The organism is Nocardioides sp., from assembly GCF_035576065.1.
Lineage (GTDB): Bacteria > Actinomycetota > Actinomycetes > Propionibacteriales > Nocardioidaceae > Nocardioides.
In genome coordinates this window covers 167965-279302 of the sequence record NZ_DATLWX010000015.1, presented here as the reverse complement: position 1 = coordinate 279302, position 111338 = coordinate 167965, and the positions used below count along the sequence as shown (strand labels likewise).

Annotated in this window: 117 protein-coding genes and 1 pseudogene (2 of these 118 only partly in view); 48 read left to right on the top strand and 70 right to left on the bottom strand. The window is 69.4% G+C overall.

What is annotated here, in order from left to right:
* Positions 1–333 carry the beginning of a PP2C family protein-serine/threonine phosphatase gene (locus VNJ48_RS09040; RefSeq protein ID WP_325601242.1) on the bottom strand. It extends 867 nt beyond the left edge of the window, so 333 of the gene's 1200 nt are visible here — the first part of the coding sequence; its start codon is at positions 331–333; its stop codon lies off the left edge, out of view.
* A gap of 120 nt (positions 334–453) precedes the next feature.
* On the opposite strand from VNJ48_RS09040, the gene VNJ48_RS09035 reads away from it, so the two are divergent.
* Positions 454–1410: an alpha/beta hydrolase gene (locus tag VNJ48_RS09035; protein ID WP_325601240.1), complete on the top strand. Its 957-nt coding sequence runs from the start codon at positions 454–456 to the stop codon at positions 1408–1410.
* Positions 1411–1433: 23 nt separating this feature from the next.
* Here VNJ48_RS09035 and VNJ48_RS09030 read toward each other — a convergent pair whose 3' ends face one another.
* The 4 genes from VNJ48_RS09030 to VNJ48_RS09015 all read right to left on the bottom strand — a co-directional run bounded on the left by VNJ48_RS09030 (position 1434) and on the right by VNJ48_RS09015 (position 4685).
* Positions 1434–2192 (bottom strand): sulfite exporter TauE/SafE family protein, encoded by a 759-nt coding sequence (locus VNJ48_RS09030; RefSeq protein ID WP_325601238.1) that lies wholly within the window; start codon positions 2190–2192, stop codon positions 1434–1436.
* Complete coding sequence (locus VNJ48_RS09025) at positions 2189–3310, bottom strand: SPFH domain-containing protein (protein WP_325601236.1); 1122 nt, start codon at positions 3308–3310, stop codon at positions 2189–2191. The genes VNJ48_RS09030 and VNJ48_RS09025 overlap by 4 nt, the downstream gene beginning before the upstream one ends.
* A gap of 71 nt (positions 3311–3381) precedes the next feature.
* Complete coding sequence (locus VNJ48_RS09020) at positions 3382–3843, bottom strand: NfeD family protein (RefSeq protein WP_325601234.1); 462 nt, start codon at positions 3841–3843, stop codon at positions 3382–3384.
* Between the two features lie 41 nt (positions 3844–3884).
* Positions 3885–4685 carry an ABC transporter ATP-binding protein gene (locus tag VNJ48_RS09015; protein ID WP_325601232.1) on the bottom strand — a complete coding sequence of 267 codons (801 nt, stop codon included), beginning with the start codon at positions 4683–4685 and terminating at the stop codon, positions 3885–3887.
* A 60-nt stretch (positions 4686–4745) separates the two neighbouring features.
* Here VNJ48_RS09015 and VNJ48_RS09010 point away from each other — a divergent pair, with 60 nt between their 5' ends.
* Entirely contained in the window at positions 4746–5465 is a 720-nt protein-coding gene (locus VNJ48_RS09010; RefSeq protein WP_325601230.1) for a hypothetical protein, read from the top strand.
* A 63-nt stretch (positions 5466–5528) separates the two neighbouring features.
* Positions 5529–6749, top strand: a complete 1221-nt coding sequence (serB, locus tag VNJ48_RS09005; protein ID WP_325601228.1) for a phosphoserine phosphatase SerB — start codon at positions 5529–5531, stop codon at positions 6747–6749.
* Between the two features lie 31 nt (positions 6750–6780).
* On the opposite strand, the gene VNJ48_RS09000 is transcribed toward serB, so the two are convergent.
* Both VNJ48_RS09000 and VNJ48_RS08995 read right to left on the bottom strand, forming a co-directional pair.
* Positions 6781–7509, bottom strand: a complete 729-nt coding sequence (locus VNJ48_RS09000; RefSeq protein ID WP_325601361.1) for a putative protein N(5)-glutamine methyltransferase — start codon at positions 7507–7509, stop codon at positions 6781–6783.
* A gap of 23 nt (positions 7510–7532) precedes the next feature.
* Entirely contained in the window at positions 7533–8063 is a 531-nt protein-coding gene (locus VNJ48_RS08995) for a SixA phosphatase family protein (RefSeq protein WP_325601226.1), read from the bottom strand.
* A gap of 33 nt (positions 8064–8096) precedes the next feature.
* On the opposite strand from VNJ48_RS08995, the gene VNJ48_RS08990 reads away from it, so the two are divergent.
* From VNJ48_RS08990 to VNJ48_RS08980, 3 genes are all read left to right on the top strand, one after another.
* Positions 8097–9095: a cyanophycinase gene (locus VNJ48_RS08990; protein WP_325601224.1), complete on the top strand. Its 999-nt coding sequence runs from the start codon at positions 8097–8099 to the stop codon at positions 9093–9095.
* Between the two features lie 156 nt (positions 9096–9251).
* Complete coding sequence (gene cphA, locus VNJ48_RS08985; RefSeq protein WP_325601222.1) at positions 9252–12023, top strand: cyanophycin synthetase; 2772 nt, start codon at positions 9252–9254, stop codon at positions 12021–12023.
* On the top strand, positions 12024–12389 hold the full coding sequence (locus VNJ48_RS08980) for a cupin domain-containing protein (protein WP_325601220.1): 366 nt from the start codon (positions 12024–12026) through the stop codon (positions 12387–12389). It abuts the gene before it with no gap.
* 14 nt (positions 12390–12403) lie between these two features.
* On the opposite strand, the gene VNJ48_RS08975 is transcribed toward VNJ48_RS08980, so the two are convergent.
* From VNJ48_RS08975 to VNJ48_RS08960, 4 genes are all read right to left on the bottom strand, one after another.
* The gene (locus tag VNJ48_RS08975) at positions 12404–14092 is read right to left on the bottom strand and encodes a Mur ligase family protein (protein ID WP_325601218.1); all 1689 of its coding nucleotides are present in this window, start codon (positions 14090–14092) and stop codon (positions 12404–12406) included.
* A 31-nt stretch (positions 14093–14123) separates the two neighbouring features.
* Positions 14124–14906: an enoyl-ACP reductase FabI gene (gene fabI, locus VNJ48_RS08970; protein WP_325601216.1), complete on the bottom strand. Its 783-nt coding sequence runs from the start codon at positions 14904–14906 to the stop codon at positions 14124–14126.
* Between the two features lie 2 nt (positions 14907–14908).
* Positions 14909–15634: a 3-oxoacyl-ACP reductase FabG gene (fabG, locus tag VNJ48_RS08965; protein WP_325601214.1), complete on the bottom strand. Its 726-nt coding sequence runs from the start codon at positions 15632–15634 to the stop codon at positions 14909–14911.
* A gap of 64 nt (positions 15635–15698) precedes the next feature.
* Complete coding sequence (locus tag VNJ48_RS08960) at positions 15699–15911, bottom strand: dodecin (protein ID WP_325601212.1); 213 nt, start codon at positions 15909–15911, stop codon at positions 15699–15701.
* 79 nt (positions 15912–15990) lie between these two features.
* Here VNJ48_RS08960 and VNJ48_RS08955 point away from each other — a divergent pair, with 79 nt between their 5' ends.
* Together VNJ48_RS08955 and VNJ48_RS08950 are read left to right on the top strand one after the other, a co-directional pair.
* Positions 15991–16269: a DUF3099 domain-containing protein gene (locus VNJ48_RS08955; RefSeq protein WP_325601210.1), complete on the top strand. Its 279-nt coding sequence runs from the start codon at positions 15991–15993 to the stop codon at positions 16267–16269.
* A gap of 167 nt (positions 16270–16436) precedes the next feature.
* The gene (locus VNJ48_RS08950) at positions 16437–16682 is read left to right on the top strand and encodes a hypothetical protein (protein ID WP_325601208.1); all 246 of its coding nucleotides are present in this window, start codon (positions 16437–16439) and stop codon (positions 16680–16682) included.
* 7 nt (positions 16683–16689) lie between these two features.
* Here the strand turns inward: VNJ48_RS08950 and moaA are convergent, their stop codons facing one another.
* Positions 16690–17673: a GTP 3',8-cyclase MoaA gene (gene moaA, locus VNJ48_RS08945; RefSeq protein ID WP_325601359.1), complete on the bottom strand. Its 984-nt coding sequence runs from the start codon at positions 17671–17673 to the stop codon at positions 16690–16692.
* Positions 17674–17731: 58 nt separating this feature from the next.
* Between moaA and VNJ48_RS08940 the strand changes: the two genes are divergently transcribed.
* Entirely contained in the window at positions 17732–18538 is an 807-nt protein-coding gene (locus tag VNJ48_RS08940; RefSeq protein ID WP_325601206.1) for an SURF1 family protein, read from the top strand.
* Here VNJ48_RS08940 and VNJ48_RS08935 read toward each other — a convergent pair.
* The 3 genes from VNJ48_RS08935 to VNJ48_RS08925 are packed head-to-tail and all read right to left on the bottom strand — an operon-like array spanning position 18482 to position 21926.
* Positions 18482–19237 carry an SDR family oxidoreductase gene (locus VNJ48_RS08935; protein ID WP_325601204.1) on the bottom strand — a complete coding sequence of 252 codons (756 nt, stop codon included), beginning with the start codon at positions 19235–19237 and terminating at the stop codon, positions 18482–18484. The two genes, VNJ48_RS08940 and VNJ48_RS08935, sit on opposite strands and share 57 nt — an antisense overlap.
* A gap of 4 nt (positions 19238–19241) precedes the next feature.
* The gene (locus VNJ48_RS08930) at positions 19242–21128 is read right to left on the bottom strand and encodes an ABC transporter ATP-binding protein (RefSeq protein ID WP_325601202.1); all 1887 of its coding nucleotides are present in this window, start codon (positions 21126–21128) and stop codon (positions 19242–19244) included.
* A 12-nt stretch (positions 21129–21140) separates the two neighbouring features.
* Positions 21141–21926 (bottom strand): enoyl-CoA hydratase/isomerase family protein, encoded by a 786-nt coding sequence (locus VNJ48_RS08925; RefSeq protein WP_325601200.1) that lies wholly within the window; start codon positions 21924–21926, stop codon positions 21141–21143.
* Positions 21927–22109: 183 nt separating this feature from the next.
* Between VNJ48_RS08925 and VNJ48_RS08920 the strand changes: the two genes are divergently transcribed.
* Positions 22110–22535 carry an NUDIX hydrolase gene (locus VNJ48_RS08920; RefSeq protein WP_325601198.1) on the top strand — a complete coding sequence of 142 codons (426 nt, stop codon included), beginning with the start codon at positions 22110–22112 and terminating at the stop codon, positions 22533–22535.
* A gap of 53 nt (positions 22536–22588) precedes the next feature.
* Positions 22589–23173: a hypothetical protein gene (locus tag VNJ48_RS08915; RefSeq protein ID WP_325601196.1), complete on the top strand. Its 585-nt coding sequence runs from the start codon at positions 22589–22591 to the stop codon at positions 23171–23173.
* A 19-nt stretch (positions 23174–23192) separates the two neighbouring features.
* Here the strand turns inward: VNJ48_RS08915 and VNJ48_RS08910 are convergent, their stop codons facing one another.
* Entirely contained in the window at positions 23193–24791 is a 1599-nt protein-coding gene (locus VNJ48_RS08910) for an ABC-F family ATP-binding cassette domain-containing protein (RefSeq protein ID WP_325601195.1), read from the bottom strand.
* A 147-nt stretch (positions 24792–24938) separates the two neighbouring features.
* Here VNJ48_RS08910 and ypfJ point away from each other — a divergent pair, with 147 nt between their 5' ends.
* Entirely contained in the window at positions 24939–25904 is a 966-nt protein-coding gene (gene ypfJ / locus VNJ48_RS08905) for a KPN_02809 family neutral zinc metallopeptidase (protein ID WP_325601193.1), read from the top strand.
* Positions 25905–25907: 3 nt separating this feature from the next.
* On the opposite strand, the gene VNJ48_RS08900 is transcribed toward ypfJ, so the two are convergent.
* From VNJ48_RS08900 to VNJ48_RS08835, 14 genes are all read right to left on the bottom strand, one after another.
* Entirely contained in the window at positions 25908–26810 is a 903-nt protein-coding gene (locus tag VNJ48_RS08900; protein WP_325601191.1) for a phosphotransferase, read from the bottom strand.
* 40 nt (positions 26811–26850) lie between these two features.
* Positions 26851–27453, bottom strand: coding sequence for an acVLRF1 family peptidyl-tRNA hydrolase (locus VNJ48_RS08895; RefSeq protein ID WP_325601189.1), 603 nt, complete (start codon positions 27451–27453; stop codon positions 26851–26853).
* Positions 27454–27455: 2 nt separating this feature from the next.
* Positions 27456–27998: an NYN domain-containing protein gene (locus VNJ48_RS08890; RefSeq protein WP_325601187.1), complete on the bottom strand. Its 543-nt coding sequence runs from the start codon at positions 27996–27998 to the stop codon at positions 27456–27458.
* Positions 27998–28372, bottom strand: a complete 375-nt coding sequence (locus VNJ48_RS08885) for a hypothetical protein (protein WP_325601185.1) — start codon at positions 28370–28372, stop codon at positions 27998–28000. The genes VNJ48_RS08890 and VNJ48_RS08885 overlap by 1 nt, the downstream gene beginning before the upstream one ends.
* 46 nt (positions 28373–28418) lie before the next feature.
* A complete protein-coding gene (locus VNJ48_RS08880) occupies positions 28419–28817 on the bottom strand; it encodes a hypothetical protein (protein WP_325601183.1) in 399 nt (132 codons plus the stop codon).
* 5 nt (positions 28818–28822) lie between these two features.
* Positions 28823–29203 carry a metal-sulfur cluster assembly factor gene (locus VNJ48_RS08875; RefSeq protein WP_325601181.1) on the bottom strand — a complete coding sequence of 127 codons (381 nt, stop codon included), beginning with the start codon at positions 29201–29203 and terminating at the stop codon, positions 28823–28825.
* On the bottom strand, positions 29200–29664 hold the full coding sequence (gene sufU / locus VNJ48_RS08870) for a Fe-S cluster assembly sulfur transfer protein SufU (protein ID WP_325601179.1): 465 nt from the start codon (positions 29662–29664) through the stop codon (positions 29200–29202). The genes VNJ48_RS08875 and sufU overlap by 4 nt, the downstream gene beginning before the upstream one ends.
* Before the next feature lie 3 nt (positions 29665–29667).
* Positions 29668–30936: a cysteine desulfurase gene (locus VNJ48_RS08865; protein WP_414689926.1), complete on the bottom strand. Its 1269-nt coding sequence runs from the start codon at positions 30934–30936 to the stop codon at positions 29668–29670.
* Positions 30937–30938: 2 nt separating this feature from the next.
* Complete coding sequence (sufC, locus tag VNJ48_RS08860; RefSeq protein ID WP_325601177.1) at positions 30939–31700, bottom strand: Fe-S cluster assembly ATPase SufC; 762 nt, start codon at positions 31698–31700, stop codon at positions 30939–30941.
* Positions 31697–32044, bottom strand: coding sequence for a non-heme iron oxygenase ferredoxin subunit (locus tag VNJ48_RS08855; protein ID WP_325601175.1), 348 nt, complete (start codon positions 32042–32044; stop codon positions 31697–31699). The genes sufC and VNJ48_RS08855 overlap by 4 nt, the downstream gene beginning before the upstream one ends.
* Complete coding sequence (gene sufD, locus VNJ48_RS08850; RefSeq protein ID WP_325601173.1) at positions 32041–33225, bottom strand: Fe-S cluster assembly protein SufD; 1185 nt, start codon at positions 33223–33225, stop codon at positions 32041–32043. Before sufD ends, VNJ48_RS08855 begins: the two co-directional genes overlap by 4 nt.
* Before the next feature lie 110 nt (positions 33226–33335).
* Positions 33336–34754, bottom strand: coding sequence for a Fe-S cluster assembly protein SufB (sufB, locus tag VNJ48_RS08845; protein WP_325601171.1), 1419 nt, complete (start codon positions 34752–34754; stop codon positions 33336–33338).
* Complete coding sequence (locus VNJ48_RS08840) at positions 34751–35437, bottom strand: transcriptional regulator (RefSeq protein WP_325601355.1); 687 nt, start codon at positions 35435–35437, stop codon at positions 34751–34753. The genes sufB and VNJ48_RS08840 overlap by 4 nt, the downstream gene beginning before the upstream one ends.
* A gap of 51 nt (positions 35438–35488) precedes the next feature.
* A complete protein-coding gene (locus VNJ48_RS08835; RefSeq protein ID WP_325601169.1) occupies positions 35489–36121 on the bottom strand; it encodes a TetR/AcrR family transcriptional regulator in 633 nt (210 codons plus the stop codon).
* 130 nt (positions 36122–36251) lie between these two features.
* Between VNJ48_RS08835 and VNJ48_RS08830 the strand changes: the two genes are divergently transcribed.
* The 5 genes from VNJ48_RS08830 to VNJ48_RS08810 all read left to right on the top strand — a co-directional run bounded on the left by VNJ48_RS08830 (position 36252) and on the right by VNJ48_RS08810 (position 40798).
* On the top strand, positions 36252–37244 hold the full coding sequence (locus VNJ48_RS08830) for an ATP-binding cassette domain-containing protein (protein WP_325601167.1): 993 nt from the start codon (positions 36252–36254) through the stop codon (positions 37242–37244).
* Entirely contained in the window at positions 37241–38101 is an 861-nt protein-coding gene (locus tag VNJ48_RS08825) for an ABC transporter permease (protein WP_325601165.1), read from the top strand. The genes VNJ48_RS08830 and VNJ48_RS08825 overlap by 4 nt, the downstream gene beginning before the upstream one ends.
* An 86-nt stretch (positions 38102–38187) precedes the next feature.
* Positions 38188–39084, top strand: a complete 897-nt coding sequence (locus VNJ48_RS08820) for an ABC transporter ATP-binding protein (RefSeq protein ID WP_414689930.1) — start codon at positions 38188–38190, stop codon at positions 39082–39084.
* The gene (locus VNJ48_RS08815) at positions 39081–39860 is read left to right on the top strand and encodes an ABC transporter permease (RefSeq protein ID WP_325601161.1); all 780 of its coding nucleotides are present in this window, start codon (positions 39081–39083) and stop codon (positions 39858–39860) included. The genes VNJ48_RS08820 and VNJ48_RS08815 overlap by 4 nt, the downstream gene beginning before the upstream one ends.
* Before the next feature lie 2 nt (positions 39861–39862).
* A complete protein-coding gene (locus VNJ48_RS08810) occupies positions 39863–40798 on the top strand; it encodes a COX15/CtaA family protein (protein WP_325601159.1) in 936 nt (311 codons plus the stop codon).
* Here VNJ48_RS08810 and VNJ48_RS08805 read toward each other — a convergent pair.
* A complete protein-coding gene (locus VNJ48_RS08805; protein WP_414689925.1) occupies positions 40744–41739 on the bottom strand; it encodes a heme o synthase in 996 nt (331 codons plus the stop codon). The two genes, VNJ48_RS08810 and VNJ48_RS08805, sit on opposite strands and share 55 nt — an antisense overlap.
* Before the next feature lie 178 nt (positions 41740–41917).
* Between VNJ48_RS08805 and tkt the strand changes: the two genes are divergently transcribed.
* From tkt to VNJ48_RS08770, 7 genes are all read left to right on the top strand, one after another.
* Entirely contained in the window at positions 41918–43951 is a 2034-nt protein-coding gene (gene tkt, locus VNJ48_RS08800) for a transketolase (protein ID WP_414689929.1), read from the top strand.
* Positions 43952–44017: 66 nt separating this feature from the next.
* On the top strand, positions 44018–45133 hold the full coding sequence (gene tal / locus VNJ48_RS08795; RefSeq protein ID WP_325601155.1) for a transaldolase: 1116 nt from the start codon (positions 44018–44020) through the stop codon (positions 45131–45133).
* On the top strand, positions 45130–46821 hold the full coding sequence (gene pgi / locus VNJ48_RS08790; RefSeq protein ID WP_325601153.1) for a glucose-6-phosphate isomerase: 1692 nt from the start codon (positions 45130–45132) through the stop codon (positions 46819–46821). Before tal ends, pgi begins: the two co-directional genes overlap by 4 nt.
* A complete protein-coding gene (zwf, locus tag VNJ48_RS08785) occupies positions 46821–48398 on the top strand; it encodes a glucose-6-phosphate dehydrogenase (RefSeq protein ID WP_325601151.1) in 1578 nt (525 codons plus the stop codon). The genes pgi and zwf overlap by 1 nt, the downstream gene beginning before the upstream one ends.
* Positions 48395–49312 carry a glucose-6-phosphate dehydrogenase assembly protein OpcA gene (locus VNJ48_RS08780; RefSeq protein ID WP_325601149.1) on the top strand — a complete coding sequence of 306 codons (918 nt, stop codon included), beginning with the start codon at positions 48395–48397 and terminating at the stop codon, positions 49310–49312. Before zwf ends, VNJ48_RS08780 begins: the two co-directional genes overlap by 4 nt.
* A 5-nt stretch (positions 49313–49317) precedes the next feature.
* Positions 49318–50070 carry a 6-phosphogluconolactonase gene (gene pgl / locus VNJ48_RS08775; RefSeq protein ID WP_325601351.1) on the top strand — a complete coding sequence of 251 codons (753 nt, stop codon included), beginning with the start codon at positions 49318–49320 and terminating at the stop codon, positions 50068–50070.
* 100 nt (positions 50071–50170) lie between these two features.
* The gene (locus tag VNJ48_RS08770; RefSeq protein ID WP_325601148.1) at positions 50171–50650 is read left to right on the top strand and encodes a hypothetical protein; all 480 of its coding nucleotides are present in this window, start codon (positions 50171–50173) and stop codon (positions 50648–50650) included.
* 119 nt (positions 50651–50769) lie between these two features.
* Here the strand turns inward: VNJ48_RS08770 and VNJ48_RS08765 are convergent, their stop codons facing one another.
* The 12 genes from VNJ48_RS08765 to uvrA form a co-directional block, all read right to left on the bottom strand.
* The gene (locus tag VNJ48_RS08765) at positions 50770–51129 is read right to left on the bottom strand and encodes an RNA polymerase-binding protein RbpA (RefSeq protein ID WP_297733088.1); all 360 of its coding nucleotides are present in this window, start codon (positions 51127–51129) and stop codon (positions 50770–50772) included.
* A 54-nt stretch (positions 51130–51183) separates the two neighbouring features.
* Complete coding sequence (secG, locus tag VNJ48_RS08760) at positions 51184–51423, bottom strand: preprotein translocase subunit SecG (protein ID WP_325601143.1); 240 nt, start codon at positions 51421–51423, stop codon at positions 51184–51186.
* A gap of 62 nt (positions 51424–51485) precedes the next feature.
* A complete protein-coding gene (gene tpiA / locus VNJ48_RS08755) occupies positions 51486–52274 on the bottom strand; it encodes a triose-phosphate isomerase (protein ID WP_325601141.1) in 789 nt (262 codons plus the stop codon).
* A gap of 5 nt (positions 52275–52279) precedes the next feature.
* Complete coding sequence (locus tag VNJ48_RS08750) at positions 52280–53506, bottom strand: phosphoglycerate kinase (protein WP_325601139.1); 1227 nt, start codon at positions 53504–53506, stop codon at positions 52280–52282.
* Between the two features lie 3 nt (positions 53507–53509).
* The gene (gene gap, locus VNJ48_RS08745; protein ID WP_325601137.1) at positions 53510–54517 is read right to left on the bottom strand and encodes a type I glyceraldehyde-3-phosphate dehydrogenase; all 1008 of its coding nucleotides are present in this window, start codon (positions 54515–54517) and stop codon (positions 53510–53512) included.
* A 134-nt stretch (positions 54518–54651) separates the two neighbouring features.
* A complete protein-coding gene (gene whiA, locus VNJ48_RS08740; protein WP_297734270.1) occupies positions 54652–55638 on the bottom strand; it encodes a DNA-binding protein WhiA in 987 nt (328 codons plus the stop codon).
* Positions 55639–55660: 22 nt separating this feature from the next.
* Positions 55661–56644: a uridine diphosphate-N-acetylglucosamine-binding protein YvcK gene (locus VNJ48_RS08735; protein ID WP_325601134.1), complete on the bottom strand. Its 984-nt coding sequence runs from the start codon at positions 56642–56644 to the stop codon at positions 55661–55663.
* 8 nt (positions 56645–56652) lie between these two features.
* Positions 56653–57519, bottom strand: coding sequence for an RNase adapter RapZ (rapZ, locus tag VNJ48_RS08730; RefSeq protein WP_325601132.1), 867 nt, complete (start codon positions 57517–57519; stop codon positions 56653–56655).
* Positions 57519–59522, bottom strand: coding sequence for an excinuclease ABC subunit UvrC (gene uvrC / locus VNJ48_RS08725; protein ID WP_325601131.1), 2004 nt, complete (start codon positions 59520–59522; stop codon positions 57519–57521). Before uvrC ends, rapZ begins: the two co-directional genes overlap by 1 nt.
* Positions 59523–59581: 59 nt before the next feature.
* Entirely contained in the window at positions 59582–60337 is a 756-nt protein-coding gene (locus tag VNJ48_RS08720) for a collagen-like protein (RefSeq protein ID WP_325601130.1), read from the bottom strand.
* An 87-nt stretch (positions 60338–60424) separates the two neighbouring features.
* Complete coding sequence (locus tag VNJ48_RS08715; protein WP_325601128.1) at positions 60425–60880, bottom strand: Rieske (2Fe-2S) protein; 456 nt, start codon at positions 60878–60880, stop codon at positions 60425–60427.
* Between the two features lie 9 nt (positions 60881–60889).
* Entirely contained in the window at positions 60890–63934 is a 3045-nt protein-coding gene (gene uvrA / locus VNJ48_RS08710; RefSeq protein ID WP_325601126.1) for an excinuclease ABC subunit UvrA, read from the bottom strand.
* A 137-nt stretch (positions 63935–64071) separates the two neighbouring features.
* On the opposite strand from uvrA, the gene VNJ48_RS08705 reads away from it, so the two are divergent.
* Together VNJ48_RS08705 and VNJ48_RS08700 are read left to right on the top strand one after the other, a co-directional pair.
* Positions 64072–64785 carry a maleylpyruvate isomerase family mycothiol-dependent enzyme gene (locus VNJ48_RS08705; protein WP_325601124.1) on the top strand — a complete coding sequence of 238 codons (714 nt, stop codon included), beginning with the start codon at positions 64072–64074 and terminating at the stop codon, positions 64783–64785.
* Positions 64779–65453 (top strand): MBL fold metallo-hydrolase, encoded by a 675-nt coding sequence (locus VNJ48_RS08700; RefSeq protein ID WP_325601122.1) that lies wholly within the window; start codon positions 64779–64781, stop codon positions 65451–65453. The genes VNJ48_RS08705 and VNJ48_RS08700 overlap by 7 nt, the downstream gene beginning before the upstream one ends.
* A gap of 12 nt (positions 65454–65465) precedes the next feature.
* Here the strand turns inward: VNJ48_RS08700 and VNJ48_RS08695 are convergent, their stop codons facing one another.
* Entirely contained in the window at positions 65466–66383 is a 918-nt protein-coding gene (locus VNJ48_RS08695) for a MerR family transcriptional regulator (protein WP_325601120.1), read from the bottom strand.
* A 125-nt stretch (positions 66384–66508) separates the two neighbouring features.
* Here VNJ48_RS08695 and VNJ48_RS08690 point away from each other — a divergent pair, with 125 nt between their 5' ends.
* The gene (locus VNJ48_RS08690; protein WP_325601118.1) at positions 66509–67249 is read left to right on the top strand and encodes a response regulator transcription factor; all 741 of its coding nucleotides are present in this window, start codon (positions 66509–66511) and stop codon (positions 67247–67249) included.
* A gap of 64 nt (positions 67250–67313) precedes the next feature.
* Here VNJ48_RS08690 and VNJ48_RS08685 read toward each other — a convergent pair whose 3' ends face one another.
* Positions 67314–67925 carry a hypothetical protein gene (locus VNJ48_RS08685; protein ID WP_325601116.1) on the bottom strand — a complete coding sequence of 204 codons (612 nt, stop codon included), beginning with the start codon at positions 67923–67925 and terminating at the stop codon, positions 67314–67316.
* Between the two features lie 150 nt (positions 67926–68075).
* Between VNJ48_RS08685 and VNJ48_RS08680 the strand changes: the two genes are divergently transcribed.
* The 3 genes from VNJ48_RS08680 to VNJ48_RS08670 are packed head-to-tail and all read left to right on the top strand — an operon-like array spanning position 68076 to position 70835.
* On the top strand, positions 68076–69272 hold the full coding sequence (locus VNJ48_RS08680; RefSeq protein WP_325601114.1) for an SPFH domain-containing protein: 1197 nt from the start codon (positions 68076–68078) through the stop codon (positions 69270–69272).
* Between the two features lies 1 nt (position 69273).
* On the top strand, positions 69274–70551 hold the full coding sequence (locus tag VNJ48_RS08675) for a hypothetical protein (RefSeq protein ID WP_325601112.1): 1278 nt from the start codon (positions 69274–69276) through the stop codon (positions 70549–70551).
* Positions 70552–70559: 8 nt separating this feature from the next.
* Positions 70560–70835: a hypothetical protein gene (locus tag VNJ48_RS08670; protein ID WP_325601111.1), complete on the top strand. Its 276-nt coding sequence runs from the start codon at positions 70560–70562 to the stop codon at positions 70833–70835.
* Positions 70836–71049: 214 nt separating this feature from the next.
* On the opposite strand, the gene VNJ48_RS08665 is transcribed toward VNJ48_RS08670, so the two are convergent.
* Positions 71050–71913 carry an aminoglycoside adenylyltransferase domain-containing protein gene (locus tag VNJ48_RS08665; RefSeq protein ID WP_325601109.1) on the bottom strand — a complete coding sequence of 288 codons (864 nt, stop codon included), beginning with the start codon at positions 71911–71913 and terminating at the stop codon, positions 71050–71052.
* A 70-nt stretch (positions 71914–71983) separates the two neighbouring features.
* Entirely contained in the window at positions 71984–72319 is a 336-nt protein-coding gene (locus VNJ48_RS08660; protein WP_325601107.1) for a DUF1272 domain-containing protein, read from the bottom strand.
* Between the two features lie 32 nt (positions 72320–72351).
* Between VNJ48_RS08660 and VNJ48_RS08655 the strand changes: the two genes are divergently transcribed.
* A complete protein-coding gene (locus VNJ48_RS08655; RefSeq protein ID WP_325601105.1) occupies positions 72352–73155 on the top strand; it encodes an aminoglycoside phosphotransferase family protein in 804 nt (267 codons plus the stop codon).
* Here the strand turns inward: VNJ48_RS08655 and VNJ48_RS08650 are convergent.
* Genes VNJ48_RS08650 through VNJ48_RS08635 form a run of 4 tightly spaced genes read right to left on the bottom strand, consistent with a single transcriptional unit; the run spans position 73135 to position 78513 of the window.
* Positions 73135–75285: an alpha-galactosidase gene (locus VNJ48_RS08650; protein ID WP_325601103.1), complete on the bottom strand. Its 2151-nt coding sequence runs from the start codon at positions 75283–75285 to the stop codon at positions 73135–73137. The two genes, VNJ48_RS08655 and VNJ48_RS08650, sit on opposite strands and share 21 nt — an antisense overlap.
* Positions 75285–76208, bottom strand: a complete 924-nt coding sequence (locus tag VNJ48_RS08645) for a carbohydrate ABC transporter permease (protein WP_325601101.1) — start codon at positions 76206–76208, stop codon at positions 75285–75287. The genes VNJ48_RS08650 and VNJ48_RS08645 overlap by 1 nt, the downstream gene beginning before the upstream one ends.
* On the bottom strand, positions 76205–77140 hold the full coding sequence (locus tag VNJ48_RS08640; RefSeq protein ID WP_325601099.1) for a sugar ABC transporter permease: 936 nt from the start codon (positions 77138–77140) through the stop codon (positions 76205–76207). The genes VNJ48_RS08645 and VNJ48_RS08640 overlap by 4 nt, the downstream gene beginning before the upstream one ends.
* Before the next feature lie 47 nt (positions 77141–77187).
* Positions 77188–78513: an ABC transporter substrate-binding protein gene (locus tag VNJ48_RS08635; RefSeq protein ID WP_325601097.1), complete on the bottom strand. Its 1326-nt coding sequence runs from the start codon at positions 78511–78513 to the stop codon at positions 77188–77190.
* Positions 78514–78646: 133 nt separating this feature from the next.
* On the opposite strand from VNJ48_RS08635, the gene VNJ48_RS08630 reads away from it, so the two are divergent.
* Complete coding sequence (locus VNJ48_RS08630; RefSeq protein WP_325601095.1) at positions 78647–80671, top strand: beta-galactosidase; 2025 nt, start codon at positions 78647–78649, stop codon at positions 80669–80671.
* The gene (locus tag VNJ48_RS08625; RefSeq protein WP_325601093.1) at positions 80671–81522 is read left to right on the top strand and encodes a DeoR/GlpR family DNA-binding transcription regulator; all 852 of its coding nucleotides are present in this window, start codon (positions 80671–80673) and stop codon (positions 81520–81522) included. The genes VNJ48_RS08630 and VNJ48_RS08625 overlap by 1 nt, the downstream gene beginning before the upstream one ends.
* Positions 81523–81532: 10 nt before the next feature.
* Here the strand turns inward: VNJ48_RS08625 and VNJ48_RS08620 are convergent, their stop codons facing one another.
* Positions 81533–83014: a hypothetical protein gene (locus tag VNJ48_RS08620; protein WP_325601091.1), complete on the bottom strand. Its 1482-nt coding sequence runs from the start codon at positions 83012–83014 to the stop codon at positions 81533–81535.
* A gap of 90 nt (positions 83015–83104) precedes the next feature.
* Here VNJ48_RS08620 and trxA point away from each other — a divergent pair.
* Together trxA and VNJ48_RS08610 are read left to right on the top strand one after the other, a co-directional pair.
* A pseudogene (trxA, locus tag VNJ48_RS08615) lies at positions 83105–83455 on the top strand (thioredoxin); the annotation flags it as partial.
* Between the two features lie 60 nt (positions 83456–83515).
* The gene (locus VNJ48_RS08610; protein ID WP_325601349.1) at positions 83516–83776 is read left to right on the top strand and encodes a rhodanese-like domain-containing protein; all 261 of its coding nucleotides are present in this window, start codon (positions 83516–83518) and stop codon (positions 83774–83776) included.
* Positions 83777–83792: 16 nt separating this feature from the next.
* Here VNJ48_RS08610 and VNJ48_RS08605 read toward each other — a convergent pair whose 3' ends face one another.
* Positions 83793–84428 (bottom strand): helix-turn-helix domain-containing protein, encoded by a 636-nt coding sequence (locus tag VNJ48_RS08605; protein ID WP_325601089.1) that lies wholly within the window; start codon positions 84426–84428, stop codon positions 83793–83795.
* Between the two features lie 73 nt (positions 84429–84501).
* Here VNJ48_RS08605 and VNJ48_RS08600 point away from each other — a divergent pair, with 73 nt between their 5' ends.
* Positions 84502–85416 carry a homocysteine S-methyltransferase family protein gene (locus VNJ48_RS08600; RefSeq protein WP_325601087.1) on the top strand — a complete coding sequence of 305 codons (915 nt, stop codon included), beginning with the start codon at positions 84502–84504 and terminating at the stop codon, positions 85414–85416.
* 31 nt (positions 85417–85447) lie between these two features.
* Here the strand turns inward: VNJ48_RS08600 and VNJ48_RS08595 are convergent, their stop codons facing one another.
* The 4 genes from VNJ48_RS08595 to VNJ48_RS08580 form a co-directional block, all read right to left on the bottom strand.
* Entirely contained in the window at positions 85448–87085 is a 1638-nt protein-coding gene (locus tag VNJ48_RS08595) for an ABC-F family ATP-binding cassette domain-containing protein (protein ID WP_325601085.1), read from the bottom strand.
* Between the two features lie 9 nt (positions 87086–87094).
* Positions 87095–87781 (bottom strand): class I SAM-dependent methyltransferase, encoded by a 687-nt coding sequence (locus VNJ48_RS08590; protein ID WP_325601083.1) that lies wholly within the window; start codon positions 87779–87781, stop codon positions 87095–87097.
* 18 nt (positions 87782–87799) lie between these two features.
* Positions 87800–88444 (bottom strand): hypothetical protein, encoded by a 645-nt coding sequence (locus VNJ48_RS08585; RefSeq protein WP_325601081.1) that lies wholly within the window; start codon positions 88442–88444, stop codon positions 87800–87802.
* A 191-nt stretch (positions 88445–88635) separates the two neighbouring features.
* Positions 88636–89100: a DUF6461 domain-containing protein gene (locus VNJ48_RS08580; RefSeq protein WP_325601079.1), complete on the bottom strand. Its 465-nt coding sequence runs from the start codon at positions 89098–89100 to the stop codon at positions 88636–88638.
* Between the two features lie 189 nt (positions 89101–89289).
* On the opposite strand from VNJ48_RS08580, the gene VNJ48_RS08575 reads away from it, so the two are divergent.
* Positions 89290–90606: an HNH endonuclease signature motif containing protein gene (locus VNJ48_RS08575; RefSeq protein ID WP_325601077.1), complete on the top strand. Its 1317-nt coding sequence runs from the start codon at positions 89290–89292 to the stop codon at positions 90604–90606.
* Between the two features lie 59 nt (positions 90607–90665).
* On the opposite strand, the gene VNJ48_RS08570 is transcribed toward VNJ48_RS08575, so the two are convergent.
* Positions 90666–91598, bottom strand: a complete 933-nt coding sequence (locus VNJ48_RS08570) for an SMI1/KNR4 family protein (RefSeq protein WP_325601075.1) — start codon at positions 91596–91598, stop codon at positions 90666–90668.
* Between the two features lie 85 nt (positions 91599–91683).
* Here VNJ48_RS08570 and VNJ48_RS08565 point away from each other — a divergent pair, with 85 nt between their 5' ends.
* The 4 genes from VNJ48_RS08565 to VNJ48_RS08550 all read left to right on the top strand — a co-directional run bounded on the left by VNJ48_RS08565 (position 91684) and on the right by VNJ48_RS08550 (position 94384).
* Positions 91684–92250, top strand: a complete 567-nt coding sequence (locus tag VNJ48_RS08565) for a GrpB family protein (protein WP_325601073.1) — start codon at positions 91684–91686, stop codon at positions 92248–92250.
* A gap of 32 nt (positions 92251–92282) precedes the next feature.
* Complete coding sequence (locus VNJ48_RS08560; RefSeq protein ID WP_325601071.1) at positions 92283–92822, top strand: AAA family ATPase; 540 nt, start codon at positions 92283–92285, stop codon at positions 92820–92822.
* Between the two features lie 78 nt (positions 92823–92900).
* Positions 92901–93416 (top strand): SigE family RNA polymerase sigma factor, encoded by a 516-nt coding sequence (locus VNJ48_RS08555; protein ID WP_325601069.1) that lies wholly within the window; start codon positions 92901–92903, stop codon positions 93414–93416.
* A complete protein-coding gene (locus VNJ48_RS08550) occupies positions 93413–94384 on the top strand; it encodes a hypothetical protein (protein WP_325601067.1) in 972 nt (323 codons plus the stop codon). The genes VNJ48_RS08555 and VNJ48_RS08550 overlap by 4 nt, the downstream gene beginning before the upstream one ends.
* 147 nt (positions 94385–94531) lie before the next feature.
* Here the strand turns inward: VNJ48_RS08550 and VNJ48_RS08545 are convergent, their stop codons facing one another.
* The 3 genes from VNJ48_RS08545 to VNJ48_RS08535 all read right to left on the bottom strand — a co-directional run bounded on the left by VNJ48_RS08545 (position 94532) and on the right by VNJ48_RS08535 (position 97013).
* Positions 94532–95080, bottom strand: a complete 549-nt coding sequence (locus tag VNJ48_RS08545) for a DUF4333 domain-containing protein (protein ID WP_325601065.1) — start codon at positions 95078–95080, stop codon at positions 94532–94534.
* Between the two features lie 347 nt (positions 95081–95427).
* Positions 95428–95892, bottom strand: coding sequence for a hypothetical protein (locus VNJ48_RS08540; protein ID WP_325601063.1), 465 nt, complete (start codon positions 95890–95892; stop codon positions 95428–95430).
* Between the two features lie 35 nt (positions 95893–95927).
* The gene (locus VNJ48_RS08535; RefSeq protein ID WP_325601061.1) at positions 95928–97013 is read right to left on the bottom strand and encodes a threonine aldolase family protein; all 1086 of its coding nucleotides are present in this window, start codon (positions 97011–97013) and stop codon (positions 95928–95930) included.
* A gap of 84 nt (positions 97014–97097) precedes the next feature.
* Between VNJ48_RS08535 and VNJ48_RS08530 the strand changes: the two genes are divergently transcribed.
* Positions 97098–99143, top strand: a complete 2046-nt coding sequence (locus VNJ48_RS08530) for a M3 family metallopeptidase (protein ID WP_325601059.1) — start codon at positions 97098–97100, stop codon at positions 99141–99143.
* A gap of 14 nt (positions 99144–99157) precedes the next feature.
* Here the strand turns inward: VNJ48_RS08530 and VNJ48_RS08525 are convergent, their stop codons facing one another.
* Complete coding sequence (locus VNJ48_RS08525) at positions 99158–100186, bottom strand: NAD(P)H-binding protein (protein WP_325601057.1); 1029 nt, start codon at positions 100184–100186, stop codon at positions 99158–99160.
* Between the two features lies 1 nt (position 100187).
* Complete coding sequence (locus tag VNJ48_RS08520; protein WP_325601055.1) at positions 100188–100664, bottom strand: SRPBCC family protein; 477 nt, start codon at positions 100662–100664, stop codon at positions 100188–100190.
* Positions 100665–100747: 83 nt separating this feature from the next.
* Here VNJ48_RS08520 and VNJ48_RS08515 point away from each other — a divergent pair, with 83 nt between their 5' ends.
* On the top strand, positions 100748–101377 hold the full coding sequence (locus tag VNJ48_RS08515) for a sulfotransferase family 2 domain-containing protein (protein WP_325601053.1): 630 nt from the start codon (positions 100748–100750) through the stop codon (positions 101375–101377).
* An 18-nt stretch (positions 101378–101395) separates the two neighbouring features.
* Here the strand turns inward: VNJ48_RS08515 and VNJ48_RS08510 are convergent, their stop codons facing one another.
* The 3 genes from VNJ48_RS08510 to VNJ48_RS08500 all read right to left on the bottom strand — a co-directional run bounded on the left by VNJ48_RS08510 (position 101396) and on the right by VNJ48_RS08500 (position 103827).
* Positions 101396–102094 (bottom strand): hypothetical protein, encoded by a 699-nt coding sequence (locus VNJ48_RS08510; RefSeq protein ID WP_325601051.1) that lies wholly within the window; start codon positions 102092–102094, stop codon positions 101396–101398.
* 114 nt (positions 102095–102208) lie between these two features.
* Positions 102209–103153, bottom strand: a complete 945-nt coding sequence (locus tag VNJ48_RS08505; RefSeq protein WP_325601049.1) for a zinc metalloprotease — start codon at positions 103151–103153, stop codon at positions 102209–102211.
* Positions 103154–103269: 116 nt separating this feature from the next.
* Positions 103270–103827 (bottom strand): flavin reductase family protein, encoded by a 558-nt coding sequence (locus tag VNJ48_RS08500; RefSeq protein WP_325601047.1) that lies wholly within the window; start codon positions 103825–103827, stop codon positions 103270–103272.
* A 100-nt stretch (positions 103828–103927) separates the two neighbouring features.
* Between VNJ48_RS08500 and VNJ48_RS08495 the strand changes: the two genes are divergently transcribed.
* The 4 genes from VNJ48_RS08495 to VNJ48_RS08480 all read left to right on the top strand — a co-directional run bounded on the left by VNJ48_RS08495 (position 103928) and on the right by VNJ48_RS08480 (position 107605).
* Entirely contained in the window at positions 103928–104656 is a 729-nt protein-coding gene (locus tag VNJ48_RS08495; RefSeq protein WP_325601045.1) for a dienelactone hydrolase family protein, read from the top strand.
* 262 nt (positions 104657–104918) lie between these two features.
* A complete protein-coding gene (locus tag VNJ48_RS08490; RefSeq protein ID WP_325601043.1) occupies positions 104919–105386 on the top strand; it encodes an ATP-binding protein in 468 nt (155 codons plus the stop codon).
* A gap of 39 nt (positions 105387–105425) precedes the next feature.
* The gene (locus VNJ48_RS08485) at positions 105426–106721 is read left to right on the top strand and encodes an alpha/beta hydrolase (protein ID WP_325601041.1); all 1296 of its coding nucleotides are present in this window, start codon (positions 105426–105428) and stop codon (positions 106719–106721) included.
* Positions 106722–106780: 59 nt separating this feature from the next.
* Entirely contained in the window at positions 106781–107605 is an 825-nt protein-coding gene (locus tag VNJ48_RS08480) for a sigma-70 family RNA polymerase sigma factor (RefSeq protein ID WP_325601039.1), read from the top strand.
* 32 nt (positions 107606–107637) lie between these two features.
* Here the strand turns inward: VNJ48_RS08480 and VNJ48_RS08475 are convergent, their stop codons facing one another.
* The gene (locus tag VNJ48_RS08475) at positions 107638–108675 is read right to left on the bottom strand and encodes a S66 peptidase family protein (protein ID WP_325601037.1); all 1038 of its coding nucleotides are present in this window, start codon (positions 108673–108675) and stop codon (positions 107638–107640) included.
* Between the two features lie 38 nt (positions 108676–108713).
* Here VNJ48_RS08475 and VNJ48_RS08470 point away from each other — a divergent pair, with 38 nt between their 5' ends.
* On the top strand, positions 108714–109358 hold the full coding sequence (locus tag VNJ48_RS08470) for a class I SAM-dependent methyltransferase (protein WP_325601035.1): 645 nt from the start codon (positions 108714–108716) through the stop codon (positions 109356–109358).
* Here the strand turns inward: VNJ48_RS08470 and VNJ48_RS08465 are convergent.
* The 3 genes in view from VNJ48_RS08465 to VNJ48_RS08455 are tightly spaced (each overlapping or abutting the next) and all read right to left on the bottom strand, a layout consistent with a single transcriptional unit that may run on beyond the window.
* Complete coding sequence (locus VNJ48_RS08465; RefSeq protein ID WP_325601033.1) at positions 109326–110474, bottom strand: prenyltransferase; 1149 nt, start codon at positions 110472–110474, stop codon at positions 109326–109328. The genes VNJ48_RS08470 and VNJ48_RS08465 overlap by 33 nt on opposite strands.
* Positions 110464–111213 (bottom strand): class I SAM-dependent methyltransferase, encoded by a 750-nt coding sequence (locus VNJ48_RS08460; RefSeq protein ID WP_325601031.1) that lies wholly within the window; start codon positions 111211–111213, stop codon positions 110464–110466. Before VNJ48_RS08460 ends, VNJ48_RS08465 begins: the two co-directional genes overlap by 11 nt.
* On the bottom strand, positions 111200–111338 hold the final stretch of the coding sequence (locus tag VNJ48_RS08455; protein WP_325601029.1) for a glycosyltransferase family 4 protein. The gene runs 1178 nt beyond the window's last position; 139 of the gene's 1317 nt are visible here — the last part of the coding sequence; the start codon falls outside the window, past its right edge; the stop codon is at positions 111200–111202. Before VNJ48_RS08455 ends, VNJ48_RS08460 begins: the two co-directional genes overlap by 14 nt.

The window sequence follows — 111338 nt, the reverse complement described above, 5'->3', positions numbered from 1 at the left end:
GGCGAGGACGAGCGTCGCCATGGCCGTCAGCTGGGCGGACAGGGGCGCGCCCTCGTGCGCCGTCGAACGAGCCGCGGCCACCAGGATGAGGGCATTCAGCAGGACAAGGGGTGGGAATCGCAGCACCAGCACGCCGAGGATCAGCCACACGAACCAGATGGAGAAGGGCGTCGCAGGGATCGTCCAGGCGACGAAGAACGAGGTGACGACCCCGATCGTCAGGACGCCGAACACGTAGGCCTGGCTGCCGCGTGAACCAGTCCGCCAACTGGCGACGCGGGCGTCCACGTAGGCCGAGACGCGCCCTCCCACGCTGGTCAAAGTCCCGGCCACGCGCCGAGCCTAGGGGGCTGGACCACCGCTCCGAGGGGCAATGCCAGAACTCACCGGTCCTCGAGCGGCCGTCCTGCAGGGCGCCGCCCACCCGACGGCTGACTCCGTTAGCCTCCGGGCATGACCGACGCCTTCGACACCGACGTCCTCGGCGCGCCATACACCCAGCAGACCCTCGACCTCGGCACCGACAGCGAGGGCGAGGTGGTCGTCACCCTGGTCCATCTCCCCGCCACCGAGCCGACCGGTCGCGCCGTCCTGCACGTCCACGGCTTCGCCGACTACTTCTTCCACACCGAGTACGCCGAGTGGTGGGCCGCCCGCGGCTACGACTTCTACGCCGTCGACCTGCGCAAGTACGGCCGCTCGCTGCGCGAGCACCAGACCCCCAACTACGTCGACGACCTCGAGGAGTACTACGAGGACCTCGATGCGGCCTGGGCGGTCATCACGGAAGACCACACGTCGGTCGTCGCCACGGCCCACTCCACCGGTGGCCTGACCTTGCCGCTGTGGCTGAACGACCGCCAGCCCTCCGAGCTCGCCGGGGTGCTCCTCAACTCGCCGTGGCTCGACATGCAGGGCGCGGCCTGGCTGCGCTCGTTGCCCGGACGGGCTGCGCTGGACCAGATCGGGGTGCGCCAACCCCGACGGGTCATCCCCCGCACCGTCAGCGGCTACTACACGCGTTCCCTGCACCGCGACCACGACGGAGAGTTCGACTTCAACCTCGAGTGGAAGCCGATGCAGTCGTGGCCGGTCTATGCCGGCTGGTTGCGCGCCGTCCGTCAGGGTCACTCCAAGATCCACCGCGGGCTGGACATCGCGGCTCCCACCCTCGTCCTCTCGTCGAGTCGGACCGCCTTCCCTGCCGAGATGGGCGACGACGTGCACAACAGCGACGTGGTGCTCGACGTGCGGCAGATCCGCCGATGGGCGTCGTCACTGGGCCCGCACGTCACCAGCATCGGCATAGAGGGAGCCCGGCACGACGTCGTGCTCTCGCTGCCCCACGTGCGGGCACAGGTGTACGCCGAGATGGATCGGTGGCTTGCGGCGTACGTCGAGGACAGCTGACCGCACAGCGCGTGGAGGGGTCGTCAGGTGAGCAAGGTGATCAGCGCAGTCAGTCCGACCACCACGATGAACGCTCGCAGGAGCGGTGCGGGAAGCCGTCGACCGACGGAGGCGCCGAGGATCCCACCGACGACGGCACCGACCCCGATCAGGGCGACGATCGACCAGTCGACATCGGCGAAGAAGGCGAACAGCACGCCCGAGACTCCATTGACCAGCGCCGCCAGGACGTTCTTGAGGCCGTTGAGTCGTTGGAGCGCCTCGTCGACCCCGATGCCCAGCACCGCCATCATGAGCACGCCCTGAGCGGCACCGAAGTAGCCGCCGTAGATCCCGCACGCGAACATGAGCGGCCAGACCCACCAGGCGCCGCGCATCGGCAGACCGCCGGTCGCCTCGTGGCGCCGCGCGACCCAGGCGGAGATGCGTGGCCCGGCGACGACAAGGACCAGTCCGAGCACGATCAGAGCAGGCACCACGGCCTCGAAGGCGCCCGGCTGCCACAGCAGGAGGAGCCCGCCCAGGAGGCCACCGGCCCCCGAGGCACTGGCCAGGTGGAGGATGCGGGTGCGTTGCCCCCGCAGCTCACGTCGGTAGCCGATCGCTCCGGTGACCGACCCCGGCACGAGCCCGATCGAGTTGGAGACGTTGGCAGTCACCGGGGGGACCCCGAAGGCCAGCAGCGTCGGGAACGTGATCAACGTCCCCGACCCCACCACCGTGTTGATGGTGCCCGCCGCCACCCCCGCAAGGGCGATCAGCGAGGCCTCGAGCAGGGTCACGCCGTCGGGGGCTCCTGGGTCGGCTCGCTGGGCGCAGCGCTGACGGCGGGAGCCGCCGCCGGTGCGGGGGCCGTCGGGGTGCGGCTGGCCGACTCCGCTGCGGCGATGGCCTCCTCGACGACCTTCTTCGTGGATCCCTCGTCCGAGGACCGCGGCAGCTGCGGCTCGGTCGGACCCATGTCGACACGGGTGCGCGGCGTGGCGTCCTGGGGGATCCCGGCGATCTCGTGGATGGAGGAGCCGAGTCCCTCCAACGCCTTCGTGATCTCGGACGGGATGACCCACACCTTGTTCGCGCTGCCCTCGGCGATCTTCGGCATCATCTGGAGGTACTGGTAGGCCAGCAGCGACTGGTCGGGCTGCCCGTCGTGAATTGCTTGGAAGACCGTCTGGATGGCCTGGCCCTCACCTTGGGCGCGCAGGATCGAGGCCTCCCGGTCGGCCTGCGCGCGCAGGATCTGCGACTCGCGGTCACCTTCGGCGTTGAGGATCTGGGACTGCTTCGAACCCTCTGCGGTGAGGATCGCGGCTTGGCGCTGGCCCTCAGCCGTGAGGATGACGGCACGCTTCTCGCGGTCGGCTCGCATCTGCTTCTCCATCGAGTCCTTGATGGAGGGCGGCGGGTCGATGCCCTTGAGCTCGACCCGGTTGACCCGGATGCCCCACTTGCCGGTGGCCTCGTCGAGGACGCCGCGCAGTCCGGAGTTGATGGAGTCGCGGCTGGTCAGCGTCTCCTCGAGGTCCATCCCACCCACGATGTTGCGCAGGGTGGTCATGGTGAGCTGTTCGATGGCCTGGATGTAGTTGGCGATCTCATAGGTCGCGGCGACCGGGTCGGTGACCTGGAAGTAGATGACCGTGTCGATCGAGACCACGAGGTTGTCCTCGGTGATCACCGGCTGCGGCGGGAAGGAGACGACCTGCTCGCGCAGGTCGATGAGGTAGCGCAGGCGGTCGACGAACGGCATCAGGAGGTTGAGTCCTGCAGGCAGGGTGCCCTTGTACTTGCCGAAGCGTTCGACGATGCCGGCACGCGCCTGGGGGACGATGCGCACGCTCTTGGCGAGCGTCACGATCACGAGCAGGACCAGCAGGCCGAGCAGGATCAGGCCAATCATGGAGGCTTCCTTCGTGTACGACGTGCATGGACGGACGGTGTTGCTTGGCTGAGGGGTGCTGGACGGGCCGGTCAGGACTCCAGCTGGGCAACGGGATGGACGATGGCGGTGGCGCCGCGGATCTCGAGCACCTCGACCGTCTCGCCTGCGGCGATGCGAATGGTCTCGTCGTAGGGCTCGGCGGTCCAGAACTCGCCGGCGAGCTTGATCCGGCCCGGCGCGAGCGAGGTGATGTCAGCGGTCACGGTGCCCTGGCGCCCGACCAGCTTGCCGTGCCCGAGGGCGAGCTCGGGGCCGCCGTGGAACCGCTTCACCACGGTAGGTCGCACGAGCGCGAGCGCAGCGACCGAGACCCCGGCAAAGGCGACGACCTGGATCGCGATGGGGAGGCCGAGGACGGCTGCGACCATGCCGACGATCGCGCCGGCTGCCAGCATCACCAGGATCAGGTCGAGGCTGAACATCTCGGCCACACCGAGCACGATGGCCAGCCCCAGCCAAGCCTCCCACGCGTGCCTCAGGATCCAATCCATGGGCGGAGCCTATCCCCTGGGCCGGCACGGCAAACACGGCGTCAGGACGCGCTGTGCCGCGCCTGCCGACGGGCCGCGAACCGGCCGTCCTCGTGCGTCACGCGCAACGGCATGCCGAAGGTCTTGGACAGCGTCTCTGGGGTGATCACGCGCTCGAGCGGGCCGGAGGCGACGACACGACCCGCCTTCAGGAGGAGCGCGTGGGTGAACCCCGGCGGGATCTCTTCGACGTGGTGGGAGACGAGCACGGTTGCCGGTGAGTTCTCGTCGAGCGCCAGCACGGACAGGGTGGAGACGAGGTCTTCGCGACCGCCCAGGTCGAGGCCGGCAGCGGGCTCGTCGAGCAGCAGCATCTCGGGATCGGTCATCAGCGCCCTGGCGATCTGGACCCGTTTGCGCTCGCCCTCGCTGAGTGTCCCGAAGGTCCGCTCGCCGAGGTGTCGTGCGCCGACCTCGGTCAGGAGCGAGACGGCCCGCTCGTGGTCGAGGTCGTCATACACCTCGCGCCAGCGCCCCAACATGGCGTAGGACGCGGAGACGACGACGTCGTGCACCCGCTCGCCGCGGGGGATGAGGTCTGCCAGCGCTGCGCTGGTGAGGCCGATCCGCGGACGCAGGTCGAAGACGTCGACAGTGCCCAGGACCTCGCCCAGGATCCCGGCGACGCCCTCCGTGGGGTGGATCTGCGCCGCGGCGACCTGCAGCAGCGTCGTCTTGCCGGCCCCGTTGGGACCGAGGACGACCCAGCGCTCGTCCTCCTCGACCGTCCAGTTGATCTCGTGGAGCAGCGTTGCCCGACCCCGCCGGACCGTGAGGTCGGCGAACTCGATCACGGCGCTCATGCGCCTCACCCTATCCAGCGGCGACCTGCCCGCCACGACTCCCGCGTATCGTTGCCAGCCGTGTCCCTCGAGCTGCCCCTGTCCGCCCGCCTCGCCTGGTGGCTGACGGCGTGGCTGCGCGGTCACGAAGTCACCGACCACGTGCTTGACGCGGTCACGGACGGCGACCTGGGCCATGTCGTGGACGGCTTGGCAGGGGGTACGGCGATGTTGGACCTCCTCCTCGAAGCGAGGCGCTCCGGTGCCACCGGCGCCGGGCTGGCGCTCCCCGTCGAGGGCGACCCCTTGGGGCTCGGTGGTCCGCGAGAGCTGAACGACGCCGCGCTCGCTGTGGGTGAGGCGGTGGTTGTCGGCGCGTGGGCAGTGGTGCCGGAGGTCGTGGGTGAGGTGGCGCACTGGCGGGTCGGTCCGGCTGCGCCCCGCCAGGTCCCGGACGTGGGCGAGGCGGACCGCGCGCTGCGGGCGACCCTGATCGAGGCGGCGGACCTGCTCTCCGACCTCGACGTGGCGCACTGGCGGCCCGAGGCGGCGGACGAGCTGATGAACCTGCGTCACCGACCCGTCCTGGATGCGCCGTCGGGGACCCCACCGCGCTGCGCTGACCTCGCTGCCCGGGGTCTGCAGGGCTGGGCCATCGCCGAGCTCGCGCTCGGGGACGACGGCGGCGCGCTCTCCACCCACGAGATCGAGGCCCGACGATCGGCTCTGCGCCCGTTGGAGCGGGCGTCCAGACGGGCGCTCGTGGCTGCGTGCTCGTCGGAGGTGTGGCCGGACCCCTGAGTGACCGCTGACTGCTGGACGAGTGCGGCCGCCCCCTCCTCGGGCGCATAGGCTGCTCCCGAGATGAGCGACCTGGACGAGACCCCCAAGACCCTCCTGATCACCATCACCGGCAAGGACCGCCCCGGCGTCACGTCTGCGGTGTTCGCGACGATCGCCGCCGCGGGCGTCGAAGTGCTCGACCTCGAGCAGATCGTGCTCCGCCGCCGACTGGTGCTCGGGCTGCTGGTCACGGCACCTCGTGACTGGAAGAAGTTGCGCGCCGCGATCGAGGAGACCGCCTCCGGCCTCGGCATGAACGCCGAGGTGCTGCGGGGGCAGGGCGACAACCAGCCACGGCGCATGGGACGTTCGCACGTGACCGTCCTGGGCTCCCCGCTCAGGGCGTCCGCGATGGCGGCCATCACCGGCCGCATCGCCGACTCAGGGGCCAACATCGACCGCATCGAGCGCATGGCCCGCTATCCGGTCACCGCCATCGACCTGGCCATCTCCGGCGTCGAGACGGAGGTGCTGCGTCCGTTGCTCGCCGCCGAAGCGTCCCGCCAGGGCATCGACATCGCTGTCCAGCCGGCCAACCTGCTGCGGCGGTCCATGCGGCTCATCGTCATGGACGTCGACTCCACCCTGATCCAGGGGGAGGTCATCGAGATGCTCGCAGCCCACGCCGGCTGTGAGGACGAGGTCGCGCGGGTCACCGACCAGGCGATGGCCGGTGAGCTCGACTTCGAGGCGTCGCTGCGGGCGCGCGTGGCGCTCCTGGAGGGCGTGCCGGCCGGCGCGATCGACGAGGTCTACGACGCCATCACCCTGGCTCCCGGCGCTCGTACGCTGGTCCGCGTCCTTCGGCGGCTCGGCTACCGGTTCGCCCTCGTGTCCGGCGGCTTCAGCCAGATCACGGACCGCCTCGCTGCCGACCTGGACATCCACTACTCGCGAGCCAACGAACTCGAGATCGTCGACGGTCTCCTGACCGGTCGGGTGCTCGGCCCCGTGGTCGACCGTGCGGCCAAGGCGCGGGCGCTGCGCGAGTTCGCCGCGGACATCGGAGTGCCCGAAGGCGCCACCATCGCCATCGGCGACGGCGCCAACGACCTCGACATGCTCAACGCGGCCGGACTCGGGATCGCCTACAACGCCAAGCCGATGGTGCGCGACGCCGCCGATGCAGCGGTCAACGTGCCCTACCTCGACACGATCATGTACCTCCTCGGCATCACCCGCGAGGAGATCGAGGCGGCCGACGCCGAGGCCGGCATCGTCACGCCCGCTCCCTCCATCTGAGTCGCCGCTCAGACCTGAGTCTCGAGAAGACTCAGGTCGAAGCGCGGCTACCGACAACCACGCAGGCCTCGATCTCGCGGTCCGTGACGACGGCGGTCGAGAACCCCGCCTTGCGCATCGCCTGAGCCGTCAACGACGCCTGCACCACCGACGTCTCGATGAGCAGCACCCCGGTCGCCGCGAGCCAGTCCATCGCCCCGGCCGCGATCCGACGATGCAGGTCCACTCCGTCGGGCCCGCCGTCGAGTGCAAGGCTCGGCTCATGATCACGAGCCTCGGGCGGCATCAGCGCCACCTGGTCGCTGGGCACGTAGGGCGCGTTGGCAGCAAGGACGCCCACCCGCCCCCTGAGGCTGCTGGGCAGGGCGGCGTACAGGTCGGACAGATGCACCTGACCGCTCGGCACGTTGATGCGCGCGCACTCCAGCGCGGCCGGATCAAGGTCTGCGAGGTGGACCTCACCGGCCCGCACGCTGGCACCGACCGGACCCACCCCGCAGCACAGCTCCACCAGCACCGCGTCGCGTCGGGCGTGCTCGCTGGCCACGCGCGCCAGCAGCTCGGTGCGACGCCTCGGGACGAACACGCCCGGCCGGACGAGGAGTCGCCGACCCCCGAAGGCCACCCAGCCCAGCACCGTCTCGAGGGGCTCGCCCTCGATGCGCCGGCGGACGAGCGCCTCGAGCGACGGACCGGTGAGGCCGGTACGGAGCAGCAGCGCGGCTTCCTCCTCGGCGAAGACGCAGCCCGCGGCCCGCAGTCGCCGAGCAATCTGGTCGACGATCAGGGACGTCCGGAGTGGAAGGCACGCAACGACGCCGAGGCGATCTCGAGGTCGGCCCAGTCATCGGCGACGTCGAACACGGTCATCGCGCACGGCGGATAGCCACCCACCATGGCCGCGCCCGCCGCCTCGTCGCCACTGCCGTCGTCGAGGAGCTGGGCGAGGTAGGCGATCGTCGGGTTGTGGCCGACGACCATCACCGCCAGCGCATCGACCGGTGACTCGCGCAGCAGGTCGAGGGCCGTGTCGGGGCTCGCCGCGAACAGCGCAGGCTCGATCACCGGTGCCAGCTCCCAGCCGGCTGCCTCGGACATGAGGCTCCACGTCTCCCGGGTGCGGGTGGCGCTCGACACCAGGGCACGGTCGGGGGTGAACCCGGACTCGGCCAGCCACCGACCCGCCGCCGCGGCGTCGGTCCTGCCCTTCTCGGTGAGCAGTCGCGCGTGGTCGTCCTCGCCCCACGCCTCCGCCTTGGCATGGCGCACCAGCAGGAGACGACGTTGCGCGACGGCGGGGTCCGAACTGGTCACGCGGCGATTCTCCATGCCGATAGCCTGCCTGTCATGCCTCCAGCCCCAACCCCCGGTCCCCTCATGATCATCGGAGGTGCCGAGGACAAGCTCCGCAAGCGCGGCATCCTTAAGGACTTCGTGGCAGCAAGCGGCGGCGCCGACGCCCGGATCGTGGTGATCCCGACCGCCTCCTCGCTCGGACCCGAGATCAACGAGGTCTACGAGGCCCTGTTCACGAAGCTCGGGGCCGCGGAGGTCCGTTCGGCCCGTCCGGAGACCCGCGAGGACGCCCACGACCCGGAGCTCGTGCAGGCGGTCGAGGACGCAACCGGCATCTTCATGACGGGCGGCAACCAGCTCAAGCTCTCCGGCGCCATCTGCGGCACCCCGTTCGGGGACGCGATCGTCGATGCGCACGAGCGGGGCGCCGTCGTGGCGGGCACGTCGGCCGGCGCGAGCATCCAGTCCTCGCACATGGTCGCCTTCGGTGCAGGCGGCGCCACGCCCAAGCAGCGGATGACCCAGGTCGCTGCCGGGCTCGGCCTGGTGACCTCGACCGTGATCGACCAGCACTTCGACCAGCGCAACCGCTACGGGCGGCTGCTGATGATCGTCTCCCAGAGCCCCCAGCTCCTCGGGATCGGGGTGGACGAGGACACCGCGGCAGTCATCGAAGACGTCGACGGACACGAGGTCCTGCGGGTGACCGGTCGCGGAGCGGTCACGATCTTCGACCCCGACCGCATGGTCACCAACGCCCACGAGGCGCGCCAGTCCGCCCCGCTGCTGGCGAGCGGTGTCGTCCTCCACATGCTGCCGGCCGGTTCGGCGTACGACCTGACCACCCGCACGCTCATCCCGCCCACGCACGCCGTGGACGAGAGCGAGGCGGCCGAGATCGCCGAGGCCGGCCGAGACCTCCGTCGGATGGCACGCGACATCGCGGCCGCGGACGTGTCCCCCACCACCTTCCGCCGCCGGATGACTCGCAACCGAAAGCGGCTGAGCGTCTCGCCCACCCCACCAGCAACTGACGGAGACAGCGCATGAGTGAGCGAAGCGAGCGAATCATCAGACACTGCGTGACATGTGCCTCATGCCCGCACGGAGCGAAGCGAGTACGCGCATGAGTGAGCGAAGCGAGCGAATCATCAGACACTGCGTGACATGTGCCTCATGCGCGCACGGAGCGAAGCGAGTACGTGCATGAGTGAGCGGCCCACCCCGGACCTGACGATCCTCGAGACGCGCATCTACCGCGGCGCCAACGTCTGGTCCTACGACAAGTCAGTGCACCTCGTCGTCGACCTCGGCTCGCTGGAGGAGTTCCCCACCAACACCCTGCCCGGGTTCAGCGAGGAGCTCGTGGCGATGTTGCCGGGCCTGCGCGAGCACTCCTGCTCCCGCGGCCGACGAGGCGGCTTCGTCGAACGCCTCAACGAAGGCACCTGGCTGGGCCACGTCGCCGAGCACGTCGCCCTCGCGCTCCAGCAGGTGGTGGGCCACGACATCCGCCGCGGCAAGACGCGCATGGTCAAGGGCCGCAAGGGCCACTACAACATCGTCTACGGCTACATCGACGAGCAGGTCGGCATCGAGGCCGGCAAGCTGGCGGTCCGGCTGGTCAACCACCTGGTCGATGGAGATCCCGACTTCGAGTGGGAGTCCGAGCGCGACGCCTTCATCCGCCGCGCCGAGCGGACCGCCTTCGGCCCGTCCACCCAGGCGATCGTCGACGAAGCCGTCTCCCGCGACATCCCGTGGATCCGCCTCAACCAGCACTCCCTCGTTCAGCTCGGCCAAGGCGTCCACGCCAAGCGCATCCGCGCCACGATGACCAGCGACACCAGCTCGATCGCCGTGGACATCGCCTCCGACAAGGACCTCACGACGACCCTCCTGGGCGCCGCCGGGCTGCCCGTCCCCAAGCAGGGTTCGATCCGTACGGCGGACGGTGCCGTGCAGGTCGCGGCCCGGATCGGCTACCCCGTGGTCGTGAAGCCGCTCGACGGCAACCACGGGCGCGGGGTGTGCCTCAACCTCCAGAACGAGGCGGACGTCCGCAACGCCTTCCCCATCGCCGCCGAGCAGTCGCGGCGCGGTGTCGTGATCGTCGAGTCGTTCGTGACGGGCAAGGACTACCGCTGCCTCATCATCGACGGCCGGATGGTCGCCATCGCCGAACGGGTGCCGGCCAGCGTCACCGGCGACGGGACGTCCACCGTGGAGCAGCTGGTCGACCTGACCAATGCCGATCCCCGTCGGGGTGTCGGGCACGAGAAGGTGCTGACCCGCATCAAGGTGGACGCCGCTGCGCTGGACGTGCTCGAGGGCCAGGACCATTCCCTGACCTCCGTCCCTGCCGAGGGCGAGACGGTCCGGCTCGCCCTCACAGGCAACATGTCCACCGGTGGCATCTCGATCGACCGCACCTTCGAGGCGCACCCGGAGAACGTCGAGATCGCGGAGGAGGCAGCCCGGATGGTCGGCCTGGACATCGCGGGCATCGACTTCATCTGTCCCGACATCACCGAGCCGGTCCGCGAGACCGGCGGGGCGATCTGCGAGGTCAATGCCGCTCCGGGTTTCCGGATGCACACGCACCCGACGATCGGGGAACCGCAGTTCATCGCCAAGCCCGTGGTCGACATGCTGTTCCCGCCCGGTGCCATCTCCCGCATCCCGATCATCGCGGTCACCGGGACCAACGGCAAGACGACCACCAGCCGGATGATCGCGCACATCTTCAAGGGCCTGGGTCGCAAGGTGGGCATGACCTCGACCGACGGTGTCGTCATCGACGAACGGCTCGTGATCCGCGCCGACGCCTCCGGCCCACGCTCGGCCCGCATGGTGCTCCAGAACCCGCGGGTGGACATGGCGGTCTTCGAGGTCGCTCGGGGAGGGATCCTGCGCGAGGGGCTGGGCTACGAGCGCAACGACGTCGCCGTGGTGCTCAACGTCCAGCCCGACCACCTGGGCCTGCGTGGCATCGACACCGTCGAGCAGCTCGCCGACGTCAAGGCGGTCATCGTCGAGGCCGTGCCGCGCGACGGACATGCCGTGCTCAACGCCGACGACCCGCTGGTGCGCGAGATGCGGCGGCGATGCTCGGGCCAGGTCGTGTGGTTCTCGATGGAGGAGCCGGGCACCGAGGCCCGCGACCTCATCGATGCGCACTGCCGCCGCGGTGGCAAGGCGCTCGTGCTCAACCCCTCCGAGCGCGGCGAGATGATCGTCGTCAAGCACGGCCGTCGGGAGATGCAGCTCGCGTGGACCCACCTGCTGCCGGCCACGTTCGGCGGTCGGGCGCGGATGAACGTACAGAACTCCCTGGCAGCCGCCGCCGCTGCCTTCGCCGCCGGGGCTCCCCTGCACGACATCCGGCAGGGGCTGCGGACGTTCTCGACGAGCTACTACCTCTCCCCCGGCCGTCTCAACGAGGTCGAGGTCAACGGGGTCAACGTCATCGTGGACTACTGCCACAACGCGCCCGGCATGAAGGCGCTCGGGGACTTCGTCGACCGGCTCGGCGAGTCACTGGAGTCCTCGCACGACCTGGCCCGTCCCTCGCGCATCGGCATCATCGCCACGGCGGGTGATCGACGTGACGAGGACATGCGCGAGCTCGGCCACATCGCTGCTCAGCACTTCGACGTCTGCATCGTCCGCGAGGACGTCGCCCTCCGTGGGCGCGAGCGCGGCGAGGTGGCCGGTTTCGTGCTGGAGGGACTGCGCGCCGCCATGGCCGACGGCGCGCGCTGTCGCCAGGTGGAGGAGGTCCTCGACGAGATCTCCGCCGTGCGCCACGCCATGAGCCGCGCCAACCGTGGCGACCTGGTCGTGGTCTGTGTCGACAAGCACGGCGAGGTGATGAGCGAGCTGGAGGCCTGGTCCTCGCAGGCGCAGGCGGGCTCGGGCATCAACGACGAGGTCCCCGCCGCAGACCCGGACTACACGCCCCCTGCGGGAGCCTGAGTGCGGATCCTGTCCCTGGCCGACCTGCCGCGCCGTCCCATCGAGGAGCACCAGAGCAAGAGCTTCTCCGTGGGTGCCTTCGGGATCTGCGCGGACGCACACCTGGTGGCAGTGACCCTGGGCCCCCGGGGCGTGATCGGCCGCCACCCCGCCAGTGGGCGACAGCTGCTCGTCGTCCTCTCCGGCGAGGCGCAGGTCGCGGGGCACGACGGCACGGTGCAGACGATCGGCGTCGGTCAGGCGGCTGTCTGGGAACCCGGCGAGGCGCACGAGACACGCACGCACGCCGGCCTCGTCGCCATGATCGTGGAGGGCGACCTGGACATCGGCACACCGGGCGAGCAGATCGACCGCGGCGACACGTGACCGAACCGGTCGGCTCAGCCCCGAGCGACCCGCACCTTCGCAGCCAGGGTCTCCGGGTCGTCACCGGTGCCGCCGTGCGCCTCGATCCAGTCGTACGCCGCCTGGCGCTCGGCGTGGCACATGAGTCCCACGACATCGCCGGCCTCGGCGCCCGCGACCAGTGCTGCCAAGCAGGCGACCTCGGTGTCGTAGGTCTCGATGTCGACGACGCCGACGCGCGCAGCCCCGGCCCGGAGCAGGACGTCGATCTCGTCCATCGTGCGGCCTCGCAGGTAGTGCTGCTTGTGCCCGATCGCCACCACCTCGCTGCCCTTGGCCCCGATCTCGCCCAGGGTGTCGATGAGCTCGTCGGTCCGGTCACCCACGGCGCCGAGCCCGAGCAGGACCCGTGATCCGGGGCGGCGTACGCCCTGCATGATCTCGAGCAGGGCCTCCAGCCCTGCCTCGTTGTGGGCGAGATCCATGACCACGGTGACCTCGCCGGGCAACGAGAAGAAGTTCATCCGCCCCGGGTTGTGCTCGGCGTCCGGCAGGAACGACGTCAGCCCGGTGATGACCGACTGCCAGGAGATGCCGATCGCCAGGGCGGCCGACGCTGCAGCCAGGGTGTTCTCGACGTTGAAGCGCGACAGCCCGGCCAGGGTCATCGGCACCTCGACCAGTTCGACGAGCGGCTCGGGGTCAGCGCCCGGTCGCATCACGGTGACCCAGCCGTCGATCACGGTCGTCGCGCGGCCCCCGCTGTTGAGCACCTCGCGGATCGCCGGTGAGTCGGGGTCCCGGGAGAACACCCAGGGCTGGGCCCGGATGACTGCTCGCATAGCCAGCACCCGGGGGTCGTCGGCGTTCAGGACCGACCAGCCTGACGACCGCGTGATCCGGGGCACGACAGCCTTGACCTCGGCCAGCTGGTCGACGGTGTCGATGCCCTGCATGCCGAGGTGGTCCGCGGTCACGTTGGTGACCACTGACACGTCGTTGCGGGTCAGTCCGATGCCCTTGAGGAGGATGCCGCCGCGGGCCGTCTCGGTGACGGCGAGCTCAACGCCTCGGTGCGCCAGCACCCTCCCGGCTCCGCTGGGCCCGGAGTAGTCCCCGGCCTCGACGAGCTCGCCGTCGATGTAGATGCCGTCGGTGTTGGACCAGCCGACCAGCTTGCCGTCCGCCTGCGCGATGTGGGCGATCATCCGGCTGGTGGTCGTCTTGCCGTTGGTGCCGGTGACCGCGACCACCGGGATCCTCGGTGTGATGGTCGTCGGGCGCGCGCCAGGGGCGGCTGCAGCGACCTCGGCCGCCCCCGCGGTCACTGCCGCTTCGACGTCGGGGCTCGGGAGGGCATCGAGGACGTGGGCCACTGCCTGGCCGAGGGCCTCGGCGCGGCCCCGGTTGCGCCAGGGAAAGGCGACCACGAGCTGGTTGTGCTCGGCGGTCGGTCGCACGCGGACGGCGAGCCGCGACGTGCCCGATTCCTGGGCAACGGCTCTGACGAGCCGCTCGACGGCCCGCATCGCGAAGCGCTGACGGAAGCCCGACCCCGGGGCCCCAGGACGCGTGGTGCTCAGTCCGATGCGCCTCGCGAACCTCAGCACGGTCTCGTCAGAGGCCTCCGCGATGGTGCCGATGTCGAGGGTCAGCTTGATGGCCGCCCGCGGGAAGTAGAGGTTCGGACCCTCCAGGACGCGTAGCTCGACGAGGGAGGTCACGGCCGAACCGTATCGCCCGCTGGGTGCCGACTCAGAGGCCCATCGCGTGGAAACCACCGTCGACGTGGATGATCTCGCCGGTGGTGGCGGGGAAGAAGTCGCTGAGGAGCGCGCACACGGCCTTGGCGGTCGGCGCGTGGTCACTCTCGTCCCAGCCGAGCGGAGCGCGGTCCTTCCAGGCGGACTCGAGATCCTCGAAACCGGGGATCGCCTTGGCTGCCAAGGTCTTGAGCGGGCCGGCCGAGACGAGGTTGCAGCGGATGCCCGCCGGACCGAGGTCACGGGCCAGGTAGCGGGAGGTGGACTCCAGCGCGGCCTTGGCGACGCCCATCCAGTCGTAGGCCGGCCACGCGATGGTCGCGTCGAAGGTGAGACCGACGATCGAGCCGCCCTCGGACATCAGCGGTCGGCTGGCGACGGCGAGCGCCTTGAGGGAGTAGGCCGAGACCTGCACCGCCTGCGCCACGTCGTCCCAGGGACCTTCGAGGAACTTGCCGCCGAGCAGCGTCTGGGGGTTGCCGTAGGCGATCGAGTGGACAACCCCGTCGAGACCGTCGACGTGTTCGCGCACCTGGTCGGCGAGGCCGGCGAGGTGGTCCTCGTCGGTGACGTCGAGCTCCAGCACCGGCGCCTCGGCGGGAAGCCGCTTGGCGATGCGCCGGGTGATGTTGAGCGCACGCCCGAAGTTGGAGATGAGCACGGTGGCGCCCTGCTCCTGCGCGACCTTGGCGGTGGCGAACCCGATGGAGGAGTCCATCGTCACGCCCGCCACCAGGATGCGCTTGCCGCTGAGGATTCCAGTGGAGTCAGTCATGTTCAGTGCCCCATTCCGAGTCCGCCGTCAATCGGGATGACGGCTCCTGTCACGTATGCCGCGCCATCGGACGCCAGCCAGACCACGGCCGAGGCGACCTCGGCTGCGGAGGCGTAGCGGCCGAGCGGCACCTGCGTCTTGATCGCCTGCTTCTGCTCATCGGTGAGCGTTGCTGTCATGTCGGTCTCCACGAACCCGGGAGCGACGACGTTGGCCGTGATGGACCTCGAGCCGAGCTCTCGTGCCAGCGACCGCGCCATCCCGACCAGCCCGGCCTTGGAGGCCGCGTAGTTGACCTGTCCGGCCGAGCCGAGCAGCCCGACCACCGACGAGATGAAGATGATCCGACCGCGCCGGAGACGCAGCATGCCCTTGGCAGCGCGCTTGGCCAGCCGGAAGGAGCCGGTCAGGTTGGTGTCGATGACGCTGGCCCAGTCGTCCTCGGACATCCTCAGGATCAGGGTGTCGTGGGTGATGCCCGCGTTGGCGACCAGGATCTCGACGGGTCCGTGCGCGGCCTCGATCTCCGCGAAGGCGGCGTCCACCGCGGCGGGATCGGTGATGTCGCACCGCACGTCGAGAGCACCGTCGGGAGCACCGCCCGAGCGGGTCGTGACGGCGACCTTGTCACCTCCTGCGACGAAGGCCTCCGCGATGGCACGGCCGATGCCGCGATTGCCACCGGTGACGAGGACGGACCGAGGGGCGGGTGCTGTGGTTTCGCTCACGCCGGACGACGCTAGCGCTTACCGAGGGGTAGACGGAAACCCCCCGCTGCACGCAGGTGCGGTCTCATTCGTCCTCGAGCCGGAATCCGACCTTCATCCCGACCTGGAAGTGCTCGACCCGTCCGTCCTTGGCGTGGCCCCGGATCTGGGTGACCTCGAACCAGTCGATGTGGCGCAGCGTCTTGCCGGCGCGCTCGATGCCGTTGCGCACGGCCTGGTCGATCCCGTCCGGCGAGGTGCCGACGATCTCGGTGACGCGGTAGGTGCGATCGGACATGGCGGGCTCCTCGTGGACGTCAGAGGCGGCGGCCACGTTGGCCGGCCGCCCGTTGAGACTACCGACGTACAGTGAAGGTATGCCTCCCCGGGACTCACAGACGGTCCGGATCACGACCGCCCGCACGAGCTCTGCCGTCGACATCGCCGGCCGGCAGCGCCGATACCTGATCTCGATGGCACTACGCACGGCCTGTGTCGTCGGCGCCGTGAGCGTCGGGCCCGGACTGCTGAGGTGGGTCCTGGTCGCTGGGGCGGTCCTCCTGCCCTACGTGGCGGTGGTCCTGGCAAACTCCCAGACCCGCTCCGACGACGGCTTCGAGCTGCGCGAATCCCGCGTGGCGCGCGAGCTCACCTGACGCGCGGAAACACGCCGTGCCGCCGTGTTGGCATCGCAATCGCATCGTGCAAGAATCAACTTCGCGACCCCAGCCATCCCCCGTCTGTGGTCGCTTGGTGCCGGACAGCTCCCCCCGTGGCTGTCCGGCACCGCCTCATTTGCCACGTTCTGCGGAGAGGGTCGAGGGTGACTGATCAGGAACCGCCGCTCGCCGCGACGGACGAGCCGGCCATCTGCTCCGCCAAGGGGTGCGCCAGACCGGCCAGCTGGGCCCTGCTCTGGAACAACCCCAAGCTGCACACCCCCGATCGCCGCAAGACGTGGTTGGCGTGCGACGACCACCGGGTGTCGCTGAGCGACTTCCTCGGCGCGCGAGGCTTCCTTCGGGACGTCGTCGAGCACGAGCCGTCGGTCCCCGGCCCCACGGGCTGAGGGGCGGTCAGCCGCCGATCGCCGACATCGGGCGGTCAGGCTGCAGGAACGACGGGTCGTCGATCCCGTGGCCTGCGCGCTTGCCGTACATCGCGGTGACCCAGCGCTGGGCCAGCTCGTCGTCGGTGGCCCCGGTCCGCATCGCGGCCCGCAGGTCTGACTCGTCCCGGGCGAAGAGGCAGTTGCGGATCTGGCCGTCGGCGGTGAGCCGCACCCGGTCACAGTCGCCGCAGAACGGCCGCGTCACCGAGGCGATGATGCCGACCGTGCCGGGGCCGCCGTCCACGTCGAAGAGCTCGGCGGGGTCACTGCCTCGCGGCTGGCCGTGCGGGGTGAGGGTGAAGTCCGCTCTGAGGCGATCGAAGATCTCGTCCGCGGTGATCATGTCCGTCCGATTCCACTGGTGCTGGGCGTCGAGCGGCATCTGCTCGATGAACCGCAGGTCGTAGCGTCGGTCGAGAGCCCACTGGAGCAGCTCGCTCGCCTGGTCGTCGTTGATGCCACGCAACAGGACGGCGTTGAGCTTCAGCGGGGACAGCCCGGCCCCACGGGCGGCCTCGAGACCGGCGATCACGTCCTTGAGGCGGTCGCGACGCGTGATCTGGTGGAAGGTCTCGGGACGGACGGTGTCGATCGAGACGTTGATGCGGTCCAGCCCGGCTTCACGCAGCGCCACGGCGGTGCGGGCGAGCCCGAGGGCGTTGGTGGTCAGCGAGGTCTCCACCCCGAGCTCGTGCGTACGCCGCACGATGTCGACCAGGCCTCGGCGGACGAGCGGCTCGCCGCCGGTGAAGCGGACCTCGGTCACTCCCAGGCGGCGTACGGCGATGTCGATGAGCCGCACCACTTCGTCGTCGCTCAGCGTCTGGTCGTCGGGCAGCCAGTCCAGGCCCTCGGCGGGCATGCAGTAGGAGCAGCGCAGGTTGCACCGGTCGGTCAAGGACACACGCAGGTCGGTAGCCACCCGGCCGTATCGATCTGCAAGAGGGATCACTTCCACAGTGTAGGCGCGTGCCAGTGGCCTGGGCCGGACGGATAGCCTCGGGACCGTGCCCAGCCTGCGCTTCCTGCTCAGTCGTCGGTGGGTGCTCTTCCTCCTGGTGGTCCTCACGCTCGCCTGGGCCGCCTGGCGGCTCGGTGAGTGGCAGTTCGACCGTCGCGAGGACCGCTTGGCCCGCAACGCGGTCATCGAGCGCAACGAGAACGATCCGCCCGTCCCGGTGACCGAGGTGCTCGCGCCGGGCGCCCGGGTGGCCGCGGAGGAGGAGTGGAAGCGGGTCAGCGCCACCGGCACCTACGCGGTCGAGGACACCGTGATCGTCCGCTACCGCACCCGCGACGGCGCCGCCGGCGTGGACGTCGTCGTCCCCCTCGTGCTGCCGGACGGGTCGAGCGTGCTGGTCGACCGCGGCTGGTTGAAGACCGACAATCGCGGCACCACCCCCGACGACGTGCCGGCGCCACCTGCCGGCGAGGTCACCATCGAGGGATGGGCGCGGCGGGACGCGACCGGCGACAGCACCGCAGTCACCGACCAGTCGACCCGCGCGATCAGCAGCGAGCGCATCGGGGAGGCGCTGGACAGGCAGGTCGTCACGGGTTTCGTGGAGCTGAGCTCCGAGTCACCCGAGGCGGCCGAGCCGCTGCAACCGGTGGAGCTGCCGGAACAGGACGGCGGACCACACTTCTACTACGGCCTGCAGTGGTGGTTCTTCGGAGTGCTCGCTCTCTTCGGCTTCGGCTACCTTGCGTATGACGAGGCGCGTGGCGGCCGCGGGATGGTGCGCGGGACCCGCCGCTCAGAGCGCCCTGAGCATGCCACCGTCGACGGGAAGCATGACGCCCGTCAGGAATGACGCCGCTGGGGACAGCAGGAACGCAGCAGCCCTGCCGAACTCCGCCGGGTCGCCGTAGCGACCGAGCGGAATCGTCTTCTGGGCGGCGGCGCGGGCAGCCGCCTCGTCGCCGGTGGAGGCGTCGAGCTCGCTGACGCGCTCGGTGGCGATCCGCCCGGGCAGCAGCCCGTTGACTCGCACGCCGCGTGGACCGAGCTCGTCCGCGAGCGTCTTGGCCACCATCGCCAAGCCGGGACGAAGACCGTTGGAGACGGCCATCTCAGCGAGCGGAGCCCGGACGCTCGACGAGAGAACCAGCGCGAGCGAACCCCCGTCACCGAGCGCGGCGCCGATCTCACGGGAGAGGCGCACCGCACCGAGGAAGACGGACTCGAAGGCCGAGGACCACTGCTCGTCGCTGATGGCCGTGACCGCGCCCTTCGGCGGTCCGCCGACCGAGATCAGGGCACCGTCGAGGCGGCCGAAGGCATCCTGGGCCGCAGCGATGAGGGCGGCCGGAGTGCCGGGGTCGGCGTTGTCCGCGACGACACCGCGAGCCCGCTCCCCCAGGGCCTGCACTGCTGAGTCGAGGGAGTCCTTCGACCGCCCGGAGACCACGACCCGGGCGCCCTCCGCCACCAGCACCTCGGCGGTGGCCCGGCCGAGCCCCCGCGTGCCTCCGGTGAGGATGAACACCTTGTCGCTGAGCCCCAGATCCATGGCGTCAGGCTATGCGAGGGGTGTCGTCGAGGAACTGGGTGTCGTGCAGCGTGCGGTAGAGCCCACCCTCGGCGAGGAGCTCGGCGTGCGTACCACGCTGCACGACCCGGCCGCTCTCCAGCACCAGGATGAGGTCGGCGTTGCGGACCGTTGACAACCGGTGGGCGATGACGAGCGACGTGCGCGACGCCAGGGCCGCATCCAGGGCGCGTTGCACGGCCGCCTCCGACTCGGAGTCGAGGTGCGCCGTCGCCTCGTCGAGCACCACGATGGCCGGGGCCTTGAGCAGCAGCCGGGCGATGGCCAGACGCTGTCGCTCGCCACCGGACAACCGGTATCCCCGGTCCCCCACCACGGTGTCCAGACCGTCGGGGAGCGACCCCACCAGCGCGGCGATCTGGGCGGCCTCGAGGGCGGCCCAGACCTGGGCGTCGTCCGCGTCCGGGCGGGCGTACAGCAGGTTAGCCCGGATGGTGTCGTGGAACATGTGGGCGTCCTGGGTGACGTAGCCGACGACGTCCTCCAGGGACTCCAGGGTCACGTCGCGGACGTCGACACCACCGACCCGGACAGCACCCGACGAGGTGTCGTAGAGCCGGGCGACGAGGTGCGTGACCGTGGTCTTCCCGGCACCGGACGGTCCGACGAGTGCGACCATCTGCCCCGGCCGGGCCGCGAAGGTCACGTCGGTGAGCACGGGGCCGGTGGGCCGCGACTCCACCCGGGCGACCTTCTCCAGCGAGGCGAGCGAGACCTTGTCGCCCATGGGGTAGGTGAACGACACCTGGTCGAACTCGAGCGACGAGGCGTTGCGGGGCAGCACCACGGCGTCGGGCTTCTCCTGGATCAGTGACGGCAGGTCGAGGACCTCGAAGACCCGGTCGAAGCTGACCAGCGCGGTCATGACGTCGATCCGGACGTTGGACAGACCCTGCAACGGGCCGAGAAGGCGCAGGAGCAGGATGCCGAGGGCGATCAGGGTGCCGACGGAGAGCTCACCCTGGATGGCGAGATAGCCACCGATGCCGTAGACGAGCGCGGTGGCCAACGCCGGCAGCAGCGTCATCGCCGCGAAGAAGATCCGGGTGAGCAGCGAGATCCGGACACCGAGGTCGCGCACGACGGCCGCCTTCTCGGCGTACATCTTGTCCTCGGTGTCGCGTCGGCCGAACAGCTTCAGCAGCATGGCGCCGCCGACGTTGAAGCGTTCCGTCATGGCGTTGCCGAGGTCGGCGTTGCCCTCCATCTGTTCGCGGGTCAGACCGGCGAGCCGGTTGCCGACCCAGCGGGAGGTCAGCAGCAGCAGCGGGAACAGCAGCAGGCAGACCACCGTCACCTCCCAGCTCAGCGCCAGCATGGTGATGCCCACCACGACCGCCGAGATGATGTTGGCGACCGTGCCCGACAACGTGGACGTGAACGCACGCTGGGCGCCGATGACGTCGTTGTTGAGACGGCTGACCAGGGCGCCCGTCTGGGTCCGGGTGAAGAACGCCAGGGACTGTCGTTGGACGTGGGCGAAGACCTGGGTGCGGAGGTCGAAGATCAGCCCCTCTCCGATCCTGCTGGAGAGGTAGCCGCCGAGCAGCCCGAGCGCCGAGTCCACGACCGCGACGACGGCGACCGCCACGGCGAGCCAGATCACCAGCTCGGTGTCGCCCGACGCAATGCCGTCGTCCAGGATCTTCTTGAGCAGGAGCGGGGGTGCGACGACCAAGCCGGCGCTCGCGATCGTGACCATCAGGAACGTCAGGATCGCCCGCCGGTGAGGGCGCGCGAAGGTCAGCACTCGGCGGACCGTGTGCCGCTCGATCCGCTCCTCGACGACGGTCCGATCGGAGCGGAGGAAGCGCCAGGGTGGTCCCCCGCCCCCGGGTCCCATCATCGACATGAGTGCGTCCTATCAGCCCGCGAAGGCGTCTGCCAGTGCCCGGAAGCGCCGGATCTGTGCTTCCCGCTCCAGTCGGCGCTGCTCATCCAGGTCGCGGTCAGCGGCCCCTTGCAACAACGCCTTGGTCTCGGAGACCACACCAGCCATCGGTGCGGCCAGGGCGGCGACGAGGTCGGCGACTACTGCGTCGAGGTCGGCGACCGGGACGGCCAGGTTGACCAGCCCGATGTCGACGGCCTCGCGCGCCCCGACCATCCGGGCCGTGGCGCAGATCTCGAGTGCCCTGGCGTATCCAACGCTCTCGACGAGCGGCTTTGTTCCCGTCAGGTCGGGCACCAGACCGAGCGCCGACTCCTTCATCGAGAACTGGACGTCGTCGCTCACCACCCGCAGGTCGCAGGACAGGGCCAGCTGGAACCCGGCGCCGATCGCGTAGCCGCGGACCGCCGCCACCGAGACGAAGCGCGGGTCGCGCAGGAAGGTGAACCCATGCTGGAACTCGTCGATCGCGGCCGACGCATCCTCGTCGCTGAGGGAGAGCAGTCCGATCACGCTCTCCTGCCCTTGCGTCGCCGGGTCGAGCATGGCCCGGTCGAGCCCGGCCGAGAACGTCTCGCCCCTCCCGGTGACGACCACGACTCGCACGTCGTCAGGGATCTCGCGCCCGATCGCTGCCAGCGCGCGCCACATGGCTGGCGTCTGGGCATTGCGTACGTCGGGACGGTCGAGCGTGATGGTCGCGACCGGACCGGCCACGGAGTAGTCGAGGCCGACGGCGGCCAGATCAGGGAGCGTCATGGCCGAAGTCTCTCAGGGCCGACGTCCGACACAGGCTGGGTCCCATCGACGGTGATCTGCGGTCGTGTGCACGATGGCGGTGGTCCACTGTCACCTGGTGGCAGTGGACTACCGCCATCCGAGGTGGTGCGCCTGACCGATGGGTCGATCGTCATGCTCCCGACTGTGCTGCATGCTGGGAGTGTGCCGAATCCCCTTGACGTCCTGGTCGCCGCTGGCGTCCTTGTCCGTGACCCAGCGACGGGCAGCGTGCTACTTCAGCTCCGAGGGGACAACGCGACGTGGGGTCTGCCGGGCGGCCGCCTCGAGCCGGGCGAGACGCTCGAGCAGGCCGCGCGGCGCGAGCTGCTCGAGGAAACCGGGCTCACCGCCGGTGAGATGACTCGGATCGACGTGTACTCGGGGCCGGAGTTCGTGGTGCGCTACCCCGACGGCTTTGCGGCGTACGTCGTCGGCGCAACGTTCGAGACCGCAGACTTCACCGGGACCATTGGCACCGACGCCGACGGCGAATCGGCTGCTCTCGAGTGGTTCGACCCCAGCGACCTACCGTCCGAGATCAATCCCTACAACCGCCTGCTGCTACGCCGGGCGGGGGTCGGCCACTGATCTGGGCCAGATCGGGTGCGGAACCACCCACCCGTCGCGCACGTCGCATCACCATGGCCATCCCGCGCGTCCTCGCGACTGCCGTCCTTGCCGTCTCTGCCATCGTGCCAGTGATGGCCGCTCCACCTGCCGCCGCGTTCTCGTGCGCCGAGGCCACGAAGGTGGTCGCGAGGGCAGAGCGCGTGTATGCCGGGCGCATCATCGACGCGCGCGACGGCCGCATCCTCGTCAGTGTCACCGAGGTCTGGAAGGGCGGGCCCGTCGAGGACGAGGTCTGGCTCCGGGCTGACGTGGTGGAAGGTACATCGTGGGCCGGCAGCGTCAGCGGCTCCGAGATCCCCGACGGGTACTCATCGCGCGGGACCTGGGTGTTCGCACCCTTCTGGGGCGCGGTCGGGCCGTGCAGCGCGTGGTTCTACTCGCCGGGCGTGCGTGACTACCTCATGCCCCCGCCGGCGGGGGCCTTCCTGCGCGCCTGGGGGTTGGAGAGCGTCACCGTCAGCGCCACCGACGGGATCAACGCCTGGGTCACCCTGGCCGCCCTGGCCGCGGTCTACCTCGGCGATGATGCGCTGGTACGCCCGGTCGAGCCTTTCCCGTCCGTACCCACCCCATCGCCCATTCCTACCCAGCCATGAGGAGACACCGCGTCCGGCGTCAGGCCAGCGAGACCAGGTCGGCGTAGTCCTCGTTCCAGAGGTCCTCGTCGCCGTCGGGCAGCAGCAGCACCCGGTCGGGCTCGAGCGCGCGGACCGCTCCCTCGTCGTGCGTGACCAGGATGATCGCGCCCTCGTAGGTGCGGATCGCGGCCAGCACCTCCTCGCGGGAAGCGGGGTCGAGGTTGTTGGTGGGCTCGTCGAGCAGCAGCACGTTGGCGCTCGAGACGACGAGACTGGCCAGCGCGAGCCTGGTCTTCTCCCCGCCGGACAGGACGCTGGCCGGCTTGTGCGCGTCGTCACCGGAGAAGAGGAACGACCCGAGCACCGACCGGGCGTCGCTGTCCGTGAGCTGGGGAGCGGCCGACTGCATGTTCTCCAGGACGGTCCGGCTGGTGTCGAGGGTCTCGTGCTCCTGGGCGTAGTAGCCCAGCTTGAGCCCGTAGCCCGGGACGACCCGGCCGGTGTCGGCCTTGTCCACCCCGGCCAGGATGCGCAGCATCGTGGTCTTGCCCGCTCCGTTGAGGCCCAGGATGACGACGCGTGAGCCCTTGTCGATCGCGAGGTCCACGTCGGTGAAGACCTCGAGAGAGCCGTAGGACTTCGAGAGCTCCTCGGCGGTGATCGGCGTCTTGCCGCACGGCGCGGGCGCGGGGAACTTGATCCGCGCCACCTTGTCGGCCTGACGCTCGCCTTCCAGGCTCGACATCATCTTCTCGGCGCGCTTGAGCATCGACTGGGCCGCGGTGGCCTTGCTGGCCTTGGCGCGCATCCGGTTGGCCTGGTCGGTGAGCGTCTTGGCCTTCGTCTCGGCGTTGGCGCGCTCGCGCTTGCGACGGCGCTCGTCGGTCTCGCGCTGGGTGAGGTAGTTCTTCCAGCCCATGTTGTAGACGTCGATCACGCCGCGGTTGGCGTCGAGGTGCATGACCTTGTTGACGGTCGCCTCGAGCAGGGCGTTGTCGTGGCTGATCACGATCAGGCCGCCGCGGTGCGACTTCAGGAAGTCGCGCAGCCACACGATGGAGTCGGCGTCGAGGTGGTTGGTCGGTTCGTCCAGGAGCAGCGTCTCCGCGCCCGAGAACAGGATCCGGGCCAGCTCGACCCGGCGGCGCTGACCACCGGAGAGGGTCTTCAGCGGCTGCGTCAGGATGCGCGTCTCGATGCCGAGGCTGCTGGCGATCTGGGCAGCCTCCGACTCCGCGGCATATCCCCCACCGGCGTGCAGATCGGCGTCCGCGCGCGTCCATCGCTTCATTCCGCGCTCGTGGACCGCCGGGTCCTCGTGGGCCATGTCCTCCTCGGCGGCACGCATGCGGCGTACGACGTCGTCGAGACCACGAGCCGACAGGATGCGATCCCGCGCCAGGACCTCGGGGTCGCCGATCCGTGGATCCTGCGGGAGGTAGCCGACCTCGCCCGAGGTGATCACCTTGCCGGCCGCGGGCTGGGCCTCGCCGGCCAGGATCTTGGTGAGAGTCGTCTTGCCGGCGCCGTTGCGCCCGACGAGACCGACCTTGTCGCCGGGGGCGATGCGGAAGCTGACGTCCTCCATGAGGAGGCGGGCGCCCGCGCGGACTTCGAGCTGCTGGGCGTTGATCATGAGGCCGTCAGGATATCGGTGCTGCCACCCATCCCTCTCATCGTGGACGTTCACCCCTGCGGAGGTCACGGCCCGACAGTGATGCCTCTCACGCGTTAGCCTGCGCAGCAGACACGCACGCTCAGCTCGCTCCGAAAGGCATCCCACATGCGCTTCAATCCCAAGGCCAACATCAGCAGGGGACGCGTCGGCGATGCCGGTCGCGGCGGCGGCGGCGGCGGCTTCGGCGGCGGGGGTGGTGGGATGCGTATGCCGATCCCCGGCGGCACCCGTGCGGGCGGAGGCATCGGCGGGATCCTGATCATCGTGCTGTTCCTGGTGCTGAGCCAGTGCGTCGGCGGCGGCGGCGGGCTCCAGAACGGGACCGGCATCGACGCGTCCGGCCAAGGCGAACCCGCCGGACTCCAGCAGGACAGCGAGCGCTACAAGAACTGCAAGACGGGGGCCGACGCCAACGAAGACGTCGACTGCGCGCGCAAGGCGGTGCTCTACTCGCTCGAGCGGTACTGGGCCAAGACCCTCCCCGAGCAGGGCGGGCCCGAGCTCGCTCCCGCCGAGACCCTCACCTTCAGCGGCGGCGTCGACACCGGCTGCGGCCAGGCGACCTCCGACGTCGGCCCGTTCTACTGCCCCGCCAACCAGGGGATCTACCTCGACACCACGTTCTTCGCCAACGTGCTCGAAGGACAGCTGGGCGGGCAGGGTGGCGACTTCGTCGAGCCCTACGTGCTGGCCCATGAGTACGGCCACCACATCCAGAACCTTCTCGGCACGATGGGCCAGGTCCGCACGCAGCAGGGCGCGGACTCCGACGCCGTACGCCTCGAGCTCCAGGCAGACTGCTACGCCGGCATGTGGACGGCGGCGGCGGAGAGCACCACGGACATCGAGGGTGTCGTGATCCTCCAAGACCTCGACCAGGGCGACATCGACGAGGCGCTCGACTCCGCCAAGACGGTCGGCGACGACCTCATCCAGGAGAAGTCGGGCCAGCGGGCCAACCCCGACGGCTGGACCCACGGATCGTCCGAGCAGCGGATGAGCTGGTTCAACGTCGGCCGCGAAGAGGGCACGCTGGCGGCGTGCGACACCTTCTCGGCCAACGAGCTCTGACCCTCAGCCCAGCAGGGCCTCGATCTGGGTCGCCTGCCGCTGCATGGAGATGACGTAGGGGGCGACGCTGGGGTGGGAGTACTTCCCTGCCAGCGCGCCCTCACCGTCGGCGACCCGCTGTAGCGCCCAGTCGAGACGGCTCAGCGCCGTGTAGACGGCCGTGATCCTCGCGCCGGTAGCGGCAGCGTCCGCCTGCTCGGGGTCGGCCAGCCCATCGGCGTACGCCGCAAGCAGCGGCTCGAAGTCCTCGCGCACCGTCAGCGCCCAGAGCCCCAGGTCGTGGCCCACGGCGCCGGTACCGAGGTTGCTCCAGTCGATCGCCACCACGTCGTCACCGTCGCGTCCCGGCAGGTTGGCCGGGGTGGGGTCGCCGTGCTGGAGCACCTGCGGCAGCTCGTCGAGCGTCGCGAGGTGCACCGACCGGCGCTGCCACAGGTGGTCGGCCACGTCGGCCAGGGTCGTGCGCCCGAGCGTCTTCCATCCGCCCCTCCGCTCGATGCGCGCGAGCCGCTCACGCAACTGGTGGCGCGCGAGCCAGGGCACGTCCGGCGGCGGCGTCCGGGCGAACCGCCCCAGGGCACGGGCGACGAACAGACCGGGGTTGGCGGAGTCGGTGACCCGCTCCAGCACCATGGTGATGCCCTCGCTGTCCTCCTCGACGCGCCGGGCGGGAGGGCCACGGAGCCCGTCGGTGGCGGCGACGAGGCCGTGCAGTGCCACCTGTGGCTCCCGCTCCCACCAGGCTGACGAGCGCCAGTCGGACAGCTCGGGGAGGTCGCCTGCGACGGGCGCGACGAGCCGCTTGACGATGACGTCCGCGTCTCCCTCGCGCGCCAGCCAGACGCCGTACGCCGAAGGGCTGCCACCGCCGGGCAGTCGCTGCCATCCGGGCTCGGGCTGCCACATGACGCTGACGCTAGCCGATGTGGCACCCGTCTCTCGGACCTCAGGCGTTGGTGACGTCCACGGCGATCGACCGGGCGTCGGCGATGGCCTGGTCGAGCACTGCCCGGCGCGGATCGGGCACCGCCAGCCACGGCTCCACCACGACCAGCCCCTGCAGCCGTGGGTCGGCCAGCACCTCATCGACCGCGGGGCGGTCTCCCCCTGCCACCAGCCGCCCCGGGCGCAGGATGCGAGCGGCGTGGTCGGCAGCAGCTTCGTAGGCCTGGCGCGCCTGGTTGTCCCGGCGCCGGGCGAACCGCTGCTGGCTCTGACCACCGGCCTTGGTCCGACCCTGCACGTGCCGTTGCCCGATCTTGTGCTCGACCATCCGGGCACCCTCGAGGCGGGCCACGGCGAAGCCGCCCTTACGGACCAGCAGCACCCCCCACTCCCGCGGCGCCTCGCCGGCTGCCAGGAAGGCAGCGACCTCGGGCACGCCGGCGTACACGAACGCGAACGGGAGCCGCGCGACGAACGTCGACCCGTCGTCGGCCGCGCCCCGGAGGGCACCGTGCTCCACGGACAGGGCCGCGGGCCCGTGGCGAGCGACGAAGTTGGCCACCCAGCGCGGCAGGCGCTCGGTGGGGACCAGGACGACCGGCATGCTCAGATGAAGTCGAGCGGGTCGAACTCGTCGATCGGGATGACCCTGACCCGAGGCAGAGGGGCATTGAAGGCGCCGACGTCGTGCTCGAGGTCGATGATCCGGAGCCCGGGCAGCCCGCGGAACGCGCTGTTGACGAACTCACCGAAACCGACGATCCCGACCTGCCGACTGCCGTCACACAGGTCGGAGACCTGATCGACGAAGTCACCGTCGTGGCTGGCGAGGATGACGTCGGCGTCGCGGGAGACCAGCGCCGCCGCGGTCCGCTGGATCGCGATGTCGACGACCTTGCCGGCGCCGCTGAGGGGCACCGGCTTGAAGCCGATCGCGATCAGCGCCTGCACGAAGGTGGTCGGCATCTCGGTGCCGGCAGCGAGGAAGAACAACCCCGTCACCGGCTGGTCGAAGGCCCGCTCACTCCACTCGAGGAGCCGGTCCCAGCGCGGGCGCTCCTCGGGTCGCGGCCGTCGACCGAGGATCGAGTTGCCCAGGGTGGCGTCGATGTTCTCCCCGTCGATGAGGAGATAGGTCCTGCGCGACATCAGCCCTCGCCGCGGTACACCACGCGGAAGTACTCCACGACGTCCGCCCCGACCTCGACCTGCTCCGTCTCGAGCAGCGCGACCGGGTGGCCGTCGCCGTTGCACAGGATCGAGAGGGCGCCGGTGACCGGGAGCGCGGTGTCCTCCTCGTGTCCCACCTCGTCGTACGCCGACGCGGGGGTCGACGTCGAGAGGCGCTGGTCGCCCTCGATGCGAGCCACGAACTCGTCGGCCTCCGCCGGCGTCTCGCCGTAGGACCAGGCCGGCGGGCGGACGACCTCGAGAGTCGTCGGACCGAAGTAGGACGGCGCGACGTTCAGCTTGGCGTGGAACCGCGCCAGCTCCCAGAAGTTGCCGATCTCGTCGTCAGTCATGCCCGGAGCCTAGCCCCCGTCCGCGAGGCGTCCCAGGAGGACCGACTCACGCCGAGTCGGTGGTCAGCGCGTCGGGATCCTGCCTCGGCGGCAGCTGCGCCAGCGCCGCGCGGACCAGGGCGAGCCGGGCGGCCACGACGACCTTGCGGCGCAGGCGCCCGCCGGCCTCGCCGAGGGTCTCCTCGATCGCCGCGAGCACCTGGGCGTCGGTGAAGCTGGGCCGGGTCCCCGGAGCGACCTCCACGTCCGGGAGCGCCACGAGCGCGGGCAGGACCTGACTGCCCACCGGCTCCAGCACCTGGTAGCGCTCGTAGGGGCTCATCGCCGCCCAGGTCTCCTCGGCGCCCCCGCCGGCGCGTCGGCGTACGCCTCGCTGGCGAACGTTGGCCACCGTCTTCGCTGCGGAGGTCACGGCGACGGTCAGCTCGTGCTCGGTGAAGCGCATGCGGCTCAGACGTTGAAGCCGAGTGCCCGCAGCTGCTCGCGGCCGTCGTCGGTGATCTTGTCCGGGCCCCACGGCGGCATCCAGACCCAGTTGACAGCCACGTCGTTGACCAGGCCCTCGAGGGCGGCGTTGGTCTGGTCCATGATGACGTCGGTCAGCGGGCAGGCCGCCGAGGTCAGCGTCATGTCGAGGACGACGTTGGACGCCTCGTCGAGGTGCACGTCGTAGACGAGTCCGAGGTCGACGACGTTGATGCCGAGCTCGGGGTCGACGACGTCCTTCATCGCCTCGGTCACGTCCTCGACGGTGACGGTCGAGCCGCCCCCAGTCGCCGGGACGTCGGGCAGGTCGCTGTTGTCCAGCTTGTCGGTGTTGTCCAGGGTCATGAGTTCTCCTTTGAGAGGGTCTGGGACGTCGCGTCCTTCCACGCCATCCACGAGAGCAGGGCGCACTTCACACGCGCGGGGAACTTGGCGACACCGGCGAAGGCGATGCCGTCCTCGAGGACGTCCTCGTCGGGCTCGACCTTGCCCTTGCCCTGCATGAGCTCCAGGAAGGTCTGGTGGATCGACATCGCCTCCTCGATCGACTTGCCGATGAGGAGGTCGGTCATCACCGATGTGGAGGCCTGCGAGATCGAGCAGCCGACGGCGTCGTACGACACGTCGGAGATCTGGAGCCCGTCGCCTGTGTCTTCCAGGTGGACCCGCAGGGTCACCTCGTCGCCGCATGTCGGGTTGACGTGGTGGACCTCAGACTCGAAGGGGTCACGCAGGCCTGCGTGGTGGGGGTGCTTGTAGTGGTCCAGGATGATCTCCTGGTAGAGCGAGTCGAGCGCAGCGTCCATCGGTCAGCCCACCTTGAAGTAGGAGCGCGTGTAGTTCAGGCCGTCGACGAGCGCGTCGATCTCGGTCGGGGTGGTGTAGAGGTAGGACGACATGCGCGTCGACGCCTGGACACCGAAGCGGGCGTGCGCCGGCTTCGCGCAGTGGTGCCCGGCTCGCACCGCAATCCCGCGGGAGTCAAGCACCTGCGCGATGTCGTGCGGGTGGACGCCCTCGAGCTCGAAGGAGATCGCTCCCCCGCGCGAGGCGGCGTCGAGCGGACCGAGCACCCGGAGGCCCGGCACCGACGTGAGGCCCTCGAGGGCATAGCCGGTGAGCGCCTGCTCGTGGGCATGGATCGCGTCGAGACCGACATGGTCGAGGTAGTCGACCGCGGCACCGAGGCCGATGGCCTCGATGATGGGCGGGGTGCCCGCCTCGAACTTGTGCGGGATCTGGGCGTACGTCGATCGCTGCATCGTCACCGTCTCGATCATCTCGCCACCACCGTGGAACGGCGGCAGGGCGTCGAGCACCTCGCGGCGACCCCACAGCACGCCGATCCCGGTCGGGCCCACGACCTTGTGGCCGGTGAAGACGAGCAGATCGGGTCGTGAGGCGCCATCCATTGCCTGCACGTCGACGGGCAGCTGAGGAGCCGCCTGCGAGGCGTCCACGACCACGATGGCGCCGACCTCGTGGGCGCGCGCTGCGATCTGCGCCACGGGGTTGATGGTGCCGAGCATGTTGGACACCCAGGTCAACGAGACGACCTTGGTGCGCTCGTTGATCAGCTCGTCGATGTTCGACAGGTCCAGCCGGCCGTCGTCGGTCAGGCCGAACCACCGGAGAGTCGCGCCCTTGCGCTCGGTGAGGAGCTGCCAGGGAACGATGTTGGAGTGGTGCTCCATCTCGGTGATGACGACCTCGTCGCCTGATTCGACCGCGAGGTCGCCGGTGGCCCACGACAGCGAGTTGGCCACCAGGTTGAGCGCCTCGGTGGCGTTCTTGGTGAAGATCACCTCGTCGCGGTCGGGCGCCTTGATGAACGCCGCCACCCGATCACGAGCAGCCTCGAACGCCTCGGTCGACTCCGAGCCGAGCTGGTGCATGGCCCGGGAGATGTTGGCGTTGTGGCGCTCGAGGTGGTCGACCATCGTGTCGATGACCACCTGCGGCTTCTGCGAGGTGTTGGCCGAGTCGAGGTAGACCAGCGGGAAGCCTCCCGCGAGCTGACGCTCCAGGATCGGGAAGTCCTTGCGGATGACCTCCAGCTCGGGAAGCAGCCCGTCCATGGTCAGACCGCCGCAGGCTTCGTGTAGCGGTCGTAGCCCTCGGCTTCAAGCTGGTCGGCCAGCTCGGGGCCACCCTGCTCGGCGATCTTGCCGTCGACGAAGACGTGCACGAAGTCCGGCTTGATGTAGCGCAGCACCCGCGTGTAGTGGGTGATGAGCAGCACAGCCTTGTCGCCGCCGGACTTGAACCGGTTGACACCCTCGGAGACGATGCGCAGGGCGTCGATGTCGAGGCCGGAGTCGGTCTCGTCGAGCACGGCGACCTTGGGGTCGAGCAACTCGAGCTGGGCGATCTCGTGACGCTTCTTCTCGCCGCCGGAGAACCCCTCGTTGACGTTGCGGGTGCCGAACGTCGGGTCGAGGTCGAGCTGCGCGAGGGCGGCGTTGACGTCCTTGACCCACGTGCGCAGCTTCGGTGCCTCGCCGTCGATCGCGGTCTTCGCCGTACGCAGGAAGTTGGACACGGAGACGCCGGGAACCTCGACGGGGTACTGCATGGCCAGGAACAGGCCGGCGCGGGCGCGTTCGTCGACCGACATCGACAGCACGTCGTCGCCGTCGAGGGTGATGGTGCCGCCGGTGACGGTGTACTTCGGGTGCCCGGCGATGGAGTAGGCCAGGGTGGACTTGCCGGACCCGTTGGGGCCCATGATCGCGTGGGTCTCACCGTCGTTGATCGTCAGCGTGACGCCCTTGAGGATCTGCTTGGGGCCGTCCTCGGTGTCGACGGTGACGTGCAGGTCGTTGATCTCGAGCTTGCTCATGACGGGGTCACTCCATTCAGGGTGGTGTCGACGTCGACCCAGACGCTGGCCTGGGAGTCGGAGTCGCGAACTTCTACGGGGAAGGTGGTGACCGGTTCGGTCGCCGGGAAGGTGGTCGGCTTGCCGGTGCGGAGGTCGAAGGTCGACCCGTGCAGCCAGCACTCGATCGTGCAGTCGGCCACGTCGCCCTCGGAGAGGACGACAGCGGCGTGCGAGCAGAGGTCCTGCAGGGCGAAGACCTCGTCGCCGTCACGGGCGACGGCGACATCGATGTCTCCGACGGTGACCCCGAGGGCCTGGTCGGTGGGCACGTCGTCGAGGGCGCAGACGCGGACGAAGGTCATCGGTCCTCCTTCAGCACGTTCTTGGCCAGCTCCGCCTCGACGGTGGCCAGGAGGCGCGCCTCGATGGAGGGGACGCCGACCTTGCGGATGAGGTCGTTGAAGAAGCCGTGCACCACGAGGCGCTGCGACTCCTTCTCGGAGATCCCGCGCGACTGGAGGTAGAACAGCTGGTTGTCGTCGAAGCGGGCCGTCGCCGAGGCGTGGCCGGCCCCGGCGATGTCACCGGTCTCGATCTCGAGGTTGGGGATCGAGTCGGCGTGGCAGCCGTCGGTGAGGATGAGGTTGCGGTTCTCCTCGAAGGTCTCGATGCCCTCGGCGACCTTGCGGATCAGGACGTTGCCGACCCACACGGTGTGCGCCTTCTCGCCCTGGAGCGCGCCCTTGTAGATGGCGTTGCTCTTGGTGCGCGGGGCGTTGTGGTCGGCGAAGATCCGGTGCTCGATGTGCTGGCCGGCGTCGGCGAAGTAGAGCCCCAGGAGCTCGGCCGAGCCGCCCGGACCGTCATAGGTCACGTTGGCATCCATCCGGACGACGTCGCCACCGAAGGAGATCGCGGCATGCTTGTACGTCGCATCGCGACCCACCAGCGCCTGGTGGTGCGCGAGGTGGACGGCGTCGTCGGCCCAGTCCTGGATCGAGACGACGGTGACGTCGGCTCCCTCGCCGACGACGATCTCGACGACGGCTGCCATGGACGCAGAGCCCGCGTGGTTGATGACCACGATGGCCTTGCTGTGGGCGCCGAAGCGCATCGCGACGTGACCTGCCTCGGTGTTGGTGGCGTCCTCGCCCACCAGCTCGACCACGATCGGGTCAGCGAGCTCGGACTCCGCAGGCACGTCGATCAGCAGGCTCGTGGGGACCTCGGCCAGGACGCGCGCCGCGAAACGCGTGTTCGGGACGAGACCGCTGATCCCACGCAGGGCACGGGCCTCATCGCCGATGACTCCCTCGACACGCACTCCCGCCTGCGAGTTCCACGTGCACGACGTCGTGCTGCGGTTGAACTCGGCGTCGGCGTGGAGGCCGCGCAGGCGCTTGAGCGGCGTGAAACGCCAGATCTCCTCGCGCCCGGTGGGGACCGGGTTGTCGGAGACAGCGAACGAACCCGGGGGGTTCAGGTGGGATTCCACCTTGTCGTCCACCTCGAGGGCAGATCGGACAGAGTCAGTGATGGTCAACTACTTCTCTTTCTTCGTCATCGGACGCGGTGCCTTTTGCTTCGGACGCTGCGGGGCTCGCCTCCACCGGACCTGGTTCCTCGGCCCGGCTCTGGCTCAATCCTCGGTCCTCAGCCGACCGAGCCCTCCATCTGCAGCTCGATGAGTCGGTTGAGCTCGAGGGCGTATTCCATCGGCAGCTCCTTGGCGATCGGCTCGACGAAGCCGCGGACGATCATCGCCATCGCTTCGTCCTGCTCCATGCCTCGCGACATGAGGTAGAAGAGCTGGTCGTCGGAGACCTTGGACACGCTCGCCTCGTGGCCCATCGACACGTCGTCCTCGCGGATGTCGACGTACGGGTAGGTGTCTGAGCGGCTGATCTGGTCGACCAGCAGGGCATCACACAGCACGTTGGACTTCGAGCCGTAGGCGCCCTCGTTGATCTGGATCAGGCCGCGGTAGGACGTCCGGCCGCCGCCGCGCGCCACCGACTTGCTCAGGATGCTCGACGAGGTGTGCGGGGCGGCGTGCACCATCTTGGCGCCCGCGTCCTGGTGCTGGCCCTCGCCCGCGAAGGCGATGGACAGGGTCTCGCCCTTGGCGTGCTCGCCCATGAGGTAGATGGCGGGGTACTTCATCGTCACCTTCGAGCCGATGTTGCCGTCGACCCACTCCATCGTCGCGCCGGCCTCGCAGACGGCGCGCTTGGTGACGAGGTTGTAGACGTTGTTCGACCAGTTCTGGATGGTCGTGTAGCGGCAGCGGCCGCCCTTCTTCACGATGATCTCGACGACGGCCGAGTGCAGCGAGTCGGACGAGTAGATCGGTGCGGTGCAGCCCTCGACGTAGTGCACGTAGGCGTCCTCGTCGACGATGATCAACGTGCGCTCGAACTGGCCCATGTTCTCGGTGTTGATCCGGAAGTAGGCCTGCAGCGGGATGTCGACGTGGACGCCCTTGGGCACGTAGATGAACGAGCCGCCCGACCACACGCTGGTGTTGAGCGCGGCGAACTTGTTGTCGCCGACGGGGATCACGGTGCCGAAGTACTCGCGGAAGAGCTCCGGGTGCTCCTTCAGCGCGGTGTCGGTGTCGAGGAAGAGCACGCCCTGCTCCTCGAGGTCCTCACGGATCGAGTGGTAGACGACCTCGGACTCGTACTGCGCGGCGACACCCGAGACGAGACGCTGCTTCTCCGCCTCCGGGATGCCGAGCTTGTCGTAGGTGTTCTTGATGTCGTCGGGCAGGTCATCCCACGAGGTGGCCTGCTTCTCGCTGGAGCGCACGAAGTACTTGATGTTGTCGAAGTCGATCGTCGACAGGTCGGAGCCCCAGGTCGGCATCGGCTTGCGGTGGAAGAGCTTGAGGCCCTTCAGGCGCAGGTCGAGCATCCACTGCGGCTCGGACTTAAGGTTGGAGATGTTGCGGACGACGTCCTCGCTGAGGCCCCGCTTCGCGTTGGCGCCGACGTCGTTCTTGTCGGACCAGCCGAACTCGTAGCGGCCGATGCCCTTGAGCTCGGGGTTGAGTTCTTCGATGGAGGTCATGCCTTCTCCTTCTGGGTGGATGACGACCTGGCGGACGTCGGGATGCAGGTCGTGCAGACCCCGTCGCCATGAGCGATGGTGGCCAGTCGTTGGACATGGGTGCCGAGCACGCGGCCGATGGCCTCGGTCTCGGCCTCGCAGAGCTGCGGGAACTCGTGGGCCACGTGGGCCACGGGGCAGTGCTGCTGGCAGAGCTGTTCACCGATCGGCAGGTCGCGCACACTGGCGGCGTATCCCTCGGTGGTGAAGACCTTGGCCAACGCCTGCGCCGGAGTCAGGGTGGCGTCCTCGGCGACGACCACGGCGTAGTCGCGCTCCACGAAGGCCACCCGACGACGGGCGAACTCCATGACTGCCTCGTCACCGCCGGTCTCGGAGAGGAACCGGAGGGCCTGGACCGCCAGGTCGTCGTACTGCTGGTCGAAGACGTCGCGTCCCGCGTCGGTGAGTGCGAAGACCTTGGCCGGACGGCCGCGTCCACGACTCCCGTAGACCTTCTGCTCCCGTGCCTCGGCGTGGCCGCCCTCGACGAGGTGGTCGAGGTGACGGCGGACGGCGGCCGGGGTGAGGGCCAGCCGGGAGGCGAGATCGAGCGCGGTGGAGGGTCCGTTCTCGAGGATCGACCGAGCCACCCGGTCACGGGTGGGTGCGTCCCCGATCGGGGGCGCGGCAGTCGGCCTCATGAATTGCACAACGCAAGTGTGACGTTAATACTTCCTCGCCTCAAGCAAGGGTCACCTAATTCGTGACCTGCGCCGCTCGACCGCGTCCACCAGGGCCGCCACCAGCCTCGTCGACTGCTGGTCGACCAGCTCCCGGGGCAGCTCCCTCAAGGGGCCTCGAGCAGTGAGCGTGGCGAACCCGTGCACCCCGGACCAGCAGGTGATGACGGCATCGCCGACATCGCCCGCGGACAGGCGCCCCTCGGCGACGAGGGTCTCGAGGGAGGCCTCGAGCAGCTGGTACGGCGACAGGCCGGTGCCGCAGGACGTCGACTCGGGCGCGGTCGTGTTGAGCATGTCGTCCATCGCGAAGAACGCCACGTCGAACAGCCCCGGCTCGTCGAGGGCAAAGGCGATGTAGCTCTCCCCCACCGCCTGCAGCATGGCCCGCCCGTCCGGCTCGCGAGTGGCCGCCATCCGGTGCTCGATGGCCGCGGCGAGCTGGGCCAGGGCGCGCTGGGCGACCGCGCGGACCAGGTCGTCGCGGTCGGCGAAGTGGCGGTAGGCCGCACGGGGCGTGACCCCTGCGCGGCGCGTGACCTCGCGCAGCACGATCGCCTCGGCACCCGCGGGACGCGCGAGCTCCATCGCCACCGCCACCAGGGCGGCGCGCAGATCGCCATGGTGATAGGCGGTCGCGGTCATCCCGACAGGTTATTCACTGGACATCATTATGTCCACGGTGTAGACATTGGAGTGCGTGCAGGCGGGGGATCGCTGCCGGCCGATCAGCAGCGGACCAATACTGTCCGCATGAGTTCCTAAGGTGAGTTCCATGAACACAGACGCGGCCATCGAGGCCGAAAACCTGGTGAAGAGGTTCGGCGACAAGGCTGCCGTCGACGACGTCAGCTTCAGCGTGCCGACGGGCTCGGTGCTGGGCCTGCTCGGCCCCAACGGAGCCGGCAAGACCACGACCGTGCGGATGATGGCCACCCTGACCAAGCCCACATCCGGGACTGGACGAGTGGCCGGCCACGACATCATCACCGACCCGCGCGAGGTCCGCCGCAACATGGGCCTGACCGGCCAGGCGGCCACGGTCGACGAGCTGCTGACGGGTCGGGAGAACCTCCGGCTCATCGGGTCGCTGTACGGCCTGCCGGGCGACTACATCAAGCGAGCCAGCAACGACCTGCTCGAGCGCTTCTCCCTCACCGACTCCGGCGACAAGATCGCCAAGACCTATTCGGGGGGCATGCGGCGGCGACTCGACCTGGCCGTCAGCCTGATCGCCACTCCGCCGGTGCTGTTCCTGGACGAGCCGACGACCGGACTCGACCCGCGCAGCCGCCTCGAGCTGTGGGAGGTGCTGCGTGAGCTCGTCAACGACGGCACCACGCTGCTGCTCACCACGCAGTACCTCGAGGAGGCCGACCAGCTCGCCGACAACATCGTCGTGATCGACCGCGGCAAGGTGATCGCGGAGGGCACGCCTCTGCAGCTCAAGGACCAGTCGGGCGCGGCCTCGCTGGTGTTGACGGTCTCCCACGCTGCAGACCTCGCTCTCGCCGAGACGATGCTGCGCTCGCACGTCGCCGAGGTCCACGTCGACCCGGGTGCCCGGCAGCTCACGGCCGCGGCCGAAGGGCTCCAGCACATGACCCGCATCGCCGGCCTGTTCGCCGACAGCGAGATCGAGCTCGACGACATCGGGCTGAAGCGACCAAGCCTCGACGACGTCTTCCTCCACCTCACCGGCCACCGCGCCGAGGACACGACCGAGCCCACCGACGACACCCGCATCACCGAGGAGGTGCCCGCATGACCAACATCGACCAAGGCCACCGGTTGATCCAACGCCCCGTGCTCGAGCGTCCCGAGATCGTGCAGACCAGCCTGCTCCGGCAGTCACTCTCGATCGCCCGACGCAACCTGATCCACATCAAGCGGATGCCGGAGATGTTGCTGGACGTCACCATCCAGCCGGTCATCTTCGTCCTGCTCTTCGCCTACGTCTTCGGCAGCTCGATCGCGATCGAGACCGAGGCTGGCTACAAGGCGTGGCTACTCGGCGGCATCATGGCCCAGACGGTTGCCTTCTCAGCCTTCATCGTCGCCGTGGGTCTGACAGCCGACCTCGACAAGGGCATCGTCGACCGGATGCGTTCGTTGCCCATCAACTCTGCTGCCGTTCTGGTCGGCCGTTCGATGTCGAGCCTGCTGCACTCCTCGATCGGCTTGGTTGTCATGTCGCTGACGGGCCTACTGATCGGTTGGCGGATCCACACCAACGTGGTCGATGCGGCCCTGGGCTACCTGCTGCTGCTCGGCTGGGGCTTCGCCATGATCTGGGTCGGCATCTGGGTCGGCTCGGCGATGCGCTCGGTCGAGGCCGTCAACGGCGTGATGTTCGCCACGATGTTCCCGATCACCTTCCTGGCCAACACCTTCGCGCCTACCGACAACATGCCCACCTGGCTGCGGACGATCGCCGAGTGGAACCCCATCTCCAGCCTCACCCAGGCAGTGCGCGAGCTGTGGGGCAACGATCAGCCGTTGCACGCAGACGCCGCCCTACCCCTGCAGCACCCGGTCCTGGCCACCCTCATCTGGATCGTCGTGATCACCGCGATCCTCGCGCCTCTGGCCATCCGCACCTTCAACAAGCGCACGGCCAGCTGAGCCCGGACCCGGGCCGGGGGCGCTGGGGTCCCGGTCTCTAGAATCGGGTGGTGTCCGAGCCCGCAGTCCTCATCAGCGGTCTCGAGATGCAGTACGGCGACAAGCGCGCCGTCGACGGGTTGTCGATGCAGGTCCACCGGGGCTCGATCACCGCTGTGCTCGGCCCCAACGGTGCCGGCAAGACGACCACCCTGGAGACGTGCGAGGGCTATCGACGCCCGCAGGCCGGGACGGTGCGGGTGCTCGGCCTCGACCCGCACCGCCAACGGGCCGCCCTGCTCCCCCGCATCGGCGTGATGCTCCAGGCCGGTGGCGCGTGGAGCGGCGTGCGCGCGATGGAGATGCTGGACCACATCGCGTCGCTGCACGCCCACCCGCTCGACACCGTGATGCTGCACGACCGGCTCGGCCTGGGCGACTGTGGCCGCACTCCCTACCGCCGGCTCTCCGGCGGGCAGCAGCAGCGTCTCGGGCTGGCGATGGCGCTGGTGGGTCGTCCCGAGCTGGTCTTCGTCGACGAGCCCACTGCGGGGATGGACCCGCAGGCGCGGCGTACGACCTGGGAGCTCCTCGAGGAGATCCGCGGCGACGGCGTGACGGTCGTGCTGACCACCCACCACATGGACGAGGCCGAGCGTCTCGCCGACCAGATCCACATCATCGACCGAGGCCGGCTGATCGCCTCCGGATCGCCCACCGACCTGACCAGCGGAGGCCGCTCGGCCACCATCCGGCTGGTCGTGACCCGCCCCTTCCCCGACGGCGCCCCGGAGTCGCTGCGCAGTGCGCTGGGGCCTGAGACCGAGGTCACCCAGCTCGACGACCGGAGCATGTTGATCACCGGGCCTGCCGACGGGGGCACTCTCGGCACGGTGTCGCGCTGGTGCGAGAAGCACGACGTGCTGCCGGAGTCGCTGACCCTGGGTCGCGCCACGCTCGAGGACGTCTTCCTCCGGCTCACCGGACGCGAGCTCGTGACATGAGCACCTTCACTCCTCGTCCCGGCTCGGCTCCGCTGGCCCGGCAGGTCGCCGCGCAGGCGCGCATGGAGGCGCGCCTGATGCTGCGCAACGGCGAACAGCTGCTGCTGGCCCTCGTGATCCCCGTGATCGTGCTGGTCGGCGGGGTGCTCGCCGCCGAGCGCCTCGGCCTCGACCTCTCGGGCCACGCCCCGGTCGACGTGCTGACACCCGGTGTCCTGGCGCTGGCCGTGATGTCGACTGCCTTCACCTCGCTGGCCATCGCCACCGGCTTCGAGCGCCGCTACGGCGTCATCAAGCGCCTCGGCTCCTCCCCCCTCCCTCGCCACGGACTGCTCCTCGGCAAGGTGCTGGCGCTGCTCAACGTGGTGGTCCTGCAGCTCGTGGTACTCGTGGTGGCGGGCCTCGTCCTGGGCTGGCGCCCCTCGCTCGACAGTCCCCTGGTGTCGGCCGGGTCGGTGCTGCTCGCGGTCGCTGCAGGCACCTGGGCCTTCGCTGCGCTCGGGCTCTTCGTCGCCGGCGTGCTGCGGGCCGAGGCGACGCTGGCCCTAGCCAACCTGGTCTACCTGCTGCTGATGGCCGGTGGCGGGGTCGTGCTGCCGACCTCGGCGTACGGCGCAGCAGCCGGCCCCATCTCGTGGTTGCCCTCGGCTGCCCTCGGGGACGCCATGCGGGCCGCGCTGGTCGATGCCCGGCTCGACGGGCCGGCCATCCTCATCCTTCTCGGCTGGGGAGCCCTCGCGACCCTGCTGACCGCACGCACCTTCCGTTGGGAATAGCCATGACCGTCCTGCACCGCTTCGCTGCACTGCACCGCTATGCCTGGCCGCTGGCCGTCGCCAGCCTCGTCGCCAACATCGGCATCGTGGTCACCGGGGGCGCCGTACGCCTCACGGGGTCCGGCCTCGGCTGCCCGACCTGGCCCAGGTGCACCGAGGAGTCCTACGTCGTGCACAGCGAGCTGGGCGCGCACGGGGTGATCGAGTTCGGCAACCGGATGCTCACCTGGGTGCTCGTCGTGATCGCGGTGGCGACCTTCTTGGCGCTGTGGCGCAGCGGGCGCGAGCGGGCGACCCGGCTCGCAGCGGTGATCGCCCTCGGGATCCCGGCCCAGGCCCTGCTCGGCGGCGTCACGGTGCTGACCGACCTCAACCCATGGATCGTGTCGCTCCACCTGATGGTCTCGATGGCGATCATCGGCGTCTGCGTCATGCTCCTCGACGAGCTGCGCGGGCCGGCGCGTCCCGCGACCGACCGGCTCCGGGGCCTGGCCTGGCTGACCTTGGGCACCACGTGGGTCGTCCTCTACCTCGGGACCGTGGTGACCGGCAGCGGGCCGCACTCGGGTGACCTGGAGTCACGGCGCACCGGCCTGGACCCGCAGGTGATGTCGCACGTGCATGCCGCGGCCGTCTACGCCCTGGTCGCGGTGACTGTGGGTCTCGTCCTGCTCGCGCACCGACAGGGCGCCACTCTCGTGCGCACCTCGGCGTCGGGATTGCTCGCGCTCGAGCTGGCCCAGGGCCTGCTCGGCTTCGTGCAGTACTTCACCGACCTGCCCGAGATCCTCGTCGGGCTGCACATGCTGGGTGCGGCGCTCATCTCGGCCGCGGTCACCTGGACCGTGCTGTCGACCCGGGCCCGGTCGGACGCCGCGGACCCTCAGCTGAAGAGGAGCGGGTCCAGGGCGACGGCGACGAACAGCAGCGACAGGTAGAGGTTGGACATGTGGAACAGGCGCATGGGGTTGATGTCCTTGAGCGAGTCGGAGGACTTCGTGCGCTGCCACATCCGGTGGGCCTCGACGATGAACACGACGCCCAGCACGGCGGCTGCGAGCGGGTAGAACAGGCTCGTGTCTGCGATCGGCCACAGCGCGAGCGAGGTCGCCACCATGACCCAGCTGTAGAGCACGATCTGTCGACCGACCACCGTCGCAGGCGCGACCGCCGGCAGCATCGGCACGTCCACGTTGGCGTAGTCCTCGCGGTAGCGCAGAGCAAGCGCCCAGGTGTGCGGCGGGGTCCAGAAGAAGACGACCAGGAAGAGGATCACCGGCGTCCAGGCCAGCTCTCCGGTCACGGCCGTCCACCCGATCAGCGCCGGGAAGCAGCCCGCGAGGCCGCCCCAGACGATGTTCTGGGCCGTGCGCCGCTTGAGCACCATCGTGTAGACGAACACGTAGAAGGCGTTGGCCGCCAGCGACAGCCCGGCGCTCAACAGGTTGACCCAGGCGACCAGCACCACGGTGGAGAGGATCGCCAGGATCGTCGCGAAGACCAGAGCGGAGCGTGCCGTGACGATGTGCCGGGGCAGTGCGCGCCGCCGGGTGCGACGCATCTGCTCGTCGATGTCGCGGTCGTAGACGCAGTTGTACGTCGACGCGGAGCCGGCCGACAGTGCGCCGCCGACAACGGTGGCTGCCACGAGTCCCAGCGACGGGATCCCGCGTTCGGCGAAGAACATCACCGGCACGGTCGTCAGCAGCAACAGCTCGATCACCCGCGGCTTCGTGAGCCCGACGTACGCCGTGACCACGTCCTTGAAGGACGCCTGCTCCTGGGTGGTCGCCGTCGGCTCCCCGGTCGACAAATCGGTCGACTCGTCGCCGCCCCCGGAGGGGGCAGCAGCGGAGGCCGAATGGCCGACGTGCGTCACGGTGAAGACCTCAAATACAATGGGATGAGTGCGGGTCGAGTCTATCCCGCGGGATGAGTAGGCTCGGTGGCGCCCGGCGCCGTACCCAATGACAAGGATCACTGTGACCTCCTCGCTCCCCCCGCTCGACTGGACCGAACTCGACGACAAGGGTGTGGACACCGCTCGGGTGCTGGCCATGGACGCCGTGCAGAAGGTCGGGAATGGTCACCCGGGCACCGCCATGGCCCTCGCGCCGGCGGCCTACCTCCTCTTCCAGAAGGTGATGCGGCACAACCCGGCCGACCCGAACTGGTCGGGACGCGACCGCTTCGTCCTGTCCGCCGGGCACAGCTCGATCACCCTCTACACCCAGCTGTTCCTCGGTGGCTGGGGCCTTGAGCTCGACGACCTCCGGTCGCTGCGCACGTGGGGCAGCAAGACCCCCGGCCACCCCGAGCACGGACACACCGCCGGCGTCGAGACGACCACCGGACCGCTGGGCCAGGGAGTCGGCAACGCGGTCGGTATGGCGATGGCCGCGCGCCGCGAACGCGGTCTGCTCGACCCCGGTGCCGCCGAGGGCGCCTCCCCGTTCGACCACCACATCTACACAGTCGCGAGCGACGGCGACCTGCAGGAGGGCGTCAGCGCCGAGGCGTCCTCGATCGCCGGCACCCAACGGCTGGGCAACCTCACGGTCATCTACGACGCCAACCGCATCTCCATCGAGGGTGACACCGACATCGCCTTCACCGAGGACGTCGGCGCCCGCTACGAGGCGTACGGCTGGCACGTGCAGACGGTCGACTGGACCCAGGACGCGACCACCTATGTCGAGGACGTCCCCGCGCTCCATGCGGCGCTCGAGAAGGCCCGGACAGTCACCGACCAGCCGAGCCTCATCGTCCTCCGCACCGTGATCGCCTGGCCGGCGCCGTCCGCCCAGGGCACCGGCGCATCCCACGGCTCGGCGCTGGGCGCCGAGGAGGTCGCCGCCACCAAGAAGATCCTCGGCTTCGACCCCGAGCAGCACTTCGAGGTGCCCGAGGACGTCATCACCCGGACCCGCTCGCTGGTCCAGCGCGGCAAGGAGGCCCAGGCGGAGTGGGAGCTGCAGTTCGCCGACTGGCGCGAGGCGGCCTCGAGCGACGTGCTCGCCACGTGGGAGCGCATGCAGACCCGTGCCCTGCCCGATGCGCTCGCTGAGGCGCTGCCCACCTTCGAGGCCGACCCCAAGGGCGTCGCCACCCGCAAGGCCTCGGGCAAGGTCATCAACGCGGTGGCGGCCCTCATGCCCGAGCTGTGGGGCGGTTCGGCCGACCTCGCCGGATCCAACAACACCACGATCACGGACGCGCCGTCCTTCATCCCGAAGGATCGTTCGACCGACGAGTGGGACGGCGACCCCGAGGCCGGCCGGGTGCTCCACTTCGGCATTCGCGAGCACGGCATGGGAGCGATCCTCAACGGCATCGCACTCCACGGCGGGACCCGCGTCTTCGGCGGCACGTTCCTCACGTTCTCCGACTACATGCGCGGCTCGGTCCGCCTCGCCGCCCTCATGGGGCTTCCTGTCACCTATGTGTGGACCCACGACTCCATCGCCCTCGGCGAGGACGGCCCGACGCACCAGCCGATCGAGCACCTGGCCGCACTACGAGCCATCCCGGGCCTCGACATCGTCCGCCCTGCTGACGCCAACGAGACAGCCGCCGCCTGGCACGCCGTCCTGAGCAACACCGACCGGCCGGCCGGCATCGCGCTGACTCGTCAGGACGTCCCGGTGTTCCCTCGCGGCACCGACGGCTACAGCGACACCTCCAACGTCCACCGCGGCGGCTACGTCCTCCTCGACGTGGAGGAAGGGCTGCCCGACGTCGTGCTCATCGGCACCGGCTCGGAGGTGCAGATCGCGGTGGCGGCCCGCGAGCTGTTGGCCGCGGACGGCATCCGTGCCCGCGTCGTCTCCATGCCGTGTCGTGAGTGGTTCGACGAGCAGGAGCCGGCCTATCGCGAGAGTGTCATCCCCCCGACGGTCAAGGCGCGCGTCTCGGTCGAGGCGGGCATCGCTCTCGGCTGGCGCGAGATCGTCGGCGATCACGGTCGGATGGTGTCCATCGAGACGTACGGCGCCTCTGCCGACTATCAGCGGCTCTACCAGGAATACGGCATGACCGGCGAGGCCGTCGCCGACGCCGCCCGCGACAGCGTGCGACTTTCTCGCGACTGACCGATCGCCCCACCGGCACACCAGACCTCACCCAGACCTCACCCAAGCCTCACCACAGGAGGAACCATGAGTGACCGCATGAAGGCTCTCGCAGACGCGGGCGTGTCCATCTGGCTCGACGACCTGTCCCGCGAACGCATCGAGACCGGCAACCTCGCCGAGCTCATCAAGACGCGCTCCGTCGTCGGCGTCACCACCAACCCGTCGATCTTCGCGGCGGCCCTCGCCGACGGCGAGCGCTACGACGAGCAGGTGCGTGAGCTCGCCGCCGCGGGCACCGACATTGACGCGACCGTCTTTGCCCTGACGACCACCGACGTCCGCCGGGCCTGCGACATCTTCATGCCTGCCTACGAGGCCAGCAACGGTGTGGACGGGCGGGTCTCCATCGAGGTCACCCCCGACCTCGCCTTCGACACCGACGCGACGATGGCGTCGGCTCGCGAGCTCTGGTCAGAGGTCGACCGGCCCAACGCTCTGATCAAGATCCCCGCCACCACCGAGGGCGCCCCGGCCATCACCGACGTGCTCGGCGAGGGGATCAGCGTCAACGTCACCCTGATCTTCGGCCTCGAGCGCTACGCCGGCGTGATGGAGGCCTACGTCACCGGCCTCGAGAAGGCCCGGGACAACGGTCACGACCTCTCCAAGATCCACTCGGTGGCGTCCTTCTTCGTCTCCCGCGTCGACAGCGAGATCGACAAGCGGCTGGAGAAGATCGGCAGCGACGAGGCGCTCGCCCTGCGCGGCAAGGCCGGTGTCGCCAACGCGGTGCTGGCCTACCACGATTTCGAGACGTTCTTCAGTGGCGAGCGCTGGGAGGCACTGGCGGCCGCCGGTGCCAACCTGCAGCGTCCGCTCTGGGCCTCGACCGGGGTGAAGAACCCCGACTATCGCGACACGATGTACATCACCGACCTGGTGGCGCCCGGCACGGTCAACACGATGCCGGAGAAGACGCTGGAGGCGTTCGCCGACCACGGTGAGGTCGAGGGCGACCTCGTCACGACGACCTACGCCGAGGCCCAGTCCGTGATGGACCAGCTGGAGGCGGTCGGGATCGACTACGACGACGTGATCTCAACTCTGGAGTCCGAGGGCGTCGACAAGTTCGTCGCCTCGTGGAACGAGCTCCTCGACACGGTCCGCGGCCAGCTCGAGGCGGCCGGCGGCACCCGGTGACGGCACCGGCCGAGTCCAACCCGGGCCCGTCAGGCCCGGTCGATCCCACTGCCACCCAGGCGTGGTCGCGACTCTCCGAGCTCAGCCGGGACTTCGCCCCCGACCTGCGCGCATCCTTCGCAGAGGACCCGGACCGGGCAGACCGACTGACTCTGAGTGCAGCCGACCTCCACGTCGACCTGTCCAAGAACCTGGTCAACGCCGACATCGTCGAAGCGCTCCTCGCGCTCGGCGACGAGGTCGGCCTGACCGCACGCCGGGACGCCATGTTCGCCGGCGAACGCATCAACGCCACCGAGGACCGGGCCGTGCTGCACACGGCCTTGCGAAAGCCTCGAGGGTCATCGCTGACCATCGAGGGCCGAGACGTCGTTGCGGATGTCCACGAGGTCCTCGAGCGGGTCTACGCGTTCGCCGACAAGGTCCGCTCGGGTGAGTGGCGGGGCGTCACCGGGCAGCCCATCAGGACGGTCGTCAACATCGGCATCGGCGGCTCCGACCTGGGCGCCGTCATGGCCTACGAGGCGCTGGCGCCATACGTCCAGGACGGTCTCGAGTGCCGGTTCATCAGCAACATCGACCCGACCGACACCGCGCACAAGCTGTCAGGGCTCGACCCGGCCACCACCCTCTTCATCGTCTGCAGCAAGACGTTCGGCACGCTCGAGACGCTGACCAACGCTCGGCTGTGCAAGGCGTGGCTGCTTGCCGGCCTCGCCGAGGTGGACGCCTCGGACGCCGTCGCGAAGCACTTCATCGCCGTGTCGACGGCGCTCGACAAGGTCGCCGACTTCGGGATCGACCCCGAGAACGCCTTCGGGTTCTGGGACTGGGTCGGCGGTCGCTACTCCGTCGACTCCGCGGTCGGCACCGCGCTGGTGATCGCGATCGGACCGAGACACTTCGCCGACTTCCTCGCTGGTTTCCACGCGCTCGACGAGCACTTCCGCACCGAGCCGCTCGAGACCAACGTGCCCGCGCTGATGGGCCTGATCAACATCTGGCACCACAACTTCCTCGGTGCGGCCACCCACGCGGTGCTCCCCTACGCCCAGCTGATGCACAGGTTCCCGGCCTACCTCCAGCAGCTCACCATGGAGTCCAACGGCAAGAGCGTCCGCTGGGACGGCACGCCGGTCACCACCGAGACGGGTGAGGTGTTCTGGGGCGAGCCCGCCACCAACGGACAGCACGCCTTCTACCAGCTCATCCACCAGGGCACCCAGCTCGTCCCTGCCGACCTCATCGCGTTCGTCAACCCTCCGTACGCGCTCCGCGACGGCGACACCGACGTGCACGAGCTGCTGCTGGCCAACTTCTTCGCCCAGAGCCAGGCCTTGGCCTTCGGCAAGACCTCGGAGGAGGTGCGAGCCGAGATGTCGGGCGCCTCGATCGACGAGGCGGTCGTCGCCGCCCGCGTCTTCGAGGGCAACCGGCCGACCACCTCGATGATGGCCCCGTCGCTGACTCCTGCCGTGCTCGGCCAGCTCATCGCTCTCTACGAGCACCTCACGTTCGTCCAGGGCGTCGTGTGGGGTATCGACAGCTTCGACCAGTGGGGCGTCGAGCTCGGCAAGCAGCTCGCGCAGGCGATCACCCCGGCCGTGGGTGGCGACGCCGACGTGCTCGCCGAGCAGGACACGTCGACCCAGTCCCTCGTCCGCTACTACCGGGAGCACCGTCGCTGATGGCCACGACACCTCGTCCTGCCCCGCCTCGTTCCACCGAGCCTCGCCCCAACCCGCTGCGCGACCCGCAGGACCGCCGGTTGCCCAGGATCGCCGGGCCCTCGAGCCTGGTGCTGTTCGGTGTCACCGGTGACCTGTCGCGCAAGAAGGTGATGCCGGCGATCTACGACCTCGCCAACCGCGGACTGCTGCCGCCCGGCTTCTCGCTGGTCGGCTTCGCCCGTCGCGACTGGGAAGACCAGGACTTCGCACAGATCGTCCACGACTCGGTCAAGGAGCACGCCCGGACCCCGTTCCGCGAGGAGGTCTGGAAGCAGCTCTCCGAGGGGTTCCGCTTCGTCTCCGGCAACTTCGACGACGACGAGGCGTTCGACACGCTGCGCCGTACGATCCAGGAGCTCGACGAGGCCCGGGGCACCGGCGGCAACACCGCCTTCTACCTCGCGATCCCTCCGTCCTTCTTCGGCACGGTGGTCGACCAGCTCAAGGAGCACGGCCTGGCCGAGCAGCCCGGCGACGGCGCGGGAGTCGCCCCTTGGCGTCGGGTGGTCGTCGAGAAGCCGTTCGGCCACGACCTCGAGTCGGCCAGGGAGCTCAACGACATCCTGGACGGCGTGTTCCCGTCGGGGTCGGTCTTCCGGATCGACCACTACCTCGGTAAGGAGACGGTCCAGAACATCCTGGCCATGCGGTTCGCCAACAACATGTTCGAGCCGATCTGGAACGCCAACTACGTCGACCACGTGCAGATCACCATGGCCGAGGACATCGGCATCGGCGGCCGGGCGGGCTACTACGACGGGATCGGCGCCGCCCGCGACGTCATCCAGAACCACCTCCTCCAGCTGATGGCGCTGGTCGCGATGGAGGAGCCGACCGCGTTCGACGCCGTGAGCCTGCGGTTCGAGAAGCAGAAGGTGCTCTCCTCCGTCGTGCTGCCGGCACGCCTCGACATGACCACGGCTCGCGGGCAGTACACCCCGGGCTGGCAGGGTGGCGAGAAGGTGCTCGGTTTCCTCGAGGAGGAGGGCATCAGGCGGGGGTCCAAGACCGAGACGTACGCCGCCATCACCCTCAACGTCGACACCCGGCGCTGGGCCGGGGTGCCGTTCTACCTCCGCACCGGCAAGCGACTGGGCCGGCGGGTCACCGAGGTGGCGGTCGTCTTCAAGCGAGCGCCGCACCTCCCGTTCAGCGCCACGGCCACTGAGGAGCTGACCCAGAACGCCTTGGTCATCCGAGTCCAGCCGGACGAGGGGCTCACGATGCGCTTCGGTTCCAAGGTCCCGGGCACCGCGATGGAGATCCGCGACGTCAACATGGACTTCGCCTACGGCGGCTCCTTCACCGAGGCGAGCGCCGAGGCCTACGAGCGCCTGATCCTCGACGTGCTTCTCGGTGACCCGCCGCTCTTCCCCCGTCACGAGGAGGTGGAGCTGTCGTGGAAGATCCTCGACCCGATCCTCGAGTACTGGGCCCGCAAGGGGAAGCCGGAGCCCTATCCCTCCGGCACCTGGGGCCCGGAGTCGGCGGACGCCATGCTCGCTCGCGACGGACGCACCTGGAGGAGGCCATGACCGCCTACGAGCTGGAGAACACCAACTCATCCAAGATCGCCGCCGAGTTCGTCCGCGCCCGCACACGCGCCGGCTCGCCGGCGATGGGCATGGTGATGACGCTGGTCATCGTCGTCCCGGACGAGGACGCGGAGACCGCCATGCAGGCGGCGCAGCGGGCCTCGCGTGAGCACCCCGCCCGCGTCCTCGGGGTCATCCTGGGCGACGGCCGCGGCAAGGCCCAGGTCGACGCCACGGTCGGCACCGGGGGCGGGTGGGTCGGCGAGACAGCCCTGATCCGCCTCACCGGCGAGGTCGTGCGCTACGCCGAGTCCGTCGTGCTGCCGCTGCTGCTGCCCGACTCCCCCGTGGCCATCTGGTGGCCGACCCAACCGCCGGACAACCCCGCCGAGGATCCGCTGGGCGCCCTCGCCAAGCGCCGGATCACCGACTCGGCGGCCGCCAAGCGCGGCAAGTCCTCGGTCATGCTGCGCCAGTGCCAGGCCTACGCTCCCGGCAACACCGACCTGAGCTGGACCCGGCTCACCCCGTGGCGTGCGCTGCTCGCAGCCGCGCTGGACCAGCACCCGACCAAGGTGATCCGTGCGTCGGTCTCGGCCGAGCGGATCAGCCCGAGCTCCGACCTGCTGGTGGCCTGGCTCAACGACCGGCTGCGCGTGCCTGTGGAGCGGCACACCTCCGAGGGGCCCGGCATCACCGAGGTCGTCCTCGAGACGAAGCAGGGGCCCATCACCATCTCCCGTGCCGACGGCCGGCTGGCCACCTTCTCCTCCCCCGGCCGCCCCGACCGGCCGGTCGCCCTCAAGCGACGCGAGGTGCCCGCGCTCCTCAGCGAGGAGCTACGGCGTCTCGATGAGGACGACATCTATGCCGCGACCGCCAAACGGCTCGTCGCCCTCGACAAGGAGTCGTGAGCTTCATGATCCCCGGCCCGCGCACCGTCGTCCACGATGACGCCTCCGGCCTGGTCAGCGAGGTCGCCTCCCTCCTCCTGGAGCGCCTCGAAGAGGCCCAGGCTCGCGGCGAGACCCCCCAGATCGGTCTCACCGGCGGCTCCATAGCCGACGCCCTCCACCGCGAGCTGGCCCGCCGGGCCCCCGACTCCTCGGTCGACTGGTCGCGCGTCGTGGTCTGGTGGGGCGACGAGCGTTTCGTCTCGTCCGGATCGGCTGAGCGCAACGCCCGTCAGGCTCGTGAGGCGCTCCTCGATCACGTCGCGCTGGACCCGGCCAACGTGCACGAGGTGCCCGCCAGCGACGAGGTCGCGTCGGTCGAAGAGTCCGCTACGGCATACTCCACCGCGATGCGCACCCATGGTGCCGACTTCTTCGAGGTGCTGATGCTCGGCGTCGGTCCCGACGGTCACATCGCCTCGCTCTTCCCGGGTCACCCAGCGCTCGACGCCGTGGACGAGATCGCGGTCGGGGTCCACGGCTCGCCGAAGCCACCGCCCCTTCGCGTGAGCCTCACCTTCGACGCCCTGGCCCGTGCCAGGTCCGTGTGGTTCCTGGTCAACGGCGCCGAAAAGGCCTCTGCCGTTGCGGCTGCTCTTGCTGGCGGCGACCGGGCCGAGATCCCGGCCCGCGGGGTCGTCGGGATCGAGGAGACCGTGTGGCACATCGACGCGGCCGCCGCTGGCGAGCTCGGGGAGGCGAGCCTGCCGTCGAACTGAACCAGCGCCAGCTCGGCTTGGTCAAGGGTCGTGCCGAAACCCGACTGTGACGAGCCTGCGTACTCATCCCGGACGGGCGCGCGTCGCCCAGGCTGTCGACATGAGCCTCGACAACAATCCACGTCCCCGCTCCGTGACTGGAGCCCAGGACCATCGAGCGCGGCGACTCGCAGCGTATGGGGCGGTGGCAGGGCTGGTCATCGCCGGCTACCTCGTGTTCGACGCCGGCACAGCAATGGTGCTGCTGTTCATCTGTGCCGTGTTCGGCTATCTCTCGACCCTCGATGGCGGAAACCACGGCCAGACCGATGTGGCGGTCAGCGGCACCGGAAGCAGCGCAACCTTCACGCTGCGGGATGGGTGTGCCCTCGTCCTGGCACTGGGCGTCGGCGCGCTGGCGTGGGTCGTCGCATTCGTGGCCGGGATCCTGCTGGACGTGACGCCATTCCTCTACGCGGTCGGGGACGAGGTCTATCCCTACGCCGACCTCCACGCATTCGTGTGTCTGGTCGTCGCCGTGGTCGCCACCGTTCTGGCATGGCGTCTCCTGCAGGCTGCAGGGGCGCGGCCCCGTCAGTAGGTTCACTCGACGCCGTCGGAGCAGCGGTCTGTCAACCACACTCCAGGCGCTGAAAAGGTGGCTCACTCACCTCTGGGCGGGGCATGCAGACCCCGGCGTCCAGGTCAGAGGATCCAGGGTCAGAAGATGATGTCGCCGGATTTGCGGCGCGACCGCAGCAGCTGGAGCGCCTCGGCCAGGATGTCGGCTGCCTCGGTCTCGGAGCGACGCTCCTTCACGTAGGCGAGGTGTGTCTTGTAGGGCTCGATCTTGGGGGCCGGCGGCGGGTTGTCGCAGTCCAGGCTCGCGGGGAGGCCGCACTTGGGACAGTCCCAGGAGGCCGGCGCGGTGGCCTCGACGGAGAACGTCACCACCGAGCGGTGCTCGTGCGAGCAGAAGTAGGTGACCGCCTGGCGCGGAGCAGCGTCGCCGCGCTCGGCTTCGCCCATCGGACCAGCGCCCACCCGACTACCGCGGATCGCGTTTCCTCCACCAGCCACGTTCGCCTCTTTCTCTCAGGTCACCGTCAGTGAAGCCGTGCACACAAACGCCGGTCAGGACCCGCTGTAGGCCTTCAACAGCCCGAGCGCGACGACGCACGCGAACCAGATGACGCCCATGCCGATGGTGAAGCGGTCAAGGTTGCGCTCGGCGACCGACGAGCCGCCGAGGGTGCTGGAGACGCCGCCCCCGAACATGTCGGAGAGACCACCTCCACGTCCCTTGTGAAGCAGGACGAGCATGATCATGACGGCACTCGTCGCAACGAGAAGGATGGTGAAGAGCAGTTCCACGAGCGGAAGCCTACGTCACGACCGGACGGTCACCGGACAGGCCCACCGTAGCGAGCGTCGTGTCACAGGACCGGAAGATTGTAGAAGCGACAGATCCCGCTGAACTCGTCGACCTGGAGGCTCGCGCCGCCCACCAACGCACCGTCCACATCGGCCTTCTCCATGATGCCTGCGACGTTGCCGGCCTTCACCGAACCGCCGTAGAGCACGCGCACGCCGTCGGCCGCAGCATCGCCGTGGACCTCTCGGATCCGCTCCCGGATGGCGCCGCACACTTCCTGCGCGTCGTCCGGCGTGGCGACCTCGCCGGTGCCGATGGCCCACACCGGCTCGTACGCGACCACGAGACCGGCCACCTGCTCGGCGGTGAGGCCTGCCAGCGAGCCGTCCACCTGGGTCAGCGTGTAGGAAACCTGGTCACCGGCCTGCCGGACCTCGAGACCCTCACCCACGCACACGATCGGGGTCATCGCGGCTGCGAGCGCCTTGTGCGCCTTGGCGTTGACGACCTCGTCGGTCTCAGCGTGGTGCTCGCGACGTTCGGAGTGTCCGACCACGACGTAGGAACAACCCAGCTTGGCCAGCATCGCCGCGGAGATCTCGCCGGTGTAGGCGCCGCTGTCCTGGGTCGACACGTCCTGGGCGGCGTACTTGATGGAGAGCCGGTCGCCGTCCACGAGGGTCTGCACGGAGCGGAGGTCTGTGAAGGGGGGTACGACGACCACCTCGACCAAGCTGTAGTCGTGCCGCTTGTCCGAGAGCGTCCACGCCAGCTTCTGGACGAGCACCACGGCTTCCTGGTGGTTCAGGTTCATCTTCCAGTTGCCGGCCATCAGCGGCGTACGAGCCATGTCGATCAATCCCTTTCCAGGACAGCGATGCCGGGCAGTTCCTTGCCCTCGAGGTATTCCAGTGAGGCTCCGCCGCCGGTGGAGATGTGACCGAAGGCAGCCTCGTCGAAGCCGAGCTGGCGCACGGCTGCGGCCGAGTCACCCCCGCCCACGACGGACAGGCCGTCCATCCGGGTGAGCGCGTCGGCGACCGCTCGTGTGCCACCGGCGAAGGCGTCGGTCTCGAAGACCCCCATGGGACCGTTCCAGAAGACGGTCTTCGCGTCGGCCAACGCCGACGCGAAAGCCTTCGCGGACTCTGGCCCGATGTCCAGGCCGAGCGCATCGGCCGGTATGGCATCAGCGGCGACGACCTGGGGTTGGGGCTCGGTGTCGCCGGTCGGGAACGTCGTGTCGACCACGATGTCGGCCGGCAGCACGATCTCGACGCCGCGCTCGGCCGCCTCGCGTAGGTAGCCGCGGCAGATGTCGAGCTGGTCCTCCTCGAGCAGGCTCTTGCCGACCTCGTGACCCTGGGCCGCCAGGAAGGTGAACACCATGCCGCCACCGATGAGGAGCTTGTCGGCCTTCTCGAGCAGGTTGTCGATCACGCCCAGCTTGTCGGAGACCTTCGAGCCGCCGAGGACGACCACGTAGGGCCGCTCGGGATCGACCGTCAGGCGCCGCAGCACGTCGATCTCCGCTGCCACGAGCTCGCCCATGGCAGAGGGGAGGTGGAGAGCGATGTCGTAGACACTGGCCTGCTTGCGGTGGACCACGCCGAAGCCGTCGGAGACGAAGGCATCGGCCAGCTGACCGAGCTGTCCGGCGAAGGAGCGGCGTACGTCGTCGTCCTTGCTGGTCTCGCCCGGGTTGAAGCGGACGTTCTCCAGCACGGCCACGTCGCCGTCCGCGAGCGCGGCGACGGTCGCCATCGCGCTCTCCCCCACCGTGTCGGAGGCGAACGCGACGTCTCGCTGCAGCAGCTCACCGAGCCGAGCAGCGACCGGGGCGAGACTGAACTCCGGGTCGGGAGCCCCGTCGGGACGACCGAGATGGGCCACCACGACGACCCGAGCACCGGCGTCGGAGAGTCGCTTGATCGTCGGGACGCTTGCACGGATGCGACCGTCGTCGGTGATGCGGGTCGCGCCGGGCGCACCGTCGAGTGGCACGTTGAGGTCCGAGCGGACCAGGACGCGCTTGCCTGTCAGGTCGCCGAGCGAGGCGATGTCCGCAGAGTGGTCAGCCACGGGTCAGAGCGACTTGCCGATGTGGCCGATCAGGTCGACGAGGCGGTTGGAGTAGCCCCACTCGTTGTCGTACCAGCCGACGACCTTGACCTGGTTGCCGATGACCTTCGTCAGCGGGGCGTCGAAGATGCACGACGCCGGGTCGGTGACGATGTCGGAGGAGACGATCGGGTCGGTGGAGTAACGGAGGAAGCGGCCGTCGGCGGCCTTCTCGATGATCGCGTTGACCTCCTCGACCGTCGTCTCGCGGCCGGCCTCGAACGTGAGGTCGGTGGCCGAGCCGGTGGGCACCGGCACGCGGAGCGCAAAGCCGTCGAGCTTGCCCTTCAGCTCCGGCAGGACCAGGCCGATGGCCTTGGCGGCACCGGTCGACGTCGGGATGATGTTGAGCGCGGCTGCGCGGGCGCGGCGCAGGTCCTTGTGGATGTTGTCCTGGAGGTTCTGGTCGGCCGTGTAGGCGTGGATCGTCGTCATCAGGCCCTTGACGATCCCGAGGTCGTCGTTGAGCGCCTTGGCCATCGGGCCCAAGCAGTTGGTGGTGCAGGAGGCGTTGGAGATGACGTGGTGCGTTGCCGGGTCGTAGTCCTCGTGGTTGACGCCCATCACGATCGTGATGTCCTCGTTGGAGGCGGGCGCCGAGATGATGACCTTCTTGGCGCCGGCGTCGATGTGCGCCTTGGCCTTCGTGGCGTCGGTGAAGAAGCCCGTGGACTCCACGACCACGTCGACGTTGAGGTCGGCCCACTTCAGGTTGGCGGGCTCGCGCTCGGCGAAGGCAGTGATCGTCTGGTCGCCGACCTTGATCGAGGTCTCGTCGGACGAGACGTCGGCGTCGAGGCGGCCGAGGATCGAGTCGTACTTGAGCAGGTGCGCCAGCACCGCGTTGTCGGTCAGGTCGTTGACGCCGACGATCTCGATGTCGGCTCCCCCGTCAATTTGGGCAGCACGAACGGCTCGGAAGAAGTTGCGACCGATGCGACCAAAGCCATTGATTCCTACGCGGACAGTCACTGAGGGACTCCTTGAAGTCGAAGAGGTGAGCGGGACGCCTGGGCGGCGTCGGCTGACCCAGCGACCCTATCGCGGGGCGACGGCACGCCCGATCGCGCGTATCGAGGTACGTGCAAGTAACTGAAGGCGGACCTTCAGGCCTCGTCAACCAGCATCTCGGGCGTCAGCGACGACTCCGTGTCAGGGATCCCGAGCTCCTCGGCGCGCTTGTCGGCCATCGCCAGCAAGCGCCGGATGCGTCCTGCGATGGCGTCCTTGGTCAGCACCGGGTCGTGCAGCTGCCCGAGCTCCTCCAGGGAGGCGTTCTTGTGCTCCAGCCGGAGGTCCCCGGCGAGCTTCAGGTGATCAGGGACCTCGTCGGCCAGGATCTCCAGCGCGCGCTCGACCCGGGCACCCGCTGCCACGGCCGCACGCGCGGACCGGCGCAGGTTGGCGTCGTCGAAGTTCGCGAGCCTGTTGGCCGTGGCGCGCACCTCGCGCCGCATCCGGCGCTCCTCCCAGGCCATCAGCGACTCGTGGGCGCCGAGCCTCGTCAGCAGGGCACCGATGGCGTCCCCGTCGCGGATGACGACGCGGTCGACCCCACGGACCTCGCGGGCCTTCGCCGAGATGCCGAGACGACGGGCGACACCGACGATCGCGAGCGCTGCCTCAGGGCCGGGGCAGGTGATCTCCAGCGACGACGAGCGGCCGGGCTCGGTCAGCGAGCCATGCGCCAGGAAGGCTCCACGCCAGGCCGCCACCGCATCGCAGCCGCCCCCGGAGACCACGGCCGGCGGCAGACCGCGGACCGGACGTCCACGTTGGTCGAGCAGGCCGGTCTGACGCGCCAGCGCCTCGCCGTCCTTCACGACCCGGACGATGTAGCGACTCCCCCGGCGGATGCCGTTGCCCTGCACCATGACGAGCTCGGAGTGGTGTCCGTAGACCTCGGCGATGTCCTTGCGCAAGCGCCGAGCTGCCGCGCCGGTGTCGAGCTCGGCCTCCACCACGATCCGGCCGCTCACGATGTGCAGGCCACCGGCGAAGCGGAGCATCGAGGCCACCTCGGCCTTCCGACAGCAGGTCTTCGTGATCTGGGTGTTGGCGAGTTCTGCCTTCACCTGTGCCGTCATCGCCATGGGGGCGATCCTGCCACGAACGTCAATGACCCTCGACCCTGCTCCCCGCCATGATCTCTTCGAACGCCGCGGCCAACTTGGCGTCGTCGTGGCGATCCGAGGCGTCCTCTGCCGCGATGTCGGCGATCACGAGCCGCGCCCCCGATGCGGACACGGACCGGTCGAGCTGCCCGGGGTGCACCACGCTGCGCACGTCAGCCAGGACGGTGTGGATCTTCAGGTCGGGCGCGTGCTCGAACAGGGCCGCCAGGTGGTCCTCCGGGCCGAAGCCCGGGGTCTCCCCCTCCTGGGGTCCGAGGTTGAGCACGACGATGAGGCAACCGGAGGTGTCGATCAACGCCTGACGCAGCTTCGGGACCATCAGGTGGGGAATCACCGAGGTGAACCACGACCCGGGGCCCAGGACGACCCAGTCAGCCGACATCACCGCGTCGATCGCCTCCGCGCAGGCGTCCGGATGGGTGGGCTCGAGAGCAACGGACACGATCTGCCCGTGCGTCGTCGCCACCTCCACCTGGCCGCGGACGGTGGAGGTGCGGGAGAGATCCGTCGTGTCCAGGCCACGCACCACCGCCGTCATGTCGATCGGAGTGATCGCCATCGGCAGGACGCGACCACGCGCCCCGAGCAGCCGGCCGACCCAGTCGAGGGCGCGGACCGGATCGCCCATCAGCTCCCAGAGTCCGACGATGAGCAGGTTGCCGATCGCGTGACCACGCATGTCGCCGTCGCCCTCGAACCGGTGCTGGACCAGCTCGGCCCAGGTCCGGCCCCATTCGTCGTCCCCGCAGAGCGCGGCCAGCGCCATCCGCAGGTCCCCCGGCGGCAGCACGCCGAACTCCTCACGCAGCCTTCCGGACGAGCCGCCGTTGTCGGCGACCGTGACCACGGCGGTCAGCTCGTCGAGGGTCAGCTCCGCGACCAGGCGACGCAGTGCGCTGAGGCTGGCGAAGAGTCCGTGCCCGCCGCCTAGGGCCACGGCGGACTGGGCTGTGTCACGGGCCATGCCTGGCCTCACTCCCGCCCGAGGTCGCGGTGGCTGGCCTGCGTGTCGAAGCCGTGCTCGCGCAGTCGGGCAGCGATCTCCTCGCTCATCGCGACGCTGCGGTGCTTGCCGCCCGTGCAGCCGATCGCGATGGTCATGAACCGCTTGCCCTCGGTGAGGTAGCCGCTGGCGACGTTTTCGAGGACCGGCACGTATTGGTCGAGGAACGTCTGCGCCGCGGGACGCTGCTTGACGTAGTCGGCCACCTCCTCGTCGCGCCCGGTCCGAGGGCGGAGCTCGGGCACCCAGTGCGGGTTGGGGAGGAACCGCATGTCCGCGACGAAGTCGGCGTCGACCGGGATGCCGTACTTGAAGCCGAACGACACGACCGTCACCTTGAGCTTCAGGGCCTCGGGGCTGCCGAACTGCTCACCGATCCGGTCGGTCAGCTGGTGCACGTTGAGGTTGGTGGTGTCGATGATGACGTCGGCGTCGGCCCGCACCTCGGCCAGCACCTCGCGCTCACGCTGCAGCCCGTGGAGGAGGCGACCGCTCCCTTGGAGCGGGTGGGGACGACGAGCGGCCTCCTGGCGGCGTACGAGGACGTCATCGGTCGCCTCGAGGAACAGCAGGGTCGTCGGCCGGCCGGTCACGCCCTGGTGCCGGTTGGCCTGCAGGGAGGCGAAGAACGAGCCGGAGCGTACGTCGACCACGACCGCGATGGGCTCGGCGACCCCACGACTGTCGTCGACGAGGCGGACGACGTCGCGCACCAGCGTCGGCGGGAGGTTGTCGACCACGAAGAACCCGAGGTCCTCGAGCTCCTTGGCGGCCGTGCTGCGACCGGCCCCGGTCATGCCGGTGACGATCACGAGCTCGCCGGGGGTGGGCTCCATCAGTTCTCCTCGATGATCTCGCCGGTCGCGGTGTTGACCTGGACGGCGTGGGCGGTGGTGCCGGCATTCTTGCGGGTCGACTCAGCGGTGGCGACGGCCGCCTTGATGGCCTCGGCCGTGCGGGGACCGATGCCGGGCACGAGAGCGATCTCCTCGGCCTCCGCGAGCCTCAGCTTCTTCAGGGAGCCGAAGTGCTTGAGCAACGTCTTGCGGCGCACCTCCCCGAGGCCGGGCACGTCGTCGAGCGCGCTCTCCACCATCGACTTGGAGCGGCGTGACCGGTGGTGGGTGATGGCGAACCGGTGGGCCTCGTCGCGGATCCGCTGGAGGAGGTAGAGCCCCTCACTCGTCCGCGCCAGGATCACCGGGTCCTCCTCGGCCGGCAGCCAGACCTCCTCGAGCCGCTTGGCCAGGCCGCAGACGGGGATGTCGTTGATGCCGAGCTCGGTCAGCGCCTGCTGCGCTGCCGCTACCTGGGGTGGACCACCGTCGACGACCACCAGCCCCGGCGCGTAGGCGAACTTGCGTGGGCGACCGGTCTCGGGGTCGACGAGCATGGGTCCGGAGTCGGTCGACACCGCCTCGCTCTTCGCCTGCTCGTCGAGCAGCCGGCGGAACCGGCGGGTGATCACCTGGTGCATGTGGGCGACGTCGTTCTGGGTCACCTCGGTCTCCCCGGTCTCGGGCTTGATCACGAAGCGGCGGTATTCGCCCTTGCGTGGCAACCCGTCCTCGAAGACGACCATCGAGGCGACGACCTCGGTGCCCTGGAGGTTGGAGACGTCGTAGCACTCGATCCGCAACGGCACCTCGTCGAGGGACAGGACCGACTGGATCTCCTCGAGGGCACGGTTGCGCGTGGTCAGGTCACTGGCCCGTCGGGTCTTGTGGAGCACGAGCGACTGCCGGGCGTTGGTGGCGACCGTCTGCTGGAGCGCCAGCTTGGCCCCCCGCTGCGGCACCCGGATCGTGACGCGGCTGCCTCGCAGGTCGCTCAGCAGCTCCTCGAGCACCCCGGCGTCAGGCGGGAGCGCCGGGACGAGCACCTCGCGCGGGATCGAGTCGGACTCGCCGCCGTACAGCTGGAGGAGGAAGTCCTGGACCAGCTCGGGTGTCCCGCCGTCGTCCGTGCGGTCGGCGACCCAGCCCCGCTGTCCGCGGATCCGTCCGCCGCGGACGTAGAAGATCTGCACCGCGACCTCGAGCGGGTCCTCGGCCAGGGCGATCACGTCGGCGTCGGTGCCGTCGGCCAGCACCACGGCCTGCTTCTCCATCGCCTTGGTCAGGGCGCCCAGGTCGTCTCGCAGCCGCGCGGCTCGCTCGAAGTCCAGGGCCTCGGAGGCGGCATACATCTGCTTCTCGACGCGCTTGACGAAGGCCGAGGTGTTGCCGGCCATGAAGTCGCAGAAGTCGTCGACGATCTCGCGGTGCTGCTCGGCGGTGACGTTGCCGACGCAGGGAGCGGCGCACTTCTCGATGTAGCCCAACAGGCACGGCCTGCCGATCTGGCTGGAGCGCTTGAACACGCCGTTGCTGCACGAGCGCATCGGGAACACCCGGAGGAGAAGGTCGACGGTCTCGCGGATCGCCCAGGCGTGGCCGTAGGGCCCGAAGTAGCGGGTGCCCTTGCGCTTGGCGCCGCGGCCGACCATCACCCGTGGGAACTCCTCACCGACCGTCACGGCGAGCCACGGATAGGACTTGTCGTCGCGATACTTCACGTTGAAGCGCGGGTCGAACTCCTTGATCCAGCTGTATTCGAGCTGGAGGGCCTCGACCTCGGTCTTGACGGTCGTCCACTCGACGCTGGCCGCGCTCGTGACCATCGAGGCGGTGCGCGAGTGCAGGTTGCGGATGTCCTGGAAGTAGGACGACACGCGCGAGCGAAGGTTCTTGGCCTTGCCGACGTAGATGACGCGGCCCTTGGCGTCGCGGAAGCGGTAGACCCCCGGCTGGGTGGGGATCGACCCGGGCTGGGGTCGATAGGACGCCGGTGAAGCCATGCCACAACCCTACGGGCCGGCGCCGACACTCGAGGACGGCGCCGACCCTGCGAGTGACGTCAGCTGAAGGAGCGCGTGGGCGTGGTGTCTCGGACGGTCCACTGGAAGGTCAGCGAGGCGTCGAAGGAGGGAATCGGACCCGGCGTCCCCACGTCCCCGCCACCCGTGATGCAGGAGGTGGTGAATCGCAGAGCGCTCGGAGCTGAGCTCAGGGACTGCACAGGCTGAGCCGTGGCAGTGGTGTCGTTGATGCTGACCAGTCCCGACACGTTCACCAGCGAGAACTGCCCGTTCCTGCCGCCGCCCTTGGACCCGGTGCAGCTGGAGAAGTCCCCGGTGAACGTGTAGGCCAAGGGCTCGACCAGCGCTCCGGCAGGCACGGTGTCCGTGGAGTCCTTCGAGAACGACGTTGCACCGTTTGCCTGGTGGTGGATCCTCCAGGTCGCGACGCCGGTGGGCTTGCCCTGGCCGGGCGGTCCGGCAACCCCGGCGGCGCCGTCCTTGCCGGGGGCTCCCGTGGCACCGGTCGGCCCGACGACGCCTCGGAGGCCGGCGGCGAGGTCCTCGGCGGTGATGGTGCCGTCGAGGATGTCGCTGCCCTGGACGGCGTTCTTGCGAATGGTCTTGCTCCGCACCGAATCCTTGCCAAGGTCCTTGGCCCCGATGCTGCGGTCGGCGATGTCCTGGCCGGTGATGAGCCGATCAGCCGCGGCCAGCGTGGCCGGTCCTGCGGTCACCACCAGTGCAGCAGATGCGATCGCGGTCGTGGCCAGGACAGCGAGCTCGGGCAGGCGGGACGAGCGAGGTGCAGTCATGAGCGGAGACCCTCTGTGCGGGGGCCACCCTGTGTGGCACCGGTCCGGCTCAAACTAGGGCACCGTCCGGTGTTGGCGAAACCGTGATCAGGCCAGGGAGATCGAGTCGCCCTCGATAGTGATCGCCACCTCGGCGAGCGGTGCCGTGGCCGGTCCGGAGATGACGGAGCCGTCCTCCAGCGAGAACTTGCTGCTGTGGCAGTTGCAGGGGATGACGCCGTCGCTGCCTGCGCTCACGGTGCAGCCCTGGTGGGTGCAGACCGAGGAGAAGGCCTTGAACTCGCCCTCGGCGGGCTGCGTGAGGACCACCTTCTGCTCGGAGAAGACGGCGCAGCCGCCGACTGGGACGTCGGAGGTCGCGGCCAAGGCGCCCGCACCGGCCCCGGCGGACGGCTCGGCAGACCCTGTCGAGTCGCTCGTCTTCGTGGACGTGTCCGCTGCCGAGTCGTTGTCATCACCGGCGCACGCTGCGAGCACCGGCAGACCGATCACGGCTGCTGTTGCGCCACCGAGCACCCGTCGGCGGTTCAAGGGAGAAGTCATGGCGCGAGACTACTTCTTGGCCGAAGCCGCCTTCTTCGTGGCGATCTTCTTCGCGGTCGCCTTCTTCGCGGTCGCCTTCTTCGCAGCCGCTTCCACCTTCTTCGTAGCGGCGGCTGCCTTCTTGGCGGCCGCCTTGCTCAGCGGCCGCGCGGGCTCCGCCTTGGGCTGCACCCTGCCCCGGGGCTGTTTCGCACCGCGGCCCTCGAGCAGGGGGGCGAGGAACTCCCCGGTGAAGCTGTCCGGGTGGGCCGCGACGTCCTCCGGCGTCCCCTCTGCCACGACGATGCCGCCTCTCGAGCCACCCTCGGGGCCCATGTCGATCAACCAGTCGGCAGTCTTGATGACGTCGAGGTTGTGCTCGATGACCAGCACGGTGTTGCCCTGGTCGACGAGTCGGCCCAGCACCAGCAGGAGCTTGCGGATGTCCTCGAAGTGCAGCCCGGTCGTGGGCTCGTCGAGGACGTACACGGTCCGGCCGGTGGAGCGCTTCTGCAGCTCGCTGGAGAGCTTGACCCGCTGCGCCTCGCCTCCGGACAGCGTCGTGGCCGGCTGGCCCAGGCGGACGTAGCCGAGCCCGACCTCGCAGAGCGTCTTCATGTGTCGGGAGATGGCCGGGACGGCCGCGAAGAAGTCGGCGGCCTCCTCGATCGGCATGTCCAGCACCTCGGCGATGGTCTTGCCCTTGTAGTGCACCTCGAGGGTCTCGCGGTTGTAGCGCGCGCCGTGGCAGACCTCGCACGGCACATAGACGTCGGGCAGGAAGTTCATCTCGATCTTGATCGTGCCGTCACCCGAGCAGGCCTCGCAGCGACCACCCTTGACGTTGAACGAGAAGCGGCCCTGGAGGTAGCCGCGCATCTTGGCCTCGGGGGTCGAGGCGAAGAGCTTGCGGACGTGGTCGAAGACCCCGGTGTACGTCGCCGGGTTGGAGCGGGGGGTCCGGCCGATCGGCGACTGGTCGACGTGGATCACCTTGTCGACGTGCTCCAGGCCGGTGATCTTGGTGTGTCGGCCGGGGACGGTGCGGGCGTTGTAGATCTGCTTGGCCAACGAGGTGTAGAGGATGTCGTTGACCAGGGTCGACTTGCCCGATCCCGACACACCGGTCACCGCGCAGAAGACGCCGAGCGGGAAGCTGACGTCGACGTCGCGCAGGTTGTGCTCCTTCGCGCCGTGGACGGTCAGCTCGCGCCCGACGGTCCGCGGGCGGCGTACGGCGGGAACAGGGATCTCGCGGCGTCCGCTCAGGTATTGCCCGGTCATCGAGTCGGGGTGGTCGAGCAGACCCTGGACGCTGCCGGAGTGCACGACCTGTCCGCCGTGCTCGCCGGCGCCGGGGCCGATGTCGACCACCCAGTCGGCGGTGCGGATGGTGTCTTCGTCGTGCTCCACCACGATCAGGGTGTTGCCGAGGTCCTTGAGCCGCTTCAAGGTCTCGATGAGGCGGTGGTTGTCGCGCTGGTGCAACCCGATGGACGGCTCGTCAAGGACGTAGAGGACCCCGACCAGCCCCGCCCCGATCTGGGTGGCCAGCCGGATCCGCTGCGCCTCGCCCCCGGACAGCGAGCCGGAGGGACGGTTGAGGGAGAGGTAGTCGAGCCCGACGTCGAGCAGGAAGTTGAGCCGCTCCTGGATCTCCTTCAGGACGCGCTCGCCGATCTGCTTCTCGCGCACCGAGAGGTCGAGGGTGCGCAGGTAGTCGGCCGCCTCGTTGATCGGCATCGCACAGATCTCGGCGATGTTCTTGCCGCCCTGCTCCTTGGCGCCGAGCGTGACCGCCATCGAGACCGGCTTGAGTCGACTGCCCTGGCAGGCAGGGCAGGGCACCTCGCGCATGAACCCCTCGAACCGGTCGCGGCTGGTGTCGGACTCCGCCTCGCGGTGGCGGCGCTCGATGTAGGGCCGGACGCCCTCGAAAGCGGCGTAGTAGGCGCGCTGGCGGCCGTAGCGGTTCTTGGTGACGACGTGGACCTTGGTCGAGTGTCCCTCGAGGAGCGACGTGCGCGCCCTGGGCGTGAGGTCGATCCACGGCGTGTTGAGGTCGAAGCCGATCTCCTGGCCGAGCGCGTTCATCAGGCGCAGGAAGTAGTCGGCCACGTGGGCCGAGCTCCACGGCTGGATGGCCCCCTCCCCCAGCGTGGCGTGCTGGTCGGGCACCACGAGCTCGGGGTCGACCTCCATCCGCGTCCCCAGGCCACTGCACTGGGGGCAGGCGCCGAAGGGCGAGTTGAAGGAGAAGGAGCGCGGCTCGAGCTCGTCGGTGTCGATGCTGTGCTCGTTGGGGCAGGCCATCCGCTCGGAGAAGCGGAGCTCACGGCCCGCGTCCTTGGGGTCCAGGTCGACGAAGTCGAAGAGCACCTGGCCGCCGGCGAGCTGGAGCGCGGTCTCGACCGAGTCGGTCAGTCGGCGCTTTGAGCTCTCCTTGACCGCGAGCCGGTCGACGACCACCTCGACGGTGTGCTTCTTCTGCTTGTCCAGCTTGGGCGGGTCGTCGAGAGCGTGGGTCTCGCCGTTGACCCGAGCCCTCGAGAATCCCTGCGTCTGGAGCTGACGGAAGAGCTCGACGAACTCGCCCTTCCGGCCGCGGATCACCGGTGCCAGCACCTGGAACCGCACGCCCTCCTCGAGGGCGAGGATCTTGTCCACGATCTGCTGGGGTGTCTGGCGCTCGATCGGCGACCCGCAGACGGGGCAGTGCGCGCGACCCGCTCGGGCGAACAGCAGGCGGAGGTAGTCGTAGACCTCGGTGATCGTGCCGACCGTGGAGCGGGGGTTCTTGCTGGTCGACTTCTGGTCGATGCTGACCGCCGGGGAGAGCCCCTCGATGAAGTCGACGTCCGGCTTGTCCATCTGGCCGAGGAACTGCCGGGCGTATGCCGACAGCGACTCGACGTAGCGCCGTTGCCCCTCGGCGAAGATGGTGTCGAAGGCCAGGCTCGACTTGCCGGAGCCGGACAGGCCGGTAAACACGATCAGGGCGTCGCGCGGCAGGTCGAGCGAGACGTCCTTGAGGTTGTGTTCCCGGGCGCCCCGGATGATGAGCTGGTCGATCACGGTCGTCCTTCGAGGTCTGCGAGGATGCGGTTCGAACAAGTGTTCGCCATGTGACGCCGGGTTGCAACACGCCGCGCGGGTCAGCTGTCGATCCTACGGGCCTGCCCAACCTGCGCAGGAGTGTGTTGAATGAGGACATGACGCACTCGGTGGAACCCACGCAGCTCGAGCTCCTCACTGCCGCCAACCAGCGGCTGGTGCGAACGGTGGACGGGTTGGACGACTCGACGTACGCCCATGCGTCCCTCCTCCCTGAGTGGACCGTCGGACATGTGCTGGCGCACCTGGCCCTCAACGGCGAGGGCCTCGCGGGCGCCCTGCGCGGGGTGACCACGGGTGCCGGGACTCCCATGTACGAGTCGCAGGAGGCCCGCAACCGCGACATCGCCGCGCTCGGCGTCGCCGTACCGAGTGAGATCCGTGCGCGGGTGGAGGCGTCGACCCAGCTCTTCGACCGCGAGCTCTCGGCCCTGCCGCACGACCAGTGGGAGGCGACGATCGAGCGCACCCCGGGCAACCCCGCCTTCCGCGCACGATCGACCGTGCTGATGCGGCTGCGCGAGGTGGAGATCCACCATGCGGACCTCGGGCTGGACTACTCGAACCGCGACTGGGTGCCCGCGTTCTCCGTGCAGGTCATCGAGTCCGCGGTCAAGCGCGCGGGTGACTGGCCCGTTCCGTTCCGGGTGCTGGCTCGTGACCTCGCCCAGACCTGGGAGCTCGGCGACGGCGAGCCCGCCGCCACCGTCTCGGGCGACGCGCACGACCTGGCCTGGTGGCTCACCGGCCGTGACGACCGTGGCACCCTGACCGTTGACCACGACGAGCTTCCGGAGGTTCCGGCATGGTGAGCTACACCGGCGATGTGACCCCGGGCGGGCCGCCCCAGACCCGCAAGGCCGGGTGCGTGACGATCACCAAGGTGGCCGTCGATCCCGACATGTCCAACAACGCCTACCTCCTGCACTGCGAGGAGACCGACGAGCTCGTGCTCATCGATGCGGCGGCGGACGCACCCACCTTGCTGGCGCTGGTCGGTGACCGTCCACTCGCTGCAGTCGTCACGACCCACCAGCACTGGGACCACCACCGCGCCCTCGCCGAGGTGGTGGCCGCGACCGGTGCACAGGTCATCGCCGGCGCGCCCGACGCAGCCGAGGTCACCGCCCAGACGGGGGTCGCCGTCGACCGGACCGTCACCGACGGTGACCGCGTCGCGGCCGGCACCTGCGACCTGACCGTGATCGCCCTGGCAGGCCACACCCCCGGCTCGATCGCGCTCTTCTGGGAGGACGACACCGGCCAGGGACACCTCTTCACCGGCGACTCGCTCTTCCCCGGCGGTGTCGGCAACACCTTCGGCGACAGCGCAGCCTTCGAGTCGCTGATCAACGACGTCTCGACCAAGATCTTCGACGTGTACGGCGACGACGTGTGGTTCTACCCCGGACACGGCAGCGACTCGACCCTCGGCGCCGAGCGCCCGCACCTCGCCGAGTGGCGCGAGCGCGGCTGGTAGCTGCTGGGCGACTCAGACCGGCTGGGTCGCCAGCTCGTCCGTGAGTCGATCGAGCTCCTGAGCGGCGTCTCCGATGCCCCACGGAAGGTCGAGGACGCCGGGGGCGAGGTCGGCTCCCGAGGCACCACCCGCGCAGACGAGGGGCGGGCGCTGATGCTGGGCGAGCCGCTCGGCCACGGTGATCGCTGCCGGACGGTCCTGAGGAGTGACGACGGCCAGGATTGCCGCCAGCGCTGAGTGGCTCGCCACGGCCGCCTCCCAGCTGCTCACGGGCACGTCGGCCCCGAGGTAGAGGACATGCAGGCCTCGCCTGCGGATGGCCGTGGCGAACGCGAGCGCGCCGAGGTCGTGCTGGCTGCCCGAGGGGAGCCCGACGACCACCGCAGGGCCTCGGGACCTGCTGCCGGCGGCGTCGAAGGCGGCCGCCAGACGCCGATGCACTGCGTGACTCGCCGCGTGCTCACCCGCGACGTCGATCTCACCTCGCGCCCAGCCGTCCCCGAGCGACTCGAGGGTGGGGAACAACCAGGCGTCGACGACGTGCTCGAAGGACCCGAGCGAGAACCCGCCGTCGAGACTGTCCTCGATCGCGGCGACGTCCATCTCGGCTGCCGCTCTCAGGAAGCGCTCGGTGTAGCTGGTTGAGCCGGGGAGAGTCGTTGTTGCAGCCTCCCGTGACTCCTCGTCCACGCGCGCCACGAGCGCGGGCGGGATCGTCCCGTTCCGAACGGCGTCGGCAGCGGCTGTGGGCGACCAGCCGTCGTCCACCAGTCTGCGCATGGTGGAGATGACGGCCAGGGATTCCTGGTCGTAGACGCGGTAGCCGGCCTCGTTGCGATGCGGGGCCCACACGCCGTAGCGGCGCTCCCAGGCACGCAGGGACGTCTCGGGGACACCCGTGAGCTGCGCCGCTCGCTTGATCGTGTACATAGTTTGCCTAGGGTTCTCGGGACTTACCTTGGACAAAGGCTGGACAAGTCGGGGTTTTGATTCTACGTTTGACGCGGACCCGACACCGCGGGACGCGCTGTCAAGCAATCGAGAGGAGTGGACTGATGTCCGCAACACGTTCCGGTTTCGACGCCCCGACCGGCACGGGTGCCTCCAAGAAGCCTGTACGAGTCACCCTGGTCGACGACGACGAGCTCACGTCCCGGGGAATGGCATCGATGCTGCGCGACCACCGCGACCAGGTCGAACTGGTCAGCGTGGCGACACGCGACGTGCAGCCGATCGACATCGCGCTCTACGACCACACCCTCAGTGGACCCTCCCGGCCGCGCCGGTTGGAACAGCTGATTGCTGACAACCGACTCCGCAAGGTCGCCATCTTCACGTGGAACTTCCAGCCGTGGTCTGCGGCCGAGCTCATCGAGCAGGGCGCCTGCGGATACCTCGGCAAGGGCCTGACGAGCGAGGAACTGGTCGACGCCCTGCACTCCATGAACGCCGGCCGCGCGGTGGTCTCCGCTGGTGGAGGATCAGGGCACCCCCAGGGCGGCCGGACCGATCGCGGCGAGCTCCTGACCGGCCGCGAGGCGGATGTGCTGACCCACATCGCGAGTGGCTACAGCAACGCGGAGATCGCGGAGACGTTGCACCTGTCGGTGAACTCCGTGAAGTCCTACATCCGGGCCTGCTACCGCAAGATCGACGTCGAGTCCCGCAGCCAGGCCGTCCTCTGGGGACTGAACCACGGCTACGGCGGCCCAGCCGCGTCCGTGACTGTTGCTCGCCAGGGTCCCGCAATCCTCACAACCGGCGACCGCGAACGGGGTCCGCGGGTCGCCGTGTGATTGACGGGAGCTGCGCGAGCGGCACCCGACGTACCGGCCCTGACGTGGGCTCGGGGATGGGACGTCACCAACCGGCAGGGAAGCGGGCGGACCCGGCGACCAGCACGAGGACGACCACGACGCAGATGGCAGCCGCGAGCAGCATCTCGCGCCCCAGGTGTCGCACGGGCCGGACCACCACCAGGGCAACGCCGCCCAGGGCCGTCACGGCCGACACCGCGAGGATCGGCACCATCGGCTGAGCGAGAGCGGCTGCGATCCCCAGGACGATCCCGGCGATGGCAGCACGCCGTACGGCGACCGGGCGATCCCCTCGCGGGAGACCCACCACCGTCACCGCCCCACCGGTCGGCAGCTGATCCGGCGCGAGGACACGCAGCAGCAGTGTCGCCGTCGCCGGGTCCGTCACGACCACGACGTCTCGGAACCTGTCGCGCAGGGCATGGCGCCGGACCAGCTCGTCGAGGCGGTGCCCGCGGTCCGCGCGGGGGAATCTCGCGGGCGCCAGGAGCATGTCCACCTGGGGCTCGACGCGGAGACCACGCACCACTCGCTCTGCTTCCGCCGTCGGGGCGGTGAGGACGACCGGGTGGCGACCGAGGTCGTCGGAGAGTCGCGGAAGCCCGGACTTCTCCCCCATTGTGCTCACCACGAAGATGCGCTGGCGACCGGACACGCTGGTGACGATAGCCGGAACGGCGTCACGAGAATCGGCTGCTCGGACGCTGCCTGAGCGCTAGGGTTGCGGCGGTCGACCACCCATTGGGGTGAGCGACGTGTCGGGGGCAGCACCGCCCACGACTGGAACCCTCGAAGGACTTTGACAATGGGACTCTTCCAGGCAGCGATCGGCGCCATCGGCGGCACGCTCAGCGACCAGTGGCTCGACTTCTTCGGCGTCCCGGACGGGTTGCCTGCCACGGCAGCGGTGTTCCCGGCCGTGCGCAAGGGTGAGAACGCCGGCCGCGGCGGCAACGACAGCGCCTCGACCGGCATCATCACCAACGGTTCGAAGATCGTCGTGCCGGAGGGCTACGGCCTGGTGCTGCTCCAGGACGGCGCCTTCACCGGCTTCGCCGCCGAGCCCGGTGGCTACGTATGGAACTCGGAAGAGGCCTCGTCGCAGTCGGTCTTCTCCGGCGGCGGGCTCATGGACTCAGTGATCAAGCAGAGCTGGGAGCGCTTCAAGTTCGGCGGGCGCCCGTCATCCCAGCAGACGGCCCTGTTCGTAGCGCTCAAGGAGCTGCCCAACAACAAGTTCGGCACCCAGTCGGAGATCTACTGGGACGACGCGTTCCTCAACACCCAGGTCGGCGCGATTACCCGCGGCACCTACACCCTGAAGATCACCGACCCCCTCACCTTCATCCGCAACTTCGTCTCCGCGGGCGTCATCAGCGGTGAGTCGATCTTCGACTTCACCGACATCGACAACCCCGCCGGCGAGCAGCTCTTCAACGAGGTCGTCGGCTCGTTGGCACCGGCGTTCTCGATGTACACCAACGATCCCGCCAAGGGCAATCGGATCAGCCGGCTCCAGCAGGACTCGATCGGCTTCGCGCAGTCGCTGTCCGCCGCAGTCGAGGAGAACTACCGCTGGCGCACCGACCGCGGGCTCGAGATCGTCAAGACCGCGATCATCTCGATCGAGTACGACGAGAACACCCGCGAGCTGCTCAAGAACGTCCAACGTGCCGATGCCCTGTCGGGGTCCCGGGGCAACTCGAACCTCCAGGCGTCCGTCGCCGCGGGCATCGAGTCGGCCGGCGAGAACGCGGGACCCGGCGGACTGATCGGGATGGGCATGGCCACCGGTGGGATGGGCCTCGGTGGGCTCCAGCAGCCCGCCCCGGCACCGGCCGCGCCTGCGGCCCCTGCAGCACCGGCGGCCCCGGCTGCACCGGCGGCACCCGCCGCGGACGATCCCATGGCGGTCCTCAAGCGGGCCAAGGACATGTTGGACGCCGGCCTGATCACCCAGGCCGACTACGACGCGGCGAAGGCAAAGGCACTGGGGCTCTGAGATGACCATCGGAGCACAGGGGGACGCCCAGCAGCCTCGTGATCCCGACGCGCCCGTCTTCGACGGTCCGCCGCTGTCTCTCGAGGAGGAGCTCGCGGCAGCGCGGGCCGAGCCCGAGCCGGGCCCGAGCATCGACATCATCAACGAGTCCTTGGCAGACGGTCTCAACCGCTGCCCCAAGTGCGGCTCGACGGACGTACGCCTGCGCGGCTCGACCGCCATGCTGATGTGCCTGTTCTGCCGTCACCAGTGGGAAGAAGCCCGCGTCGAGGAGGAGTTCGGTCTCGGGGAGGGCATCCACGACCTCAAGGGCACCGTCGTCGCGACCGGCGCCGAGGCGATCTCGGCCGACGCCGAGGACGTCATCACGCTGAAGTGCGGAGGGTGTGGCGCCGACGTCATCGTCGACACCGACCACGCCCTGAACGCGCGCTGCCACTGGTGTCGCCATACCCTCAACATCAACGAGCGGACGCCCAACGGCGCCGTACCCGATGCGGTCCTGCCCTTCAAGCTGACCCACGTCGAGGCGGTGGAGAAGATCCGGGAGTTCGCCTCGAAGCGCCGACTCTTCGCCCACCCGCGCTTCAAGAAGGAGTTCGTGCCCGAGAACGTCCTCGGCGTCTACCTCCCCTACCTCGTCATCGACGCGCGCGCCGATGCGGCGTACGTCGGCACCGGCGAGGTCCAGACGCGACGCTGGACCGAGAAGCAGGGCGACAACTCGGTCACCTACTACGCGGCAGACGTCTACCGCGTCAATCGCTCGGTCGACTTCACCGTCGACGACCTGACGATCGAGGGCGCTGCTGGTCGGGCGGAGTTCGACGGCAGCGAGACCAACAACATCATCAACACCATCCTCCCGTTCGACACCAAGAACGCGGTGAAGTGGAACTCCAGCTATCTCGTCGGGTTCACCAGCGAGAAGCGCGACCGTGACGTCGGCGACATGAAGCCCGTCCTGGAGGACCAGCTGCTGTCCATCGGTCGCTCGCAGGTGCACGCCTCCCTCGCGCAGTTCGACCGCGGCGTGCGCTGGGAGCAGGAGCAGGTCAACGTCGCCGGCTCGCGCTGGGTCTCCATGTATCTCCCGGTCTGGCTCTACTCCTACTACCAGGAGGACACCAAGATGCTCCACTACATCGCGGTCAACGCCCGCACTGGAGAGACGATGGGCAGCGTCCCGGTCTCCCAGTGGAGGCTCATCGCCGCCGCCATGACCGTCGGTACCTTCCTCGAGGGCATCGCGGGCTACATCCTGGTGGCGTCCGCATGATCGCCACCATGTTCACCGAGATCGTGGTGATGGCCTCGGACGACGACGGTCTGGTGTGGCTGCTCGCCGCCGGACCGGCCGGCGCCGCGGCCACCTACTGGGCGCTCTACCGCTACTACCGCAACAACGACAAGTCGCACGCGTTCGAGCGCGACACCCTCATCGAGGCGCAGCCGGTGCAGAGCCAGGAGGAGAAGATCAACCACATCTCCCGGACCCGCGACTCCGACATCGACGGTGACAACTCCGAGCAGCACCGCAAGCGCGTCGAGCGGCTTCGCTGACCTGGGCGCCGGTCCTGCGGCGAACAGCGGGGCCATGGCGGCCGCCTTCGCGTTGGCGTTCGGTTGACTGTGGCTTTGGTGTCCGTGGGTGACACCAAAGCCACAGTCACTCGGGTCGGTGCTCTCGGCCGCACATAGCGGTCGTTCGGTGCCACCTGATGGCAGCGAAGTACCGCTGTCTCGGGAGCCCGCGCAGGGCGGACTTCTCGTCTCCTCAGTTCGGCCCTACTGGCTCACGAAGAGCCGGCCTCTCGGCTGCCTCGAGGATGCTGGACGTCATGTAGGTGATGAAGGGCGCCGTACGGGCGGTCAGCTCCGGGTCGGCCTGCTGGTGGACGCGCTGCCAGGGATCCGGGCGGCTGCTGATGGCAGCACGGATGAGCGGGAGCCACTCGTCGGCAACTATGTCGAGACACCACTGCGCTGCCGCGACCTTTCCGCACACCGCACCCGTGGTCGCGGTGTAGAGCATGCGGCAGTTGGTCAGCACCTCGTGCGGTTGGCCCCACCCGTTGGCGAGGTACTCCGGTTCGGCCAGCGCAGAGTCGTGCCGTTCCACGGCCAGCCGCGCTGCTTCGTCGCGCACGGCGGAATCCGGCACCTGCGGCACCAGGGAGCCGCCGACCGCGCCCGAAACGACCACTGCGTGGTGCTTGAGGACCCAGCGGAAGACCTCGGTGTTGTCGTGCGTGGACAGCTCCATCTCACGCTGGCCGTTGTCCACGTACAGCCAGGGCGTGCCATCGGCTCGGCGGGCCAGTGCGTCGGCAGGAGCGTAGGAGCCTTCAAGGACGTGGGCCCAGTTCTCGGTCCGATCCGGAAACGAGCGATGGAGCGCGCGGACACGCTGCTCCTCAGCCGGCGTGAGCTCGTCGTGGGTCACGACCAGGAAGTCGACATCCGAGTGCGAGTCACCCGATCCCAGTGCGAACGAGCCCTTGAGATAGATCCCCACCACCGAGTCGCCGAGCGCGGAGCGCACCTGGTGGTCCAGCGCAGCCAGGACAGTTCGCAGCAGCTCGGCCTCGGGGCGGTCCAGCTGGCGTTCAAGGATGGCGGTCAGCTGGTCGGCGGTCACGCAGTGAAGGAGACCAGTCCGCCCGGCAGCACGCAACGTCGTTTTCGCGGTCGCCACAACGGCTGCCCGGTCACCGGCCGTCGGCGCATCCCTCCGCCACGACGCGAACCGTCGACGCAGGATAGCGACTCAGCGCTTCGGCCGGGCGGATCGGACGCGGAGTGAAGCCCCCGCCGCAGTTGGGGCACACGCCCTTCAAGATCGTGTCCACGCAGGTGCGGCAGAAGGTGCACTCGAACGTGCAGATCATCGCGTCCTGAGCGGCAGGTGACAGGTCCTTGTCGCAGCACTCGCAGTTGGGTCGTAGTTCCAGCACCTGATGATGGTCGCGCATCGCCGGGACGCGCGCCGCCGCATTCCTGCCGGGGTACGGCGAAGTCCCGCCGATTCCGTGGAGCGGCGCCATGTCCCCGAGTCGTGGCCAGTAGCGTCGGGCCCGTGCAGCACACCCACGACATCGAGTTCGTGGACGACGTCGTACGCAAGACCTACGTCTCCTGGTCGAAGGGCGAGCCGGACCGCGAGTGGGCGGCCCTCGAGCACCTCGAGCAGCACGCACCCGGTCTGGGGCCGCGGCCGATCGAGCGGTCCGTGGTGGAGGGTCGTCCCGTGGTCGTGATGTCCCGCGTGCCCGGGGAGCCGTTGACAGGGGCGCTCTCCAAACTGCAGACAGACGCCTTGATCTCGGCCCTGCAGCAGCTCTTCACCGTGCCGGTGCCGGCAGTCCTGCCGGAGCGGGCGAACACGCCGGCGTGCCTTCCCGAGCTCTTCCGGTCCTGGCTGGCTCAGGAGTACGAATGGACGATGTGCCAGGACTCAGCCCTGGTACGGCACGCCGTGGCCGTGGCGCGGGCGTGGACCGATGACCATGAGACCGCCAGCGACTGGATCGTCGATCGTGTGATCGCACTCGGCGACGGCAACCTCGACAACGTGCTGTGGGACGGCGAGGTGTGCCGGTTGATCGACTGGGAGGAGTACGGCGCCTCGGACCTCGCCTACGAGCTGGCCGACGTCGTCGAGCACGCGTCGTCCCGACTGCAGCGACGGCTCGATGTCGAGGAGCTCCTGCGCGCATTCGGCCTCGACACGTCCCGGCGAGCACAGGTGGAGCACCATCGCCGGATGTTTGCCTGCTTCTGGCTCGCGATGTTGCTGCCCGGCAACCGCGGATGGCACCGCAACCCTCCCGGGGCCACCGAGGACCAGGCACGTCACGTCCTACGGCTGATCGGCGACTGACCGCTGGGAGATGGCTTGGGCTCTCAGCACGACCGCCGTCTCGGGTGCCATGACCGGGAGCCGCACGCCGAGCGTGGTGAGCAGTGCGCCGGTGGCCTCCACCGGCTCGCCGTCGCGCCAGGTGGTGCCGAGATCGAAGGCTGGTGAGGTGCTCGCCGGGGTCTCCACCGACACGGTGTAGCTGCGATCCGGATCGAGGCCGGGCAGCAACACCGGCGGCGGGGCCTGGGTCACGACTGTGTCGACAGTCGCCACGACGTACCACCCTTCTGCGCCCGTCGGGTCGACGATGCCGGACACCACGACCGCCGGGTCGTGGTCGTCGCCCCGGACGAGGCGCCCCGCGGCCAGCAGCGGACGGATCCGCTTGTGCAGCGCGACCCAGGCCGAGAGCTCCTCGCGCTCGGCGTCGGTCAACCGGCGGACATCCCACTCGAGGCCGAAGTGGCCCAGCAGCGCGGTCGCGGCGCGGAAGCCGAGGGATGCGTGTCGGCCGGTGGTGTGGGCGACCGGGCCGCCGACATGGGCACCGAGACGCTCCGGCGGCACCAGCAGGGACGTCCAGCGCTGGATGCGCTGGCGCTCGACCGCGTCGATGGTGTCGCTGGGCCAGACCCGGTCGGTGCGGGTGAGCACCTCCAGGTCGATGCGTGCCCCGCCGCTCGAGCACGACTCGATCTCGAGACCCGGATGCGCGGCTCGAAGCTCGTCCAGGAGGCGGTAGAACGCCTCGGTCTGGCCGTGGACGGCCGGGCGTCCGCCGTGGGCGACGTCGATGAGGTCGCGGTTGTGGTCCCACTTGAGGAAGGCGATCGGATACTCGTCCAGGATCGCCATCAGGGCGTCCCGCACGTGCGCGTATGCGTCGGGGTCCTGCAGGTCGAGCACCTGCTGATGGCGCCACGTCGGCGGCAGCTCTCCGCGCCCCCGCAGGATCCAGTCGGGGTGCTCGCGGGCGACGTCGGAGTCTTCGTTGACCATCTCCGGCTCCACCCAGAGCCCGAAGTCCATGCCCGCGGCATGGACGCGCTCGATGAGCGGGTGCAGCCCGTCGGGCCACTGCTCGGCGCCGACGGTCCAGTCGCCGAGGCCGGCGCGGTCCGATCGGCGGCCGTTGAACCAGCCGTCGTCGAGGACGAACCTCTCCACGCCCACACCGGCAGCCGCGTCGACGAGGTCCGTGAGTCCCTGCAGGTCGTGGTCGAAGTAGACGGCCTCCCAGGTGTTGATCAGCACCGGCCGCTGGTTGAGCGGCAGCTGACGGCGCAGCCAGCCGTGGATGCGGGCACTCGCGTGGTCCAGGCCGGAGGTGCTGTGCGAGCCGACGAGCCAGGGGCTGGTGTAGGTCGCGCCCTCCTGCAGCTCCACCTCGCCCGGACCGAGCAGCTCGCCGCCGCCGAGCAGGCACTCGCCTTCGATCGTCCGTTCGGCGTACGCCGCATGGTCGCCGCTCCAGGCGACGTGGGTCGCCCACACCTCCCCTGCTCCGAAGCCGAACGCCGGCGTGCCGGCGACCATCAACAGGGTCGCGTCGTGACCGGTCCGGCCGTGGCGGCCCTCGCGCAGGTGCGTGCCGATCAGCCACGGACGACGCTGCGGGGTGCGCTCACGGCACCAGCGACCCGTCATGTCGAGGAGTTCAGTGGCACGTGGCGCCACGGGAAGGGCGCACCGCACGGCCGTGAGGACCAGCGCGCCGGTGCCGGTGTTGGTGATGTGCGTGCGCGTGCGGACGAGTCCCTCGCGGGTCAGCTCGAGATCGACACGAACGCCCCAGCCCGACTCGGCGTCGGTCGAGCTGAGCGTCAGCCTGGCGTCATCATCCTCGTCGAGGTGCCACGACCAGTCGCGCAACCGGGGCGCCCAGGCGGCTTCCTTGGCACCGGGACGGAAGCCCTCCAGACCGGGCAGCCCGGTGAAGCCGGCGACGTTCTCACCCACCACCCCCCGGAGCCGTGGGTCGTCGAGGGCTGAGTGCGGCACTCCGGGGGTCAGGAGCCGGGCCGCCGACGTCGGGTCGACCGGACCGAGGGCGGTCCCCCAGTGCAGGAGGACAGGGACCCCCGCCGCGGAGGTCGTCAACAGGACGCTGACGCCGGCGCGGCTCAGGTGGACGGAGTCCACGCGCATCAACCCTTCGTCGAGCCGAGCGTCAGGCCGGCGACGAACTGCTTCTGGAGCACGAAGAACACGATCAGCACCGGTAGCGCGACGAGCACCGAGCCCGCCGAGAGCAGGTTGTAGTCGACGAAGAACTGCCCGCGCAGGTTGTTGAGCGCACTGGTGATCGGGAACTTGTCCCCCTGCCCGCCGAGGAGCACCGTGGCCCAGAAGAACTCGTTGTAGATCCAGGTGACCTCGAGCGTCGCCAGCGCGGCCAGCGCGGGACGGACGAGAGGCATGGTGAGCTGCCAGTACTGACGCCACACGCTCGCACCGTCGATCTGGGCCTGCTCGTAGATCTCGAAGGGCAGCGACTTCATGTAGTTGCTGAGCACGAAGGTGCAGAAGCCGAGCTGGAAGGCGACGTTGATCGCGATCAGACCCCAGTAGCTGCCGAGCACGGTCCCGGTCTCGCTCATCATGAGCGGAAGGGGGATCTCCCTGAACATGCGGTAGACCGGGATCAACAGAGCCTGCGGAGGCATCAGGTTGGCGGCCAGGAAGATCGCCAGCAGCGTCAGGTTGAAGCGGTAGCTGAAGCGGGCCAGCACGAAGGCGACCAAGGAGGACAGGAACAGGGTCAGGAACACGGCCGGCACGGTGATGATCAGCGAGTTGATGAAGAACTTGCCGAGGCCGGCGTTCTCCCAGACGTTGCGGTAGTTGTCCAGCGTCCAGCCACCGAAGGAGAGATAACCGTTCTGCTGGGTGTAGGTGTAGCTCCGGAAGGAGTTCAGCACGGCCCAGAACAACGGGAAGAGCCACAGCAGCGCGAGCACCGCCATGATCACGGTGGTGACCGTCCCCCGGTTGCCGCCCGTCACTCCGCCCTCGAGCCGCTTCGGGGACCTGGTGCGTGGCCGGTCCACGGCCGTCGCGGGGGTGCTCATGGCCGCTCCTCCTTGAAGACGTTGCGCAGGTAGATCGCGATGAAGACTGTGGAGATCAACATCATGATCACCGCAAGAGCGGAGCCGAAGCCGTAGCGACTGGCCTCGCCGACGACGTTCTGGGCGACGAGCGCCCCGATCAGCTCGAGCCCGTTGGTGCCGCGGTTCACGACCCAGACCAGGTCGAAGGCACGGAGCGACTCGATGACCACGATGACCAGCACGATCATGTTGATCGGCCGCATCACCGGGAAGATCACCCGGAAGAAGGTCGTCCGCTCATTGGCCCCGTCCATGGCGGCCGCCTCACGCAGCGACCCGTCGACGCCCTTGAGGCCCGCCAAGTAGATCAACATGATGTAGCCGGTGTGCCGCCACGCCGTGGCGACCAGGACGGCCCAGAGGTTGACGCTCGAGTCGCCGTACCAGTCGACCTCGGAGTTGAACACCTGGTTGATCAATCCCTGGTCGCGTGAGTAGAAGAGCTGCCAGATGAAGCCGACCAGGGCCAGCGACAGGACCACCGGCATGTAGAACGCCGTCTGGTAGAAGCGGCTGCCGCGCATGTTGCGGTCCAGGATCACGGCGAGCAGTATGCCCAGCAGGGTCGGACCCAGGAACAGGAACGCCAGCCAGATCAGGTTGTGCCGGATCGCCGGCCAGAACGCCGGATAGATGTCGACGATGTCGGTGTAGTTCTTGGTGCCGACCCAGGTGATCTGGTCGAGCTCACCGATGCCGTTCCAGGCGCCGAACGACAGCACCATCGACAAGATGGCCGGCACCCAGACCAGGAACACCACGAAGGAGGTGGGGACCACGATCATCGCGATGACGACCGCGCGATCCAGCGGGCGGAGACCCCGACGTGGTCGCTTGCGGGTGACGGGGGGGTCCGCCGACGTCACGGCTACCGGCGTCGTTGTCGTCACTGGTCCTCACATTCCTCGTGGTTGTCCCTGGCCTGAGCGTTTCATCCTCAGACGAAGATCGACTCCTTCTGCTCCTGGATGCTCTTGGTCACGCCATCGATGTCCGACGGGTCCTCGAGGAACTTCTGCAGGGACGGGATGATGACCGTCGAGGCGAAGTCCGACCTGGTGTCGCGGTCGAGGAACTGCGCGATGTTCTCGGCCTCGCCCACGACCTCGGCGGACTTCTGCTGCAGGGCGGAGTAGACACTGGTGTCGGCGCCGGAGTTGGCAGCGATCAGCGGGGTCGTGCCCTTGTTGGCAGCGTCGGCCGCCTCAGCGGTGCCGAGGTACTTGAGCATCTCCTTGCCACCATCCTGGTTCTTCCCTGCAGCCGACAGGCAGAAGCCGTCGATCGGGGCGTCCAGAGCGGTGGCGCCGATGGCGCTGTCGAGCTCGGGGAACGTGAAGAAGTCGAGGTCGTCCTCGTCGTCCGGGATGGCGTCGACGACGAACGTCCCCAAGAGGTACATGCCGCACTCGCCCGTGCTCAGGGACGTCGCAGCCTCCTGCCAGGTGCGGCCGAGGGGGTCGGCCTGGTGCAGGGGAAGCAGGCTCGCCCAGGTGTCGAAGACCTGCTTGACCTCGGTGGAGTCCCACTCCTCGTCACCGGCCATCAGGCTCATGTGGAAGTCGAAGCCGTTGATGCGCATGTTGAGGATGTCGAAGGTGCCCATGGCGGGCCACCCGTCCTTGTCGGCGAACGCGATGGGCGTGATGTCGTCCGACTGCATCTTCTTGCTCAGCGTCATCAGCTCGTCGAGCGTCGTCGGGGGCGCGTAGCCGTTCTTCTCGAAGACCGACTTCTTGTAGAACATCGCCCACGGGTAGTAGCCGACGGGCACGAAGTACTGCTTGCCGTCGCTCGCGGTGGAGGCGGTCTTGAAGCTGTCGGCAAGGCCGTCGATGGGCCACACGTCGCTGACGTCGGTGATCAGGCCCTGCTCGGCGAACTGGTTCATCCGGAAGCCGGCGAACCACGTGAAGACGTCGTCGGGGTTGCCCTGCAGGTAGGTGTTGATGTTCTCCTGGAAGGTGTTGTGGTCGACCTCGTTGCGCTCGACCTTGATGCCGGACTTCTTCTCGTAGGCCTTCGCGATCTGAGCGAGTCGCTCGTAGGCGGGACCTGCGCCGCTCGCCTCGTTCATGCCGAACTTGACCGCTGCAGACGCGCCGCCGCCGCTGCCGCCGTCACCTCCGCACGCGGCGAGGAAGGTGGACGAGCCCAGCATCGCACTGCCGAGCAGACCGCCTCGGAGGACGTTCCGTCGGGAAGCGGCCATCCCCAGGACGGACGCGGGGATGGGCTGCGAACCAACGTTGGGACGATTCATCAATGACCTCCAAGGCAAACAGGAACAAACACGGGAGCTGTAGTATTGACGTGAAGTACCTCACATTGCAACCATCTAGGACACACAACTTGTCAAAGCGCACAAGAGTAAACGGACCAGATGGAGTTGCCTGTTGTTTTCAACAACCGCTGAGGGTGTGGCCGCGCCACCCGGGGATCGTCCGAAGCGCCTGTCGTTCGGGGGCGACTACAACCCCGAGCAATGGCCCCCAGCCGTCTGGGACGAGGACGTGCGCCTCATGCTCGAGGCGGGCGTGGACCTCGTCACCGTGGGCGTCTTCTCGTGGGCACACCTCGAGGTGGCGCCCGGTGACTACCGCTTCGAGTGGCTCGACGACGTCCTGGAGCGACTCTCCTCGGCGGGGATCGGCATCGACCTGGCCACCGCCACTGCCTCACCGCCCCCGTGGTTGACCGCACTGCACCCGGAGATGCTCCCGATGACCCGTGAGGGGACGCGTCTGTGGCCGGGTGGTCGCCAGGGCTTCTGCCCCAGCTCCCCCGTCTATCGCGAGCACGCGGTCGCCCTGTGCAGCAAGCTCGCCGAGCGTTATCGCGACCTCGAGACCCTCCGACTCTGGCACGTGGGCAACGAGCTCGGCTGCCACAACGCCCTGTGCTTCTGCGACGTGAGCGCCGCTGCGTTCCGCGTCTGGTTGCAGAAGAAGTACGGCGACCTGGAGGAGCTCAACCGCGCCTGGGGCACGGCCTTCTGGTCGCAGCGCTACACCGACTTCCAGGAGATCCTGCCGCCGCGGACCGCCGCCGCCGTGGCCAACCCGACCCGCGAGCTGGACTTCCGACGATTCTCGTCCGACGAGCTGCTGGCCAACTTCGTCGCCGAGCGGGACGTGCTGCACCACGTGTCCCCCGGCGTCCCCGTGACCACGAACTTCATGATCACCGAGCACATCCGCGAGATGGACTACTGGGCCTGGGCCCGCGAGGTCGACGTCGTCTCCAACGACCACTACCTGCTCGCGGCCGACCCCGACGCCCACACCGAGCTCGCCTTCTGCGCAGACCTGACTCGCGGGGTCGCCGGTGGGCGTCCATGGCTGCTGATGGAGACCTCCCCTGGGGCGGTCAACTGGCAGCCGCGCAACATCGCCCGCCGTCCTGGGGAGCTGCTGCGCTCCGCCATCCAGCACGTCGCACGCGGGGCGGACGGGATCCTGTTCTTCCAGTGGCGAGCCTCCCAGGCCGGGGCCGAGAAGTACCACGCCGGGATCCTCCCCCACGCCGGCACCGACACCCGCATCTGGCGTGAGTCGGTGGAGCTGCGACAGGTCCTCGACGCCGTTGCCGAGGTGGAGGGCAGCGTCGTCCGCAACCGGGTCGTCATGCTCTTCGACTGGCACGCCTGGTGGGCCTGTGAGCTCGACTCCCACCCGAGCACCGACGTGACCTATCTCGACCGGGCCCATGCGCTGCACCGCTCGCTCACCGACGCCGGGGTCGGGGTGGACTTCGCCCACCCGGAGGACGATCTGACCGGCTACGACCTGATCCTCGTGCCCACCCTGTACACCGTCACCGACGCCGCCGCCTCACGGTTGAAGGAGGCCGTCGAGCGGGGCGCAACAGCACTGGTGACCTACTTCAGCGGCATCGTCGACGAGTTCGACCACGTCCGTTTGGGGGGCTATCCCGGGTCGTACCGCGATCTGCTCGGCATCCGGGTCGAGGAGTTCCTGCCCCTGCGCGAGCACGAGGGAGTGACCCTGTCGAACGGTTGGACTGCCGACGTCTGGACCGAGCACCTGCACCTCGACGGAGCGGAGGCGGTCGCCCACTATCTCGACGGACCGGCTCAGGAGGTGCCGGCGGTCACGCGTCACACCGTGGGCCAGGGCTCCGCGTGGTACGTCGCCACCCGGCTGGACCGCGACGGCGGCGACGCGCTGGTCGCCCTCCTGCTCGAAGCCGCCGGGGTCGAGCCGATCGCTAAGGTACGCCCGGGCGTGGAAGCGACACGCCGAGAATCGGACGACGGAAGGTCGTGGCTCTTCGTGGTGAACCACACCGACGCGCCGGCACAGGTGGACGCCCGGGGCGTGGACCTCGTGACCGGCAGCACGGTCGAGGAACGGTTGACGGTGCCCGCGGGCCACGTTGCCGTGGTTCGGGAGGCCTGATGCTCGCGGCACAACGGCGTTCGGAGATCATGGCGATCCTCGAGCGCGACCGCATAGTCCGGGTCAGCCACCTGGTCTCCGCCCTCGGGGTCTCCGACATGACGATCCGCCGCGACCTGCTGGCACTGCACGAGCAGGGCGCCTTGGAGAAGGTGCACGGAGGCGCCGTCGTACGCGCCGAGCCCAGCACCGCCGAGCCCGGCTTCGAGGCGAAGTCGGACCGCCAGCTGGCGCAGAAGGAGGCGATCGCGGCCCGCGCAGCTCAGCTGGTGCACCCGGGCTCCGCCATCGCCGTCTCGGCCGGCACCACGACCTTCGCCTTCGCCCGGCATCTCGTGGCCATCCCGGGGCTCACTGTCGTCACCAACTCCGTCTGGGTCGCGGACCTGCTCCACCGTGCCCGGGTGCCCAGCCACACGGTGCTCCTCACGGGCGGTGTGCGGACACCCTCCGACGCCCTGGTGGGCCCCGTGGCGATCGCCGCCCTGCGGTCGCTGCACCTCGACACGGTCTTCATGGGCGTGCACGGAATGGACGCGTCAGCCGGCTTCAGCACGCCCAACCTGCTCGAGGCAGAGACCAACCGCGCGATGATCGCGAGCGGTCGCCGGCTCGTCGTGGTTGCCGACGCCACCAAGTGGGGAGTCGTCGGGCTCAGCTCGATGGCCGCCCTGTCGAAGGCCTCGACCATCATCACCGACGACGGGCTCTCCCAGTCCGCACGCCAGTCACTCGCCGAACACGTCGACGAGCTGCTCCTGGTGGCGCCGCAGGAGGGCTCGGACGGTCCGGACGACTCCCCAGCAAACCTCGGCTCAGCCAGGCAGCACTACAGCCAGGCCGCTCCGTAGCCTGTGATCGTCAGCGCAGCAGCTGCTCGACCCCGTTGGTCAGCTTGACGTTGTAGAACCCCGAGTTGGCGTCCGTGTACCAGACCGATCCGCGCTTCGGGTCCCATGCCGGGGCCGACATCGCGTAGGAGCCGGCGACGTCCGGGAAGCCCGGGCGGCTGCCCGGCCGCTGGGGCCGGTTGAAGTAGGCCACCTCGCGCGGGCGCTCCACGTCGCTGATGTCGAAGAGCCGCAGTCCCGAGAGGATCATCGAGCAGCCGGCGATCTTCGGGTTGGTGCGCCTCGGCACGGAGCAGTAGTGACCGGCGTAGCCCTGCGCCGGGAAGTTGGCGCCGGGATCGGCGTACTGCTCGCCTCCGTGCACCTCGGGCTGGTGCACCTCGAGCCGGAGGTGGGAGACGACGAACGGGCGGCGCGGGTCGTCGACGTTGATGATCCGGCCCGCTCCGACGGGCGCGTTGGGCTGGTCGGAGACGCCCTTGAGCGAGAACAGGTCGGCGTACTCGTCCATCTCGAGCAGGTAGTCGTGGCCGTCCTGGGTGAAGGGCTCGGCCGACTGCGGGATCGACGCCTCTGGCCACGTCAGCTTGGAGAGCACGGTCGGCCTCGCTCCGAGCACCCGGTCGTGCACGGCGCTGACGTCCAGGATGTCGAGGCCGGTGCCCCCCATCAGGTCGAGCGTCGACAGGTCGGGGTTGCCGATGTTGGCGGCATACATCGTGTCGCCGTCAGCGGAGAAGCGCAGACCGTGATAGCTGACACCCGGTTGGACCATGATCGGGGTGGGCAGCCGGGGGTCGGCGAGATCGATCGCGACGAGCGTCCCGGAGGTGCTGGCCGTCCAGAACGTCCGGCCGTCGGGGGCGAAGCCGCTCTCGTGACCGAGCACGCCGCTGGGGGTGCTGGAGAGCAACCGGGGATGGCGGCAGTCGCTCTTGACGTCATAGACGTCGAGGACTCCGGGATAGGTCGCTGCGGTCCCGAGCGAGGCGACGAGGAGCCCTCGCCTCCTGTTGAGCAGCAGGGACTCGTGCGGGCTCTGCATGGCCGGCGTGGTGAGCGTGGCGGTCTGTCGTGGCTTCTTCGGGTCGTCCATCGCCAGCACGATGACGCCGAGGCCGGACGTGAGGTTGTAGACGAGGTCGCGGGGGAAGACGAGCGTGCTGTCGTAGAAGGCGCAGGTGTGGCCCTTGGCGTCGGTGAAGCGATGCACCTTGAAGCCGCCCGACGTGCCCCGGTGCGCAACTGCCCGGGCGTTGCAGCGATAGCCGCGGTCGACCCGGCCGGACGCGTAGTCGCTGGCCGGCACCCGACCCTGGATGTCGGTCTCTGGCCGCGAGCCCTTGCCGCAGTCGGCGCGCGGGACCGGCAGGGGCTCCCGACCGCCCTGGGCGCCACCACCCGTGACGGCGAGCAGCCCGCCGGCCGCGAGCACGCCGGCCAGCAGGGTGAGGAGGAGACGCCGGGCAGCTGGTCGGGGGCTCAGGGGCATGGTCACTCCAACGAGTCGGTTCCCGAGACGGTACGGCGAAGCGTGCAGCCCGGACAAGGGTGGCGCCCTCCCCGACGTAGTCTGGAGCGCATGAGCACCGTCGAGCTGACCGCCGAGTCCTTCGAGCAGACCGTCACCAGCGAGGGCATCACCATCGTCGACTTCTGGGCCTCCTGGTGTGGCCCGTGTCGTCAGTTCGCGCCCGTCTTCGAGGCGGCCGCTGCGGCCCATCCGGACATCACGTTCGGCAAGGTCGACACCGAGGCCGAGCAGGAGCTGGCCGCGCAGGCGGGCATCACCTCGATCCCGACGCTGATGCTCTTCCGCGACGGCATCCTGCTCTTCAACCAGGCCGGCGCCCTGCCCCCGAAGGCCCTCGGCGACGTCATCGAGCAGGCGCGTGGGCTCGACATGGACGACGTACGCCGCCAGGCGAGCGCCGCCCAGGACGCAGCCGCGTCCGGTGAGGTCACCCTCGACGACTTCGCCGCGGCGCACGCCATGGGCGCCTTCGTGCTGGACGTGCGGGAGGACCACGAGTTCACGGCCGGACACGTCCCCGGCGCCGTACACATCGCGATGAACGACGTGCCGGAGCGGCTTGCGGACGTCCCGACCGACCGCCAGGTCATGGTGATCTGTCAGAGCGGCGGTCGCAGCCGCGCGATCGCCGACTACCTGAAGGCCCAGGGAGTCGACGCCTTCAACGTCACCGAGGGCACCCAGGGCTGGGGTCAGCGCGGCTGGCCGCTCGACCGCTGAGGCGGCGCCGACGCGATCAGGCGTTTCCTACGATCCGCTCCGCGCGAGGTAGGCCGAGCACGGCGCCGAGCAGATGTCGCAGCACCCGGAGTTGCGCCCGCATGTGCTCGGACGAGCCGGTGGAACGGCACAGCAGAAAAGCTCCCTCGAACGTGACGAACACGTGGTCAGCGAGGGCATCGAGGTCATCGAGGTCGACGTCACGAGACGCCGCAGCCGCCGTCAGGAGGTCTGCGATCTCCTTGCGCCAGGCCTCGATGGCTCGGTTGATCAGATCAGCGGTGCCGTTGGTGACGAGCTGCTGCTCGGTGAGCACCGCGACATAGAGACAGCTGCTCTGCGCCGACATCATTTCGTCGGCGGCCTCTTCGAAGTGTCGGACGAACGCAACGACCCGCTCCGCAGGGTCCGCAGCGGTGGCGGTTGCTTGGAGCGCAGCACGAAGGTGACCGAGATCCGCGTTGACATACCGCGTCGTCAGGGCCTGCGCGAGGTCGAGCTTGGTGGCGAAGTGGTGGAAGAACGCGCCCTTGGAGGTCGCGGCGGCCTTGATGACCTGATCGACAGACGTGGCCGAGAATCCGTTCTCGATGACCAAATGCTCTGCTGCATCGAGGATCCGCTCGCGGTTGACTGTTCCATCGGTTGGCATGAGGCTCTTGTATCAGACTAAGCAGTCTGGTACAACAGACCAATCAGTCTGTTTCACGGTGGAAGAAGTATCGATGAGCACTCTCGTCCAGCCATCCTGGCTAACCGGTCGATATGTGAGCGACGGCGGCCTGGAGACCGACCTGATCTTCAACCACGGCGTCGACCTTCCAGAGTTTGCCGCGTTCCCGCTCGTCGAGGACGAGCGAGGCCGGGGCATGCTGCGGACCTACTACGAGGGGTATGCCACTGTCGCTCGCAACGTTGGTGCGGGCCTCACGATGGAGTCGCCGACCTGGCGTGCGAACCCGGATTGGGGGGCCAAGGTGGGATACGACGGGGCCGCGCTCGACCGCGTGAATCGTGCGGCGATCGCATTCCTCGACCACCTGCGACAGTCCTTCAACGACGTCGACGACGTGCGCATCATCGGAGCAATCGGCCCACGCGGCGATGGCTACGTCGCGGGTGAGAAGGCCGACCCCGACGATGCGGCCGACTACCACCGCGGACAGGTGGAGGCGTTCGCCACTGCGGGCGCCGACGTTGTCGCGGCATACACGCTGACGGGTCCCGAGGAAGGCATCGGGATTGCTCGTGCTGCCCGACGAGCCGGCGTGCCGGTGCTGGTCGGGTTCACCGTCGAGACCGACGGCCGCTTGCCGGACGGCACCACGCTGCGCGAAGCCATCGAACTCGTCGACGCCGAAGAACAGCCTGACGGGTTCGTCGTCAACTGCGCTCACCCCACCCACATCGCGCCCGCCCTCGACGACGGCGAGTGGCTCACTCGCATCGTCCAGGTCAATCCCAACGCGTCCACTCTCAGCCACGCCGAGCTGGACCTGGCAGAAGAGCTCGACCCCGGCGACCTCGAGCTCCTGACCTCGTCGTACGACGCCCTCCGCGCGCGGCTTGCCGGCCTGAGGGTGATCGGCGGTTGCTGCGGCACCGACACACGCGACGTCGCGGCGCTCTGGGGTCTGTGAACCACTGGCGCACAGCACGTCCGCCCATGGCTCAGCGCACCTGCACCCGCCCGGCCTCCACGTCCCACCGCTGGTCGAGCCGGACGTTGGTCAGCAGCCGGCGGTCGTGGGAGACGAGCAACAAGGTCCCGTCGTAGGTGTCCAGCGCCTGCTCGAGCTGCTCGATCGCGGGCAGGTCGAGGTGGTTGGTGGGCTCGTCTAGCACGAGCAGGTTGACCCCGCGCGCCTGGAGCAGCGCCATCGCCGCCCGCGTGCGCTCACCGGGCGAGAGCCGTCCCACCAGGCTGGCGACCTGATCAGCCTTCAACCCGAACTTCGCCAGCAGCGTCCGCACCTCCGCTGAGGTCATGGCGGGTATGGCGCCCTCGAACGCGTCACCGAGGGGGAGGTCGTCGGGCAGCGAGGTTCGGGCCTGGTCGATCACGCCCACCGCGACGCTGGCTCCCAGGGACGCGCGCCCGTCATCAGGCGCGACCTGGCCCAGCAACAGCTCCAGCAGCGTGGTCTTGCCTGCGCCGTTGGGACCCGTGATCGCGATCCGGTCCCCCGCCGCGACCTGTAGCGACACCGGTCCGAGGACGAAGTCACCTCGGCGGGCGGTGGCCCCATCGAGCGTGGCGACCACGCTCGACGACCGTGGGGCCGCCGCGATGTCGAACTGCAGCGCCCACTCCTTGCGCGGTTCCTCGACCTCCTCGAGGCGCGCGATCCGCGACTCCATCTGGCGGACCTTCTGACCCTGCTTCTCCGACGACTCGGTCTGGGCCTTGCGCCGGATCTTGTCGTTGTCGGGAGCCTTGCGCATCGCGTTGCGGACTCCCTGCGAGCTCCACTCCCGCTGGGTGCGTGCCCGCGCCTGGAGGTCGGCCTTCTTGTCGGCGAACTCGTCGTAGGCCTCGCGCGCGTGACGACGAGCGACGGCCCGCTCCTCGAGGAAGGCGTCGTAGCCGCCGTCGTACACCGACACCTGCTGCTGCGCGAGGTCGAGCTCGACGACCCGGGTGACGCAGCGGGCCAGGAACTCACGGTCGTGCGAGACGAGCACGACGCCGGCCCGGAGGCCGCGGACGAAGGACTCGAGCCGCTCGAGGCCCTCCAGGTCGAGGTCGTTGGTCGGCTCGTCGAGCAGCACGACGTCGAAGCGACTGAGCAGCAGTGCCGCCAGGGCGACGCGCGCTGCCTGGCCGCCGGAGAGGGACGTCATGAGCGCGTCGAGGCCGAGGCTGAGACCGAGCTCGGCGAGGGTGGCGGGCGCTCGGTCCTCGAGGTCGGGGGCACCGCTGGCCAGCCAGTGGTCGAGAGCCACGGCATAGTCGTCGGCGGCGCCGGGGGCATCAACTTCGAGGGCCGTCGCGCCAGCCTCCATCGCTTCGGTCGCCGCGGCAGCGCCCGTCCGCCTCGCGAGGTAGCCGCCCACGGTCTCCCTCGGGATCCGTTCGTGCTCCTGCGGGAGCCAGCCGACGAAGGCGTCTGCCGGGGCGGTGGTCACGGTGCCCGCCATCGGCACCGCCTCACCGCTCAACAGCCGCAGCAAGGTCGACTTGCCGGCGCCGTTCGCGCCCACCACCCCGACCACGTCGCCGGGGGCGACCGTCAGGTCAAGGGACTCGAAGAGGGTGCGGTGTCCGTGGCCACCGGCCAGTTCCTTCGCTACCAGGGTGCCGCTCACCGGCGCAGCCTAGACGCTGGGGCGGGTCCTCCACCCACGGTGGCGCAAGGTCGCGACGTGGCGTCCCGCTACGACCACCACATCGGCCACGACGAGACCGGCGTCCGCGGACACGTCGTGGATCCCGGCGACCCCGACGGTTGCCCAGTCGAACGGACGGCTCTCCCGTGCACCGACGACCAGCCGCGCCCCCTCCTGGACGGCGACCGTCCCGCTCCCAGCCAGCTCCACCAGCGCGGACCCGCCGGGCGCCAGCAGTGCGGCCACCCGTCCCAGCAGGAGATGCGGCTTGCCGCCCAGGCCGATGTTGCCGTCGGCGAGGATCACGTGTGCCCAGGTATGGAGCCAGGGCAGGGCGTCGAAGACATCGCGGCGCAGCGCACGGGCGCCCCGAGCGCGGGTCTGCCGGACCGCCTCCGCGGAGATGTCCACCCCTAGCACGTCCACCCCGCGGCGCTGCAGAGCTTCCGCGAGCCGCCCGGGGCCGCATCCGAGATCCATGGTCGGCCCCGTGCAGCGCTCGACGAACAGGGCGACGTCAATCGTCGAGGCCGAACGTCGCCAGCGCTCGGTGGCCAGGGGAATGCGTCGCCCGTCCGCCAGCACGAGGTCGCAGGGCGTCCCGGCGAAGGCATCGTCGAGTGCCGCCGCCGTACTGATCGGAGCCAGTGGAATGGACGTGGTGGTCGCGGACACGAGCGTGTCAGCCGACCATCACTTGGTGTTGACGGTGATCTTGGCGACCCCGACCAGGAGTCCGGGCTTGACGGCGTCGGTCTTGAAGGTGTCGTTGAGCAGGGGGGCCGCCACCTTGGAGATGAGGACCTTCGTGCCCTGGAGGATCGCGGTCTTGCCCTTGGTCTGCAGCGGCTTCAGCGTGCTGCCGTTGAGCTGGAAGAGATAGGCGCTCGTTGCCGCGACCTTGCCGTTGACGGTGACGTCGCCGTACACACGAGAGACGCCGGGGTCCACGTTGAAGTTGGTCAGCAGGACCTTCGTGCCGCCCGCGCTCAGGGAGAGCCCTGACCCCTCGTGCTGGATCTGGCCGACGACGTAGTTGGGGACCGAGCCGGGCTCGAAGACCGAGACGTTGCCGCCAGTGATCGGGAAGATGAGCGAGCCGTCGGTCAGCTTGGCGCTACCCGTGACGCCGGGCGTCAGCTTGAGCGACGTCAAAGCGTCGGTGAAGCCCTTGTCGAGGGCGATCGCGGTGCTTTCTCCGCTGAGGTCGTCGATGGCGGCGACCGGCTCGGGAGCCGAGGACTCGTCGGAGCCGCAGGACGCGAGAGGGACGACGAGGACTGCGGCTGCCGCGATGCCGGCAAGGACCCGTTTGGGGGTGGAGGTGAGAGTAGCCATGGGACACACGTTCCTTCGTCGCAGTCATCGTGCCTGTCAGGAACAATTCGGATCTGCGCCGCAGACAGATTGGCTTGAGGACTGCCCACCCCGTGCGGTGGAATCAGGGCCGCTCGCGGCGCCGGGCACCTTCAGCGAGGGTGAGAAGAGCCGCCCCACGCCTACACGATCGCGGCTGGGGTCGCACGGGGTCACTTGCGGTAGGTCAGTGTCCGCACCCGGTGGTAGCCCTGCTCGACAGCGCGGCGGAGATCCTCTTCCGTGACGACGACCCCGGTGCAGGTAGCAGCCATGTCGTACCCGACGAAGCCGCTCGCCCAATCATCGTCTTCGGAGTCATTGCCGGAGTCGTCGTCGGCATCCAGGTCGACCCACACCGAATCGAACATCGACCGCAGTTCGGGAGGCACCGTCCCCTTCTCGGTCTCGTCGACGTACATGAACTCATGTGCGTCGAAGACGAGCACCCCGTCGCGAGCGCATCCGAACCGCTCGTGGGCCTGGATGTTCGATCGTGCGTGCCACCCCTGACAAGCAGGACCGTCAGCGGGACTCTCCGTCGATTCCCGCGTTGTCGAACAAGGCCGAGTAGTCGACACCTTCGTGATCCATGCCGCCGAGACTAGTGCTGGTGGATCTGTCGTCGCGTCAGCCATCGCGTGGTCGGGAGGATACGGGCCGATCATCCACCAGTGAGTAGAAGCCTCTCCATCGATGCTCGAACAGGCGTACGATTAATCCCAGACAGTGGTCATCGTTCTCCTGACTCGTTCAGCCTCCACCCCGCTGCCTGTCCCCCGGACTGATGGTCCGGGATCCGGCCGACATGCGGGGAGGAGCAACTGATGTCCGACATCGAGGAGTGGCGTGCTCCTGGGGTCCCCACTCCCCCGTCGCCGGTCCTGTCCGCTGCGATCGCGCAGCTGGACACGGCGTACGACGCCCTGTTCTCGCTCTCCCCGACGGCGCTCTCCGACGAGGACCTGACGGTGTTGCTCGACGCCGCGACCCGGTTGGCCGACCGGGGCGCCGGCGCGGTGACCGCCGCGGTCGGCGAAGCTGACCGGCGGCGCCTCGGGGACTCGATCGGCGCGCGACACACCGGGCAGTGGTGGGCGCGACGCTCGCGGTTGACCCGGCCCGAGGCCAACCGGCTGACCCGGCTCGGGAGGCTGTTGAGCGACGAGGTGTATGCCCCGGTCCAGGCCGGGCTCGCCAGCGGGCAGATCCACGCCGACCAGGCGTCGGCGATCGTCCATGCTGTCGAGGAGATCCCCTCCTCCCTTGGGGAGCTCCCCACGACAGCCGAGGCACCCGCGGTGTTGAAGGGGCGTGCGATCGAACATTTGTTGGTCCTCGCGAAGGCTCACGACGCGAAGGCATTGAGACTGCTCGGACGTCGGATCCTCGACATTGCGGCCCCTGAAGTGGTCGAAGCCGCGGAGGCCAAGGCGCTGGCAGACGAGGAAGCGGCCGCCGATCGCAAGGTCGCCCTCACCCTGCGCGACGACGGCAACGGCACCACGACCGGTCGGTTCACCCTCCCGACCGTAGCGGCGGAGATGTTCCGCAGACAGCTGATGGCCATCGTCGCTCCCACCCGCGTCAGCGCCCTCCTGAATGCCGACGACTCCCCCGACCACGACTCGCGACCTCTGCACGCCCGGCTCGGGTGGGCCTTCATCGACTGGATCGAGTGCTACCCGGCTGACCGTCTTCCCTCGTCCGGCGGTGTCTCCGTCACAGCAGTGGTGACGTTGTCCCTTGCGACCCTCACCGGCGGCCTCGAGGCCGCGTCGCTCGACACCGGCACCCGGATCAGCGCATCGCAGGCCCGCCGACTGGCCTGCGAGGCCGGGATCATCCCTGCCGTCCTGGGCGGGAGGTCCGAGATCCTCGACCTTGGCCGCACCCGCCGCTTCCACACCAAGGCCCAACGCGTCGCCCTCGCCCTGCGCGACCGGGGGTGCACTGCCGACGGCTGCGACCTGCCTCCGGCCGCCTGTCACGCCCACCACGACATCCGGTGGTCTGACGGCGGCCTGACCAACGTCGACGACGGCCGACTCCTGTGCCACCGCCACCACCGGGTCATCCACGACCCCCGCTACGAGACCACCCATCTCCCCGGCGGGAAGGTCGCCTTCCACCGGCGGACGTAGGCCCAACGCAAGAACCGAACGCAATACCGGCGATGCCCCGATGGCCCTGAACGGTGGCCTCAGTACAACCAGGTCGAGACCCGCTGGTCCCCCAGCATCGCGCGCAGCTCGACCTCGCTGAAGTCCTGACCCCCGAGCGCCTCGTGCGCTTGCCCTATGGCGATCACCGTCAGCGCATCGAAGTATTCGCCGACGTCGTCGAACATGCGGGTGAGGACGGCGGTGCCGTCACCTCCACGCCATCCGGCGGCCTGACCGCCGTCATGGTCGAAGTACCACACTGATCCGTCGTCCCGGTGGAAGCACCAGTAGTTGCCGTTGCCGAGATACGACCCGAAGGCAACCAGCGAGTCGACCTGCTCCAGGATGGCGATGCGATCCGGCAGCGTCTCCAGGAGATCTGGGATGCCCGGAAAGGCGTCAAGGAGCGGCCCGAACGCCTCGTAGCCACGCGGCGTGAGGGGCAGGATCTCTTCGAGAGTCTCGCTGGCCCCGAGCGCCAGATGGTAGGTACGCAACGACTGCGGGATCAGGACTCCGATCCGCTCCTCACACGCCACAGCCTCCACCTGACTCGCGGGCCGCAACGCCTGCGGTGTCGCCGTGTCATGGCGCACCCACGCCTGGATGAGGACGGCCTTGGACCACCAGCGCACTCGCTCGTCGAGCGACATGCCGGACGGGATGGCGAGGCTTGTGGGCACATCCTCGTCGCCGAACATCCCATCGAAGTCCCCGGACACGGCGCTGTGGGGGCGGAACCAGGCCTCCGCCAGTTCGTGAGGAGGCGCTGATCCCCATGGAACACGACGTAGCACCGCAACCGAGAACCACGGTGCCCACGATGCCCGGCTCGGCTCGGCAGGTCCCAGCACCAGAAAGTTCGCAGCCATCAACGCGTTGGTCTCTCCGGCCTGGATCCGCCGGAGCGTGCGGCCCGGAAGGAGCACCAGGCCCTCGAGCGTCTCCAGCCGGTCCACCAATGCACTCAAACCCCTGACCATCTGCACAGGGCCCATCCTGACGTGCATGCCGCGAGCACGCGCCAACCGCGTTGGTCTCTGGGAGACTCCCGCTGTGCCGTTTCCGGACGAGAAGTCTGCCAAGATCGTCGAGGTTGTGCCGTACAGACCCGAGTGGGCAACCGTTGGCCTGGAGCTCACCGCCAGGCTCGGGCGGATGCTTCCCGGCACGCGCGCGGTCGATCACATCGGTTCCACGTCCGTCCCCGGCCTGCCCGCCAAGGACTGCATCGACCTGATGGTGCGCGTCGTGTCCCTCGCCGACACGGATCTCAGTCCTCTCACCGAAGCGGGATTCCGAGAGAGACCAGAGGTTTGGAACCGGACGGAGGCACTGGGGGCGGTCACCTGTCCGAAGCGGGTGTTCGCGCCCCCCGTCGGCGGCAGGAGGGTCAACGTCCATGTCCGCGAGGCGGGCGCCCAAACCGCTCGGTACTCACTGCTCTTCCGCGACTTCCTCAGAGCAAACGACGACCACCGCGACACGTGGGGCCGGTTCAAGATGCGCCTCGCCGAGGAGGGCCCTGACATCCACACCTACGGGCAGCTGAAGGCGAGCGCGCAACCTCTGCTGATGGCTCTCGCCGAAGACTGGGCAGCAGAGACGGGCTGGCGGCCCTGAGCCGGACGAGACTCCTCTGGGACGATGCTCCGATGCAACGCTCCAGACTCCACGTGACGGGCGCGAGCGGCGCCGGAACCACCACCCTCGCGCGGGCCGTCGCCGACGCCTGGGCCGTACCTCACGCAGATGCGGACGACTACTTCTGGGTGCCCACTGATCCGCCGTACGTCGACAAGCGACCCGACGCGGAACGCATCGCGCTCATGGAGCAGGTGTTCCTGCCGCGCGAGGCCTGGGTCGTGTCGGGCTCGATGCTCGGGTGGGGCAAGAGCGTGGTGGCGCGTTGCGACGCCGTCGTGTTCCTCACGCTGGACCCGGCTGAACGCCTCCGACGCATCGAAGCCCGCGAGCGCGTGCGACGCCAGGGAGGTCCGGTGGACGAGGCGGCCTTGAGCGCGTTCCTCGCGTGGGCTCGCGGATACGACGACCCCTCGTTCACGGGCCGCAGTCGCGCGGCCCACGAGGACTGGCTCACGAGGCTGACCTGTCCCGTCCTTCGACTCGACAGCTCGCTCTCCCCCGAAGCCTTGCGTGACGAGGTGCTCGCCTGGAGCCCCACCTCGGGCTGAGGAGCAGGGAGATTTCTCGGCGGCCAGGGAACTGTTCGGTGCCGCTACGTCCTCTAACAGGTGAAAGGGGGTTGGCACATGAGTCGGGACGACGACTTCGCGGCGTTCGCCAGCGGCCGATGGTTGTCGCTGGCGCGGTCCGCAGTGCTGCTCGGTGCCGGCCACCACGAGGCCGAGGACCTCGCGCAGACCGTGTTGATGCGCTGCTACGTCTCGTGGAGCCGAGTGGCGGCAGCGGCACATCCCGATGCGTACGTCGCCCGGATGCTCGTCAACGAGTTCGCCCGCTCGCGACGGAGGAAGTGGTGGCAGGAACGTCCCACCTCCGACCTCCCTGAGTCCTTCACCTCGGATGGCGCGGACGGCGCCGACGCCGTCGACGGGGCCGACGCCGTGGCTCGCGCGCTCGCCGGACTCGGGGCCAGGCACCGCGAGGTCGTGGTCCTGCGGCACTACCTGCACCTCAGCGAACGCCAGATAGCCGAGGCGCTCGGCGTCCCCGAGGGGACGGTCAAGAGCCGCCTTTCCCGAGCGCACCGGCACCTCGCTGCCGACCCCCACTTGACCTCCCTCCGCGACGGGACGACCCGATGAACGACCCCACGAACGACCCGGCCCGCGACCACCTCGAGGACGCCGAAACGGAAGCCCTCCTCGAACGCCTGGCGGAGACGTTTCCCCACCGCGCCGTCCCACTGCCGACGCTGCTGAGCGCCGCACGACAGGGGAAGCGGCGCAGGAACCGACGGGTGGTCGCGGCCAGTCTGGTCGCTGTCGCCCTGGTCGTCGGCGGTGGTGCGGTCGGGCTGTCCGCGACGGGAAGCAACGACACGGACCGTCACGACCCGGATGCTGCGGCTGACCCGACCGCCAGGACCGAATGCGCAACAGATGGACCACGAACCGCCGGTGCTATCCCGCTCCCGCAAGGACCGAACTATCCCACCAACGCCAACGGCCTCACCTACGGCGCAGGTGGCCGGGATGGGAGGCCGCACCCTGACCTGATGGCCGCCATCGGGAACTGCGGCGTGGAGGGATACGTGCACGCAGCCGACCTGGAGGAGGAGCCACCGTGGGAGCCCGGCGCCGGTGACGGTGAGCCGCGGACGGTGGGGGTGTTCGAGTCGGACGGTGTCACGCAGGTCGACACGTTCACCCAGGAGAGTGGCCTGCCGACGAGCGACACCAGGACCGGGCCCGAGGGCGGCGGGGTTGATGGTGCAGAGCTCCAGGGCGAGTGGGTGGCCATCATCGCCGGCAACCCTCAGGAGTACGACACCTACCGCGACCTCGACCTGCGCATGACCGTCGACGGGGACCGGGTGCAGGTGTGGGACGGCTGCCAGAGCTGGGAGGCCGGGTTCAGCCTCATCGATGGCGAGTTCGTCCTCACCGACTCCTTCGTGGCACTCGACTCCCAGGCACCCGACTGCGACCGTGCCGCCCCGCTACCTGAGGTGGTCGAGAACGTTCGCCACCTCACCCGATACCGCGGTGAAATGTACCTGCACCTGGAGAACTGGAAGATCGTGCTGCCGCTGACGCCTGCGCAGCAGTGACCCGGAGTCACCCCGTGCGCGGAGGTCGCCGCATATGCGGGGGACCCGACGAACGCCCCGGAGTGGTACGTCAACATCCACTCGGTGAGCTGGCGCACCCCCGACACCGCAAGCGTTGCCCGGTGGCCGTCAGCGTCCAACAGGGGCTCAGGCCTCGACGACCTCGATGCTGAAGTTGACCGTGAGGCCATCGACGTCCGAGGTGGTGGCCCGCACGGTGGCGTCGCCGTCGGAGCTGGAGGTGACCTCGCACATGGCGGACTCCCCCTCCTCGCCGATCAGTTCGCCGTCGCAGGTGACTCCGGTGACCTCGATCCCTTGGTCGGTGAAGTAGCTGTCGACGCCCGAGGCGAGCTCGGTCTCGGAGATGAACAGGGTCTGGCTGAACTCGACCTCCTCGCCCTCGACGGCGTCCACCGTGAGCCGGATGCCGGTGCTGGTTCCGGCAGCCGTGGCCTTGCAGTCCTGGGTTGCGCCGACCTCGGCGGTCAGGTCGTCCTGGCAGACGACCTCGACCTGGTCGGCATCCTCGCCGGTGATCCGAGCGGCCACGGCCTTCTCGAGCTCCGCCTGGGTGACCGTGGGGTCGCCGGATCCGACCGAGACCTCGCCGCTGCAGGCACCGAGCAGCGGGACCGCCAGGATCAGCGCCGTCAGCAGGCTTGCCCGAGCAGCGGGGCGCGGGGACATAGGCATGGCGACCTCGTTCAGAAAATTGGGGCGACCGAGGGCCGACCGTTGGAGGAGCAGTCTGTCCTCGTTGCGCGGTGTCGGCCGCAGATCGGTCATCCTTGCCCCATCCATCTAGACCAGACGTACGACCGGACCTGTCGTGGAAGAGGTCGAAGAGCTCGTCGGCCAGGCCGCCCTCTCTTGGCGCCTCTGAGCGTGGGCCGATCGAGCCGTTGCGGCATTCCGTCCCGCCGATCAACTAGACCAGAGTCTGGCCAGACCCCGATCCTGTGGGAAGTCTCTTAGTAGCCGCGATGCGTGTTCGCCGATGAGCCCTCGGATGTTGGGAGAAGACTCGCGGAGACCGGCGGTCAGCCTCGGCGGAACCAGGCTCGTCGCTTGGGCCGCTCTGCGGACGGGTCTGCCTCGACCGGGTCCCCGAATGGTTCGGTCGACCCGTCCCACCCGTTGGTCCCGGATGGGGTCAGGCCACCCGCTGAGAACGTGTAGCCCCATTCCGAACCGTCCTCGCCAGACAACCTGACCGTGCCATCGCTCACCCAATTCGCAAGCTCTGCATAGAAGGCAGTCGCCTGCTCTGACCACTTCGGATCGCCCTCCTCGTCGGTGGCGAGGACCAACCACTCGCCATCGCGGGTGATCGAGGTCGCGGCGCATGTCGCGAGGTCGGCCAAGGACGTGACCGGCCACTGCGGGTCATCGGGGTCGAACCAGCCCCGCCGGTCTGCCATCGCCGCCTTCAGTGCCTCGAAGGCAGCCCCCTCGCGGTCGAGGGGCAGCAGCACTCGTCCAGCTGTCTCCACCAGGTAGCCCATGGCTGCCAGCGTGCCAGATGCACACTCGCTGAGCTTCAGCCGACGGCGACCTCAGCCAGGAGTTGCGCGATCCGCTGGGGCTCGTGGTCCAGAGCCGGGGTGGAGACGGCCACCTCGGTCATGACCCGCCCGGGCTCGCGGGACGCCCGCCACAGCCCGGTCATTCGCAGCCGCTCGCGCTCCATCACTCCCAGCAGCCGTTCGTTGACCGCATCGTCGGTGCCGTCGGCGTGCAGCAGGAACGTCGGCGTGTGCGGCTGCGCCGGGTTGGCGATGATGCCGAGGGCCGGCAGCTCGGCCGCGAGCGTCCGCGCCCACGCCAGGCACTCCCCCATCCGGGGCAGCAGCTCACGGAGCCCGAGCAGCGCGGCCAGCGCCTCCGGGGTCGAGCGATACAGGGTGCCGCCCATCCGGGTCCGCCACACCCGCGCCTCCGCCAGGAAGTCCTCCGAGCCGATCAGTGCGGCCCCGGCGATCCCCCGGAGTCCCTTGTAGAACGAGACATACATGCTGTCGCTCAGCGCAGCGATCTCCGCGAGCGACGTCCCCCAGAACGGCTGGGACTCCCAGATCCGGGCGCCATCGACATGGAGCGGTACGCCGCGGTGGCGGGCAGCGGCCGAGAGGTCGGTCAGCTCCTGCCAGGTGGGGAGCAGGCAGCCGGCGTCCCGGAGTGGCAGCTCCACCAGCGCCGCCCCCAGCCGGCCGACCACTCCGTGCAGCGCCTCCGCCGTCGCGACCTCCGCGCCCGTGGTCAGGTGCTCGACCTGGAAGCCGTGCAGGCGACGAGGGCCGTCCTGCTCGTGGACCAGGAGGTGCGACAGGTCCGGCATCGCCACCCGGCTGGTCCCCGAACGGTCGCACCACACCCGGAGCGCGGACTGCTGAGCCATCACGCCACTGGGGAAGAAGGCTGCCGGCTTGCCGAACAGCGCCTCGAGCTGCTCCTCGAGCATCGCGACCGGGCCGCGGGCGCCGTACTGGTCCCAGGAGACGTCGAGCTCGTCGGCCAGGTCGGCGAGCCGTCGCAGGGCTGCTCCCGGCGTCTCGACCGGGTGCCAGAAGACTGTTGCGTCGCAGGCGGCCGTCAGGCCCCGAAAGCGGGTCAGGTGGTCGGGCATCGGCCCAGCCTGCCACTTCTCAAAGGCTCCTCGAGGACTTGGGGGCCACGGAGCCGTCGCACGGGTGGCTGCTTGGATGGCGTCATGACCAACTCGCTGCTGAGCCCGTCGACCCTGCCCTTCGACCTGCCCGACTACGCCAACCTCACGGATGCGGACTTCCGCGAGGCGATCGAGATGGGGATGGCCGAGCACCTGGCCGAGCTCGACGCGGTGGCGAGGGGCACCGAGCCAGCGACCGTCGCCAACGTCCTGGAGGCGTGGGAGCGAAGCGGCAGCCTGTTGACCCGCGCCATGAACGCCTTCTGGGTCGCCAAGGCCGCCGACACCAATGACGAGCGCGACGCGATCGAGGAGGACATCGCTCCCAAGCTGGCACAGCACGAGGACGCGATCCTCCTCAACGAACAGCTCTACGCCCGGCTGACGGAGCTCAAGGCGCGTGCAGACGGCGGTGAGGTGACCCTGGACGCACAGGACGCACACCTGCTGCGCGAGAACCTCAAGGACTTCGAACGCGGCGGCATCGCGATTCCGGCGGAGCAGCAGACACGGCTGCGCGAGCTGAACACGGAGCTCGCGACCCTCTCGACCCGCTTCGACCAGCTGCTCGTTGCCGGCCGCAACGCCGCGGGCGTGCTCGTCACCGACGAAGCCGAGCTCGCGGGACTCGGCGCCGACGACGTGGCTGCGGCCCGCGAGGCGGCGCAGGCGACCGACCGCGAGGGCTGGCTGCTCACCATCACGAACACCACCGGGCAGCCCGTGCTGGCCGACCTGGACCACCGCGCCACCCGCGAGCGCGTGTTCCGGGCCAGCGCGGACCGTGGGCTCCGCCCCGGCGAGCACGACACCCGCGAGGTGCTCCTCACCATGGCTCGTCTTCGCGACGAGCGGGCGCGTCTGCTCGGCTACCCCCACCATGCGGCGTACGCCGCAGAGGACGGGTGTGCCGGCAGCACAGCGGCGGTCAACGAGATCCTCGGCCGTCTCGGGCCGGCGGCATACGACCTCGTCCGCGCGCGTGGCGAGCAGCTCCAGGACCACCTCCAGGAGATCGAGCCGGGAGCCACGCTGGAGCCTTGGGACTGGGCGTACGTCGACAGCCGACTTCGGCAGCAGGAGGCGGCCCTCGACCAGGGCGCCCTGCGTCCCTACCTCGAGTTCGACCGCGTGCTGGTCCACGGCGTCTTCGCCGCTGCGACCGCGCTCTACGGCGTCACCTTCCACAGGCGGGAGGACCTCGTCGGCTACACCGACGACGCCCGCGTCTACGAGGTCCGCGAGGAGGACGACAGGGTCCTCGGCGCAGTGGTCATCGACCCCTACACGCGTGCGACCAAGCAGGGCGGCGCCTGGATGACGAGCATCGTCGACCAGAGCGCTCTGCTGGGCGACGCGCCGGTCGTCACCAACACCTGCAACTTCCCCCCGCCGGCCCCGGGCAGCCCGAGCCTGCTGTCGTGGGACAACGTGATCACGCTCTTCCACGAGTTCGGCCACGACCTGCACGGACTGCTCTCCGACGTCCGCTACCCGAGCCGCAGCGGCACCTCCGTCCCCCGCGACTTCGTCGAGTTCCCCAGCCAGGTCAACGAGATCTGGGCGCGCGAGCCCCGGCTCGTGGCGGACTACGCACGCCACCACGAGACCGGCGATCCGCTGCCGGACGACCTGCGCGACCAGCTGCTCGACACCTCCGGCAAGGAGACCTACCGCTACGCCGAGCTGCTGGCCGCGATGATCGTCGACCAGGCCTGGCACCAGACGGCCGCGGCCGACCTGCCCATGGACACCGACGGCGTCGAGGCCTTCGAGCTCGCGGCCCTCGAGGCGGCCGGGGTGGGCTACCGCCCGGTGCCGCCGCGCTACCGCTCGACGTACTTCCACCACATCTTCGGTGGGGGCTACTCCGCGGCCTACTACTCCTACCTGTGGTCGGAGATCATGGACGCCGACACCGTGGCCTGGTTCACGGAGCAGGGCGGCCTGAGCCGCGAAGCAGGTGAGCGCTTCCGCCGCACCCTGCTGGCCCCCGGCGGGTCGGTGGACGCGATGGAGTCCTACCGGTCCTTCCGCGGCACCGACCCGGACCTCGCCCACCTGCTGAAGCGGATCGGCGCGGAGTAGCGCCGGGCGTCTCGCTACAGGCTGCGCAGCCGGTGCCAGGCCAGGCTGGCGCCGGCTCGCACCGTCCGGGGGGCGCGCAGCGCGTCGAGCACCGGCGTGCGCTGGCGCGTCCAGTCCGGGTCGCTCGGCATCGCCCCTTCGAGACCGACACCGTCGACGGCTCGCCGGATCGCCTCGTGGACGCTCATGAGCTCACCACCCGACGCCGGGACCCACGTGGAGGCGGGCCGGCAGACCATGTCGTGACGCAGCGAGTCGACGAGTGCGGTGACGGTCCAGAAGGGCGCCTGCACCAGCCCGGCCGTGCCCACCGCGACCACCATCGGCGGCGCCAGGAACACGGGCACCCGGACCCGCAGCAGGCGCGCGGCACGGCTGTAGGCAGCCAGAAGACGCGGGTAGCGAAGGACATCCGGTCCACCGATGTCGACCGAACCGGTCAGCGACGAGTCGGGGGACAGCGCCTCCACCAGCGCCCGGACCGCGTCGGTCACGGAGATCGGCTGGACCCGCGAGCGCAGCCACCATGGGATCGGCTGGACGACCAGCAGCGACCCGAGCTGTCGGATCACCTCGAACGACGTCGACCCCGCGCCGATGATCACCCCGGCTCGCAGGGCCACGATGGATGCCTCCGACCTGAGCAGCTCCTCCTCCACCTCGAGCCGCGAGGTGATGTGTGCGGACAGCTCGTCGCGCGGCACGTCCGGGACCAGCCCACTGAGGTAGACCAGCCGGGACACACCCGCATCGTCGACACCGCGGCGTACGACCTCGGCGCCCAACAGGTCGCGACCGGCGAACTCCCGGCCGCTCATGGAGTGCACGAGGTAGCAGACCGCGTCGACGTCGACGAGTGCAGCTGCCACACCGTCGGCCGAGGTGACGTCGCACTGCATCCAGTCGACGGCAGACCCCCAGTCGAACCGATCGGGAACGGGCGGGGAGGAGGAGGCAGCCACGACGGTGTGGCCCTCGTCGAGGAGGGAGGGAACAAGCCGCGAACCGACGTAGCCGGTCGCCCCGAGCACCAGGATGCGCATCTCACTCCCCCAGGTGGCGGAGCATGTTGGCGGCGAACCGCTTGCCCATGGCCGCGACGACCCCGTGCATGACTGTCTGGACGGCGATCCGCGAGATTCTCGGCAGCGGCAGGTCGCACCAGATCTCGAGGTCGATGGCCACCCGCGTCCCCGAGCCGTCTGGTGCCAGCAGGTAGCTGCCCTCGACGCCGGTCCGTTCCGCTGTCTTCGCCGGATCGTGCGTGAAGCCGATGCGGGTCGGCTTCTCGAACGTCATCACCTCGGTGAAGACCGGCATGACGGTCGCGCTCATCACCGGGATGTGCGTCAGGTGCCACGTCCACCGCTCCGGGTCGTCGGAGGTGGAGTCCACCACGATGCGTTCGAGGTACGGCGTCAGGACGGGCAGCAGCTCCGGGTCGGTCAGCACGTCCCAGACCCGCTCCGGGTCGGCGCGCAGGGTGGCGGTGGAGGTGGTGCGAGCTCGGAAGCGGTTCACGTCCCGAGCCTAGACAGCAACACCCCGAGCGCAGGGACCGGGCGCAGGGACCGGACGCAGGCACCGGCGTTAGCCTGTGACCCGTGCTCATCTCCGACGAACGCCGGATGCTCTTCGTCCACATCCCGAAGACCGGCGGGGCGTCGGTCGAGCAGCTGCTCCGCGAGATGTGCCCGGACGCCCGCTCGGTCGACAAGCAGCGGCACGCGCGGTTGCGCCGGATCCTGGCCCGGCACCCTGAGCTCGAGGGCTACTGGTCCTTCGGCTTCGTCCGCAATCCGTGGGCCCGGATGGTGTCGTGGCACTCGATGATCGAGACCTGGAACCACCGCTGGGGACCGGCCTCGGGTCGCCCCCAGGAGGGTCAGTGGGGATCGACCCGGGACGGCAACCCGTTGTGGCGCGCGGCCGCGGACTACGCCGACTTCGAGGAGTTCATCCTCCGCGGCACCGCCGAGCTGGACCGGCTGGCGATGCCCCAGGTCGACTACCTGGTCGACGGCGACCAGCGCGCCGACTTCATCGGCCGGACCGAGTCGCTCGCCGACGACATGGCACGAGTCCAGCGCGAGCTCGGGCTGCCGGTCACCGAGATCCCGCGTCGCAACACCACCTCGCACGGGTCGTACCGCGACTACTACTCCTCCGCGACCCGCGACCGGGTCGGCGAGGTCTACGCCCGGGACGTCGAGGCGTTCGGCTACGACTTCTGAGCCTGCCCGCGCCCGGCGTCACTGATGGGCGTCACTGGTCCTGACATGCCGGGTCTTGCGCGGCCGCGCCGGTACGTCGAGAGGCGCGCCTCGGGCCCCGGCCCACTCGCCCGTCTCGGCCAATCGTGACTGGACGGCGTATTCCGGTGCGAAGTAGTCGACGAGCTCGGACCGGGTGGTCTCCGACAGCTCGGGCGTCACCCGCTGCACGGCCTGGGAGACATTGCGCCGCTCGAAGGTGAGGTCGGCGCCCAGCCGCGACCCGAACCACGGCATCCAGGCATCCGGGCGCTCGACGGCGAAGACCCGGTCCACCTCCACCCGCCCCTCGTTGGTGAGGAACTGACCAGGCCGCCCGCGCGGGGTGGGCGCCGTGGGGTCGCCGTCGACGTACCGCCGTGCGTAGTCCTCGAAGCTCAGGTCCTGGGTGGAGTTGCCGATCGCCCCGTCGAGACGGAACCGGTAGCGCCACCACGACTCCAGCCAGGCGACCGGCTCCCGGAACATGGTCACGAGCTCATAGCTCTCGCGTGGGTGACCCTCCGCGGCCAGACCGGGCGCGACCCGCTTGGCGAATCCGGTACAGCCGAGGTGCTTGCGGCTGGGTGGGCGATCGATGACGAGCGAGGCGTACGGCGACAGTGCCGACTCGATGGACGTCGAGGCGCACTTCGGCATGGCCAGCAGCACGAAGCCGTGTGCGGGGAAGGCCATCATGGCGACCGATCATGTCAGACCCCTCTGCCGGCACCGTGGACTGTTCGAGATCACCCGGGCAGGCGTTCGGGCCGGCCGCGCACTCGAGGTGCGCGACCGGCCCGACGAGGTGGATCAGCCGTTGCCGCCGGCGCGGAAGTCGAGCCACGCGTCGCTCATGCGGTCTGCCTGACCCTGGGTGAACATGTTCATGCAGGAGTCCTGCGTGTAGTCCATGAAGTTGTTGATCGGGTCCAGACCCGGCGCGTCACAGGTGTTGGCGCCGACCGGGCAGTCGAACTGCGGCATCGCCTCGGCGGGGGTGTCTGCCACACCGTCGCCCTTGGCCGAGCAGCCCCCGGCGAAGGTGTGCTCGAGCATCATCCAGTGACCGACCTCGTGCGTCAGGGTGTCGCCCAGCGCATACTTGCCCGCCGTCCCGCCGGGCATCGACTCATCGAGGATGACGACGCCGTCAACGTAGTCACGGCCGTTGTTGTAGCCCTTCGGGAAGTAGGCCCAGCCCAGCAGACCACCGCCGATGTCCGCCGCGTAGATGTTGAGGGTCTCCGAGTCGCCCTGATGCAGTGTCGCCTTCATGTCGCGCTCGGTCTTCCCCGGGGAGACGTTGGCCCAGGCGGCGTTCGTGACGAAGTTGGTCGAGACGAGATCGAAGCGGAAAGGCGTGTCCGCTGCTTCCGGTGCCGTGGTGCCGGAGAACGCGTCGTTCAGGACGTCCATCTGATCGGTGACCATCGTCTCCAGCCGCGTCCTCTGCGCCGCGGTCGGGGCGGCGGCCGTGATGACGTGGAAGACCGTCTCGATGTCCACCGAGCCGTCGACCATCGTGGGCAGGTCGGTGATCAGACCGTACTGGTTGGCCTCGTTCGGGCTGTAGAGCGCCGGCTCCTTGGCCGTGGCACCCTTCTTGACCCGGGCGGCGGAACTGTCCTCCTCGGCGCAGCCGGCACCAGCGTCGGAAGCGATGGCGGCAAAGACCGGGCTGACGGCGAACGTGAGCGGCGAGAGAGCCAGGATGCTGGTGACCGCGGCGGCGCGGGCAAGGCGGGTGTGACGCATGGAGGGAGTTCCCTTCGAGGGGTCTGGTGTGACCCAGACAACCTATGCGGGAATGGCCCTTTTGGGTACACCCAACCGCCCCCTTCGACCGCTTGCCCGACTTCTCGGTGGTGGACCTACGTGCGGTAAGCCCCGCGGTAGTACAACAACGGCTCGTCGGCGTCGCCCACGGCGAGGTCGACGACCTTGCCGATGACGAGGTAGTGGTCCCCCGCCTCGTGGATGACCTCGACGGTGCAGTCGACGTGGCCGACGGTCGCGTCGAGCACTGGGGACCCGGTCATCCTGCTCGGGGTCCACGCCACACCGGCGAACTTGTCCTCGTCGCCGTCGGAGGCCATCTGTTCGGAGATCGCCTGCTGGCCGCCCGCCAGGAAGTTGACGCAGAACACCCCGGTGCGCCGGATCGAGGCGAAGGCACGCGACTTCCTGGTCGGCAGGAACGCAACCAGCGGCGGGTCGAGAGACACGCTCGTGAACGACTGGGCGGTCATGCCGACCGGCTCGCCGCCGAGCGTCGTCGTCACGACGGTGACGCCCGAGGCGTAGCGACCCAGCACCTCGCGGAAGAGCCGCGCCCGGGTCTGCGTCTCCTCGCAGTCGACCTCGACCGTCTCCCCGGGGCGCCACTCGAAGCCGTGCGGGAAGTTCTCGTCGGCGGCCTGTACGTTCACGGAACCATTCTCGCGCACCTCGAGCCCGTACGCCGACGCCCGCCCGTCGAGGACTGGACGTGACCGTCCGGCGCGCCGGACATGGCCCACACTGACGCTCATGACCTTCCCGGACGGCTGGACGCAGGGCGCGCACACCTACGACGGCACCAGCCACCCGACGTACCGCCGCGGAGACGGGCCGGGCGTGATCATCGTCCACGAGATCCCGGGCATCACGCCCGAGGTGGCCGCCTTCGGTCAGGAGGTCGTGGACGCCGGCTACACCGTGGTGATGCCCAGCCTCTTCGGCACCGACGGCGCCCGCATGACTCCCCTGGCCACGGCCCGGGCACTCCGGCAGGTGTGCGTCAGCCGGGAGTTCACCAAGCTCCGCACCGGTGTCACGACACCCGTTGCCGGCTGGCTGAGGTCACTGGCGCGCGAGCTGCACGACGAGCTCGGCGGCCCCGGCGTCGGCGCCCTGGGCATGTGCTTCACCGGCGGCTTCGCGCTGGCGATGATGGTGGACGCCCCCGTTGCGGCACCGGTCCTCTGTCAGCCGAGCACGCCGTTCGTGCCCGGCGCCAAGCGGGGAGCCGACCTCAACCTCTCGCCGGCAGATCTCGACGTCGTCAAGGGCAAGTGCGCTGCCGGGCAGCAGGTCCTCGGTCTGCAGTTCCGCTCCGACCCGCTCACCGGCACCCGCTTCGACACCCTCACCCGGGAGCTCGGCGAGGCGTTCATCCGCATCGACCTCGAGGGCAAGGGACACTCCACCGTCACCGAGCACCGTCAGCAGGAGGCCATCGACGCCGTGCTCACCTTCTTCGCCGACAACCTGCGCTGACACAGCGGCTCCGGGCGTCAGTCCGAGCTCCCGTCTGTCACCGTGTCGGACGCCACACGGGACGTCCGACGCGGTGGTAGCTCCGGCAGCCGAGTCAGCGGACGTCCCGCCGAACGTCCGACACTCTGGGCGCCACTTCGTCGGACGCAGAGCGCGCCAGTGGCTGTCCCGCGGCGAAGATTGCGGTACTTCGGTGTCACCTGGTGGCAGCAGACGACCGCCATCTTCGGGAGCCTCATGATGAACGACTAGCGTCGACCTCGTGACGCTGATCGTGATGTCCGGCCTCCCCGGCAGCGGCAAGAGCACGGTCGCGAAGCAACTGGCGGCCGAGCTGTCGTGCGCCGTGATCGCGGTCGACACCATCGAGCACGGGCTGCGACAGGCCGGAGTCGACAGCTCCCAGCCGATCGGACTTGCGGCGTACGCCGTCGCGAACCGGCTCGTCGACGTGCAGCTCGCGCTCGGTCACACCGTCATCGCGGACGCGGTCAACCATCACCCCGACGCGCGACAGGCCTGGCTCGACCTGGCTGCGGCTCACGACGTGGACCTGCGGGTCATCCAGGTCGAGTGCAGCGACGAGCAGCTGCACCGCGCGCGGCTCGAGACACGCCAGCACGAGCTCCGAACAGTCCCGTGGTCGCGGGTCGTTGCCTTGCGAGACACCTGGCTTCCGTGGCCAGTCGCTGTGGAGAGGGTGGACACGGCTCCCTTCACAGGTGACTGAGACGGGAACACGTTCTAGTTCCCCGGTACCATCGTTGCCGTGAGCTACCTGCGACGCCAAGCGGTCCTCGCCGCGCTGACCGCCAACGCCCTACGCCCGGTGCCCGGCCTGCGCGCCGGCTTCCCCTCGTTCGTCGCCGGCTGGATCTTCGGCGAGCTGGCCCCCCAGATGCTGGCGCTGACAGCCGTCGACTCGGCCGCCCAGCTGCGCTCATCGCGCCGTCCGAGCCGCCAGACCAGGCTCGGCCTCGGTCTGGCAGCCCTCAGCACGGCAGGGCTCGCGCACCTCGTCCGCCAGTCCCAGCAGGTCAAGGGCCAGGTGGAGGACGCTCTCGTCGAGGGGCTCGGCGTGGACTACGTCGAACAGCTCGATGCGGCCCCCACCCCCGCAGACCTCGCCACACCGTGGCGACGGCTCGTCAACCCGTTCAACTTCACCAACCCGGCGGTCCAGGTCGAACGGAACATCGCGTATGCCGAGTTCGGCCGTCGTTCCATGCTCGACATCTACCGCCCGGCAGATGGCCCGGACGATGGCCCGGACGATGGCACCGCCCTTGCTGACGCGCCGGTGCTCCTCCAGGTGCACGGCGGCGGGTGGCGGGTCGGCGCCAAGCACCGTCAGGCCATCCCGTTGATGCAGCACATGGCGCAGCGCGGCTGGGTCTGCGTGGCGATCACCTACCGACTCGCGCCCCGGGACCCCTTCCCCGCGCAGGTCATCGACGTGAAGCGGGCCCTCGCCTGGGTCAAGGACCACATCGCCGACTACGGCGGCAACCCCGACTACGTCGTCATCACCGGCGGCTCGGCCGGCGGACACCTCGCCTCGTTGGCCGCGGTCACCCCCAACGCGCGGGAGTGGCAGCCCGGCTTCGAGGACGCCGACACCTCGGTCCAGGCGGCCATCCCGCACTACGGCGTCTACGACTTCGCCGGCTCGACCGGTCTCCGCAACGCCATCCGCATGCGCGACGGCTTCCTGGGACCGAAGGTGCTGATGAAGCGCTGGAAGGACGACCCAGAGGCCTTCGAGGCCGCCTCACCCATCCTGCGCGTCGACGGCGACGAGCCAGACTTCTTCGTCATCCACGGCACGGGCGACACGCTGGTCGACGTCGGTCAGGCCCGAGCGTTCGTGGAGAAGCTGCGCCGGGTCTCGAAGAAGTCCGTCGTGTACGCCGAGCTCCCCGGCGCCCAGCACTCGTTCGACACGTTCCCCTCGATCCGGTCGGCCCACGTGGTGCGCGCGATCGAGCGCTACCTCGGCTGGCACTGGAACACGTGGCGGGCGGGCCTTCCCGTCGACCACGAGGTCGCTCCCGCCTCTCCCTAGGTCACAACCAAAGCGTCCGATTCGTCAGACTGGTGACGGACCACGACAGGAGACGTGACATGGAGTCCTTCGAGCAGCACCGCGGACACCTGACAGCGGTGGCGACACGGATCCTGGGTCCGGGCGGAGACGCCGAGGACGCCGTCCAGGAGACCTGGCTCCGCTTCGAGCGTGCCGACACCGCCGACGTCGAGAACCTGCGGGGTTGGCTCACCACGGTCGTGAGCCGGATCTGCCTCGACCAGCTCCGGTCTCGGACGGCGCGACGCGAGGATCTCGTCGACCACCACCTTGAACGGCCGACCGAAGATCCGACGCCGGAGGACGACGCAGTCCTGGCGGAGGCCGTCGGCAGCGCCATGCAGACCGTGCTGGACGAGCTGACCCCGCCCGAGCGCGTGGCCTTCGTGCTGCACGACCTGTTCGCGGTGTCCTTCGACGAGATCGCAGCGTTGCTCGACCGCTCCCCGGCCGCGACGCGCCAGCTCGCCTCCCGGGCGCGTCGGCGGATCCGCGGGACGACCCCCGCAACCGCTCCCGGACGCGAGGTGGTCGACGCCTTCCTGCGAGCGGCACGCGCCGGGGAGCTCGACACGCTGATCGCGCTGCTCGACCCCGACGTCGTGCTGCGAGCCGACGCCACGACGGCCGCGATGGGACCGGCACCACTGCTCATCGGGCCGCAGGACGTGGCCAACCGGTTCAACGGCGGAGCCCAGTCCGCCAAGCTGATGATCGTGGACGGCATCGCCGGCGCAGCGTGGATGCATCGCGGCGAAGCCAGGGTGGTCTTCGACTTCACCGTCATCGACGGCCGCATCGTGGCCATCGACCTGCTCGCCGACCCCGAGGTCCTTGCCGGACTCGTGCTCGAACCCGCCTGAGGAGGGCGCCGACGCCCAGGCGGGGTCGCTCGTCACCCGAAGTGAGCGGTGAGCACCTGACGTTCGCCGTCGACGGTCACGCGACCGCCGTACGGCACCAGCAGCTGGGGCGAGGTGTGCCCGAAGTCCACGTCGAGCACGACGACCAGGCCGGGGTTGTAGTCCGCCACCGCGCGCAGCACCACCTCCCGGCGCTCCGCGCGCAGCCCGGCTGCCTCCTCCTCGGTCCGGGGCTGCTCCCGCGTGCTGACCGGAGGGCGGCCCCAGAGAAGCGCCGACGCGGCGCCCAGGATGCCGCGCTCCCCGAGGTTGCGCAGCATGTAGGAGCACGCGGTCGGCGACGGCATCTCCTCGGACGCCTCCAGCGCAAGCACGCATCCCGCGTACGCCGAGGCGGGGTGCACCCAGTGCCCCACCGCGAGCGTCCACTCGACGATCTCGAGACACCCGCCCCACAGCAGCCCGGTCACCGGACGCGTCGGCCCTGACCACCGCCAGGGGGTGGCGGGCCGGGCCGGAGATGGGTCGACCAGCGCTGCGGGCGTGCCCCAGTCCAGCCCGTAGTCTCGCGTGCGCGCCGGAGGCGACAGCTGCAGGTCGCCGCCGAAGAGCGCAGCGCGCAACGACGTCAGGTGTTCGACCTCGATGCTCGGTCCCGGCCCCAGGGCGGCGGTCGACCCGCCGTACACCCCACCGATGCCGTGGAAGAACAGCCAGTTGGAGAGGTTGGTGTTGTCGCTGAATCCCAGGAACCGTTTGGGGTGCGCCAGCATGCGGGCGTGGTCGAGGTGACGCAGGACGGTGATCTGGTCGTCACCGCCGATGGTGGCCATGACGGCAGCGATCGAGTCGTCCTCGAAGGCGCGCATCAGGTCCTCGGCCCGCTCGGCGGGCGTGCCCTGCACACGCGTGAACGGGAGCTCCACCGGCTCGAGGCCCAGGTCCCGGATCCTGCTGAGTGCCTGCTCGTGGACCTCGGGGAACTGTGCAGGGGCGCACCACGAGGGCGACACGACAGCGACCCGGTCGCCGGGCCGGACGGGTGGGGGCAGGACGACGTCGGGGACCATCCCCTCAGTCAACCAGCCTCGCCACTAGGGTCTCGACCGTGACTGGGTGGATCGATCATGCACTGGCGGCGAAGGGATTCATGCCTGAGGACGAAGGGCTGATGCTCCACCGCTACGCGCGACATCAGGCCCACCTGGGTCCGCTCCTCGAGGTGGGCACCTACTGCGGCAAGTCCGCGATCTACCTCGGAGCGGCTGTCCGCGAGGCTGGCGGGACCGTCTTCACGGTCGACCACCACCGAGGCTCCGAGGAGAACCAGGTGGGGTGGGAGCACCACGATGCCAGCCTCGTGGACGACGAGTTCGGGCTGATGGACACCCTGCCCGTCTTCCGCAGGACGCTCGCGCGCGCCGGTCTGGAGGACGAGGTCGTCGCTGTGGTCGGCAGGTCGACGACCGTGGCACGCCACTGGCGTACGCCGCTGGCGCTGCTCTTCATCGACGGCGGGCACGCGGAGGAGCATGCCCAGAACGACTACTCCGGCTGGGCGCACTGGCTGATGGCCGGCGGGCTGCTGGTCATCCACGACGTGTTCGCCGACCCTGCAGACGGGGGCCAGGCGCCGTACCACGTCTTCCTGCGCGCGCTCGAGAGCGGCGCGTTCACCGAGGTCGAGGCCCTGGGCTCGATGCGCGTCCTGGAGCGCGTCTCAGGAGACGCCGGCGACAAGGACACACGGTGAGCAGCCACATTCGAGCCCGATCTCGGCGAAGTCGGGAGCGAGGGTGGTGCCGCGCATGATGCCGGAGCCCGCCGTGGTGTGGGAGAGCGCATCGACGGCCAGGATCACCGCGGCAGCCGTGTAGGTGGTGTGCTCGGCGGGCCAGTTGACGTCGTCGGGGAAGACGTATCCGGTGAAGTACTTCCCTTCCTCCGCGCGGAGGTGCTGCATGTCGGCGAGGAGCTCCAACGCACGTGACCGATCACCGGCGGCGTCGAGGGTGAGCACCAGCTCGCACGTCTCGGCGCCGGTCACCCACGGGTTCCTCGACACGCAGCGGATGCCGAGGCCGGGCTCCACGAAGGTGTCCCAGCGCGAGTCGATCAGCTCGCGCGCAGCCGCGCCCCGGACGGCCCCGCCGAGGACGGGGTAGTACCAGTCCATCGAGAACTCGGACTTGTCGAGGAACTCCTCCCGGTGCTTGCGCACCGCGTGGCCGAGGCGTCCGCCGGCGAGCTCCCACTCCGGCTGCGGATCTCCGAGCAGGTCGGCGATCGCCGAGCCGGCCCGCAGGCTCTGGTAGATGCTGGACGAGCCGGCCAGCAGTGCCTCGCGGTTGACGGCTCCGGGCTCGCCGTCGACCCACTCCTGGGACCAGGCGATGCCGCCGAAGGGCAGCTGCATGTCGACGACCCAGTCCAGTCCCCGTCGCACGGTCGGCCACATGCGGCGTACGAACTCGGCGTCCTGACGGATCAGCCAGTGGTGCCAGACGCCGACCGCGGGGTAGGCGGACATGTTGGTCTCGCCGGAGTGGTCCTCGACCCGGCCACCGACGATCTTCATCGGCCACGAGCCATCGGCCCGCTGGGTCGACCTGACCCAGTCGTAGGCGCGCTCGGCCGCCTCCACCTGGCCACCGACGACGAGCGCCATGGCGGACTCCACGTGGTTCCAGACGTCGGTGTGCTCACCGACCGTCCAGGGGATGGCACCGTCGGGCTCCTGCATGGCCGCGATCGACGCCGCCGTCTCCTCGACCTGGGCCCAGGTCAGGACGTGCTCGACGGCGCTGACCTCGGTGGTGCGGACCCGGCTGGGCCGGACCTCAGGCTGCACCCGGACCTCAGGCTGCATCGCCCGCTGACCGCTCGCCAACGGCTGCCTCCGGCTTGCGGAAGTAGAGCACCATGCTCTTGCCGATGACCGGGTCGAGCACCTTGCCCGCCAGCTGGAGCGCCTTGGGGTTCTTCATGATCTCCCACACCAGCAGCTTGTGGTACGCCTTCGCCAGCGGGTGCTCGTCGTTGGTCACGCCGACGGCGCACTTGATCCACCAGTAGGGCGAGTGGAGTCCGTGGGCGTAGTCCTTGCCGACGAGCTCGAGGCCGGCCTTGGTCACCTTGTCGGCGAGCTCCTTGTCGGTGTAGATCCGGATGTGGCCGCCCTCGACGTTGTGGTAGTCGTCGGAGAGCTTCCAGTTGATGATCTCGGGCAGCCACCGCGGGACGCTGACGGCCATCGTGCCGCCGGGACGCAGCACCCGCACCAGCTCGTCGATCGCCGCGATGTCGGCAGGGATGTGCTCGAGCACCTCGGCTGCGACCACGCGGTCGAACTCGCCGTCGGCGAACGGCAGGGCCAGCGCGTCGCCCTCCTTGATGTCGGCCTCGGCGCCGTCCGGCACCTCGCCGGCCTCCTTCATCGCCCCGAACCACTCCCGCACGACCGCGAGCTCGTCGGCGTCCTGGTCGAAGGCGGTCACGTCGGCGCCGCGCTTGTACATCTCGAACGCGTGGCGACCCGCGCCGCAGCCCATGTCGAGCACCCGCTCGCCGGGACGCAGGCCGAGGCGGTCGAAATCAACGGTCAGCACTGGTGTTCTCCTTCGTCGGGCGCCCCACGCCAGTCTCAGTGCCAGCGCCTGTCTCGCTGCCACCACCGTGCTCGGCGCGGTAGCTGTCGATCGTTCGTTCGTACGCCGCCGCGGTGGCCGCGGCA

What these genes read in the sequence shown, in the direction of transcription:
- VNJ48_RS08830 (WP_325601167.1), top strand. Translation starts at nt 36,252, where the DNA reads ATGAACACAGACGCGGCCATCGAGGCCGAAAACCTGGTGAAGAGGTTC.
- VNJ48_RS08935 (WP_325601204.1), bottom strand. Translation starts at nt 19,237, where the DNA reads ATGGATCTGGGGCTCAGCGACAAGGTGTTCATCCTCACCGGAGGCACG.
- VNJ48_RS08545 (WP_325601065.1), bottom strand. Translation starts at nt 95,080, where the DNA reads ATGCCTATGTCCCCGCGCCCCGCTGCTCGGGCAAGCCTGCTGACGGCG.
- VNJ48_RS08825 (WP_325601165.1), top strand. Translation starts at nt 37,241, where the DNA reads ATGACCAACATCGACCAAGGCCACCGGTTGATCCAACGCCCCGTGCTC.
- VNJ48_RS08555 (WP_325601069.1), top strand. Translation starts at nt 92,901, where the DNA reads ATGAGTCGGGACGACGACTTCGCGGCGTTCGCCAGCGGCCGATGGTTG.
- uvrC (WP_325601131.1), bottom strand. Translation starts at nt 59,522, where the DNA reads ATGGCTTCACCGGCGTCCTATCGACCCCAGCCCGGGTCGATCCCCACC.
- VNJ48_RS08840 (WP_325601355.1), bottom strand. Translation starts at nt 35,437, where the DNA reads ATGAGGCCGACTGCCGCGCCCCCGATCGGGGACGCACCCACCCGTGAC.
- VNJ48_RS08780 (WP_325601149.1), top strand. Translation starts at nt 48,395, where the DNA reads ATGACCGCCTACGAGCTGGAGAACACCAACTCATCCAAGATCGCCGCC.
- VNJ48_RS08700 (WP_325601122.1), top strand. Translation starts at nt 64,779, where the DNA reads ATGGTGAGCTACACCGGCGATGTGACCCCGGGCGGGCCGCCCCAGACC.
- cphA (WP_325601222.1), top strand. Translation starts at nt 9,252, where the DNA reads ATGAGTGAGCGGCCCACCCCGGACCTGACGATCCTCGAGACGCGCATC.
- tal (WP_325601155.1), top strand. Translation starts at nt 44,018, where the DNA reads ATGAGTGACCGCATGAAGGCTCTCGCAGACGCGGGCGTGTCCATCTGG.
- VNJ48_RS08910 (WP_325601195.1), bottom strand. Translation starts at nt 24,791, where the DNA reads ATGATCAACGCCCAGCAGCTCGAAGTCCGCGCGGGCGCCCGCCTCCTC.
- VNJ48_RS08550 (WP_325601067.1), top strand. Translation starts at nt 93,413, where the DNA reads ATGAACGACCCCACGAACGACCCGGCCCGCGACCACCTCGAGGACGCC.
- VNJ48_RS08475 (WP_325601037.1), bottom strand. Translation starts at nt 108,675, where the DNA reads ATGGTCCCCGACGTCGTCCTGCCCCCACCCGTCCGGCCCGGCGACCGG.
- VNJ48_RS08855 (WP_325601175.1), bottom strand. Translation starts at nt 32,044, where the DNA reads ATGACCTTCGTCCGCGTCTGCGCCCTCGACGACGTGCCCACCGACCAG.
- VNJ48_RS08650 (WP_325601103.1), bottom strand. Translation starts at nt 75,285, where the DNA reads ATGCGCGTGGACTCCGTCCACCTGAGCCGCGCCGGCGTCAGCGTCCTG.
- VNJ48_RS08695 (WP_325601120.1), bottom strand. Translation starts at nt 66,383, where the DNA reads ATGTACACGATCAAGCGAGCGGCGCAGCTCACGGGTGTCCCCGAGACG.
- sufC (WP_325601177.1), bottom strand. Translation starts at nt 31,700, where the DNA reads ATGAGCAAGCTCGAGATCAACGACCTGCACGTCACCGTCGACACCGAG.
- VNJ48_RS08955 (WP_325601210.1), top strand. Translation starts at nt 15,991, where the DNA reads ATGCCTCCCCGGGACTCACAGACGGTCCGGATCACGACCGCCCGCACG.
- VNJ48_RS09020 (WP_325601234.1), bottom strand. Translation starts at nt 3,843, where the DNA reads ATGGATTGGATCCTGAGGCACGCGTGGGAGGCTTGGCTGGGGCTGGCC.
- VNJ48_RS08810 (WP_325601159.1), top strand. Translation starts at nt 39,863, where the DNA reads ATGACCGTCCTGCACCGCTTCGCTGCACTGCACCGCTATGCCTGGCCG.
- VNJ48_RS08535 (WP_325601061.1), bottom strand. Translation starts at nt 97,013, where the DNA reads ATGCCCGACCACCTGACCCGCTTTCGGGGCCTGACGGCCGCCTGCGAC.
- VNJ48_RS08690 (WP_325601118.1), top strand. Translation starts at nt 66,509, where the DNA reads ATGTCCGCAACACGTTCCGGTTTCGACGCCCCGACCGGCACGGGTGCC.
- VNJ48_RS08530 (WP_325601059.1), top strand. Translation starts at nt 97,098, where the DNA reads ATGACCAACTCGCTGCTGAGCCCGTCGACCCTGCCCTTCGACCTGCCC.
- VNJ48_RS08670 (WP_325601111.1), top strand. Translation starts at nt 70,560, where the DNA reads ATGTTCACCGAGATCGTGGTGATGGCCTCGGACGACGACGGTCTGGTG.
- VNJ48_RS08675 (WP_325601112.1), top strand. Translation starts at nt 69,274, where the DNA reads ATGACCATCGGAGCACAGGGGGACGCCCAGCAGCCTCGTGATCCCGAC.
- VNJ48_RS09015 (WP_325601232.1), bottom strand. Translation starts at nt 4,685, where the DNA reads ATGAGCGCCGTGATCGAGTTCGCCGACCTCACGGTCCGGCGGGGTCGG.
- VNJ48_RS08875 (WP_325601181.1), bottom strand. Translation starts at nt 29,203, where the DNA reads ATGACCCTGGACAACACCGACAAGCTGGACAACAGCGACCTGCCCGAC.
- VNJ48_RS08865 (WP_414689926.1), bottom strand. Translation starts at nt 30,936, where the DNA reads ATGGACGGGCTGCTTCCCGAGCTGGAGGTCATCCGCAAGGACTTCCCG.
- VNJ48_RS08895 (WP_325601189.1), bottom strand. Translation starts at nt 27,453, where the DNA reads ATGCCGGTCGTCCTGGTCCCCACCGAGCGCCTGCCGCGCTGGGTGGCC.
- VNJ48_RS08510 (WP_325601051.1), bottom strand. Translation starts at nt 102,094, where the DNA reads ATGATGGCCTTCCCCGCACACGGCTTCGTGCTGCTGGCCATGCCGAAG.
- serB (WP_325601228.1), top strand. Translation starts at nt 5,529, where the DNA reads ATGAGCGACCTGGACGAGACCCCCAAGACCCTCCTGATCACCATCACC.
- sufB (WP_325601171.1), bottom strand. Translation starts at nt 34,754, where the DNA reads ATGACCTCCATCGAAGAACTCAACCCCGAGCTCAAGGGCATCGGCCGC.
- VNJ48_RS08715 (WP_325601128.1), bottom strand. Translation starts at nt 60,880, where the DNA reads ATGACTTCTCCCTTGAACCGCCGACGGGTGCTCGGTGGCGCAACAGCA.
- VNJ48_RS08575 (WP_325601077.1), top strand. Translation starts at nt 89,290, where the DNA reads ATGTCCGACATCGAGGAGTGGCGTGCTCCTGGGGTCCCCACTCCCCCG.
- VNJ48_RS08505 (WP_325601049.1), bottom strand. Translation starts at nt 103,153, where the DNA reads ATGCGTCACACCCGCCTTGCCCGCGCCGCCGCGGTCACCAGCATCCTG.
- VNJ48_RS08585 (WP_325601081.1), bottom strand. Translation starts at nt 88,444, where the DNA reads ATGGCTACTCTCACCTCCACCCCCAAACGGGTCCTTGCCGGCATCGCG.
- VNJ48_RS09035 (WP_325601240.1), top strand. Translation starts at nt 454, where the DNA reads ATGACCGACGCCTTCGACACCGACGTCCTCGGCGCGCCATACACCCAG.
- VNJ48_RS08930 (WP_325601202.1), bottom strand. Translation starts at nt 21,128, where the DNA reads ATGTCGATGATGGGACCCGGGGGCGGGGGACCACCCTGGCGCTTCCTC.
- VNJ48_RS08880 (WP_325601183.1), bottom strand. Translation starts at nt 28,817, where the DNA reads ATGCGCTTCACCGAGCACGAGCTGACCGTCGCCGTGACCTCCGCAGCG.
- VNJ48_RS08890 (WP_325601187.1), bottom strand. Translation starts at nt 27,998, where the DNA reads ATGTCGCGCAGGACCTATCTCCTCATCGACGGGGAGAACATCGACGCC.
- VNJ48_RS08885 (WP_325601185.1), bottom strand. Translation starts at nt 28,372, where the DNA reads ATGACTGACGACGAGATCGGCAACTTCTGGGAGCTGGCGCGGTTCCAC.
- VNJ48_RS08540 (WP_325601063.1), bottom strand. Translation starts at nt 95,892, where the DNA reads ATGGGCTACCTGGTGGAGACAGCTGGACGAGTGCTGCTGCCCCTCGAC.
- VNJ48_RS08560 (WP_325601071.1), top strand. Translation starts at nt 92,283, where the DNA reads ATGCAACGCTCCAGACTCCACGTGACGGGCGCGAGCGGCGCCGGAACC.
- VNJ48_RS08990 (WP_325601224.1), top strand. Translation starts at nt 8,097, where the DNA reads ATGCCTCCAGCCCCAACCCCCGGTCCCCTCATGATCATCGGAGGTGCC.
- VNJ48_RS08480 (WP_325601039.1), top strand. Translation starts at nt 106,781, where the DNA reads ATGGAGTCCTTCGAGCAGCACCGCGGACACCTGACAGCGGTGGCGACA.
- VNJ48_RS08735 (WP_325601134.1), bottom strand. Translation starts at nt 56,644, where the DNA reads ATGGCCCGTGACACAGCCCAGTCCGCCGTGGCCCTAGGCGGCGGGCAC.
- VNJ48_RS08820 (WP_414689930.1), top strand. Translation starts at nt 38,188, where the DNA reads ATGCAGTACGGCGACAAGCGCGCCGTCGACGGGTTGTCGATGCAGGTC.
- sufU (WP_325601179.1), bottom strand. Translation starts at nt 29,664, where the DNA reads ATGGACGCTGCGCTCGACTCGCTCTACCAGGAGATCATCCTGGACCAC.
- rapZ (WP_325601132.1), bottom strand. Translation starts at nt 57,519, where the DNA reads ATGGAGCCCACCCCCGGCGAGCTCGTGATCGTCACCGGCATGACCGGG.
- pgl (WP_325601351.1), top strand. Translation starts at nt 49,318, where the DNA reads ATGATCCCCGGCCCGCGCACCGTCGTCCACGATGACGCCTCCGGCCTG.
- fabI (WP_325601216.1), bottom strand. Translation starts at nt 14,906, where the DNA reads ATGACTGACTCCACTGGAATCCTCAGCGGCAAGCGCATCCTGGTGGCG.
- tpiA (WP_325601141.1), bottom strand. Translation starts at nt 52,274, where the DNA reads ATGGCTCGTACGCCGCTGATGGCCGGCAACTGGAAGATGAACCTGAAC.
- VNJ48_RS08680 (WP_325601114.1), top strand. Translation starts at nt 68,076, where the DNA reads ATGGGACTCTTCCAGGCAGCGATCGGCGCCATCGGCGGCACGCTCAGC.
- VNJ48_RS08815 (WP_325601161.1), top strand. Translation starts at nt 39,081, where the DNA reads ATGAGCACCTTCACTCCTCGTCCCGGCTCGGCTCCGCTGGCCCGGCAG.
- VNJ48_RS08580 (WP_325601079.1), bottom strand. Translation starts at nt 89,100, where the DNA reads ATGGCTGACGCGACGACAGATCCACCAGCACTAGTCTCGGCGGCATGG.
- VNJ48_RS08620 (WP_325601091.1), bottom strand. Translation starts at nt 83,014, where the DNA reads ATGCCCCTGAGCCCCCGACCAGCTGCCCGGCGTCTCCTCCTCACCCTG.
- ypfJ (WP_325601193.1), top strand. Translation starts at nt 24,939, where the DNA reads ATGCGCTTCAATCCCAAGGCCAACATCAGCAGGGGACGCGTCGGCGAT.
- VNJ48_RS08525 (WP_325601057.1), bottom strand. Translation starts at nt 100,186, where the DNA reads ATGCGCATCCTGGTGCTCGGGGCGACCGGCTACGTCGGTTCGCGGCTT.
- VNJ48_RS08900 (WP_325601191.1), bottom strand. Translation starts at nt 26,810, where the DNA reads ATGTGGCAGCCCGAGCCCGGATGGCAGCGACTGCCCGGCGGTGGCAGC.
- zwf (WP_325601151.1), top strand. Translation starts at nt 46,821, where the DNA reads ATGGCCACGACACCTCGTCCTGCCCCGCCTCGTTCCACCGAGCCTCGC.
- VNJ48_RS08495 (WP_325601045.1), top strand. Translation starts at nt 103,928, where the DNA reads ATGACCTTCCCGGACGGCTGGACGCAGGGCGCGCACACCTACGACGGC.
- VNJ48_RS08635 (WP_325601097.1), bottom strand. Translation starts at nt 78,513, where the DNA reads ATGAATCGTCCCAACGTTGGTTCGCAGCCCATCCCCGCGTCCGTCCTG.
- tkt (WP_414689929.1), top strand. Translation starts at nt 41,918, where the DNA reads ATGGACGCCGTGCAGAAGGTCGGGAATGGTCACCCGGGCACCGCCATG.
- VNJ48_RS08925 (WP_325601200.1), bottom strand. Translation starts at nt 21,926, where the DNA reads ATGACGCTCCCTGATCTGGCCGCCGTCGGCCTCGACTACTCCGTGGCC.
- VNJ48_RS08600 (WP_325601087.1), top strand. Translation starts at nt 84,502, where the DNA reads ATGAGCACTCTCGTCCAGCCATCCTGGCTAACCGGTCGATATGTGAGC.
- VNJ48_RS08835 (WP_325601169.1), bottom strand. Translation starts at nt 36,121, where the DNA reads ATGACCGCGACCGCCTATCACCATGGCGATCTGCGCGCCGCCCTGGTG.
- VNJ48_RS08960 (WP_325601212.1), bottom strand. Translation starts at nt 15,911, where the DNA reads ATGTCCGATCGCACCTACCGCGTCACCGAGATCGTCGGCACCTCGCCG.
- VNJ48_RS09025 (WP_325601236.1), bottom strand. Translation starts at nt 3,310, where the DNA reads ATGATTGGCCTGATCCTGCTCGGCCTGCTGGTCCTGCTCGTGATCGTG.
- VNJ48_RS08705 (WP_325601124.1), top strand. Translation starts at nt 64,072, where the DNA reads ATGACGCACTCGGTGGAACCCACGCAGCTCGAGCTCCTCACTGCCGCC.
- VNJ48_RS08465 (WP_325601033.1), bottom strand. Translation starts at nt 110,474, where the DNA reads ATGCAGCCTGAGGTCCGGGTGCAGCCTGAGGTCCGGCCCAGCCGGGTC.
- VNJ48_RS08770 (WP_325601148.1), top strand. Translation starts at nt 50,171, where the DNA reads ATGAGCCTCGACAACAATCCACGTCCCCGCTCCGTGACTGGAGCCCAG.
- VNJ48_RS08610 (WP_325601349.1), top strand. Translation starts at nt 83,516, where the DNA reads ATGGGCGCCTTCGTGCTGGACGTGCGGGAGGACCACGAGTTCACGGCC.
- VNJ48_RS08605 (WP_325601089.1), bottom strand. Translation starts at nt 84,428, where the DNA reads ATGCCAACCGATGGAACAGTCAACCGCGAGCGGATCCTCGATGCAGCA.
- VNJ48_RS08645 (WP_325601101.1), bottom strand. Translation starts at nt 76,208, where the DNA reads ATGAGCACCCCCGCGACGGCCGTGGACCGGCCACGCACCAGGTCCCCG.
- VNJ48_RS08720 (WP_325601130.1), bottom strand. Translation starts at nt 60,337, where the DNA reads ATGACTGCACCTCGCTCGTCCCGCCTGCCCGAGCTCGCTGTCCTGGCC.
- whiA (WP_297734270.1), bottom strand. Translation starts at nt 55,638, where the DNA reads ATGGCGATGACGGCACAGGTGAAGGCAGAACTCGCCAACACCCAGATC.
- VNJ48_RS08660 (WP_325601107.1), bottom strand. Translation starts at nt 72,319, where the DNA reads ATGGCGCCGCTCCACGGAATCGGCGGGACTTCGCCGTACCCCGGCAGG.
- VNJ48_RS08915 (WP_325601196.1), top strand. Translation starts at nt 22,589, where the DNA reads ATGGCCATCCCGCGCGTCCTCGCGACTGCCGTCCTTGCCGTCTCTGCC.
- VNJ48_RS08625 (WP_325601093.1), top strand. Translation starts at nt 80,671, where the DNA reads ATGCTCGCGGCACAACGGCGTTCGGAGATCATGGCGATCCTCGAGCGC.